General features: G+C 52.8%; 99 protein-coding genes, 2 tRNA genes and 1 pseudogene (1 of these 102 running past the window's edge). 34 read left to right on the forward strand and 68 right to left on the reverse strand.

Going from position 1 to position 115343, the window contains the following annotated elements; all coding sequences use genetic code 11:
- From motA to Q3V30_RS12325, 6 genes are all read right to left on the reverse strand, one after another.
- On the reverse strand, window positions 1–723 hold the 5' portion of the coding sequence (motA, locus tag Q3V30_RS12300; protein WP_306206048.1) for a flagellar motor stator protein MotA. 165 nt of this gene lie to the left of the window's left edge; only the first 723 of its 888 coding nucleotides appear in the window; it begins with the start codon at window positions 721–723; its stop codon lies off the left edge, out of view.
- Window positions 724–856: 133 nt separating this feature from the next.
- Window positions 857–1435, reverse strand: coding sequence for a flagellar transcriptional regulator FlhC (gene flhC, locus Q3V30_RS12305; protein ID WP_306206050.1), 579 nt, complete (start codon window positions 1433–1435; stop codon window positions 857–859).
- A complete protein-coding gene (gene flhD, locus Q3V30_RS12310; RefSeq protein WP_306206053.1) occupies window positions 1435–1788 on the reverse strand; it encodes a flagellar transcriptional regulator FlhD in 354 nt (117 codons plus the stop codon). Before flhD ends, flhC begins: the two co-directional genes overlap by 1 nt.
- Before the next feature lie 983 nt (window positions 1789–2771).
- Window positions 2772–4202: an alpha,alpha-trehalose-phosphate synthase gene (gene otsA / locus Q3V30_RS12315; RefSeq protein ID WP_306206056.1), complete on the reverse strand. Its 1431-nt coding sequence runs from the start codon at window positions 4200–4202 to the stop codon at window positions 2772–2774.
- A gap of 4 nt (window positions 4203–4206) precedes the next feature.
- Entirely contained in the window at window positions 4207–4986 is a 780-nt protein-coding gene (otsB, locus tag Q3V30_RS12320) for a trehalose-phosphatase (protein ID WP_306206058.1), read from the reverse strand.
- A gap of 404 nt (window positions 4987–5390) precedes the next feature.
- Window positions 5391–6572 carry a cyclic di-GMP phosphodiesterase gene (locus Q3V30_RS12325; RefSeq protein ID WP_306206060.1) on the reverse strand — a complete coding sequence of 394 codons (1182 nt, stop codon included), beginning with the start codon at window positions 6570–6572 and terminating at the stop codon, window positions 5391–5393.
- 306 nt (window positions 6573–6878) lie between these two features.
- Here Q3V30_RS12325 and umuD (Q3V30_RS12330) point away from each other — a divergent pair, with 306 nt between their 5' ends.
- Window positions 6879–7298, forward strand: coding sequence for a translesion error-prone DNA polymerase V autoproteolytic subunit (umuD, locus tag Q3V30_RS12330; protein WP_306206062.1), 420 nt, complete (start codon window positions 6879–6881; stop codon window positions 7296–7298).
- A gap of 156 nt (window positions 7299–7454) precedes the next feature.
- Window positions 7455–8567, forward strand: coding sequence for an alpha/beta hydrolase family protein (locus Q3V30_RS12335; protein ID WP_306206063.1), 1113 nt, complete (start codon window positions 7455–7457; stop codon window positions 8565–8567).
- Here the strand turns inward: Q3V30_RS12335 and Q3V30_RS12340 are convergent.
- Window positions 8482–9543 carry a helix-turn-helix transcriptional regulator gene (locus tag Q3V30_RS12340; RefSeq protein WP_306206065.1) on the reverse strand — a complete coding sequence of 354 codons (1062 nt, stop codon included), beginning with the start codon at window positions 9541–9543 and terminating at the stop codon, window positions 8482–8484. The genes Q3V30_RS12335 and Q3V30_RS12340 overlap by 86 nt on opposite strands.
- Before the next feature lie 168 nt (window positions 9544–9711).
- On the opposite strand from Q3V30_RS12340, the gene Q3V30_RS12345 reads away from it, so the two are divergent.
- The 8 genes from Q3V30_RS12345 to umuC (Q3V30_RS12380) all read left to right on the forward strand — a co-directional run bounded on the left by Q3V30_RS12345 (window position 9712) and on the right by umuC (Q3V30_RS12380) (window position 19792).
- The gene (locus Q3V30_RS12345; protein WP_306206067.1) at window positions 9712–10329 is read left to right on the forward strand and encodes a TetR/AcrR family transcriptional regulator; all 618 of its coding nucleotides are present in this window, start codon (window positions 9712–9714) and stop codon (window positions 10327–10329) included.
- A gap of 80 nt (window positions 10330–10409) precedes the next feature.
- A complete protein-coding gene (locus tag Q3V30_RS12350; protein WP_306206068.1) occupies window positions 10410–11369 on the forward strand; it encodes an alpha/beta fold hydrolase in 960 nt (319 codons plus the stop codon).
- Window positions 11370–11392: 23 nt separating this feature from the next.
- The gene (locus tag Q3V30_RS12355) at window positions 11393–11935 is read left to right on the forward strand and encodes a TetR/AcrR family transcriptional regulator (RefSeq protein WP_306206069.1); all 543 of its coding nucleotides are present in this window, start codon (window positions 11393–11395) and stop codon (window positions 11933–11935) included.
- Window positions 11932–13068 carry an MFS transporter gene (locus Q3V30_RS12360; protein WP_306206070.1) on the forward strand — a complete coding sequence of 379 codons (1137 nt, stop codon included), beginning with the start codon at window positions 11932–11934 and terminating at the stop codon, window positions 13066–13068. Before Q3V30_RS12355 ends, Q3V30_RS12360 begins: the two co-directional genes overlap by 4 nt.
- A gap of 685 nt (window positions 13069–13753) precedes the next feature.
- The gene (locus Q3V30_RS12365) at window positions 13754–17515 is read left to right on the forward strand and encodes an FAD-dependent oxidoreductase (protein ID WP_306206071.1); all 3762 of its coding nucleotides are present in this window, start codon (window positions 13754–13756) and stop codon (window positions 17513–17515) included.
- 46 nt (window positions 17516–17561) lie between these two features.
- On the forward strand, window positions 17562–18113 hold the full coding sequence (locus Q3V30_RS12370) for a hypothetical protein (protein WP_306206072.1): 552 nt from the start codon (window positions 17562–17564) through the stop codon (window positions 18111–18113).
- Window positions 18114–18314: 201 nt separating this feature from the next.
- A complete protein-coding gene (locus Q3V30_RS12375; RefSeq protein WP_306206073.1) occupies window positions 18315–18488 on the forward strand; it encodes a hypothetical protein in 174 nt (57 codons plus the stop codon).
- The gene (umuC, locus tag Q3V30_RS12380; RefSeq protein ID WP_306206074.1) at window positions 18473–19792 is read left to right on the forward strand and encodes a translesion error-prone DNA polymerase V subunit UmuC; all 1320 of its coding nucleotides are present in this window, start codon (window positions 18473–18475) and stop codon (window positions 19790–19792) included. Before Q3V30_RS12375 ends, umuC (Q3V30_RS12380) begins: the two co-directional genes overlap by 16 nt.
- 166 nt (window positions 19793–19958) lie before the next feature.
- On the opposite strand, the gene Q3V30_RS12385 is transcribed toward umuC (Q3V30_RS12380), so the two are convergent.
- Together Q3V30_RS12385 and Q3V30_RS12390 are read right to left on the reverse strand one after the other, a co-directional pair.
- Window positions 19959–20108, reverse strand: a complete 150-nt coding sequence (locus Q3V30_RS12385; protein WP_306206075.1) for a nuclear transport factor 2 family protein — start codon at window positions 20106–20108, stop codon at window positions 19959–19961.
- Window positions 20109–20231: 123 nt separating this feature from the next.
- On the reverse strand, window positions 20232–21149 hold the full coding sequence (locus Q3V30_RS12390; RefSeq protein ID WP_306206076.1) for a LysR family transcriptional regulator: 918 nt from the start codon (window positions 21147–21149) through the stop codon (window positions 20232–20234).
- Window positions 21150–21350: 201 nt separating this feature from the next.
- Here Q3V30_RS12390 and Q3V30_RS12395 point away from each other — a divergent pair, with 201 nt between their 5' ends.
- From Q3V30_RS12395 to Q3V30_RS12410, 4 genes are all read left to right on the forward strand, one after another.
- Complete coding sequence (locus Q3V30_RS12395) at window positions 21351–22100, forward strand: SDR family NAD(P)-dependent oxidoreductase (protein ID WP_306206077.1); 750 nt, start codon at window positions 21351–21353, stop codon at window positions 22098–22100.
- 162 nt (window positions 22101–22262) lie between these two features.
- Window positions 22263–23213, forward strand: a complete 951-nt coding sequence (locus Q3V30_RS12400) for a LysR family transcriptional regulator (RefSeq protein WP_306206078.1) — start codon at window positions 22263–22265, stop codon at window positions 23211–23213.
- A gap of 116 nt (window positions 23214–23329) precedes the next feature.
- A complete protein-coding gene (locus Q3V30_RS12405; protein WP_306206079.1) occupies window positions 23330–24082 on the forward strand; it encodes an SDR family oxidoreductase in 753 nt (250 codons plus the stop codon).
- Between the two features lie 33 nt (window positions 24083–24115).
- Window positions 24116–25180, forward strand: coding sequence for an alkene reductase (locus Q3V30_RS12410; protein ID WP_306206080.1), 1065 nt, complete (start codon window positions 24116–24118; stop codon window positions 25178–25180).
- A 79-nt stretch (window positions 25181–25259) separates the two neighbouring features.
- On the opposite strand, the gene Q3V30_RS12415 is transcribed toward Q3V30_RS12410, so the two are convergent.
- Together Q3V30_RS12415 and Q3V30_RS12420 are read right to left on the reverse strand one after the other, a co-directional pair.
- Window positions 25260–26393, reverse strand: coding sequence for a glutathione-independent formaldehyde dehydrogenase (locus tag Q3V30_RS12415; RefSeq protein ID WP_306206081.1), 1134 nt, complete (start codon window positions 26391–26393; stop codon window positions 25260–25262).
- A gap of 341 nt (window positions 26394–26734) precedes the next feature.
- Window positions 26735–27163 carry an ester cyclase gene (locus Q3V30_RS12420; RefSeq protein ID WP_306206082.1) on the reverse strand — a complete coding sequence of 143 codons (429 nt, stop codon included), beginning with the start codon at window positions 27161–27163 and terminating at the stop codon, window positions 26735–26737.
- A 93-nt stretch (window positions 27164–27256) separates the two neighbouring features.
- On the opposite strand from Q3V30_RS12420, the gene Q3V30_RS12425 reads away from it, so the two are divergent.
- Both Q3V30_RS12425 and Q3V30_RS12430 read left to right on the forward strand, forming a co-directional pair.
- Window positions 27257–28168 (forward strand): LysR family transcriptional regulator, encoded by a 912-nt coding sequence (locus tag Q3V30_RS12425; protein WP_306206083.1) that lies wholly within the window; start codon window positions 27257–27259, stop codon window positions 28166–28168.
- Window positions 28169–28220: 52 nt separating this feature from the next.
- The gene (locus Q3V30_RS12430; protein ID WP_306206084.1) at window positions 28221–28529 is read left to right on the forward strand and encodes an EthD family reductase; all 309 of its coding nucleotides are present in this window, start codon (window positions 28221–28223) and stop codon (window positions 28527–28529) included.
- Window positions 28530–28628: 99 nt separating this feature from the next.
- Here the strand turns inward: Q3V30_RS12430 and hemB are convergent, their stop codons facing one another.
- Window positions 28629–29606, reverse strand: coding sequence for a porphobilinogen synthase (gene hemB, locus Q3V30_RS12435; protein ID WP_306206085.1), 978 nt, complete (start codon window positions 29604–29606; stop codon window positions 28629–28631).
- A 262-nt stretch (window positions 29607–29868) separates the two neighbouring features.
- On the opposite strand from hemB, the gene Q3V30_RS12440 reads away from it, so the two are divergent.
- Both Q3V30_RS12440 and Q3V30_RS12445 read left to right on the forward strand, forming a co-directional pair.
- Window positions 29869–30435 (forward strand): NADPH-dependent FMN reductase, encoded by a 567-nt coding sequence (locus Q3V30_RS12440; RefSeq protein ID WP_306206087.1) that lies wholly within the window; start codon window positions 29869–29871, stop codon window positions 30433–30435.
- 135 nt (window positions 30436–30570) lie between these two features.
- Window positions 30571–31920 (forward strand): cation:proton antiporter, encoded by a 1350-nt coding sequence (locus Q3V30_RS12445; protein ID WP_306206089.1) that lies wholly within the window; start codon window positions 30571–30573, stop codon window positions 31918–31920.
- 15 nt (window positions 31921–31935) lie between these two features.
- Here Q3V30_RS12445 and Q3V30_RS12450 read toward each other — a convergent pair whose 3' ends face one another.
- The 3 genes from Q3V30_RS12450 to Q3V30_RS12460 all read right to left on the reverse strand — a co-directional run bounded on the left by Q3V30_RS12450 (window position 31936) and on the right by Q3V30_RS12460 (window position 34874).
- The gene (locus tag Q3V30_RS12450) at window positions 31936–33243 is read right to left on the reverse strand and encodes a flippase (RefSeq protein WP_306206091.1); all 1308 of its coding nucleotides are present in this window, start codon (window positions 33241–33243) and stop codon (window positions 31936–31938) included.
- 15 nt (window positions 33244–33258) lie between these two features.
- A complete protein-coding gene (locus tag Q3V30_RS12455; RefSeq protein ID WP_306206093.1) occupies window positions 33259–34236 on the reverse strand; it encodes a glycosyltransferase family 2 protein in 978 nt (325 codons plus the stop codon).
- 488 nt (window positions 34237–34724) lie between these two features.
- Window positions 34725–34874 carry a hypothetical protein gene (locus Q3V30_RS12460; RefSeq protein WP_306206094.1) on the reverse strand — a complete coding sequence of 50 codons (150 nt, stop codon included), beginning with the start codon at window positions 34872–34874 and terminating at the stop codon, window positions 34725–34727.
- A 217-nt stretch (window positions 34875–35091) separates the two neighbouring features.
- Between Q3V30_RS12460 and Q3V30_RS12465 the strand changes: the two genes are divergently transcribed.
- Entirely contained in the window at window positions 35092–37296 is a 2205-nt protein-coding gene (locus tag Q3V30_RS12465) for a bifunctional diguanylate cyclase/phosphodiesterase (protein WP_306206097.1), read from the forward strand.
- A 68-nt stretch (window positions 37297–37364) separates the two neighbouring features.
- On the opposite strand, the gene exaC is transcribed toward Q3V30_RS12465, so the two are convergent.
- Both exaC and Q3V30_RS12475 read right to left on the reverse strand, forming a co-directional pair.
- Window positions 37365–38885, reverse strand: a complete 1521-nt coding sequence (exaC, locus tag Q3V30_RS12470; RefSeq protein WP_306206099.1) for an acetaldehyde dehydrogenase ExaC — start codon at window positions 38883–38885, stop codon at window positions 37365–37367.
- Between the two features lie 313 nt (window positions 38886–39198).
- A complete protein-coding gene (locus Q3V30_RS12475) occupies window positions 39199–39921 on the reverse strand; it encodes a glutamine amidotransferase (RefSeq protein WP_306206101.1) in 723 nt (240 codons plus the stop codon).
- A 243-nt stretch (window positions 39922–40164) separates the two neighbouring features.
- Here Q3V30_RS12475 and Q3V30_RS12480 point away from each other — a divergent pair, with 243 nt between their 5' ends.
- Window positions 40165–41052, forward strand: a complete 888-nt coding sequence (locus Q3V30_RS12480) for a DMT family transporter (protein ID WP_306206103.1) — start codon at window positions 40165–40167, stop codon at window positions 41050–41052.
- 60 nt (window positions 41053–41112) lie between these two features.
- The gene (locus Q3V30_RS12485) at window positions 41113–42486 is read left to right on the forward strand and encodes a CoA transferase (RefSeq protein WP_306206104.1); all 1374 of its coding nucleotides are present in this window, start codon (window positions 41113–41115) and stop codon (window positions 42484–42486) included.
- A gap of 59 nt (window positions 42487–42545) precedes the next feature.
- On the opposite strand, the gene Q3V30_RS12490 is transcribed toward Q3V30_RS12485, so the two are convergent.
- From Q3V30_RS12490 to Q3V30_RS12505, 4 genes are all read right to left on the reverse strand, one after another.
- Window positions 42546–43100: a TorD/DmsD family molecular chaperone gene (locus Q3V30_RS12490; RefSeq protein ID WP_306206106.1), complete on the reverse strand. Its 555-nt coding sequence runs from the start codon at window positions 43098–43100 to the stop codon at window positions 42546–42548.
- Window positions 43101–43136: 36 nt separating this feature from the next.
- Entirely contained in the window at window positions 43137–43874 is a 738-nt protein-coding gene (locus Q3V30_RS12495) for a phosphatase (RefSeq protein ID WP_306206107.1), read from the reverse strand.
- 52 nt (window positions 43875–43926) lie between these two features.
- Window positions 43927–44868 carry a glyoxylate/hydroxypyruvate reductase GhrA gene (gene ghrA / locus Q3V30_RS12500; protein ID WP_306206109.1) on the reverse strand — a complete coding sequence of 314 codons (942 nt, stop codon included), beginning with the start codon at window positions 44866–44868 and terminating at the stop codon, window positions 43927–43929.
- An 86-nt stretch (window positions 44869–44954) separates the two neighbouring features.
- The gene (locus Q3V30_RS12505) at window positions 44955–46412 is read right to left on the reverse strand and encodes a peptide MFS transporter (protein WP_306206110.1); all 1458 of its coding nucleotides are present in this window, start codon (window positions 46410–46412) and stop codon (window positions 44955–44957) included.
- A 230-nt stretch (window positions 46413–46642) separates the two neighbouring features.
- Between Q3V30_RS12505 and Q3V30_RS12510 the strand changes: the two genes are divergently transcribed.
- Window positions 46643–46730 (forward strand) — tRNA-Ser (locus Q3V30_RS12510).
- A gap of 352 nt (window positions 46731–47082) precedes the next feature.
- Here the strand turns inward: Q3V30_RS12510 and Q3V30_RS12515 are convergent.
- The gene (locus Q3V30_RS12515; RefSeq protein WP_306206112.1) at window positions 47083–47475 is read right to left on the reverse strand and encodes a hypothetical protein; all 393 of its coding nucleotides are present in this window, start codon (window positions 47473–47475) and stop codon (window positions 47083–47085) included.
- A 267-nt stretch (window positions 47476–47742) separates the two neighbouring features.
- Window positions 47743–47946 carry a hypothetical protein gene (locus Q3V30_RS12520; protein WP_306206114.1) on the reverse strand — a complete coding sequence of 68 codons (204 nt, stop codon included), beginning with the start codon at window positions 47944–47946 and terminating at the stop codon, window positions 47743–47745.
- A gap of 245 nt (window positions 47947–48191) precedes the next feature.
- Between Q3V30_RS12520 and Q3V30_RS22705 the strand changes: the two genes are divergently transcribed.
- A complete protein-coding gene (locus tag Q3V30_RS22705) occupies window positions 48192–48314 on the forward strand; it encodes a SymE family type I addiction module toxin (RefSeq protein WP_346433466.1) in 123 nt (40 codons plus the stop codon).
- On the opposite strand, the gene Q3V30_RS12525 is transcribed toward Q3V30_RS22705, so the two are convergent.
- The 5 genes from Q3V30_RS12525 to phoA form a co-directional block, all read right to left on the reverse strand.
- Window positions 48311–48679: a DUF596 domain-containing protein gene (locus tag Q3V30_RS12525; protein WP_306206116.1), complete on the reverse strand. Its 369-nt coding sequence runs from the start codon at window positions 48677–48679 to the stop codon at window positions 48311–48313. The genes Q3V30_RS22705 and Q3V30_RS12525 overlap by 4 nt on opposite strands.
- A 255-nt stretch (window positions 48680–48934) precedes the next feature.
- Window positions 48935–49231, reverse strand: coding sequence for a contact-dependent growth inhibition system immunity protein (locus Q3V30_RS12530; protein WP_306206117.1), 297 nt, complete (start codon window positions 49229–49231; stop codon window positions 48935–48937).
- Complete coding sequence (locus Q3V30_RS12535; RefSeq protein ID WP_306206118.1) at window positions 49228–60564, reverse strand: hemagglutinin repeat-containing protein; 11337 nt, start codon at window positions 60562–60564, stop codon at window positions 49228–49230. Before Q3V30_RS12535 ends, Q3V30_RS12530 begins: the two co-directional genes overlap by 4 nt.
- A gap of 12 nt (window positions 60565–60576) precedes the next feature.
- Window positions 60577–62247, reverse strand: coding sequence for a ShlB/FhaC/HecB family hemolysin secretion/activation protein (locus Q3V30_RS12540; protein ID WP_428979263.1), 1671 nt, complete (start codon window positions 62245–62247; stop codon window positions 60577–60579).
- Window positions 62248–62752: 505 nt separating this feature from the next.
- Entirely contained in the window at window positions 62753–64159 is a 1407-nt protein-coding gene (gene phoA, locus Q3V30_RS12545; protein WP_306206119.1) for an alkaline phosphatase, read from the reverse strand.
- A gap of 246 nt (window positions 64160–64405) precedes the next feature.
- Here phoA and Q3V30_RS12550 point away from each other — a divergent pair.
- Window positions 64406–64493, forward strand: a tRNA-Ser gene (locus tag Q3V30_RS12550).
- Window positions 64494–64805: 312 nt separating this feature from the next.
- On the opposite strand, the gene phoH is transcribed toward Q3V30_RS12550, so the two are convergent.
- The 5 genes from phoH to putP form a co-directional block, all read right to left on the reverse strand.
- Window positions 64806–65594 carry a phosphate starvation-inducible protein PhoH gene (phoH, locus tag Q3V30_RS12555; RefSeq protein ID WP_306206120.1) on the reverse strand — a complete coding sequence of 263 codons (789 nt, stop codon included), beginning with the start codon at window positions 65592–65594 and terminating at the stop codon, window positions 64806–64808.
- Between the two features lie 570 nt (window positions 65595–66164).
- Window positions 66165–67451 (reverse strand): iron uptake transporter deferrochelatase/peroxidase subunit, encoded by a 1287-nt coding sequence (gene efeB / locus Q3V30_RS12560; protein ID WP_306206121.1) that lies wholly within the window; start codon window positions 67449–67451, stop codon window positions 66165–66167.
- 6 nt (window positions 67452–67457) lie between these two features.
- Complete coding sequence (gene efeO / locus Q3V30_RS12565) at window positions 67458–68573, reverse strand: iron uptake system protein EfeO (protein ID WP_306206122.1); 1116 nt, start codon at window positions 68571–68573, stop codon at window positions 67458–67460.
- 53 nt (window positions 68574–68626) lie between these two features.
- A complete protein-coding gene (gene efeU / locus Q3V30_RS12570; RefSeq protein ID WP_306206123.1) occupies window positions 68627–69460 on the reverse strand; it encodes an iron uptake transporter permease EfeU in 834 nt (277 codons plus the stop codon).
- A 266-nt stretch (window positions 69461–69726) separates the two neighbouring features.
- Entirely contained in the window at window positions 69727–71211 is a 1485-nt protein-coding gene (gene putP / locus Q3V30_RS12575) for a sodium/proline symporter PutP (RefSeq protein WP_306206124.1), read from the reverse strand.
- Window positions 71212–71630: 419 nt separating this feature from the next.
- On the opposite strand from putP, the gene putA reads away from it, so the two are divergent.
- Window positions 71631–75581, forward strand: a complete 3951-nt coding sequence (gene putA / locus Q3V30_RS12580; RefSeq protein ID WP_306206126.1) for a trifunctional transcriptional regulator/proline dehydrogenase/L-glutamate gamma-semialdehyde dehydrogenase — start codon at window positions 71631–71633, stop codon at window positions 75579–75581.
- Window positions 75582–75669: 88 nt separating this feature from the next.
- Here the strand turns inward: putA and Q3V30_RS12585 are convergent, their stop codons facing one another.
- The 10 genes from Q3V30_RS12585 to Q3V30_RS12630 all read right to left on the reverse strand — a co-directional run bounded on the left by Q3V30_RS12585 (window position 75670) and on the right by Q3V30_RS12630 (window position 85469).
- The gene (locus Q3V30_RS12585) at window positions 75670–76749 is read right to left on the reverse strand and encodes an acyltransferase family protein (RefSeq protein ID WP_306206128.1); all 1080 of its coding nucleotides are present in this window, start codon (window positions 76747–76749) and stop codon (window positions 75670–75672) included.
- Between the two features lie 143 nt (window positions 76750–76892).
- Window positions 76893–77984 carry an acyltransferase family protein gene (locus Q3V30_RS12590; protein ID WP_306206129.1) on the reverse strand — a complete coding sequence of 364 codons (1092 nt, stop codon included), beginning with the start codon at window positions 77982–77984 and terminating at the stop codon, window positions 76893–76895.
- 239 nt (window positions 77985–78223) lie between these two features.
- Entirely contained in the window at window positions 78224–78976 is a 753-nt protein-coding gene (gene tcyN / locus Q3V30_RS12595; protein ID WP_306206131.1) for an L-cystine ABC transporter ATP-binding protein TcyN, read from the reverse strand.
- 42 nt (window positions 78977–79018) lie between these two features.
- Window positions 79019–79687 (reverse strand): cystine ABC transporter permease, encoded by a 669-nt coding sequence (tcyL, locus tag Q3V30_RS12600; protein WP_306206133.1) that lies wholly within the window; start codon window positions 79685–79687, stop codon window positions 79019–79021.
- A complete protein-coding gene (gene tcyJ, locus Q3V30_RS12605; protein ID WP_306206135.1) occupies window positions 79687–80490 on the reverse strand; it encodes a cystine ABC transporter substrate-binding protein in 804 nt (267 codons plus the stop codon). Before tcyJ ends, tcyL begins: the two co-directional genes overlap by 1 nt.
- A 160-nt stretch (window positions 80491–80650) precedes the next feature.
- Window positions 80651–81637 (reverse strand): D-cysteine desulfhydrase, encoded by a 987-nt coding sequence (locus tag Q3V30_RS12610; protein ID WP_306206137.1) that lies wholly within the window; start codon window positions 81635–81637, stop codon window positions 80651–80653.
- Between the two features lie 90 nt (window positions 81638–81727).
- Window positions 81728–82231 (reverse strand): flagella biosynthesis regulatory protein FliZ, encoded by a 504-nt coding sequence (fliZ, locus tag Q3V30_RS12615; protein WP_306206139.1) that lies wholly within the window; start codon window positions 82229–82231, stop codon window positions 81728–81730.
- Window positions 82232–82274: 43 nt separating this feature from the next.
- Window positions 82275–82997 carry an RNA polymerase sigma factor FliA gene (locus Q3V30_RS12620; protein WP_306206141.1) on the reverse strand — a complete coding sequence of 241 codons (723 nt, stop codon included), beginning with the start codon at window positions 82995–82997 and terminating at the stop codon, window positions 82275–82277.
- A gap of 143 nt (window positions 82998–83140) precedes the next feature.
- Window positions 83141–84109 carry an HNH endonuclease signature motif containing protein gene (locus Q3V30_RS12625; protein ID WP_306206143.1) on the reverse strand — a complete coding sequence of 323 codons (969 nt, stop codon included), beginning with the start codon at window positions 84107–84109 and terminating at the stop codon, window positions 83141–83143.
- A gap of 73 nt (window positions 84110–84182) precedes the next feature.
- Window positions 84183–85469 (reverse strand): FliC/FljB family flagellin, encoded by a 1287-nt coding sequence (locus tag Q3V30_RS12630; protein ID WP_306206146.1) that lies wholly within the window; start codon window positions 85467–85469, stop codon window positions 84183–84185.
- 281 nt (window positions 85470–85750) lie between these two features.
- Here Q3V30_RS12630 and fliD point away from each other — a divergent pair, with 281 nt between their 5' ends.
- From fliD to amyA, 4 genes are all read left to right on the forward strand, one after another.
- Window positions 85751–87160 carry a flagellar filament capping protein FliD gene (gene fliD, locus Q3V30_RS12635; protein WP_306206148.1) on the forward strand — a complete coding sequence of 470 codons (1410 nt, stop codon included), beginning with the start codon at window positions 85751–85753 and terminating at the stop codon, window positions 87158–87160.
- 11 nt (window positions 87161–87171) lie between these two features.
- Entirely contained in the window at window positions 87172–87579 is a 408-nt protein-coding gene (gene fliS / locus Q3V30_RS12640; protein WP_306206150.1) for a flagellar export chaperone FliS, read from the forward strand.
- Window positions 87580–87948, forward strand: a complete 369-nt coding sequence (gene fliT / locus Q3V30_RS12645) for a flagella biosynthesis regulatory protein FliT (protein WP_306206151.1) — start codon at window positions 87580–87582, stop codon at window positions 87946–87948.
- Window positions 87949–88085: 137 nt separating this feature from the next.
- Entirely contained in the window at window positions 88086–89567 is a 1482-nt protein-coding gene (gene amyA, locus Q3V30_RS12650) for an alpha-amylase (protein WP_306206153.1), read from the forward strand.
- Window positions 89568–89696: 129 nt separating this feature from the next.
- Here the strand turns inward: amyA and yedD are convergent, their stop codons facing one another.
- Window positions 89697–90185, reverse strand: coding sequence for a lipoprotein YedD (gene yedD, locus Q3V30_RS12655; protein ID WP_306206155.1), 489 nt, complete (start codon window positions 90183–90185; stop codon window positions 89697–89699).
- 167 nt (window positions 90186–90352) lie between these two features.
- Here yedD and Q3V30_RS12660 point away from each other — a divergent pair, with 167 nt between their 5' ends.
- A complete protein-coding gene (locus Q3V30_RS12660; RefSeq protein ID WP_306206157.1) occupies window positions 90353–90676 on the forward strand; it encodes a DUF6388 family protein in 324 nt (107 codons plus the stop codon).
- A 401-nt stretch (window positions 90677–91077) separates the two neighbouring features.
- Window positions 91078–92478, forward strand: coding sequence for a GGDEF domain-containing protein (locus tag Q3V30_RS12665; protein ID WP_306206159.1), 1401 nt, complete (start codon window positions 91078–91080; stop codon window positions 92476–92478).
- A 68-nt stretch (window positions 92479–92546) separates the two neighbouring features.
- Here Q3V30_RS12665 and Q3V30_RS12670 read toward each other — a convergent pair whose 3' ends face one another.
- The 6 genes from Q3V30_RS12670 to Q3V30_RS12695 all read right to left on the reverse strand — a co-directional run bounded on the left by Q3V30_RS12670 (window position 92547) and on the right by Q3V30_RS12695 (window position 96605).
- On the reverse strand, window positions 92547–92813 hold the full coding sequence (locus Q3V30_RS12670) for a hypothetical protein (protein ID WP_306206161.1): 267 nt from the start codon (window positions 92811–92813) through the stop codon (window positions 92547–92549).
- Between the two features lie 130 nt (window positions 92814–92943).
- Entirely contained in the window at window positions 92944–94692 is a 1749-nt protein-coding gene (locus tag Q3V30_RS12675) for an amylovoran biosynthesis protein AmsF (RefSeq protein WP_306206164.1), read from the reverse strand.
- A gap of 290 nt (window positions 94693–94982) precedes the next feature.
- Window positions 94983–95279, reverse strand: coding sequence for a hypothetical protein (locus tag Q3V30_RS12680; RefSeq protein WP_306206166.1), 297 nt, complete (start codon window positions 95277–95279; stop codon window positions 94983–94985).
- Window positions 95276–95623, reverse strand: coding sequence for a DUF7940 domain-containing protein (locus Q3V30_RS12685; RefSeq protein ID WP_306206168.1), 348 nt, complete (start codon window positions 95621–95623; stop codon window positions 95276–95278). Before Q3V30_RS12685 ends, Q3V30_RS12680 begins: the two co-directional genes overlap by 4 nt.
- On the reverse strand, window positions 95620–96087 hold the full coding sequence (locus Q3V30_RS12690) for a glycoside hydrolase family protein (RefSeq protein ID WP_306206170.1): 468 nt from the start codon (window positions 96085–96087) through the stop codon (window positions 95620–95622). The genes Q3V30_RS12685 and Q3V30_RS12690 overlap by 4 nt, the downstream gene beginning before the upstream one ends.
- Window positions 96088–96239: 152 nt before the next feature.
- A complete protein-coding gene (locus Q3V30_RS12695; RefSeq protein ID WP_306206173.1) occupies window positions 96240–96605 on the reverse strand; it encodes an antiterminator Q family protein in 366 nt (121 codons plus the stop codon).
- A 350-nt stretch (window positions 96606–96955) separates the two neighbouring features.
- Here Q3V30_RS12695 and Q3V30_RS12700 point away from each other — a divergent pair, with 350 nt between their 5' ends.
- On the forward strand, window positions 96956–97525 hold the full coding sequence (locus Q3V30_RS12700) for a LexA family transcriptional regulator (protein ID WP_306206175.1): 570 nt from the start codon (window positions 96956–96958) through the stop codon (window positions 97523–97525).
- Between the two features lie 680 nt (window positions 97526–98205).
- Here the strand turns inward: Q3V30_RS12700 and ymcF are convergent.
- Complete coding sequence (ymcF, locus tag Q3V30_RS22770) at window positions 98206–98367, reverse strand: cold shock small protein YmcF (RefSeq protein ID WP_428979206.1); 162 nt, start codon at window positions 98365–98367, stop codon at window positions 98206–98208.
- 471 nt (window positions 98368–98838) lie between these two features.
- On the opposite strand from ymcF, the gene Q3V30_RS12705 reads away from it, so the two are divergent.
- Window positions 98839–99009 carry a hypothetical protein gene (locus Q3V30_RS12705; RefSeq protein WP_306206177.1) on the forward strand — a complete coding sequence of 57 codons (171 nt, stop codon included), beginning with the start codon at window positions 98839–98841 and terminating at the stop codon, window positions 99007–99009.
- Window positions 99010–99381: 372 nt separating this feature from the next.
- On the opposite strand, the gene Q3V30_RS12710 is transcribed toward Q3V30_RS12705, so the two are convergent.
- From Q3V30_RS12710 to Q3V30_RS12750, 9 genes are all read right to left on the reverse strand, one after another.
- Window positions 99382–99513: a hypothetical protein gene (locus Q3V30_RS12710; RefSeq protein WP_428979207.1), complete on the reverse strand. Its 132-nt coding sequence runs from the start codon at window positions 99511–99513 to the stop codon at window positions 99382–99384.
- Window positions 99514–99672, reverse strand: coding sequence for a hypothetical protein (locus Q3V30_RS12715; protein ID WP_306206179.1), 159 nt, complete (start codon window positions 99670–99672; stop codon window positions 99514–99516). It lies immediately after the preceding gene.
- Entirely contained in the window at window positions 99669–100931 is a 1263-nt protein-coding gene (gene umuC, locus Q3V30_RS12720; protein WP_306206181.1) for a translesion error-prone DNA polymerase V subunit UmuC, read from the reverse strand. The genes Q3V30_RS12715 and umuC (Q3V30_RS12720) overlap by 4 nt, the downstream gene beginning before the upstream one ends.
- Entirely contained in the window at window positions 100932–101351 is a 420-nt protein-coding gene (umuD, locus tag Q3V30_RS12725) for a translesion error-prone DNA polymerase V autoproteolytic subunit (protein ID WP_306206182.1), read from the reverse strand.
- A gap of 224 nt (window positions 101352–101575) precedes the next feature.
- A complete protein-coding gene (locus Q3V30_RS12730) occupies window positions 101576–102964 on the reverse strand; it encodes a phage tail fiber protein (RefSeq protein ID WP_306206184.1) in 1389 nt (462 codons plus the stop codon).
- Between the two features lie 60 nt (window positions 102965–103024).
- The gene (gene cor, locus Q3V30_RS12735) at window positions 103025–103249 is read right to left on the reverse strand and encodes a phage exclusion lipoprotein Cor (protein ID WP_306206186.1); all 225 of its coding nucleotides are present in this window, start codon (window positions 103247–103249) and stop codon (window positions 103025–103027) included.
- An 89-nt stretch (window positions 103250–103338) separates the two neighbouring features.
- Window positions 103339–104004 carry a hypothetical protein gene (locus Q3V30_RS12740; protein WP_306206188.1) on the reverse strand — a complete coding sequence of 222 codons (666 nt, stop codon included), beginning with the start codon at window positions 104002–104004 and terminating at the stop codon, window positions 103339–103341.
- Window positions 104005–104007: 3 nt separating this feature from the next.
- Window positions 104008–104310, reverse strand: a complete 303-nt coding sequence (locus Q3V30_RS12745) for a hypothetical protein (RefSeq protein ID WP_306206190.1) — start codon at window positions 104308–104310, stop codon at window positions 104008–104010.
- The gene (locus Q3V30_RS12750; protein WP_306206192.1) at window positions 104310–104807 is read right to left on the reverse strand and encodes a phage tail tip fiber protein; all 498 of its coding nucleotides are present in this window, start codon (window positions 104805–104807) and stop codon (window positions 104310–104312) included. Before Q3V30_RS12750 ends, Q3V30_RS12745 begins: the two co-directional genes overlap by 1 nt.
- Window positions 104808–104867: 60 nt before the next feature.
- Here Q3V30_RS12750 and Q3V30_RS12755 point away from each other — a divergent pair.
- Window positions 104868–106042 (forward strand): IS3 family transposase gene (locus tag Q3V30_RS12755; RefSeq protein WP_306213526.1). Its coding sequence is split into 2 segments (ribosomal slippage): window positions 104868–105126 and window positions 105126–106042, totalling 1176 coding nucleotides; the frame shifts between segments, so codons are not numbered across the junction.
- A 3-nt stretch (window positions 106043–106045) separates the two neighbouring features.
- Here Q3V30_RS12755 and Q3V30_RS12760 read toward each other — a convergent pair.
- The 8 genes and pseudogenes from Q3V30_RS12760 to Q3V30_RS12795 all read right to left on the reverse strand — a co-directional run bounded on the left by Q3V30_RS12760 (window position 106046) and on the right by Q3V30_RS12795 (window position 115331).
- On the reverse strand, window positions 106046–108703 hold the full coding sequence (locus Q3V30_RS12760) for a TipJ family phage tail tip protein (protein ID WP_306206194.1): 2658 nt from the start codon (window positions 108701–108703) through the stop codon (window positions 106046–106048).
- Window positions 108704–108736: 33 nt separating this feature from the next.
- Entirely contained in the window at window positions 108737–109246 is a 510-nt protein-coding gene (locus Q3V30_RS12765) for a tail assembly protein (protein ID WP_306206196.1), read from the reverse strand.
- Entirely contained in the window at window positions 109195–109908 is a 714-nt protein-coding gene (locus Q3V30_RS12770; RefSeq protein WP_306213201.1) for a C40 family peptidase, read from the reverse strand. The genes Q3V30_RS12765 and Q3V30_RS12770 overlap by 52 nt, the downstream gene beginning before the upstream one ends.
- A complete protein-coding gene (locus tag Q3V30_RS12775) occupies window positions 109908–110612 on the reverse strand; it encodes a phage minor tail protein L (RefSeq protein ID WP_306206197.1) in 705 nt (234 codons plus the stop codon). The genes Q3V30_RS12770 and Q3V30_RS12775 overlap by 1 nt, the downstream gene beginning before the upstream one ends.
- On the reverse strand, window positions 110609–110959 hold the full coding sequence (locus tag Q3V30_RS12780; RefSeq protein WP_306206199.1) for a phage tail protein: 351 nt from the start codon (window positions 110957–110959) through the stop codon (window positions 110609–110611). The genes Q3V30_RS12775 and Q3V30_RS12780 overlap by 4 nt, the downstream gene beginning before the upstream one ends.
- Before the next feature lie 8 nt (window positions 110960–110967).
- Window positions 110968–113856 (reverse strand): tail protein (tape measure), encoded by a 2889-nt coding sequence (locus Q3V30_RS12785; protein ID WP_306206201.1) that lies wholly within the window; start codon window positions 113854–113856, stop codon window positions 110968–110970.
- A 133-nt stretch (window positions 113857–113989) separates the two neighbouring features.
- A pseudogene (locus Q3V30_RS12790) lies at window positions 113990–114775 on the reverse strand (phage terminase large subunit family protein); the annotation flags it as partial.
- The gene (locus Q3V30_RS12795; RefSeq protein WP_306206203.1) at window positions 114762–115331 is read right to left on the reverse strand and encodes a terminase small subunit; all 570 of its coding nucleotides are present in this window, start codon (window positions 115329–115331) and stop codon (window positions 114762–114764) included. The pseudogene Q3V30_RS12790 and the gene Q3V30_RS12795, both read right to left, overlap by 14 nt.
- Window positions 115332–115343 lie beyond the last annotated feature (12 nt).

Below are 115343 nucleotides of genomic sequence, written 5' to 3' on the forward strand. Positions count from 1 at the left end.
TATGCACTGCATCATCTTGGTGGTTTCAGCACACTTCTGCCTTAACACACCCGCCAGTGGAGAGATAAATCCATAGGCCAGTAAAATACCCAGGAACGTTCCCACCATCGCATGGGCCACTGAGGCGCCCAGCTCTGCCGCGGGACGGTCGGCGGCGGCCAGCGTATGCACCACCCCCATTACCGCCGCCACAATCCCGAAGGCTGGCAGTGAATCCCCTACCGTTTGCAGTGCCGTCGCCGGGACTTCGCATTCGTGTTCGTAGGTTTCAATCTCTTCATCCATCAGCGCTTCGATCTCAAAGGCATTCATATTGCCGCTGACCATCAGTCGCAAATAGTCGGTAATGAAGTCCACCAATCTTTTATCGGCAAGAATGCGCGGGTAATTAGCGAAAATTTCACTTTCCTGCGGACTTTCAATATCCCCTTCCAGTGAAAGCATCCCCTGCTGACGGGATTTCGCCATCAGGCGATAGAGTAAGGCCATCAAATCCATATATACGGCTTTGTTATATTTCGCGCCGCGCATTAATAAAGGCAGGGATTTCACCGTGGCTTTAATCGCTTTACCATTATTGCCGACAATAAAGGCACCGATGCCCGCGCCGCCGATAATCAAAAGCTCTGATGGTTGATAGAGCGCACCCATGTGCCCCCCTACCATTGCATAGCCCCCCAACACCGACCCGAGAACCAGGACATACCCTAAAATAATTAACACAAGCGATCCTTACGTCTGGTGACGTGTGGGTTAAAAATGAACCAGAGGGAGTCAGGCTGTTTCACCGGGCGTGGGCAAAAAAAAAGCAGCGGTTATTAACCGCTGCTGGATTCATTCCACGTGGTGAACACTATTAAACGGCTTGTTTAACCTGTTCATCCAGCAGTTGTGAAATGTTATCGGCAGATTCTACGATAAGTTTACGTCTTTTTACCGCACGAGATGGCGGCTGGCACAGGCTGCAGACAAAGCTGCCGACTGGCTGATGTGCATGATTAATAAAGCTGCCGCCGCAGCATTTGCAGTCGGACAATTCAAGCATTCCGCTCTCAACAAACCGGACTAAGGTCCAGGCGCGTGTCAGCGCCAACAGCGGGCCTTCGTCCTGTTGCGGGCATTGCTCGAGATAGAGTCGGTATGCCTTGATCACGGCATCCACACCCTTGCTCAACCCGCTTTTGAGTAAAAACTGCCAGGCGTTACAGAACATCGTGGAGTGGATGTTCTGCTCCCAGGTCATAAACCAGTCGGTTGAGAAAGGCAGCATGCCTTTCGGCGGCGGACTGCCGCGCAGTTCTTTATAAAGCTTAATTAAGCGGCCACGGCTTAATTGCGTTTCGCTTTCTAACATTTGCAGGCGCGCGCCCAACGAAATTAACTCCATCGCCAGCTGAATATCACGCGCTTCCTGAACAATACTTTTCTCGCTCATTAACTCGCCCTCTTTTTCGGCAATTCGTCAGATTTCCCTGACACGTTGCGTAATAAACGGCTGGATAACAGAATGCCGGTATGGATTTGCTGTAAATCATCCACGCGGGACTCTTTTGTTAAGCGAGTAATCGTATTATGGTCATTAAAACGGAACTGGCAAACTAACTGATTGGTTTCAGCCAGCTTCACCATTTCTGGCAGCGTCAGCTGCGACAGTGCATCAGCCATCGGCTCATCAATGCCCAGACGAAACATTGCAGAGGCTTTTTCCTGGTTAATAAGGCGTTGCGCAAGCAATAAATAAGACAAGTTGATGTCGTAAATATGTTTGAGTAATTCTGATGTACCCATTTTTCTTTCCATCCTGACTGACGCTACTTAAACGTTTGCGGATTGCGCCGCTACCTTGGTTGCTGCTGGGTAATTCTAAAATGGCAAATAATTAAGTGGCAGAAGCCAAACGTTTGCGAAGCTGCCAGCTGCCTTAATCGCTGCTGTGCAGAAAGTAGTCATTAACTCATTTTGCCAGTTACTGCTTCCGGTCTTTATTCTCGTTTCCTGCCCTGGCTTTAGGATTTTTCCTGCTGCCTTTTAGGACTATTCCGAAAACAAGGCAACTCTATCCCCTCTGATTTCGACATACAACGAGAGCCAACCGAAATTTTAGATAAAGTGTGACGCAGGTCACACTTTTGGGCTAAATTAACTAAAATAACTCTTCAGCATTGCTGTTGGTTAGTTCACTAACTAATCAATTCCCCCCTTTTTTGTTAAATTTTATGCTCAGGCACACATTTCCAAATGAAAATGATTCCGTTTACGAGTATTAAAGGGAACGGCGGTGTGATTAAGATCAATATCAGCTGAAGTTCCTGTGCTGACAAAAATAAACAGAATTTTGTGCTGGATTGAGGCGATTGGCAGTGGATAGAGAATAGTCACATTCAGTGACTGTCAGCTCTGTATATGATGACTGAATTGTGACGTAACACAGATTTTTAACAGCAAGCGATAACGTTCCGTAAGCCTTGCCAGGCTTGTGTTCAGGGTGTGAAAAGGGATGTAACGGGGAGTAACATAAGGGATACGAATGTTTTGGAAGGGATTTTACTTTTCACACTCAGTATCGGCAGGCGCCGCTGATTCTTTAGGTGAAATGCCATTTTTTCGTTATTTTTCTTATTAATGGCTCTTTTTATGACGCATTTAAGACAGAGGTCTCAATTTTTAGCTGATTTTTGCATAAAAAAAGGGCGATCTGAGATCGCCCTTAGAAAGTCTGGCACAACTTATGCTAGAGGAGCAGAAGTCGCCCTTGTTGCGGATGGCATAATTTATGCCAGCCGTGGGAAAGCAGCCACTTTACCGCCCTCTCCATGCTCCGCGTTACGGGGCGCTATCGCCTCTAAATCCTTAAGATAACTTTTACGCCAGTGCGTAATATCATTTCTGCGTAATACCGCCATCATGTCGTTATAGCGGGAAATACGCTCATTCAGCGGCATCGTAGCTGCCTGATTCAGAGCGGCAGCGACTTCGTCACGATCGTACGGGTTAACAATCAGCGCAGAGGTCAGCTCATTAGCAGCACCGGCGAAGCGAGAGAGCACCAGCACACCCGGATCGTCCGGGTCCTGTGCCGCGACATATTCTTTCGCTACCAGGTTCATGCCGTCACGCAGCGGCGTCACCAGGCCAATATCCGTCAGACGGAATATTTTCATCAACAGCCGACGATCGAAGTGCTGGTTAAGGTAGTAGAGCGGTGTCCATCCCAGCGTGCCGTACTTACCGTTAATGCGCCCTGCTTCCGTTTCCAGCTGATGACGGATGTCCTGATAGGCCTGCACATCCCCGCGCGAAGTAGGAGCGATTTGTGAGTAACGGATCTTACCGCGGTGTTCCGGGTAATTTTCCAGCAGCGCTTCATAGGCAAGGAAACGTTCAGGCAACCCTTTGGAATAGTCGAGACGTTCGCAGGCAATGATATTTTTGGCATCGCCCAGATCTCTTTTCATCGCCGCCATTTTTGGTGGCAACGGCCCTTCGGCCATCTCTTTAATGCTGTCCGGCTCAATCCCGATAGGATAAACCTCGGTAGCAAAAGTATTGCCAAAGGCGCGGTGCTGTTTGCCGCTGGTCTGCAGCTGCGTCATCAGTGACAGGCACTCCAGGAACGCGGTGCGGTCACTCTCCGTCTGGAAGCCCAGCAGATCGTAATCGCAAAGCATCTCCAGCAGCTCGTTATGCGGCGGCAGCGCGTTGAAAATTTCAGGCGTCGGGAACGGGATATGCAGGAAGAAGCCAATCCGGTTGGTTACCCCCAGCTCACGCAGCGCGGCAGCAAAAGGCAGCAGATGGTAATCGTGGATCCAGAGAATGTCGTCTGGCTTCAGGAAAGGCAGCAGGCGTTTTGCCAGCATGGTGTTCACGTTGCAGTACCCTTCCCACGCTTCACGCTGGAAATTCACTAAATCCAGACGGTAGTGGAAGGCGGGCCAAATCACCGCGTTAGAGAACTGCAGGTAATAGAGGTCATAATCATTCTGATTCAACCCAAACGAGGCGTAGGTGACGTTGTCCTGTTCAAACAGGCTCATCTCCTCGTCATCTTCACCGATTTCATTGATTTCGCCGTTCCAGCCAAACCACAATCCACCGGTGGTTTTCAGGGCATCCATAATTCCCACGGTCAGACCACCAGCGCTGGTTTTTGACCCATCGGGTACAGCGATGCGGTTAGATACGACTACTAAGCGACTCATAACCTTAACTCCTTACCGACGTTGTTTCGTCTTGATCTAATTGTAATAGTGTTTGTTCCAGCCAGTGATACACGGCGTTAACATCCGCCAGCCGCGAAGTCGCTTCTGTCGGACCCTCGCCCACTTTAATGGTGATGCCGTCCAGGGCATTAATCACGGTAAAACCGGCTTCGTCTGTCAGATCGTCGCCAATAAAGACGGGCGTTCTGCCAGCAAAAGGAGGCTGCTGCATAAAATCGTTAATTGCAGCGCCTTTATTCACGCCTTTCGGCTTCAGCTCCACCACGCATTTGCCTGGTTGCAGCGCCAGCATAGGGAACCGTTCGGTCATCGCTTCAGCCAGGGCGAGGATCTCCTGCTGATAGTGCTCCGCGCGACGATAGTGCAGCGCAAAGGCCATTCCTTTGGTTTCAAGTTGGGTATCGGGCATCTTTGCCATCGCTTCGCTCAGCAGTGCTGAGAGCGAGCTGGCAACCTCATCCGGCAGGGAGAGACGTTCAAGGTGATTTTGAGCATCCCGGCGTTCAGCGCCGTGGACGCCTGCCAGAGGAAGATGGAGAGGAGAAGCGAGCGCGTCCAGTTCTGCTATCGGACGGCCGGAGACCAGTGCCAGCGCACCGTTCGATAACCGGGCCAACTGGTCAAGATGAGCAATAACCTGCTCTGGGATAAACACTTCATCTGGTCGGGACTGGATTGCAGCCAGCGTCCCGTCAACATCAAAGAAGAAAGCGTACTGTCCGCCCACGGCTAACCGGGGACCGGACTCATTCTGGGTGTTCAAAGTATTCCTCCTGATTGAGTATGTTACGGCGCTACGTTAAGCAGGCACCCGATAAACGGGCTGGGACAGAAAAACCTGTATGACCCCAACGCACGAGGAAAACGCAACATTATCAGTATTCAGTATAGTGGCCGATGCCGATTTTGCCAGGCGAAACGGGGCAACCGGTCTGGATCTGGTGATACAGACTGGCAAATCACTGGAGAAAAATACATAGGATAAAGGCGAAATGTTTCTCTGTATGGCTCGGGAAAAGTAGAGGCTGGGCCAGAAAGGCTTGTATGACAATAGTGATGCAGCGTAGGGAGTTAAGGAGACGTAAGGATGATGGGCAGAGGGAAGGTCAACGCTATGAGAAATTCTTTGCAGTTAAGCGATAAGGTAATGCGCAGTTTGGCCACCGCTCAGGCTACCGGTGCCATCCACAGCGCATCAGGGTTCATCCCCTTCCACTGAGCGGACTCTTCCGGGCCGGTAATGCTGTCCCAACAAAATCGATCTGAGAGATCGACCTTTTCCGGCGAGATTGTCTGGTTAGTCACCAGCGAATAGAAAGCGCAGACTTTCGGCTGCAGCAGGGAACCGCCACCGGGTTCTGCAACCACGGCAATGCGCCCTGAAGCCAGGCGAACCACCGACCCTACCGGATAGATGCCTACCGCCTTCACAAAGGCATAAAACACTTTACGATCGAAATGCCCATCCCAGCTCGCCATCTGATGCATGGCGCTGGCAGGGTTCCAGCCAGCCTTGTAAGGCCGGTTTGAGGTAACAGCATCATAAACATCGCAAACGGCAGCCATCCGGGCCAGCAGCGAAATGTCGTTGCCCTTCAGCCCGTGCGGATAACCGCAGCCGTTTACCTTCTCATGATGATGTAACGCCACATCCAGCAAATCCTCGTCGCCGCCGCTTTTACGCAGCAAGGCTTCACCGATGATCGGATGTTGCTTCATAGTATTGAATTCTGCCTCGGTCAGCTTGCCCGGCTTGTTGAGGATATCCAGGGGGATGCCCGCTTTTCCGACATCATGCAACAGCCCGGCCATGCCCGCCCGCCGCACCTGCTCTTCATTCAGCTCAAGCTGCCGCGCCAGAGAGACCATCAACGCACAGACCGCCACTGAATGCAGATAGGTATAGTCGTCATGGGTTTTAAGCCGCACCACGCTCAGCAGAGCCGCCGGATGCCGACTGATCGATCCGCCAATTTCATCCACCAGCGGCAGCGTACTGTCCGTGTTAATGGTTCTGCCGAGCCGGGCATCGCTGAACATACCCATCACTCGCCCTTTGGCATTCTGGCAGATCGCCTGCGCCTGCCCGAGCTCTTCATACATACTGAGCGGGCCAGATGAGGTCATGCCCGGATCGGATCCGGCCCCGGTTTCAGCTTTATCAGGGCCGCGACCTTTAGCCAGATCTATCCAGACCTCTTTGATGCCGTTCTCTGCAATGATCTGAATCTGCATATCGGTAGTGAGTAGCATATGGTTACGCACCAACGGGTGCTTGAGCCAGAAAACTTCCAGCTTATGCACATACATTCCGAGCCGCAGTTCCTGTACCTGAATTCGCTTTATCATCCTCTGCCTGTTCCCCCTGTTCCTCCCTTCAACACAGGTATCGGCCCTGGCGATAAAACCTTCAGTAGATGCGCTGGCTGAAGGCACTTTTTACGGGATTTTTACAAATTACCCGCTGCACTATGCAGTCTGGAACTCATCATTCTGCCTGCGGTTGTCTCAGCAGAGGGGACGGAAAACGGCTGTCGGACAAGCGCTAAATGTTCTCAGGGAACAGGAGGGTAGAAATTTTTGCTTATGAAGCACTTGCTTGCTTGGCGCGATTGATAATACTGTATAGATACACAGTAACATTGAGTAATAATAATGAATATCTATCAGCTGGCTGAAACCCCGCTTTCCCTGGCTTTGCCCCTCTATGTCGAACGCGTGGCCTGCGGCTTTCCCAGCCCCGCCGCAGACTATGTTGAGTCCAGAATTGATTTGAATGAGCTGCTGGTCAGCCACCCCAGCGCCACTTACTTTATCCGTGCTGCCGGGAATTCGATGATCGAGGGCAATATTAACGATGGCGATCTGCTGGTGGTGGACAGCTCGTTGAAGCCGCAGCATGGCGACCGGGTGATTGCTGCCGTTGATGGCGAATTTACCCTGAAGAAGCTACAGCTGATCCCCTGCGTCAAACTGCTCTCCATGAATCCCAGCTATCCGGCCATCGATATTAATGATGAACAGGGCCTCAACATCTTCGGGGTGGTTACTTATATTATTTATGCGGCGCGGTAGTTTCATCTGTCATGAGCTCCTGATGAAACTAAGAAGCGGATTATTAGCAGAGTAGAGAAAAATCATTCTGTTTCGCCGACCTGAATCGTGTTTGAGGTCGAGGGATGAGTCAGTGAACTGATAAAAAAGGCTTTTATCACTCATTCAGGAACAGTTATGAACCGTTTTTATTTTGTGATTCTTTTGCTTTTGATAGTGAATACCGAGCTGCACGCTTCTGTAGGTTTTCATCAGTCAGTGCTGATTTCTCCCGGAGAACGTACGCTCTCTGTCACAATGTGGTATCCCATACAACTTGAGAGCGGGCTTAAGCCTGTAGGAGAGAACGCGGCGTTTTATGGCGTTGATGTCATCACTGACGCTCCACCGGGGCCCGAAAAACACCCTCTTGTCCTGCTCTCCCATGGTTACGGTGGAAGCTGGCGTAACCTTAGCTGGCTTGCAGCGGCGCTTGTAGCTCAGGGGTATATAGTTGCCGCTCCCGATCATCCTGGAACCACCGCGCTAAACAAAAATCCGGCAGAAGCCTCCAGGCTCTGGTTAAGGCCGCACGACTTGACCCGCGTATTGAACTATCTATTGGCAAATGCCACTTTAGTAGGCAAAATTGATGATAAACGTATTGCCGCAACAGGCCATTCCCTGGGAGGCTGGACAGTCATGGCTCTTGCAGGTGCCAAATTTTCACCCACGCAATTCCGTAGAGAGTGTAAAAAAACATCGTCGGTCACAGTGTGTAATCTGCAGAAGAAATTGGGATTGAATACCCCTGATGCCGATCGGCATTTTGCCGCAGCCCTGGCAGACCCACGGATAAAGTCGGTGATAGCGCTGGATGCAGGGTTGGTGCGTGGCTTTACCCAAGCAAGCCTCTCTCACATAACAATCCCTGTTTTACTTCTCGCAGCCGGAAATAATATTGCGGACTTACCAGCCCATGACGAGTCCGGTTATCTGGCCAAGTATCTTCCTCCCTCCCTGGTCAAGTTTAATATTATTCCCGATGCTTCCCATTTCAGTTTCATGCAACTATGCAAACCCAATGCTGCACAACTAATAGATAAAGATGCCCCAGGAGAGGGAATTATCTGTCGTGATGCTACGCAACGTAGCAGAGCAACACTCCATCAAGAAATCCAGCACCAAATCATCGATTTCCTGGCGGTATCCCTGAATTATTGTCCTATAAAGTCTCAGGGATCTCTGGTGGACAAGCACGGCGGTATTCTCCAGGATTCATCCCAGCTGTCCGTAAAAATTCGCGATTAAAGTTAGACTTTGTCCGAAAACCCGATTCATCCATAATCTCAGTTACCGTAAGGCTGGTGGTTTTTAGCAGACGCTGGGCCTCTACAATACGGTAACTATTTATCATCTGTGAAACGTTACGATTCTGGACGCGATTAATAGCCTGAGAAATTCTTCTGCCCGGAATAAGAACCTTTCGTGCCAGACGCTCAAGCGTAAGGTCGGGATCGCGATAGAGACGCTGCGCAATGATGAAATCATTGACCTTCTGACAAATAATATTGTCCTCTTCGACATTAGTCACCTGACTGGTTTCAGTAACGTTTTCCAACTGGCTTGTTTCAGGAGCCTGTTTCAGTTCTCCTTCCTGTACAGGCTGGCTTTGCCCAACTTTAACTAAGAGTGTAGCCAGAAAGATCAGAACAAATAACTGCCCTGTAATGACCATGGTTAACACATGCTGGCCCGCATAGAGTGTGAAATCAAACGCTATTACTAAGTCACCTATTCCTGAAAAGCACAGTAGAACACCAACCAGAGAAGCTACTTTTTGTATTTCGGGTGCCTCGCTCAATCGGCTCAAGCTAAAAATGTCTGCTCCTCTATTCGCTATTCTGATGAGAGCTACACCAAACAGGAGGCTTAAAGTGGCGATAAAATAATCAACAGGAAAATTCCGTAAAGGGAAGAAAACCAGGCCTCCTGTTGCAATAATGATTAGCCCAAACAGTACCCAGAAGCGCCACTTACTTACCGATATTAAAGAACGAAAACTATGCCAGGCTAACAGTGGAAGCGTACAGGCCAGTATGGGTTGCAATTGACGTACATGCTGAAAGTTTCCGCTCCAGCGCAAACCAACCAACGTAACCATAGCGATGCAGGCAACAATAAAAAAAAGTGCCGGCCTGAGGGCTCGATCTCTTTTCATGGCTAACCTGATAAATACCATTACTAGCATAATTGCAGTGACAAAAGGTAAGGGAATGGCTGGCATAAACATTTTCCGGTGATGAACTGAAGACTCTTTTACCTGTAAATTTTTTCTTTTTCACGCCATTATGAATGCTGATAGCAATAAAATTTCTTTTCATCATATTCCCCTTCTTGCCATCCCGCCCACGCTGTGGCATTTTGGAAACAATCATTTCCCTATTGGATTGCTATGCGCCACTCATCTTCCCCTCTCCGCGAAAGTAAAGAGCGCGGTCGGCCCAGAGCCTTTGATACCAACCTGGCGCTGGATAACGCCATGCTGGTGTTCCGGCAGAAAGGGTTTCATGCCGCCTCCATTGCCGATTTAAGTGAGGCGATGAACCTGACCGCGGGCAGCATTTATAAAGCGTTTAAGGATAAGCGAACCCTTTTTCTTCAGGTGTTTGAACGCTATACCTCATTACGTAACGCTACGCTGCGGCAGCGGCTGGAGAAGCTGCCCACCGCACGGGAACGGCTGGCGGATCTGCTCAGGTTCTATCTGGAGTCCGCTCATGATGTGGAAGGCCGTCGCGGCTGTCTGGTGGTCGGCAGCGCTACAGAACTGCAGGTGCTGAATCCGGCGCTGGCCGATCTGGTTCAGCAAGCCGTGATGCGCAACAAAAGTGCGCTGCTCTCGCTGTTAACCCAGGCACAGCAGGAAGGCTCAGTCTCCCCCGCCCTGGAGCTGGAAACAGTTGCTGAAGTGATGCTCTGCCTCACCTTTGGCATGCGCGTGGTAGGCAAAACGCAAAACCTGACCAACAGAGAGGCGATCGTTACGCTCGCGATGAAGCTGCTCGATTAAAAATTTACCCATTTAGGAAATAATCATTTCCTAATCAACCTTCTGCCTGAAGGCAGAACAGAGCCCCGTGAGGAGAGAAGATGAGTTCACAGTTAAAAGAGCCGGTTAGCGCTTCCCCCGTTCGCCACGCACAGGCAGAGCCTGTAGCTATCGCAGACGATACCCTCGCCGGTTTTGAACACCGCTACGCTACGGTTGATGGCGTCAGGCTCCATTATGTCATCGGCGGCAATCCTGAGGGGGAAACGGTAGTGCTGCTCGCCGGTTTCCCGCAGAGCTGGTACGCCTGGCGCAGCGTGATGGCATTAATGGGAACCACCTGGCGCATCATTGCCCCGGATCTGCCCGGCCAGGGCGACTCAGACCGGCCAGAGTCAGGTTACGACACGCGTTCGCTCGCCGAAAAGGTACATGGTCTGCTGGCCGCGCTCGGCATCAGCCGCTACTTTCTGGCGGCCCACGATGTGGGAGCCTGGGTTGCCTGGCCCTATGCGGCTCTCTACGGTAATGAGGTGAAACGCCTGGCGTTGCTGGATGCCGGCATTCCCGGTGTGACTCTGCCGGACGCCCTGCCCGTTACGCCCGATAAAGCCTGGAAAACCTGGCACTTTGCCTTTCATGCCATTCCCGACCTGCCGGAAGCGCTGATTGCGGGCCATGAGCGCCTCTACCTGGAATGGTTTCTGAAGCGTAAAACCGCCTGCCCGGACGTGTTTACAGAGCAGGATATTGAGGAGTACCTGCGGGTGATGATGCAGAACGGCGGCCTGCGCGCAGGGCTGGCTTACTATCGATCCGCTGCGCTCTCCGCTCAGCAAAACAAAGCCCTGCAGGCCAACGGCAAACTTACGCCACCCATTCTGGCAATCAGTGCCGGAGAGGGTTCAATTGCCGATATGGCGGCTCCGCTGCGCCCCTATGCAGAGGAAGTTTCCGGCGTGCTGGTTCCTTACTGCGGACACTTTATGCCGGAGGAGCAGCCGCAGGCGATCGCCCGGGAGCTGAGCCGCTTTTTTGCCGAAGCCAGGTTGCAAAAGTAAAACGATCGGTTTACTTTTTAAGGATGAATAAAAAACAAGATATCCTTCAGGCCGCCGAGCGGTTGTTCTACCTCAACGGTTTCCATGCCACCAGCACGGACCGGATCTGCCGCGAAGCGGGCGTCTCAACCAGGACGCTGTATCGCTATTTTCCCTCACGGGAGGTGCTCACCAGCGCAGTTATGACGGCAAGGAGTGAGAGATTCTTTGCCGATCTGTTTCATCCCTCGCACCCGGAGGCGATAAGCCAGCTTTTTAGCGTGTTGGGCAAGTGGATGCAGGAACAGGGCGCGCTGGGATGCTTCTTTATGAAAGCATGGGGCGAGTATGCGGAAGAAGATCTGATCCTGTCAGCGCTCGCTCTCGACTACCGCTACACCTTAAGAAGGTATATCGCAGCCTGTGTCAGCCATGCGCAGGGAGAAGAGAACGAGGCGCTTTCTGATGCCCTCTGGATGCTGTTTGAAGGGGCTATTACCACTGCGCTGGTGGTAGGCATGGACGCTGCCCGCCATGCGGGGGAGGCGGCCAGTCGGTTGATCGCCAGGCCGGAGGTGAAGCGATGAAAAGTGCCCTGACGCTTGGCATCACCGGCTTTTCGCTGATTGCCGTCAGCTACGGCCTGGCCCGCTTCTCCTGGGGGCTGATGATGCCCGATGTGATACGCGATATCCCCTTCACCCCGCGGGTAGCAGGCCTGCTTTCTGCCTGTAGCTTTGTGGCTTACTGTCTGACTATCCTCTTTTCACCGCTGCTGGCAAAGCGTGCGGGGCCGCGTCTGATGGCAGTTGCAGCTGCAGGGTTTGCCGCGATCGGTCTGATTGTGCTGGCACTCTCAACCGCTCCGGCAGGGCTTGCTGCCGGGATTTTTATTGCCGGTTTAAGCCCGGGCTTCGCCTCGCCATCCCTTGCCGACGCGGTGAGTCGTGTGGTTGCCGAAAAACAGCAGCCGGGGATGAATACCTTGATTAATGCCGGCACCAGCGCAGGCATCATTCTCTCCGTGCCGGTCCTCTTTTTTGTGCCGGGGGGCTGGCGCATGGCCTGCTGGATTTTTGCCCTGCTGGCGTTGATTTGTGCCCTGCCCGCTCTGCGCTGGCTGCCGCGTGAAAGCGTGAGTGCGGGTGCAGAGAAAGGAAACTGGCGGGAAACACTTTTTTGCCGTCCGCTGCTACGTCTGATGATTATTGCCTTTGTAAGTGGCATGGCCAGCGCCGCATGGTGGAGTTTTGGACCCGAGATCCTGCGTCATCACGTTGGTGTGGACGCCCAAACCACTAATCTGCTCTGGCTGGTTAGCGGTGCGGCAGGGATCCTTGGCGTGCTGACCGGCCCGGTCGCCTCATCCGTGGGTCTGCATCAGGTTTACCGCGCTTCTCAGCTCTGCATGGCTGCTCCCCTGCTGTTACTGGCGTTCAGCCACGGGCTGTCAGGGTGGTTTTACCCCGCCGTTGCCCTCTGTGGCGTGGGCTATATCACCCTGTCAGGCGTCCTGCTGGTTTGTGGCGTGTCAGCCATGGAGAAGGCCCCGGCGACCGGTGCCAGCGTGGCCTTTTTTATGCTGGCCGCGGGTCAGGTGGTCGGCGCCATGCTCTTCGGCCTGATCTCCGCGCAAAGTAGTGCGACTGTGGCGCTGGTGACCTTTTCCATCCTTTCACTGTTAATCATGTTCTTACGTCCCGCCACGCAAAAAAAATAGCCGGCCCCCTGCTCAGCAGGGTTGCTGCTTTTGGGTAACGGATAACGGGTAACGGGTAACGGGTAACGGGTAACGGGTAACGGGTAACGGGTAACGGGTAACGCATTTTTATTCTTATCGGGCAGGAAATAAACTTCTTTCTGCCTATTTAAAACAGGCAATATTTACTCCTTTCAGGACCATGAAATAATTTACCTGCGCCCGTACGTTTTAACTAATAAGGCTGCTATTTAATTATAAATGGAACTGATAAAATTCGAATGCATTAACTATTTTAATGTAATTCATTCACGGGAGAGCTATTTAAACTTTACCTTTGATTTCTAATCAAAAAAACAATAATGCCAGCTGATTTTCTTAGTAATACATTTAAACCGTGTTCAGCGTCACGCTTTAAAGAGAGAGAATAAATCATCCAGCCGCCCCGCCCTTATCCTGTTGTAAACAATAAAATTAATAAAAAAATTAATGTGTTAACTTTTGAGAATTTAACTTATTTTTATTGCCACATTTGAATTTTTCAAACCTCAGACTAATACTCAAAGAATCGACTCCCTGACGTTATTAAAAACGCCTTCCTGAACTTGAGGACTATATCCCTCATTTTAAAGCACAAAGGACTTAAAATAAAAAAGGTCCTGGCCGATATTTTCGTGGGCTCGTTTATTTTTAGCTGGAACAAATTATGACACCATTTTCATCATTTTGGCAGGCTGGCTTTGAGGGAGCAGATCATATAACGCGGCAGGGAATACCCTTATCGATGACTTTTACCAATGGACACCAGAGTCAAGTAGAGGAAGACTATTTTTCACTGGCTGAGTTAGGCATTACTACCGTGCGGGAGAGCGCCGGCTGGCGACAGTGTGTTACCCGCTCAGGCTATGATTTTTCTGGCGTAGAGCGCTGTATGCGGGCGGCCAGAAAGGCTGGCATTCAGATAAGCTGGTCGATCTGCCACTATGGCTTTCCGGCGGAGGCGCTGGTTTCTGAAGCGGTATTTATTCAACGCTTTGGTGATTTTTCCGGTGCTCTGGCCCGTTTTCTCGCGCCGTTTTATGACCGCGCGCCCATCTATTCTCCGATAAATGAGATCTCTTTTACCAGTTGGGCGCTCTCGGTAGGCTTTTTTCCCTTCTCAGATGCTGACTCTCCGCCTGAGGGAATGGCTGTCAAGCGCTTACTGGTCAGGGCCGCCATCGCCGCCTGCGATGCGATCTGGCTCGCGGACCCACGTGCCCGCATCCTGCACTGCGATCCTTTAATTCATATTGTGCCGCCCGACGACGAGCTGCAGGAAATGGCCCGTGCGGAGAGCGATGCTCAGTACCAGGCGTGGGATATGTTGTGCGGTCGTCTTGAACCTGAACTGGGCGGCGCGCCCCGTTATCTGGACCTTATTGGCGCCAATTATTATCACGATAACCAGTGGGAGCTGCTTACCCATCGCCGCCTCTGGTGGCATCTGGGCGATCCCCGCCGCGAACCGCTGCATCTGCTGCTCGGCGCACTTTATCAACGCTATCAGCGCCCCATTCTGCTGGCAGAAACCAGTCATCCCGGAAGCGGCAGAGGTGCCTGGCTGAATCATATTACCGGCGAAATTGCGCACGCTCTGCTGCAGGGAACAGAGCTGCTGGGGATCTGCCTCTATCCGGCGATTGATCGCCATGACTGGGAGAACAGCGATCTCTGGCATCACAGCGGCATATGGGATGTCGCTCCTTTTACTACCGGCCTGTTTACAAGAACCTTAAATCAACCTTATGCAGATGCCATTCTCAATGCCAGAACTTTTCTGCAGCATTTTCAGGGTCATCAGTACCGCATAAGCCGTCACAGCGAGGAGAGAAAAATGACGCCCCCTTTAATGATAGTGTTCAGCCACCTGCGGTGGGATTTTGTTTATCAGCGTCCACAGCATCTTTTAACGCTGCTGGCCCCCCATTTTCGCATTCTCTATGTTGAAGAGCCTGTGTATGAAAAGGGACCTGCCGGGCTACACCTTTCGCAGCCCGCAGCCAATATTACCGTGGCACGTCCCCATACCGAAATGCATTCGCCCGGCTTCAGCGACGAGCAGATAGCGGCCATGCGCCCCCTTATCAGTGAATATTGTGCCGATGAGGAGGCCCCTTATGTCTGGTTTTATACGCCGCTGGCGTTGCCGCTGATGGAGGCTGTCGATCCAGGTTTAATCATCTTCGACTGCATGGACCAGCTCTCCGCTTTCAAAGATGCGCCACGCGAGTTGCTAAGCCGGGAAAAAGAGCTTTTCAGCCGTGCCGATATTATTTTCACCGGCGGGCCGAGTCTTTTTGCCGCTAAAAAATCGCTGCACAGCAATATTCACTGTTTTCCAAGCAGCGTGGATGCCATTCATTTCGAGCAGGCGCTGGACAGAGGTAATGGCCATCCTCTGCAGGAGATGTTGCGGCACCCCAGGCTGGGCTATTACGGCGTTATAGATGAACGTATGGATCTTCCGCTGATAGCCGCTTTAGCGGCGGCGCATCCTGAGTGGGAATTTATTTATGTCGGCCCGGTGGTCAAAATAGATCCCTCTTCCCTGCCGCAAGCCAGCAATATTCACTATTTCGGCCAGCAGCCTTATCAGGCCCTGCCCCAGTTTCTGGCGGACTGGGACGTCTGCCTGATGCCTTTCGCCCTGAATGAATCCACTCAATTTATCAGCCCCACAAAAGTGCTGGAATATATGGCGGCGGAACTGCCGGTCGTCAGCTCAGCGATAAAAGATGTCGATATGCTGTATGGCGATCTTATTTTTATCGCTACGGATACCGCCAGTTTTATCACCGCCTGTGAGCAGGCTTTAGTGATGACGGGGAAAGAAACCCGGATCATGCGGCAGAGAATGCGGGATATTGTCGGCAGAAGTTCCTGGTTAAAAACCGCTGCGCAGATGAAAGATCTGATTGATGAAGCGGCCCGCCCGCAGCCTAAGCAGGCAAATTACCTTTCTGTTGAGGATACTTCGGTGGTGAATCTGTTCCCGATGCAGGAAGAGCGTCCGCTATCGGCAAAATATCTGATTTTGGGTGCGGGTCCTACTGGCCTCAGCGCAGCTTATCATCTCGGCAAAGAGGCGGTATTGCTGGAGCGCAACGAGGCCGTGGGAGGCTGGTGCCGGTCGGTAAACGACCGGGGATTTGTCTTTGATTACGCTGGCCATATTATGTTTTCTGCCGATCCTTATGTGCTGGAGATGTATACCCTTCTGTTAGGTGAAAATCTGCACTGGCAAAACCGTGAAGCCTGGGTCTGGAGCGATGGCGTCTATACCCGTTACCCTTTCCAGGGTGCGTTATATGGATTACCAGCCGCAGTGATTAAAGAGTGCCTGCTGGGCGCCATCGAGGCGCGTTATGGACGCACCGATCTGAAAGCGGTTCGTGATCTGGCGGATAAAGATTGTTGTGCTGATGGCACTGTGTCCGCAGAGGGTGACTGCACGCTGACGGCTGAAGATAAAGAGTGTCCCGATTTCGAGTCGTTTATTTATCGTACGTGGGGCGCCGGCATAGCCAAACATTTCGCCATTCCCTACAACAAAAAGATCTGGAAAGTTCCGCTTACTGAAATGGAGACCTCCTGGCTGGGAGGTCGGGTGCCCTTGCCTGACCTGGCGCAGATTATTGAGGGTGCGCTTGAGCCTTCTGCCAAACCTGTGGGGCCGAATGCCCGCTTTGCCTATCCTCTGCAGGGCGGTTTCCAGGCGTTAATGTCCGGTTTCCTGCCGTTATTGAAAGGGACGTTGAAAACAGGCGCGGAAATTGTCCGCATCCAACCGGCGCAACGCCGAGTGATCCTCTCTGACGGGCAGCGCTATCAGTATGAGTCGTTGATCAGCACGCTACCTTTACCGGAATTAATCAGGATGATGGGAACATTTGCGCCACAGGAGATCAGGGAGGCGGCCGCAGGGCTTAAGTTCACCTCCGTACGTTGCGTAAATCTGGGGATTGGCCGGGCAAATATTACTGATAAGCACTGGGTCTATTATCCTGGCGATACGCTGTTCCATCGTGTCTTTATGCAGGGCAATGCCAGTCCATACTGCAACCCGGAAAATGGGTTTGGCCTGACTTGCGAAATGACCTATACCGAAGACTCGCCGCTGCCTTTAACCGGGGAAGCGCTGAACCAGCGCTGTATAGAGGATTGCATCAGAGTGGGGCTTTTTACCGCTGATGATGAGGTGCTTACCGCCTCCCAGACCGATATTCCCTGCGCCTATGTGATTTATGACCACCAGCGTCAGGCAAACGTGACGAAAATTCGGCAGTGGCTCAGTCAGTACGGCATCACCCTCTCCGGGAGATACAGCGAATGGGAATATTACAATTCCGATCACGCTTTTCTGGCCGGTAAAAAAGCAGCAGAAGCGCTGCTCTCCGCATCGACAAAAACAGGAACCCCCTACTAAACTTGATGTTTTATCGTCAATTCAGTGATGTAGGGGATAGGGACAGATGAAAATTGCTTGCCTGGGGTGGGGGTCGCTTATCTGGAAACAGCAACAGTTGCCCGTTAAAGGGGAATGGAAGAAGGATGGCCCCGCTATACCCATTGAGTTTTGTCGGGTTGGAGAGGCAGGCGAACTGGCTACGGCAATTTGCGTGAATGCTGCCCCCTTACCGGTGTTGTGGGCGTGGCTGGAGACGGACGACCTGGCGGCAGCGCGGCATGCGCTCAGCCTGCGGGAAGGGATCCCCGCCGGTCGCGCTGATGGCATTGGCAGCCTGACAGTGACTGAGCGGCCGGTCGGCCTGCTGGCAGAGTGGGCGCAGGCCAGAGGAATCGATGCGGTGATCTGGACCGCGCTGCCGGCCAAAAGTGACTCTGTGGAAGGGAAAATCCCTTCCGTCGGGGATGCGATCGCCTATCTGAGTGGGCTGGAAGGCGAAAAACGACACCATGCACGGCGCTATATTGAGCGCGTTCCGGCTCAACTGACGACGCCCTATCGCAGGGCAATTGTCGAGGCGCTTGGCTGGGAAATGCCTGACGGCGCAAACATCTGATGCTTCACCCTCGCCGCTTTATGCGGCGATTTTTTTGCTTTAACGCTTTGGTTGTCGCTGCTTTATTACTCAGCAACGGGTAAATATCTCTGTTCCCCCTCAAATCCTTCTCTGTTTCTGGCTGAATTTTTACCGGTTCGCTTGATCGCCTGCGATGTTTCGACATACTGTATATAAACACAGTAAAAAAGGAGGTTCGTCATGTTATTTGCACACCTTGCTCAGCATTTATTTCTACTTCCCCCCGCACCTCTTATGGTGCATCTCCTCTGCCCGGACGGCTTCTCTGTTGCCATCCTGCGTGAAGATTTGAACAAGGCAAAAGCCGTGTTTGCCACCATCAAAACGGGCAAAACATCATGTTCGCCCTTGTAGACGTTAACAGTTTTTACGCCTCCTGCGAGACGGTGTTTCGCCCGGACCTGCTGGGAAGGCCGGTGGTGGTGCTTTCAAATAATGATGGCTGCGTGATTGCCCGGAATGCAGAAGCGAAAAAGCTCGACATCCCGATGGGCGCGCCCTTTTTTAAAATACGCGACCAGATCCAGCGGAATAAAGTCACGGTGTTTTCATCAAACTATACGCTGTATGCCGACATGTCCCAGCGGGTGATGAGCACGCTGGAAGCGCTGGCGCCTGCCATTGAAATCTACTCCATCGATGAAGCCTTTCTGGATGTCTCCGGCATCAGCAGCTGCATGCCGCTGGAGACGTTTGGCCATCAGGTACGCCAGAAGATCTGGCAGGATACCCATCTGCGGGTCGGCGTGGGCATTGCCCAGACCAAAACTCTGGCCAAGCTGGCCAATTTCGCTGCCAAAAGGTGGACCAAAGCGGCTCACGTGCTGGATCTCTCCTGCCCTCTTCGCCAGCGCAAGCTGATGGCGCTGCTGCCTGCGGCTAAGGTCTGGGGCGTCGGGCGTCAGCTGTCAAAAAAGTTGGAGGGGCTGGGCATCAATACCGCTCTTGAACTGGCCGACACGCCGGTAGCCCTGATCCGCAAGCATTTTGGCGTCGTGCTGGAGCGCACGGTAAGAGAGCTGCGCGGCGAATCCTGTCTGGAGCTGGAGTCCCTTCAGCCTGCCCGGCAAAACATCCTCTGCTCGCGCTCGTTTGGCAGTCGTATTACCGAGTATCAGGAGATGCATGAGGCCATCTGCAACTATGCCGTCCGCGCGGCGGAAAAACTGCGGGGAGAGGAGCGTTACTGTCGGGAAATCAGCACCTTTATCCGCACCAGTCCGCACGATCCTGAGCACCCTTACTACACTAACGCCGCCAGTTATAAACTGCTGTCGCCGACTCAGGATACACGCGACATTATCAGTGCAGCCATCCGCTGTCTGGACAAAATCTGGCGGCCGGGCCATCGCTATATGAAGGGGGGCATTATGCTCGGGGATTTTTTCACCCAGGGCGTGGCCCAACTGAATCTGTTCGATGAATTCCAGCCAAAACCCCACAGTGAAAAGCTGATGGCCGCACTGGATAAATTAAATGAAAAAAGCGGCAGCCGTATCTGGTTCGCCGGTCAGGGCATCAAGCAGGAGTGGTCAATGAAGCGTGAGATGCTATCGCCCGCTTATACCACCAGCTTTAAGGATTTGCCGAAAGTCGGCCAGAGAGCAGATAACATTGACCCGCCAATGCCAGGCCAGGTGAGGTATTACGCGCCTTAGCGGACAATCTGGCGGGCACGCATACTCTGGCTGAACTGCCAGAAGCGGTGAATGTTGAAGCCTGATGAACGCTGAAGCCCGGTGAATATCGAGTCCTGATAAATGCTGAAGTCTGGTGAAGAAGGCTGCTGCCCTGTCCGGCAGCAGCCTTATTATATTTACTGCTTCAGCTAAAGGCTTCAGAGACGGCATAACTGTCTTCAAACATACGGAAGCGGGTAATCAGCCCCTCTTCCACCCTTATCTCCAGAACAAACTCGGTTTCGATCAGCTTGCCCGTTTTGTTAACCCGTGATGCCAGCTTACCAACAGCCACCACACGCTTATCTTTGACCAGGATATCCTTTAGCTCAAAGCGTTCAGAGGTGAGCTGCGCTCTGATCTGCGCGTAAAATTATCCTTTCATTTCTGAAAGGATGCTCTGGCGGGGGATCCTTTTTTAATCGGGCAAGCACCAGTCGGGCTCACTTAAATGGCTGGCAAAAAAGTCAGAAAGCACCCTGACCTTAAGGGGACGGCTCCGCGAGGTGGGCGTAACGAAATAGAGGCCGCCCCTCGTCATCGACCAACCCTCAAGCAGCCGAACGAGGCGTCCGTCGCGCAGATATTCAGCGGCGATAAACTCAGGCAGTTCTGCTATGCCCAGCCCCTCAAGCAGCGACGGCAGAAGCGCTTCTGAATTGGTCACTCGCAGCGGGCCGGCTGGCACAATGTCCTCCTGTGCCCCGGAGGTATGGGTAAAGCGCCATACCTGGCTGCGTGCGCGCCAGGCATAACGGAAGCACTGACGTGCGGAGAGTTCTCTGGGATGAGCAGGCGCACCGTGCTCAGCAAGGTAGGAAGGCGAGGCGACAAGATACTGTGTCACCGCGCACAGGCGGCGCGCAACCAGCGAGGAGTCTGGCAGCGACGCAATGCGCAGCGCCGCATCAAAGCCTTCGGCAATTAAATCGACTGAGGCATCTGAGAGATGGAGATCTACGCTAAGTTCAGGATACTGACGCAGCAGCGCGGGCATTAAGGGGGCGACCCAGCGCAGGCCAAATGACATCGGTAGGGCAAGACGTACCTGCCCGCGGGGCTGTATTGAAAGCTCATGCGCCTCACACTCCACCTCTTCTGCCTGACGATAGATCTCCGAGGCTTTTGCCGCCATGCTCTGCCCAAACTCCGTCAGCGCCAGCTTGCGCGAGGTGCGGTTAAACAGCCTTCCTCCCAGCCGCTCTTCAAGTCGCGCAACGGCACGCGACACTGTAGGTACGGATACGCCCATCACCCTTGCCGCAGCGGCGAAAGAACCCTCTTCTGCTACCTTGGCAAACATGGCGAGGCCTTCAAAATCGGGAAATTTGTTCATTTCAAATCTGCAATGATGAGTTTCAAACCATTCTATTTTGAAAATCTCTGTTCGTCGATATGCTTCTTCCATCGCGACAACCTTCGCTGTCGCTTACGACACAGATGATTTTCAGACCTGCGGGTCTGCAAGCCCCTGGCTGCGGACAGTAGTGGGATGAATAAATGAACGCATTAACACTTTATCCTGAGGAAACAGATCATGAGCAATAAACTTTCGAATAAGATCGCATTAGTGACCGGTGGCAGTAGTGGCATTGGTCTGGCTTCAGCGCAGGAACTGGCTGAGCAAGGGGCAAAGGTTTATATCACCGGACGCCGCCAGCAAGAGCTTGATGCCGCTGTGGCCGCTATTGGTCCCGCAGCAACGGGGATCCGGGCCGATGCATCGGTTTTAGCAGAACTTGACCACGTTTTTTCAACCATCGCGAGCGAGTCAGGACGGCTTGATATCCTTTTCGCCAACGCTGGCGGCGGCGATATGATGCCCCTTGGCACCATTACGGAAGAGCACTTTGACCGTATCTTTGGCACAAACGTACGCGGGTTACTCTTTACGGTACAGAAGGCGTTGCCGCTTCTTACCGACGGCGCCTCTGTGATCCTTACCGGCTCCACCGCGGCCGCCAAAGGAACGGCCAGCTTCAGCGTTTACAGCGCAAGTAAGGCGGCAGTGCGTAACTTTGCCCGCTCATGGGCGCTGGATCTGAAGGATCGCGGCATCCGGGTCAACGTCATCAGTCCGGGTCCTGTGCGTACGCCCGGTCTGGGAGGACTGGTACCGGAAGCGCACCGACAGGGGCTTTTTGACACCCTTGCGGCAGAAGTCCCTCTGGGCAGACTGGGTGAACCTGAAGAAGTCGCTAAAGCCTTGGCCTTCCTGGCCTCTGATGATGCACGCTTTATCAATGCCTCGGAGTTTTATGTTGATGGCGGTCTGGCGCAGGTATGATCGGACAACCGTATTGAATTAACCAGACTGTAGCTTTATCAGCCCTTCATCAATCATGTCAGCTTTGCTGATATGCCCGGGTTAACGCGGTATATCAGCAAGCGATCTTATTGTGGTAATAATAACGTCAATACTTACTCAATAAGTGTCGCAATGGAACCTATGACGATTGACCGACTGACGGGCCTGATTGCCTTCACTCGCGCCGCTTCGCTTGGCAGTTTTTCTGCCGCCTCTAAAGTTCTGGGTATCTCTCCTTCAGCCGTCAGCAAAAGCATCAGCCGCCTTGAAAAGCAGCTGGGATTATCGCTGTTTACGCGGACTACTCGCTCTCTCCATCTGACCCAGGAAGGGAGGATATTGTATGAAAAGGCGCTGCTGCTGCTGCAGGAAGCTGAAAACATCCAGCAGGCGGTGATTTCAACTAAAAGTCGCCCATCCGGTCTGCTTCGGGTGACGGCACCCTGGCCCATTGCGGTGCATATTCTTGCCCCGGCACTGCCAGAGTTCCATGCCCTGTACCCTGATATTATTGTGGATCTCCGTATCAGCGATCGGGTGGTTGATATGACCGCGGAGGGGATCGATGTCGCTCTGAGAGTAGGCAGCATCCCGGACTCCAGGCTGATTGCCCGCCGGTTAGGGCAACACCGCATCTGCGCGTTTGCTTCCCCCTCCTACCTGAAAAAGCGAGGCACCCCTCTGCATCCTGATGAGCTGAAGCATCACGACTGCGTGAATTTTCGATTCCAGAACTCCGGCCAGCTATTCAGATGGGCTTTTAATATGGATAACGAAATCGAGGAGTATCCGGTAAACGGCTGGATGATGGCTGATGCCAGTGAAATCGTGGCGGGTGTGATCGCAGCAGGCGGCGGCATCGGATTTTTGGCCACTTATATGAGTGCGCAGCAGGTCAGAAACGGCACGCTGGTTCCGGTGATGCCAGAGTATGCCTTTGACCGGGCGTGGATAACCGCATTATGGCCCGAAAGCCGGCGCAACAGCCTTAACGTCAGGGCATTTACAGAGATGCTTGGCAGGATCTTCGCGCAACCTACGCCGTGGGAGAGTAGCCTTGCCGCGTTTATGGGAAAAACGCCTTCCTGCTGATCTATGCCATTATGGCACTTATAAAGTGAGTATTAACGCTATTTTATTCACCAATGAAATCACCGAGGATGTTCGGGAGCTGTTAATGACGTAACGTCACTATCCCGGAGATCACCATGAACAGAATTGACGCAGCACCTGCCCCACAGAAAGAAACGAGTTTCATCGGTAGCCATGTCATGATTTTTGGCGGCAGTTCTGGCATCGGTTTGTCTGCCGCCAGGCAGGCGAAAGAGGCGGGCGCCCGGGTCACCATTATCGGATCAGACGCTGCCCGTACCGCCAGCGTTGCTATGCAGCAGGGTTTTGAGTGGCGCAACGCCGATATCACCGATAAAGAGGCCATTGAGGCTGCCCTTGCTGATGTGGAAAGGGTTGATCATCTGGTTTTGCTGGCGGGTTCATTTGTGGCGGGAAAAATAATGGAGGCTGAACCCGTCTATTTACGCCGCGCTTTTGATGAACGTATCTGGGCTTCAGTTGATATCCTGCGTACGCTGGGCAACCGTCTCAGCGACAACGCATCTGTTACCTTTATTTCCGGGATTTTGGCCGACCGTCCTAACGCAATGGGCACCGCGGTGCTGGCCGCCGCCTCTTCTGCCATGGAGGGTCTGGCGCGCGGACTGGCGCTGGAACTGGCTCCCCGCCGGTTCAACACGCTCTCACCGGGCACCACCAATACGGCGTTGCTGGGACGGACTTTAGGTGATGCACGCGACGGATATGTTTCCTCTCTCAGTGCACAGCTTCCCTTAAAAGAGATTGTTTCCGCGGATGCCGCGGGCGCTGCCGTGCTGTTTCTGATGCAGAACCCCTTTATGAACGGTGAAGTACTGCATATCGATGGCGGCCAGCGTCTTGTCTGAGCCAGCGGTTCGTTAATCCCAAGGAAAATAGTGATGAACAAGCTTTTTGAACCCCTGCAGCTGGGCGCCATTCATGCGCCTAACCGTTTTATTATGGCGCCGATGACACGTGCCCGCGGCACCCGGGAGAGTGTGCCAACCGCCATGATGGCTGATTACTATGCCCAGCGCGCCTCAGCCGGTCTTATTATCAGCGAAGCGATCGGTATTTCCCGGCAAGGGCTGGGATGGCCCTATGCCACCGGTTTGTGGAATGCTGAACAGATCGCTGGCTGGCAGCACGTCACCTCTGCGGTGCATGCGGCAGGCGGACGGATCATCGCCCAGCTCTGGCACATGGGCCGCGTGGTGCACTCCACTCTGGGCGGAGAACAACCTGTTTCAGCGTCTGCCACTACAGCACCGGGAAAGGCCCATACCTATGCGGGACATGCTGCCTATGAACAGGCGCGCCCTCTGGAGACGGGAGAAATTCAGGGTATTATCCGTCACTATCGTCAGGCAGCGAGAAATGCTATGCATGCCAATTTCGATGGCATACAGCTTCACGCCTCTAACGGTTATCTTATCGATCAGTTTCTGCGCGACAGTGATAATCACCGCACCGATAATTATGGCGGCTCCCGGACAAATCGCATCCGTCTGCTGGCAGAGATCGCCCAGGCCGTTTCAGACGAAATTGGCGCAGACAAGGTTGGCGTGCGCCTCTCTCCTAATGGCGAAACGCAGGGGATCCGTGACTCAGATCCGGTGCCGCTTTTCCGGCTGGCATTAGAGACGCTGTCAGAAATAGGTATTGCTCACCTTGAATTACGGGAACCCCCGGTCGATGGCTCCTTCGGCGTTGGCGAACAGCCCCCGCTGGCCTCGGTTCTGAGAGACGCTTTCCGGGGACCTTTGATCCTGAATTCAGATTTCAGCGTGGCGCGGGCCGAACAGGCATTAAGAGAGGGGACGGGTGACGCCGTGAGTTTCGGCAGACCCTTTATCTCTAATGCTAACTTTCCAGAGCGCATCGCCCGCGGCATCGCCCTGACGCCCGACGACAGTCGCACCTGGTTTACCCAGGGCCCGGACGGCTACATCGATTATGCCTGAATCCGGTGGCTGCCTTGTGACAGATAAAAAAGCCCGTTCCGCCAGAACCAGCCGGAACGGGCCTTACGGGCTACTTTATTCAGGGTTTAAGAATAACTTTGGTCCAGCCCTCGTCGCGGTCGTCAAAATGACGATAGCCGTCAGGCGCCTCTTCCAGGCTCAGGCGGTGGGAGATAATCTGCCCCGGGTTCGCCTTGCCCTGATGGATAAGGCGTGAAAGCTGGCGGTTATAGGCCTTAACATTTGCCTGCCCGGTGCGGATGGACTGCCCTTTGAACCAGAAGCTGCCGAAATCAAACGCCATTTTGCCCTCTTTGGCCATCTCGGTAGCGGCGCCAGGATCCTGAGGAATGAATACGCCGACGGCACCAATCCCGCCCGTTGCCTTAGTCGAGGCCACAAGGCTGTTCATGGTGGCGGAATTGTCTTCATGCCCGTGCTTGTTACAGCACTGATATCCCACGCACTCGCAACCGCAGTCGGTTCCGCGCCCATCGGTCTGATCCAGGATCTGCTGAACGGCCTCGTCGCCAACGCCCTGGATCGCTATTGCGCCCAGTTTTTCAGCCAGCGCTAAACGATCCGGATGCGTATCCACCACAAATACCTGAGAGGCACCCTTGATGATCGCAGAGTGAGCGGCCATCAACCCTACTGGCCCTGCGCCGTAAATGGCCACGCTTTCACCAGGCCGCAGTCCGGCCAGCTCCGTAGCGTGCCAGCCGGTGGGGAAAATATCGGAAAGCATGACATAATCCTCTTCCTTCTCCACGGCGTCCGGCGGCAGGACAAGGCAGTTGAAGTCAGCAAACGGCACGCGCAGTAACTCCGCCTGCCCCCCTTCCCACGGCCCCATCTCGGCGAAGCCGTAAGCTGCCCCGGCAGTGCCAGGGTTAGTGGTCAGGCAGTAGCCGGTCAGCCCCTTTTCGCAGTTTTCACAGAAACCACAGCCGATATTGAAAGGCAGGCAGACATAGTCCCCTACTTTGACTCTCTCAACACCGCTGCCGACTTCAATCACCTGCCCCATATTTTCATGGCCCAGGATCCTGCCCTGTTCAAAGCTGGTGCGTCCCTCATACATATGCAGGTCCGAACCACAGATATTGGTGGTGGTGATGCGAACAAGAACGTCGGTTGGACGAACGATTTTGGCGTCAGGAACGTTTTTTACCACAACGTCACGGGGTCCGTTATAAATCAGTGCTTTCATTATTTCTCCTCAGCAGGATGATTGAAATTCAGGGGAGTGAAGGTTCTTTCCCTGCTTGCGCTCATCTTAAGAACAGATTAAGTCTAGCGTGCTGACCCGGAGAAGCAGGCACTTTGCGGTAAAAGAGGCCGTTGGGGGAGTCTGTGCGTCCAGATACTCCCCCCGACTATAGGAGAAAAAGCTGAAGGTTATGGCTGACATTCAGGCGGTCATTTAGCCGTGAGGCCAGTGCTGGCGGTGGCTCCCTTCACGGACAGGACAAACCAAAGCCGGGAGGAAACAGGCTGATGATAATCAGCGGCCTTATCAGCAATAAAAAGAATTTTCTCTGTTACTAAACGTTAATGCCCAGGGAATTGCCCCAGCTGACGGAACAGACCAAACCACTCTTCAAGGTGCCAGGTAGAGGCAATTCGCCCTGCTGTAAAATGGTGAAATTCATGAATGGCAAAGCTGACCTGTTTGCCGGTGGCAGGGATCCCCATAAGCGAGCCAAGGTGCGTGCCGGTAATTTCAGCGCGTACGGCGATTTTTCCCGGCGTCTGAATCAGATCGTGGATCTGAATATGCACATCGGGAAAGGCTTCGATCAGGCCAAGGATAATGGGTTTTAATCCCTCAGGGCCTGGTCCCTGTCCTGGCGCTAACGGAATATCCTGCCACTCCGGGGTGACTACCTCGTCCAGTAAATCGGGGTTCTTTTCGTTAAAGGCGCGGTAAAGCGTTTCGACGGCAATGCGTTCTGCTGAGAGTTGTTCAGATGGGTTCATGGTGCTGCTCCTGATGAGTAAATGATTGCCTGAGCATAAAGCCCGACTTATCATCAATCCAACAAATAACCGATATAGATAATTATACGATTTATGGATTTTTACGGCATCGACCTGAACCTGCTGGTGGCGTTTAATGCCCTGAGTGAAGAGCGCAACGTGACCCGCGCCGCCAGCCGCGTTGGCGTCAGCCAGCCGGCGATGAGTGCGGCGCTGGGGCGACTCAGAACGCTGTTTGCCGATCCTCTTTTCCAGCGCAGCGCTGAAGGGCTGCTCCCCACAGCCAGAGCAAGAGAGTTAGCGATACCGATAGCCGGGGTGCTGCAGCAGCTGGAAGCGTCACTGATTGCCAGGCCCCCGTTCGATCCGGCCAGCGTCAGCCAGACCTTTCGGCTGGGTCTTTCTGACTATGCTGCTGGGGTACTGCTGCCAGCATTGAGTCACGCCTTACAGGAACAGGCGCCCGGGGCGATGCTCAAGGTCGTCGCTTTCAGCCATCGTGACAGCGTGGTAGATCTGCTGGATGCAGGTAAAATTGATCTGGCGATTGGCATTCCGCCCACGCAGCAGGAGAGCCGGATCCTCTCCCGTCTGCTTTTTCAGGATGAGTTTGTCACCCTGCTCAGGCGCGATCACCCCGCTGCCGGTCAGGCGCTGGATCTGCCTGCCTTCCTGAAGCTGAAGCATGTGCTGGTTTCACCGGAGGGCGATGGCTACGGCGTGGTAGATGCAGCGCTGGCGCAGCAGGGATTAAGCCGTACCTGCGCGCTGACGCTGCCACAAATGTTTACGGCACCTGCCGTCGTGGCCGCCACAGAGATGAGCGCAACGGTGATGAAACGCGTGGCGCTCAATGCGCCCATGGTCGATCGGCTACTCTGCTTTCCTCCTCCGCTGCCGCTGCCGGTTATTCCGTTCTGGCTGATCTGGCACCGCCGCAATGAAGGCTCTGCCGCGCAGCAGTGGCTCAGAGCGCTAATTGCATCGCTGGCATCCTCGCTATAATGGAGGGAATGGTGCAAAAAACGCATCCGGACAACGTTAATGAGGTGAAGGTTTGATCAAATACAGCGTGCTCTATCCCGCAACTGAAAATGGCCACTTCGATCACGATTACTATCGTGACGTTCATTTACCGCTAATCAAAGCCAGAATGGGCGACTACCTGGTCTCTTACAGCATTGATAAAATCCTCAACAGCCCGGATGGTTCTCCGGCTCCCTATGTTGCTGCCTGCTATCTGGTCTGCCGCTCCACGGAAGATCTGGAGAAAGGCATGGCGGGTCACATTGATGAGATTGTCGGAGACGTGGACAATTTCACCAACATCAAGTCGGTGAAATGGATTGCTGAAGTGGTGGTGTAGTCCCCTTTTCAGCCACAAAAAAACCGGCTCAGGGCCGGTTTTTTATTGGCAACGCCAGACTCTGTTTTGCAGGATCCGGCACAGAGATCGGATGCCGGACTACAGCAATTTCTGCTCTGCAAGATCGAGGGCGAAATAGCTGAAGATCAGATCGGCACCGGCGCGTTTAATCGCACCTAAACTCTCCAGTACCACCTCACGTTCGCTGATGGCGCCAGCCTGTGCCGCGAATTTGATCATCGCATACTCACCGCTCACCTGATATGCCGCCAGCGGCAGATTGGTGTTGTCACGCACGTCGCGGATAATATCCAGATAGGCGCCAGCCGGTTTAACCATCAGCGCGTCAGCGCCTTCAGCCTGATCGATTAACGACTCGCGCAGCGCTTCGCGGCGGTTCATCGGGTTCATCTGGTAGGTTTTACGGTCACCCTTCAGTGAGGTTCCCGCCGCTTCGCGGAACGGGCCGTAGAAGGAGGAGGCGAATTTGGTCGAATAGGACATGATTGCCGTCTCCGTGAACCCGGCCGCGTCCAGCGCATGACGGATTGCCGCCACCTGACCATCCATCGCGGCGGAAGGAGCAATAAAGTCTGCGCCTGCATGCGCCGCTGCTACTGCCTGCTTGCCGAGGTTTATCAGCGTGGCGTCGTTGTCCACGCCGTGGTCGTGCAGCACGCCGCAGTGACCGTGGGTGGTGTATTCACAGAAGCAGGTATCAGACATAACGATCATCTCTGGCACTGTCTCTTTACAGATACGCGACATGCGTGAAACCAGCCCGTTCTCCTGCCAGGCATCGCTGCCGTCTGCATCGGTATGATGCGAGATACCAAAGGTCATCACGGAGCGGATACCCGCTTTCGCAATGCGCTCAATCTCATAGGCCAGACGTTTTTCAGGAATACGCATCACCCCAGGCATCGCCTGGATAGCTTTGTAATCATCAAGACCTTCTTCAACGAAAATCGGCAGCGCCAGATCGTTGATACTCAGGGATGTTTCCTGAAAAAGCGTGCGAAGGGATGGAGTCTGACGCAGACGTCTTGGACGTTGGCTGGGTGAGTAACTGGACAAAACAACCTCGGTTTAACGGAGAAGCACCGGCTGGAACGGCTGCCAGTGAGAAAAATGAGTGCGTTAACATTATACCTCCAGGCGCGCGCTGACAATCTTTGCGCCCTGTTGGGCCTGATTACGGCACAGAATGTTTATTCCTTTGCGGCGGGCAGAAAGCAGCACGCAGAAGTTGGACAGCGACCGAGTGTCAGGGTGATACTGGCCACGCTATTTACCGTTCATCCTCTGTTTTATTTTACGGATAATTAAGGGAAAGAATATGCCTGAAGCTTCATCCTTAACGTTTGTTACGCTGCTTGGCAGCCTGCGCAAAGCCTCACTGAATGCGGCGGTCGCCGCTACGCTGCCGGAACTTGCGCCAGCAGGCGTGACGATTGCTCCGCTGGGCTCGGTTGGCGAACTGCCTCATTATGATGCCGATCTGCAGGCAGAGGGCTTTCCAGCGGCGGTCGTCGCCATGGGCAGAGCGATTGCTGCCGCCGATGGGGTGATCATCGTTACCCCGGAATATAACTACTCCATCCCGGGCGCGTTAAAGAACGCCATCGACTGGCTTTCCCGCCTGCCGGAAAACCCTTTTGCCGGTAAGCCGGTGGCGATTCAGACCGCTTCGCCAGGCATGATTGGCGGCGCGCGTGCGCAGTATCATCTGCGTCAGACGCTGGTGTTTCTGAATGCCGATACGCTGAACAAACCGGAAATCATGATTGGTCAGGCTACCTCACGCATTGATGCAAAAGCGGGTCTGCTAACAGATGAAGATACCCGACGCCACGTTGCAGCCCAGCTGGAAGCGCTGGCCGTACGCGCCCGTAAAAACCGGTAATCTTTGCCGCTGGCGGACTTTTCTGACCGCCAGCGGCACATTTTATGGCTAAAACATGCCATTGCAATAAGCTCCCTCCCCCGTCTCGCTTTTAGCGTCCATACTGTATGGTTGAACACTTACAGGGGAGCTACGATGGGATTTTTGGGTTGGACCGCCGTTACGGGTGGGTTGTTATTAATAATGTCGCTGGCGTCGGGATGGATAACACGCGGGCCGGTAACCTCCTTTGCGATCTATCTGGCAGCGGGCATCGCCTGCGGGCCGTGGGTACTGGATCTCCTGCACGTCGATATCGCTGCGCACGCTGAACTCACCAGACATCTCACCGAAATTGCTATGGCCGCCTCGCTGTTTATCACCGGGCTGAAGCTCCGCCTTCCTCTCAAAAATCAGGGCTGGCGAATAGGATTACGGCTGGCGTTTCCGGGAATGCTGCTGACCGTGGCGGGTGTCACCCTGGCCGCACACTATTTTTTCGGACTTTCCTGGATGTTCTCACTGGCGTTTGGCGCCATTGTCGCGCCAACGGATCCGGTGCTGGCCAGCCTGATTTCGGTCAATGATGCCCGTGATGATGATAACCTGCGCGTCTCGCTCTCCAGCGAGGCAGGTATGAATGACGGCACGGCGCTTCCCCTGCTGATGCTGGCCGTGATGCTGCTGACAACCCAGCAGGACGTCTCATTAGAGATGTTAGGCGAATGGGCGCTGGTGGATGTGGTCTGGGCCATTATCGGCGGACTGGGTATTGGCTTCCTGTTAGGACGCTTTGTTGGTCAGTACATCACTCACCTGCGCTATACGCATCAGGATGTGGCGCCTAATGATTTTCTGGCGCTGGCGCTGATCGCGCTGAGCTATACCGCCGCACAGGCGCTGGATGCTTCCGGTTTCCTGGCCGCCTTTGCCGCCGGTGTAGGGTTGCGCCGTGCAGAAATGCGGGTTATTAACCGCCAGCCAGCGGACTACTTCAAGGACAGTGAAAACCGTCCACCGGCAGAAGTGCTGGTCAATCCCCATATCCGTCATGAAGTGGGCGAGACCAATGCAGCCAATGCCGTCGGGCTGGTGGTGGGTGATGCTCTCTCATTTGGCGATACGGTAGAACGGCTATTCGCGGCGGGGATCATCATCGTGCTGGGCATTACGCTGGCGCAGCACTGGGATCCTCAGGGACTGTTAATGGCCGCTCTGCTGTTTATAGTGATCCGTCCCCTTTCGGTTTGGATAGCAACCATGGGGATGAAAGCGCCACGGGGACAGCGGCTCATAATCGGCTGGCTGGGTATCAGGGGAATAGGCAGTATCAACTACATTGCCTGGGCCTACACGCATGGCGTGGCGGGGGATGAAATGACCAGAATGGCAAATATGGCCTTTACGCTGGTTGTCGCCAGCGTTGTGATGCACGGTGTTTCCGTTACCCCCCTGCTCAACTGGCGGCAGAGAAAACTCGCCGCCAGAGAGGAGGATAAAAGCTAAGTAGCGGGCGCCGCGTCAGCCTGCATTTTCGTTGCGCGGCGCCTCAAAGCCCTTTGGGCTCTCCCTGAGCAGATAGCTGTTCAGAATATCGTGCTTGATCATAATGCGCAGAATACCCAGGAAGACCAGAAATTCTGAAAACACCAGCGAGCTGGCCGCGCCGATAGCACCAAATTTCCACGCCATCAGGCAGCAGACCGGGATGTTGATCAGGCCAACAATAAACATCACATGCATACGCTGCTTCGCCAGCCCGTGTGGAATAAGGATTTGCAGCCCTGCGGGATAGCTGACGTTACCAAAAATAAAGCCGCATACCGCTACGCGTAACACGTTCGCCGACTCGTGGAAATCAGGGCCCAGCAGCAGCCGCACAATCAGATCCGCAAAGAAAAACGTAAACACCACGATAAATACGCTGATGCCGAAGGAGAAGGTAATACTCTTGCGCGTGGCATGGATCACCGCGTGCGGATCCTTATGGAACAGATAGCTCACCCGCGGGAAAAAGGCGTTGCCAATCTGCTCTGGCAAGGTGTTTGCCGCTTTTTTGAGTCGGTCAGCACCGTTATAGAGGCCCACCATATAGTTGCTGGTCATGCTGGCCAGGATCAACACGTTGATGTTGTTGAACAGGTTAGCACCGGCGATCGCCAGAAAAACATGCAGGCTGTCTTTGATGCGCTGGAAAATCTCTCCTGGTTCAAAGCGGTAAAAGCCGATGACGCGCATGGTAACCACGAAATAGAGCGTGATTACGGCGGTAATGGTGGCGGTCACGCCAGGGATCAGCGCCGCCAGCCAGGTATCATCCGGCGTCTTCACCAGCAGGAACGTCAGCGGAATGGAGCAGAACTGCCCTACCGTTGAGATCAGCGCGGTTTTCCCCAGCTTCTCAAACCCCTGCATCAGCCAGCCAAATGACAGCAGCTGCCCATAGAGCACCGTGGAGTTAGCCAGCACGATATAGAACAGATTATGCCAATGCGGGTTAAACCAGGTGGCCAGTAACAGCATGGCCAGCGTGCAGGTCCCCATGATCAGCTTGGCATTAAAGGTGGACCAGAACAGCTGGGTCACCTTCTGCTTGTCCTCGCGATGCATGGCGATATCTTTGGTGGTGTAAACGTTAAAGCCCCAGTCAGAGATGGTGCTGCAATACATGACGCAGGCCAAGCCTAAAGCCAGCACCCCCATATGCTCCACGCCCAGCACGCGAGCCAGATAGGGTAAGGTGACCAGGGGAAAAATAAATGAAGCCCCTCGCAGCCCTAACAGGGAAAAAATATTAATTACTAAACTTTTATCAAATACCTTAGCCATCCGCCATTAACCTTATCATGATGTCATACCGCGCAGATTCTGCCTGACTTTGATCAGATTAGAGTATAATTCTGGCTTTCTTAACAGTAGCCAGTTGGCCATTGAGCCTGGTTTCAGACTTTTCCCGAAATAGTGAATCGATTGCATAATGTAATCGGGTACCCGTCGGTTATCCGCCAGGGCCAGGTTAATCATTAGTTTAAAGGAGTGGATCAGATAGAGCCGGCGCAGTTCCGCCTGCGTTTTTTTATCTTCCACGACAGCGATTAATTTTTCGTAAGAGCAGACAAATGCATCATAACGCTGACGGAAAAAACTCTCGCTTTTAACGCTATTGGTTAATGAGCCGCTACGAATACGTTGCTTATAGTAAAGATTCTGGCTGACAAAGGCACTTTGCGCGCGCAAAAATGCTTCCAGCGTAAAACAGTGATCTTCATGCAGGCGCTTAACATATTTTAAATTATAGGTATTGATGACATCTTTTTTCAGAACGTAATTCCATGTGGCCGAAGTATAGGCCCCGGAGCGCAATAATGAGCTTAAAATGGCCTGAGGATGCATTAAGCCGAATTCACGGTGCTCCACCTTGCCATAGGTGCGACCGGAATCATCATCTTCAAACATAAGTGAATTAAAGCAGAACAGCTCAATTTCCGGATGGCGGCTGACGGTTTCGCTCAGCTCCTGGTAGAGGCCGTCACAGACCACATCGTCCGGGTCACAGCAGAAAATAAAGTCCCCCTGCGCCATCTGGATGCCGACATCACGGGCATTGCCCAATCCGCCGTTGGCAATGGTGACGATTTTTACGTTCTCCATTTCGCCATATTTTTGCTCAATCAGTGCCAGCGTATTATCCGTTGAACCATCATTGATAATAATCAGTTCATTGGGCGCCGGGATTTGACAGAGTAATGAATCTACACATTCAATAATATAATTGCCTACATTATAGGCAGGGATAATCACAGACAATAATCTGGCAGACATGCGTGTTTTCTCTTACTGGAACAGAATGCTTTTTAATTAACAACAAGTACCAGGGAAAATCAATGACGTTTTTTTAAGAAGGGGCTTATTAAGAATAATACCAGGCGATAAGGGTAAACGTGTTTATTTGTTTCAATAGTTACGTTTTAAACAAAAATTAACTCTGACCACAATATAATATTAATGAATTCTCTTTTACGAGAGAGTTTATTTAAAACGAAACTTACCATACTCAAGTAAGCTTAATTTATTTCCTGAAAGACTTATTTATAGAATAATTACAACTTCAACCGCTGCTCAACAACCTCTCTTTCTAAGAAAAAGCTGATGCGGAAAAGATGTCTGAATATTTACTTCTCCTGAGAATAATCCTAATCAGCCTTTCTGCTGTTACCAGGTGTGAGCATAAAAAGGCTTATTTAACAACACCCCTTCCGCTGTTAAATTTCCACTCCTTGCTGCTGCGATAAAATTATTCGTAAAAATCGTTACAGATTTTTCACGCTGGTGTAGCGGCTGAGCAGGCAATCTTGCAGAGAGTCCGGCGCGGCAGCAGCCTGAAAAAAGGGATAAATCTGATGGTAAAAGCTTTTCACCTCCCGATTTTGCAGACAAAACAGTTTGATGGTGCGAATCATTTTCCTCGATCCTTTTCAGTTACACATCGCTATTGCTGAAGCATTGTTTGTCACACACTTGCCACGCCTGCTGGCTCAAAGGTGAAGTAAATTTTATAGATTCAGAACTACTTCAGAAATTTTCTGCTGGAATTCCGGGCTGGAACACGATCCTGAACGCGAGAAAAGGAGAGTAGTGAGATTTATGCTAGCCTGAAAGGTGGGTCAGGAGGCGGCTATGGCACAGATCGGGTTGATAAAAAAGATGAAAATAAAAGAGAGCTTTCGCATCCATTTTGTCCGTGAAGTGCTGGTTCCACTGGTGTTGGTGCTGGTGTTCACCTTTGCGGCAGCCAGCTTTACCCTCTGGTGGGCAACGGCACAAAGTAACGCCAATGCCGCTGCTCAACAGCAACAGATAATAAAAACTTCACTCTCTCAAAGCCTTAAAGAGATGATCAAGCAGCACCGAAGTCTGGCACTGTGGCAACCCCTCGCCCGTCAGTTAATAAAAGATCCACAGGATACGGCATGGCTCAACCTGAATGTTGGCGCCTGGCTCTCAGGCATGTTTGGCCATCAGCTGGTTTACATCCTGGATGGCAATAACCAGCCTGTTTACCGCTGGGAAAATGGTGCCAATGTGCCGGAAGCGAAGTTTGCTCACTTGCAGCAGCCAATTGCACAGCTAATGAAGCAACTTAAAGGTCCCAATTCCGGGCAGAATGGTCACCAGGAGGTCGTCGACTTTACGCTTATTGATAACCGGCCAGTTGCGCTGGCAATGGGGAGTATTGATGAGAACAGCAGCCAGGCTGGAACTTTCACTCTGGTGAGCGTGAAATATCTGGATAACGATTACCTTACTGCGCTCTCCCAGCGAAGTTTGCTGCATGACTTACGTTACACCGATGGCAATCCAGTACAGAACGGCGCTAACTATTTATTAACCACGCAGCGTGGCCAGCCCCTTGGCCATCTCTCCTGGCAGCCCAACACGCCGGGCACCGGCATGCTGGCCGTGATTGGCCCGGTGGTGGTGATTGTGGTGTTAATCATTACCCTGATTTGCGTGGTGATGATCCGCCGCCTCTGGCTCTCTTCACTCAGGCTTTCGCAAACCTTGCTGCAGCTCAGCGCCAGCGAAGCGCAGTCACAGCATCTGGCTTTCCACGATGTGCTGACCGGCCTGCCCAACCGCGCCCTGGTTGATGAGCGGCTTACGCAAAGCCTGGGAAGGCTGATGCGCAGCGGAGAGCAGGTGGCGCTGCTGCTGCTCGATCTGGATCGTTTCAAGCTGATTAATGACACCTATGGTCACCATGCCGGCGATGATTTGATTATTGAAGTGGGCCGTCGGGTCAGTGAACTGGTGCGCGAGCAGGATACGGTAGGCCGGCTGGGCGGGGATGAATTTGTGGTCATTCTGGATACCGTCAACGATCCGCGAGAAATTCAGCGCATGTGTGAGCAGATTATAGAGGCCCTCTCCCGCCCCTTTACGCTGCTGGGCAGCGATACCTGGATTGGGGTCAGTATTGGGGTTGCCATCGCGCCGGAAGATGCCGTGGATCGTTCAGAGATGATGCGTAAAGCTGATATCGCGCTTTATGAAGCCAAAAGCCAGGGCCGGGGCATCTACCGCCTCTTTGAGCGGTCGATGGATGAGTCGGTAAAAACGCGCCAGCAAATTGCCGCCGATCTGCGCCTTGCCATGCAGTCCAGGAGAGACCTGGCCGTTTATTATCAGCCACAGATGGATATTTCTGGTCAAAAAGTGGTCGGGCTTGAAGCCCTGATGCGCTGGAATCATCCGGTTCATGGGCCGATCTCCCCCAGCGAATTTATCCCGCTGGCGGAAGAGATGGGGCTGATAATTCAGATTGGCGAATGGGTGCTGCGGGAAGCCTGTCGCGTTTCGCTGGCGTGGCCTGAGCTGACCATCGCCGTGAATGTCTCTCCCCTGCAGTTCCGCGCCGCCGGTTTTGTGGAACGCTTTAAGGCGATTGTAAAACAGGAAAAGACCCACCCTACCCGTATCGAACTGGAGATCACCGAAGGGGTGCTGATTGAAGATGAGAAAGGCGCGCAGGAAACCATGAGCAAGCTGCGCCAGGCCGGGTTCCGTATTGCGCTGGATGATTTCGGCACCGGCTATTCAAGCCTGAATTATCTGCGTCATTTCTCCGTAGATAAAATCAAAATCGATCGTTCGTTCACCCAGTCGCTGGGCGTGACGGAGAACTCCATGGCGATTATTGAGTCCGTGGTGAGGCTGGGTCAGGCGATGGGGCTTACCGTTACGGCAGAAGGGGTAGAGACCCAGATACAGATGACGGCGCTGGCTGAAGCGGGCTGCAATCAGCTGCAGGGCTATCTGTTTTCTCAGGCCGTCTCTGAGGAGCATATCGTTGATTTGCTGGCGCAGCGCAAGGCGAGCTGAAGCGGTTACGCCTGCGGGAAGATGTTAAAAGGGCTGCAGATGCGGCCCTTTTTCACTCCCGGTTACGGTCAGAAGAAGCCCAGCGGCTCTACGCTGTAGCTCACCAGCAGGTTTTTGGTTTGCTGATAGTGATCGAGCATCATTTTATGCGTTTCGCGGCCAATACCCGATTTTTTGTAGCCGCCAAACGCGGCATGCGCCGGATAGAGATGATAGCAGTTGGTCCAGACTCGTCCCGCTTTAATCGCCCTGCCCACGCGGTAAGCGCGGTTGATGTCCCGCGTCCAGACGCCCGCACCCAGGCCATAGATTGAGTCATTGGCGATGGCAATCGCTTCCGCCTCATCCTTAAAGGTGGTGATGCCGACCACCGGCCCGAAAATCTCTTCCTGGAATACCCGCATGCTGTTGTTACCTTTCAGCAGCGTAGGCTGAATGTAGTAACCGGTAGAGAGCTCGCCTTCCAGCTTCTCAATGCCGCCGCCCGCCAGCACTTCCGCCCCTTCCTGTTGGGCAATTTCCAGATAAGAGAGGATCTTATCAAACTGCTGCTGCGAAGCCTGCGCGCCAACCATGGTTTCGGTATCCATTGGATCGCCCCGCTTAATGGTTTTCACCCGTTTTAACACCGCCTCCATAAAGGGTTCATAGATCGACTCCTGCACCAACGCGCGGGATGGGCAGGTACAAACCTCTCCCTGATTCAGAAAGCCCAGCACCACCCCTTCTGCTGCTTTCTCAATAAACGAGGGCTCCGCCTGCATAATATCTTCGAAGAAGATATTAGGGGATTTACCGCCCAGCTCTACCGTTGAGGGGATCAGGTTTTTCGCCGCCAGCTCAAGGATATGGGTGCCCGTTGCGGTCGAGCCGGTAAAGGCGACTTTAGCAATGCGCGGGTTGCCAGCCAGCGCCTCACCCGCTTCACGACCGTAGCCGTGGATCACGTTCAGCACCCCTTTGGGCAGCAGATCGGCAATCAGTTCCACAAACAGCGTAATGGAAAGCGGCGTCTGCTCAGCGGGTTTCAGAATAACGCAGTTACCGGCAGCCAGCGCCGGAGCCAGCTTCCATGCCGCCATCAGCAGCGGGAAGTTCCAGGGGATAATTTGCGCCACCACGCCCAGCGGCTCGTGGAAATGATAGGCCGCGGTGAACTCATCGATTTCAGCCGCCGTACCCTCCTGCGCGCGCAGGCAGCCGGCAAAATAGCGGAAATGATCCACCGCCAGCGGCAGGTCAGCAGCCAGCGTTTCACGCACCGGCTTGCCGTTATCCCAGGTTTCGTTCACCGCAATGAACTCAAGATTCTCTTCCAGCCGGTCGGCAATTTTCAGCAGCGTTAACGAACGAGCCTGAACGGAAGTTTTGCCCCAGGCCTCGGCTGCGGCATGAGCCGCATCCAGCGCATTTTCCACATCCTCACTATCCGAGCGAGGAAACTCACCAATCACCGATCCATTAACTGGCGAGGTGTTAGAGAAATAGGTTCCCTTCACTGGCGGAACAAACTCGCCGTTAATGAAGTTGCCGTACTGTGCTTTCAGCGTAATTAAAGACTCATTAGTACCGGGATAGGCATAGCGCATCTTGGTTCTCCTCTGGATAAGCTCGCGATGCGAACTTAACAATGAAATAACTCATGATTAACAATAATGTAAAATATGAGCATGTCAGATCTCCGGCCGGGAAACTGTGACCGGGACATCAGGAAAGTGGCTGAGAGCGTGAGATGACGCTGCAGCCCTCTGAATCAGCAGAAGAGCGAACTGCTCTGCGACAGAGAGAACCGGGCTTTATTGGCGCCTGCGCTGGAAGCGTGCCGGGAAAGCTGAGAGAAGCTGGAGAGGCCAGGCAGCGAAAAGTATCAGCCCGCTCCTGAGACGGCGGGCGGGAGGAAATTCAGGCGAGCTTGCTGAGCTGACGATGCTGCTGCCAGAAATCCTGCAACAGCTGCAGCGGCGTGCCGGGCTCCTGCTGATGCGCCACCAGGCTGCTTAGCGCTTCGCTGCCCTGGCTGTTTTGCAGGCAGGCGCTCATGATCTGGCTGGTAAATTCAGGATGAAACTGCACCGAGAGCGCCTGCGGCGTATAGCGGATAATCTGGCAGCGATCCAGTGCCGAGGCAGCCAGCACCTGTGCGCCCGGTGGTGGCTGAACTACCGACTGGCGATGCGAAAGCCAGGCGGAGAAATGCACCGGCAGCGCGCTTAATAAGGGATCGTGCTGCGCATTGTCGTTCATTTCAAGCTGCTGCAGCCCTCGCTCCCAGCCACGCGGATTATCATCAACCACGCCGCCCAGCGCATAAGCCATCAGCTGATGCCCGTAGCAAACGCCAAGCAGCGGCAGCGCCTGCTCCACGGCGCTGCGGATCCAGGCGGCCGTCCTTTCGCTCCACTCAGCATGGTCGGTGACCATGGCCCAGGAGCCGCTGAGAATGGCAGCGGAAATAGTACCCGGTTCCGGCAGCGCTTCGCCCAGATCCGGGCGCACAACAATATACTCATCAGGCTCGAGGCCCAGCGCGGCGATAAACCAGTGCTGCTGTTCGCCTACGATGTTGCTGACGGCTTCAGGTGGGGCTTCAAGCTGGATAATAGCCAGGGGAAGAGAAGAACGCATAGCGAGGGCCATCCTTATCAATTTCAACGCTCCCTGCCGACGAGCAGAGGCTCCGAAGCGCTATGATGGCATGCTGACGGCGGCCTGTCTCATCACTTTTTCTGAGAGATACGTTAGCAAAAGGCATAACCCCTGACGCAGCAACCGGCTAAAAAGAGGGAAATAAATCTCCTTTCCGCGCTCAATTTGCTGGCGAATCATGCCATGATAAAAAGGTGATCTCACGCACAACAGGACTCTCTCGTGGCTTTGCGTCATTTTTTGCTTATTCTGCTGGTGGTAACACTCTGGGCCTTTAACAATGTTGCCATCAAATGGGGATTGATCGATCTCCCTCCGCTGTTCCTCACCCTGATGCGCTTTGTGGTAGTCGCGCTGATTCTGGTGCCTTTTACCCGCGTTAACCGCGCCCAGCTGCGTTATCTGGTGCCGCTGGCCTTCACGTTTGGCTTTCTGCATTTTTCCCTGCTGTTTGTCGGCATGAAATATACCGATGCGGGCACTGGCGCCATTGTGGTTCAGCTCGGCACGCCATTCGCGATGATTCTGGCGATGGTGATCCTGAAAGAGAAGCTCTCGGTGGTGCAGCTGACTGGCATTGCCGTTTCGCTAACGGGCGTGGTGGTGCTGGCAGGCAGCCCGACCATTCCGGCGTGGTGGGTGCTCTGTCTGCTGCTGTGCAGCGCAGCGGGTTGGGCTGTCAGCAATATGCTGGTCAAGAAAGCGCCTGCCATAAAACCGCTGACCATGACCGGCTGGCTCTCTTTTCTGGCTATTCCGGTGGTGGGGCTGGCCTCGTTTCTGCTGGAGTCGGACCAGATCACCAGCCTGATGCACTCAAGCTGGCGCGGCTGGTTCGGCATCCTCTACAGCGCCATTTTCTCCTCTATCATCGCCTATTCGCTCTGGTACTGGCTGCTGCGCAGCTATAACGTCAACCTGATCATGCCCTACTCGCTGCTGACGCCGGTACTGGCGGTGATCCTGGGCGTGGTGGTGCTGGGTGACAGCATGAACATTTTCAAAGTTGTCGGCGCGCTGCTGGTGATTATTGGTACCGCGATTGCGGTGGTGAACCTGCGTAATTTACGCATGCATGCCCGGTTGCCGAAGTTCCGTCGCCTGCGTTAGCGCCAGGCAAAAAGCGACTTTCATTGCTAAGGTGTAAAACATCAGCAAAGGGAGGCAGCAATGGACAACGGGTTTATCTCCACACTCTGGCAGCAGCTCTGGTACGGGCTGCGCAGCCCCGATACGCCGCTGCCAGCGGTAAACTTTCACGGCGGGCAGCGCTTCTCCTCACTCTATCCGGTAACCGAGCTGACGGGAACCAGCATAGCGCTGGCGATGCAGGCCGCCGCTGAACTGGTAAAGAATCCCCACCAGATGGAGGTTGATACCCGTCTGGCTTCCCGCTGGTTTCAGCACAGTTTCTCGCCGATTAATCGTTCTGCGCCCGCTTTGTGGGATCCCTTAGCCGGAGATTACGCCACGCGTGATGGCTGGATCCGTCTGCATACCAACGCCCCTCATCATCGCGCTGCCATGGAAAGCGTGCTGGGTAAACAGGCCGACCGGGCCAGCCTGGCGCAAGCCGTCAGCCAGTGGGATAAAACGGCGCTGGAAGAGGCGGTGGTCGCGGCAAAAGGTTGCGCTGCTGAAATGCGCAGCGTGGCGGAGTGGCAGGCGCATCCTCAGGGTCGCGCCGTACAGCGTGAAACGTTGATTAAGCAGACGTTACAGCAGGAGGCTGCGCCGCCGCGCTGGCGTTTACTGCCTGCACGCCCTCTGCTGGGCGTTCGCGTACTGGATTTGACCCGCATCATCGCCGGCCCGGTTGCCACCCGCTTTCTGGCGGGACTGGGCGCGGAGGTGCTGCGCCTCGATCCGCCTGGATGGGAAGAGCCGACGCTGGAAGAGGAAATTACCCTGGGCAAACGCTGCGCCCGGCTGGATCTGACCTCCTCCGCAGGACGCAAACTGTTTGAAGCGTTGATCGCTGAAGCGGATGTGCTGGTGCACAGCTATCGCGCCGATGCGCTTAGCGGGCTGGGCTATGACGCCGAAACTCTGCAAACGCTGTCGCCGGGGCTTATCGACGTCAGCCTTAATGCCTGGGGCTGGAGTGGCCCGTGGCGCAACCGCCGCGGTTTCGACAGCCTGGTGCAGATGGGCTGCGGCATTGCCGACAGCGGCAGGCTGTGGAAAATGAGCGACGCGCCCTCCCCGCTGCCCGTACAGGCGCTGGATCATGCTACAGGCTACCTGACGGCCGCTGCCGTGCTGGAAGGGCTGCGCCAGCGGAGGATGCATAACAGGGGTTTTACCGCGCGGCTCTCTCTTGCCAGAACCGCCTGCCTGCTGACAGAAAATCCGCTGCCGGATACGGAGCGACCTCAGGGCCTCGGGCCTGCTGAACCGCACGATAATAATGTCGAAACGGAGATCACGCCGTGGGGCATCGGCTACCGTCTGCGCTCACCCGTCTGGCTGCCGGGAACGCCGCTGGCCTGGTCGCGTTCAGCCACGCCGCTGGGTTCCGCTCAGCCTCAGTGGCGGCGATAACAGGCAAAAAAAAGCACCTCACTTATGGAGGTGCTTTTTTAGCAGTAAGATCCGGTGGATCAGACTTCCCCTTCCTCTTCCAGCTCATCCCGCATCGCCTGGATCGCCTCGCGGCTCAGCGCAGCCAGCGTACGGTAGAAGGCTGTGGTGGCATGCGCCTCAACCTTGCCCAGGAACTGACCGCACCACGGCAGTAAGTAGTCATCAAACAGCGTGATTTGCGCCTGGATCTCATCGGCCTCAGACTGATCTTCCAGCCATGACGCCGCCAGCAGCAGCGCACCAATATGATCGGCTGGCCCCTCGCCTAACGGCATGCCCCGGCTCTGCAGGAAGCCACGGATTTCGCTCTCCTGCGGACCATTATCCCAGTGCGATCCATAGGGAGGCACCTTGCAGTCGCTGCCAACAAACAGCGCGTTGTAATCTGCAGCCAGCGACTGCGGATCGCTGTTTTCCTGCAGTCGGGTCAGCAGTTCATCCTGCTCCAGCGGCCAGTGCTGTTGCAACTTGCCTTCGCGCAGCATAGTAAACAGCGGCACCAGCAGCGGATCCTGAGGCTGGCGGTTGTAGAGCGAGCCCAGAATACGGCAGATGATGGAAAATTCATTCATGAGGGTCAGTCCATTCAGAGGTTAATTGTGACAGTGTCACATATCAGCAAATTCAGTAATGCTTTTTCCGGTGCGCTGCGTCAGGAAATCTAGCAAACGGCGCGGTGAAACATTTAATACGCGATCTTCCGGGAAATCCACTTCCTTCATGATCCGCAGGCAGTGTTCAAAATTGCCCAGCGTGAAGGCCGTGTGGGAATCGGATCCGCAGGAGATCCATCCTCCGGCATCGCGCACGGCGGCAACGATAGCGCGGCAGTTAGGTTCGCTGCCCGGACGGGAGGTGGTAAAGGAGGAGTTATTTAACTCCAGCGCGACATTATATTTCGCCGCTGCTTCGGCAACTGCCGGGATATCGATCGGGTATTTCGGGTTGCCCGGATGGCTGATGATATGCACGTTGCCGCTGGCCATCGCCGCAATCATCGCTTCCGTATGGGTTGCCTTATCACGCGGGGCAAAGACCGGCTCGTGGAAGCCCGCCACCACAATGTCCATGGCATCCATCATCGGGCCGGTACAGTCGATCTCCCCATGGAGATTTTTGATATTGGCTTCGATGCCGCGCAGGATGCCCACGCCGTCTACCACGCGCGGCCAGACGCGCATATTCACAAAATGCCAGTAGTGTGGCGCATCCGCCATATCAGGGCCGTGGTCGGTGATAGCAAGCAGCTTTACGCCACAAGTTTGTGCCTGAACCACATAATCGCGCAGCGTGCTGTAGGCATGGGTGCTGGCAACGGTATGCATATGAAGGTCAACGGGGTACATAGCTTTCTCCTTTTGGCTTAGGGCAAGAATAGCATTCCCGCCCGGCAATGACTCAATATCCGCGCGTCACATCCACCAGACCGGCAGGCGTTTCACCCGCTTCCTGCTGGAGAACAGACTTAGCGATGTAGTCCATAGCTTCTTCCGGCAAGGTTACAGCGGCATTATGGGGAGTGATGGCAATGTCCGGATGCGCCCAGAAAGGATGCTGTTTATCCAGTGGCTCGCGCGTAAACACATCCAGCGCTGCCGCCTTTATCTCCCCTGCCGCCATTGCCGCCAGCAGATCCTCCTCAACCAGATGCGCGCCGCGCGCCAGATTAAGCAGGAACGCCTGAGGTTTCAGCTGGCTGAGCAGCGCGCGGTTAAGGATGCCTTCCGTTTGTGGCGTATTGGGTAAAAGGTTGATTAAAACCTGGGTTCCGGCGAGAAACTCGCCAAGCTGTTCTGCCCCGTGAAAGCTGGTGACGCCAGGCAGCTCTTTAGGCGAACGGCTCCAGCAGCGCACCGGGAATCCCCATACCTTAAGGCTTTCTGCCACGCTGCTCCCCAGCACGCCTGCCCCTAAAATGCCGATGCTGAACGCTGCGCGGGATCTGTTTGGCAGAGGTTGCCACAGCGCCTGCGCTTTCTGCTGCTGATATTCCGTAAAGCGGCGGAACCAGCCGAGCACGTGATAAACCGCATACTCCTGCATCTGGCGTCCCATGCCGGTATCTTCCAGACGGAACAGCGGAACGCCTTCAGCCAGCATATCGGGATGCTGGCGCAGCTGCCCGAGGATATCATCCACGCCTGCGCCAAGCGCATAGACACCCTTCAGCTCTTTACGGCCTTTCAGCATCTCTACCGGCGGCTGGCGCACCAGCGCGTAGTCGGCAGGTGCAGCGTCACCCGTCTGCCAGGCGCGAACACGGGCCTGAGGAAGACGCTGCTGTAAACCCTTGATCCACTTCTCTGCATTAAACGAGGGGTGATAAAAAATGATATCCACAATGCTCTCCTTTTTTCTTCAGGCTCGGGGAAAACCACCCGGCTGGCAAGCAAAATTGTTGTGTGGCTGACAGCGCCAGCGAACGATTAGCGGGCCTGGATCAGTTTGCGCAGTAGCGGCATCAGCAGCAGTAAAACCAGACCGACCGCCGCGCTACCCCAGCCCAGCAGACTGAAGATATGGCTGTAGCCGGGATTAGTCAGCGCTGGCGTACTGCCGCTGTTTTCCGGCATCAGGCCAGAGACATAACCTGCCAGCACCGAGGCCACGCCCGTCACCATCATCCAGCAGCCCATCATGATCCCCTGATAGCGCACCGGCGCCAGCTTGCCGATCATCGCGTAGCCTATTGGCGAGATCAGTAGTTCACCGAGGCTTTGCAGCAGATAGCTGATAACAATCCATTTAAAGGCAACCATGCCATCGGCGCCAGCCAGCATAATGCCGAGCGGCAGTACCAGCATGCCCAGGCCGATAAAGAACAGCGAAGAGGCGAACTGCAGAGGAATATCGATGCGCCAGCCGCGCTCACGCAGATTACGGAAGCCCAGCGCCAGCAGCGGCCCGCCAATGACAATGGTCAGCGTGTTGATGTTCTGCACCCACTGCGGCGCCACCTGAATGCCCCAGACGTTCAGTGAAATATTGTGCTCGGTAAACAGCATCAGCCCCATCGGTGCCAGCTGATAGAGCGTCCAGAACACCAGCGACCCCATCGCCAGCAGCAGATAGGCCGCCATCCTGCGCTGCTCTTCACGCGGACGATGGCGCAGCGTGGTAATGCCCAGCAGCAGAAAGATCGCCGCGCCCAGGCTGATCACAAAGGTGCCGGTAAAATCAGCGTGCGTCAGCATGATACGGATCAATGGCACCAGCAGCACCAGCACGGACAGACCGATTATCATACGCAGGCGGAACTGCTTTTTAGTGACGTGCAGCAGCGGCGTGTCGATATCGGCCAGGATTTTCCAGCGCATCACCGAGATAACAATGGCCACCGCGTTGCCGATAGTGGCAAACAGGAACAGCGCCTTGTAATGTTCCGTGAGCTGGAAATAGCCCGCGCCGGTAAAGCCGATAAAGAAGCCAAGGTTCATCCCGGCATAGTTCCAGAGGAACGCACTTTCACGGCGGTTATCCTCCGGGGTGAAACGCTGGGTCAGCATCATATTGATGCAGGTGACGTTCAGCCCGCTGCCGGTCAGGAACATCGCCAGTCCCCAGTAAAGACCTTCGGCGCTCTGCCCGGACAACACCCAGCACCCAGCCACCTGAAGCACCATGCCCAGCACAAAGAGATTACGATTACTCAGGTAGCGACCGCCCAGGTAGCCACCAAACAGATGCAGCCCGTAGTTGAAGGCACCAAACACGCCCATCATCGCATTGGCCTGCCCTTCGCTAAAGCCAAGGCGTTTGGTTGCATAGAGCACCAGCGTGGAGTAGAGAACCGCAAAGCCAAGCGTGGCGAATATCTGGATAAAGAACAGTGCGCGGGTGCCGGAAGGCGACGCCGCTGCAGGACGTGGTAGGGAGGTGTTCACATCAGACCCCGTGATTATCTTGCCGTTTAAAGCGCATTATTATGCACGCTGCGCTGGGGAATGCGCGCCTGATATGCTATTTCGCTGCCGTGCCTGACTCTTTTGGCGATTTAAGCAGCGATCTGCTCTAAAACTGGCTAAACGCGCAGAAAAGGCGAGAAAGAGTGTTGACCCGCGCGCCGCTTTTGCCTACATTAGCGCCCGTCAGCAACCTGGTTGCGGCATAAAACGGTGAGGTGTCCGAGTGGCTGAAGGAGCACGCCTGGAAAGTGTGTATACGGCAACGTATCGAGGGTTCGAACCCCTCTCTCACCGCCATATTCAAAGAGAAAGTCTGAACGAAAGTTCAGACTTTTTTTTGCTTTGGGTTTGGTGAAAATGTGGAGCATCCTCAGAAAAGGCATTTGCAGCAATATCACATAACTTCAATGATAAAGAGCATAAGAAAAAAAATGACTTTCATTTATTTTTACTAATATTTTAGAAACTACGTCTATATGTTTATCATGCATTTTGGGCGGATATTACTTGGATAATATAACTATCTTTTTTGTTAATCTCCATCAAGGAAAATATATCAAACCCCAATATTAACCATTACCAGAAGTTAGTAATAGATACAAAAAAACACCCATAAATCATTAATAAATATTCTTATCTGGGGCTAGTTTCAACTATATTTCATTACTGGCTTAACTGAAGACAAGACCTCTATAACTTCATCACCGGTAACTATGAGATAAGTTTTTATTGAATTACTGTCATGTATGTTAGCGCTTTGCTCACTAAACCAAGTAAGATAACAGGAGTTTTCAATTGTATAAATTCCAGTAATCATTTCGCCCTTGAATTCATATTGCATTTTTAACAGATTTCCCTCATCCGTCACTCGAAAAGAATGTATCCAGTCAAATGATACCTGGATTGCATTAGCTTTATCATAAGCTGTATCACTTGTAACTAAAGCTAACTCAAGCGTTCCAGAAGTATATTTTAAATTCTCTAACCGCATATTTTTTAAGTGATGTTTATTACACACTATATTTACTAATTTCTCATTCATATCGCGTCACTCATCATATTTAAATTTAATTGTTTTTTCCAGACTGGATTTCCAATATTGGCCTACCATCAGTACTTCGTTCTCATGATGCGTAAACACTCTAGAAAAAAGGCGATGGGCAAGTAACAGCAATTCGCGAAATTATTCAGATGCCCACCATATCAAATGATGGAAAAAACCCCTAATGGAATTACTCTATATCGGACAACTTAAGATAAGTTATTAGTTATTAAATAAGGTCCCAGCTAAAAGGCTGGAACCATTTCACTAACAAGATGACATTTTATCTAAAATGCCCCCCAAATTACTCAGCAATATAGCAGCACTTTCTTTTTCCGAGCCAATCCTCGTTTCAAATTCTTCTATATCAATACCATTGAAAATTTCATTAAGCGCTGAATTCAGAATGATTATCTCACTTTCTGTAAAGTTTATTTCCGCATTACTTTTTGTGCATGATAATAATTTCATACTTACCTCATACCATTAAAATAGGCTCTTCCGTTCACCGGTCTGAAGACAGTTCCACCATCGCCGGATTTAGGAGTTAGCAAGAAGCTGATTCTGGTTGATCACAATAATAAGCCAGAAGTACATATTTTCAAAGCGTACGGCAACTGAACGTGGGAAATATTAGCATCCACTTCGAAAAACGTTCAATCGGCATGAAAACGTATTATAGCTGCCGCTGCAGCATCAATCTCAACGGTAACTGAGTGGTAGAGGCAGGATTTGATCCAGATACGCCGGTTACCGTGACTGTAGAGCATGGACAACTGATAATATGGTCTGTGACTGAAAGAAAAAAAAGATCCCGCCATGAAGGCGGGATCTTTTAAGTCCATAACTCTTTACCATCGGGTGTTAACCATACCACTCCAGCAGGAGCCTTAACCAAAAACCACATTCCATATTCATCTAAATCGTCGTTTTCATCTTCACATGGATATGGTGGCCAAACAGCTTGTAGTATCTGTATTTGTTGCTCCACAGTACCAGACAAAAATATACCATTTGTAGCTAATTTAATTTTCTTCTCATTTAATAATCGAGCCAAAATCTTAAAGAAAACTTCCTTTCGGAACAAATAATTATCAGGTAACCCAGCGCATTCAACACTGATATGCTGCCATATAGTTCCCATCGATAATCCATAAGAACTTTTGATAATGGCTGAATATATATCATTGATAGTTTTCATCATTTAAATTTAACCTCCACCCTTCTTCCACCATTTATCGATGGAGTCATTAAATCTATAGTCCATTTAGCACCGGTTTGTTGTGCCGACGTTGAAAAGTCCCTCAATGTCAAAGTACTACCAGCAGAAGGTCCTTCCGTGACTTTAACCGAATACACCGTATCTTTGCCTGGGACCACCTTAGCTGATGGTATATTCTCTGATCCCGCAAGCTGCTTGGCTTACATGGTAAAATCCCGGCTCGGTGGCCGGGATATTTTAGTTCATTTGCTTACTTATATGTTTCAACCATTCTTCAGATGAAGACCATTCATTAGGGTAATAATAACCACAATCAATTTTGTTAAGCAGTATGTCCTGCAATTCATCATCTGAGAGAGAAAGAGCTAACAGATAATCTATTTCAGCTTTCATCTGCGACCGTTCTTCCGCAGTCTCAGTAGCTTTATAAGCTGCCAATGTTTCATCTGCATTACCAAATAACACCTCAAAATCCTGGTTAAAATAACACCTTAACAGGTATGACAGTGAAGGGTATTTTTCATTAATATTCATGGCGTTGGATATCCAGTGATAATTTTATATCCACCAGGCATTGAAGGATCTCTTCCAATGATAATTCTGGCATTTTTAGCGGGTACAGCACTTGTTGAGCCGCGAGTAACACTAATACCGATAGCAGAGGAAGATTGATAATCAAGTTCTAAGTAACCCTTTTGGCTACCAGATAAATAATTCTGGATTTTCGCTTGATTGCTATCAACGGCTTTGCTTGCCACAGTTTCTGCTGTAGCTCTATCAGTAAATGTCGATGCTGTTTTTGTATTACCTGTTGACACTCTATCAAATAACTCCGCTTCAGTTTTTCCTACATGTCGATCAATCAAATGACCGCCTGCTTTTTCATGAGCTGCCAACCCGCCACCAGGAACAATAGTACTACTTTGTCCGGTTGCCGATGTTTCATTCACTCCTGCTTTACTACCCTTTCCAATACCTGTTGCTATCCCAGCAGCACTGGTTCCAGCTACTTGGGCCAGCGAGTTTATCGCAAGCTGCTTCGCCTCAGATGAATCACCAGACATCAGCGCGTTATGAATTGCGGCGTTTCTGTCTGCCTCAAGCTGAATCGTCGTCACCTGAAGGATCGAAAGTTCATTCTGTTCTACCGGGCTCAGACCTCCATCAGTACGCGCCTTTTCCAGCAACTCACTGGTACGCCTGGCATAATCAGCCTGCAACTGGCCAACTTCATTTGCTTTATCAACACAATCCTGAGCACCAGAGCAGTTCACAACGCTTTCATGCTGTTCAGCATTTATTTTCTTATATTTTTCAATAACAGCGCTGCAGGCATCTCCCTGGCACTGGGTCATTTCTCTGGCCCGGTCCTGGTTTTCATTAACCTTTAGCGCATTATTCTCAACCGCATTCTTCCCGGCTGAAGCAGCGGCAACCGTGCCGCTCATGTTGCCGGAGGCAAGGCTGCCTGCAAGTCCTGCAGCCAGCGTGCTCAGCGCGCTGATTTTCTGCTTCTGCTCCTCGCTGAGTTTACCATGCTCAACGCCGGGATAAAGCTGCTGCGCAATAAACTCGCCCATCGCCGCGCCCGACGCGCCCGCCAGCGCGCTGTTGCCCGCCGCGTAAGCCGTGACAGCGCCAACCACCGCGTGCGCCATCAGGTTGGCTTCCACGTTCACCACGTCTTTGCCGTCCGGGCCTTTCGTGGTGGTCATGTCGTGGATAACTCCCGCCAGATAAGGCGCGGCTGCGCCCGCTGCGGCGCCCTGCACATTACCCGCCAGCAGACCCTGTACCGCCGCCGTTGCCGCCTGGATCCCTCTCTGAATGTCGCTGCCGGTTCCCCACTCAGCCTGCGTATTCCGGTAATCGCTGCTGTTCTGCAGCTTCTCGTTGTAATCAGCCCACTCACCCTCAGGTGCGCCCGCAGCAGGTTCATGGATATTTTCCTTCGCCAGCTGCGCCTTGCCCGCGATGGTGGCGCGGATATCTCCTTCCGTCCGCGCCACGTCCATCGCCTGGGTGGCAACCTCACCCACCAGCTGCGCGATCTGCAGCCGCTTCTGCTCTTTCTCCTTGTCGAATATCGGGCTGATGCTGCCGTTGGCTCCGGCCGTGTCATGGCTCAGCGTGCTGACATCCTGCTTCTGCGCCGCCTGGTCACGAACGATCAGCGTGCCGTCAGATACCGCCGCGCGCGTCACTCCTTCAGCATGGCCGCTCGCACCCAGTCCGCTGAGCAGCGAAGAGGCCATGTTGCCCAGTACCTGGCTGCCAACCGCGCCACCTGTGCTGAAGCTGCCGCCCAGATGTTCAACCTTGTAGTCCGCCCGGTTACTGATATCACTGAACCCCAGCGTACCGGTGTCGAGACGGTTCTTATCCGCCCCAGCCGTGGAGGCAATCACCGCGCCGTTAAGCTGCGTATGTCCGCCCGTGGTGATATCAAAGCCCTCTTTACCGGCATAAATGCCCGTCTGCTCGATTACCGAATCGTAATTGCTCTTCATTTTGTCGCGGCTGGCGCTGAGATAAGCCGAACCGGTCATCGAACCAAAGGTAAAGCTGCCGCCCGCACTGACGCTGGTCTGCCTGGAATCGTAATTATTGCTGTCCTGCAGGCTGCTCAGCGTGAGATCGCGCCCGACATCCGCCACCACTTTCTCACCGCTGACCTGTGCGCCAGCCAGCGTGGTGTCGCGGCCGCTGGTCAGCGTCAGCTGATGCCCCGCATCCAGCGTGGTTTCGTTCTGGCTGACCCCGTTGCCCTTCTCTTTCCCGGTGCTGCGGTTAAGGCTGGCGGAAACCGTTATACCCCAGCCGCCCGATCCCACGCCCACACCGATTCCCAGCGTACCGCCCTTACTCTCATTTTTGCCGGTAGTGAGGTCGGTATCCTGAGCAGAGAGCAGGTTGATATCGCGTGAGGCGTTTAACGCAACGTCCTGCCCGGCTTTGAGCTGGCTGCCTGCAATGGTGATGTCGCCGCTCTGCGCACCGGCTTTGTTGCCGTTCGCCGCAATCGTCAGATTATTTCCTGCATTCAGCGTGCTTCCGGCGGTGTGATCCTGCTCATTGTGGGTAGTGGATTTTGAAGACTGTGACCCGTAGGTCGCAGAAATCCCGATGGCATTATTGTTGGAAGGATCGTTACCTTTAGCAGCATCCATCCGGGAAGCCTGCATCGCCTGCACGCCCGACAGTGCCGCTTTGGTCGCCTGCAGTGACGCCAGACGGCCATCGCTCTCCTTACTGGCGGTCTGCGCCGTGGTTACCGCACTGTTGACCGCACCGCCCACCGCGCCGGAGAGGGCAATGGTCAGCCCGCTTGATTTCTGCTCAAACAGCTGGTCGCTGGTGCGTTTGTCATGGCCCGGGTCGATCACCACGCTGTCGCCGGTCAGAGAAAGATCCCGCCCTGCCACCAAATCGGAGCCGCCAACGTGGGCCACTCCACCAGCCGTTACCGTGAGATTGCCGCCGGTGCTGCCAACCATGCTGCCGCTTTGACTCTGCGTGGATCCTTTCTCTTTCAGCTCCTGACGGGTTTTGGTGCTGCCGATAGTGAAGCCGATGCCGCCACTGCTCATCAGGCCGCTTTTCTTCTTCTCGCTTAAACTCCAGCTGGCGTCCGTATTAGTCGCCGCAACGATATCCACATTGTTGCCTGCTTTAAGCGAGACATCTTCATCACCCGCCACGGCAGAGCCTTTCACCAGCAGGTTATTACCGGCATTCAGGGTGACGTTTTTCCCGCTCAGTAACGTTCCCTGTTCAGTTGTACTGCTCTTCTCTTCAACTTTGTGCGTGGTGGTTTTTTTCAGGAAACTCTTTTTGGTTTTGGTCTCCTCTTTGTAGTGGTAATCGCTGTCGGTTGCGGTTGTCAGGTTGATGTCCTGCCCGGCCGTGACGGCGATATCCTTGCTGGCCTTAACCTGTGCGGCCTCGCTGTTAATGTCCCGACCGGCGGCGAGTGTTGTATTACCGCCGCTGGCTAACTCCGTACCCTGCTGACGTACAGAATCGTTGATCTCCACTTTTTTACCGGCTTTATAACTGTTGCCGGAGCTGGTTTCTGCCGCCAGCAGATTAAGATCGCGTCCTGCCTGCAGGGCAATATTCTTCTCCGCCGCCAGGCCGGCCGCATCGCTGTTGAGATCGCGACCGGCGGCAAGCACCAGATCGCTGCCGCTGGTTAACGTGGTGCGATCCAGCCCGCTGGCATGCGATTCACTTTTGCCGTGCTGGCTGTTCTGCGTTGTGGCTGCACTGTTCAGGTTGATATCATTGCCCGCACCCAGCGTGGCGTTACCCCCGGCGCTGACGGCACTGGCCGTAACGTCCAGGTCATGACCCGCCTGCATAGCGAGGTTCGCCCCTGCGGAAATCTGGCTGCCTTGCGTAGTGGTTGTGAGCGAGGAGGTTGCCTCTTTCTTTTGCCAGCCATTTTTGAAGCCCGACTGGGCGCCCCCCTCCACCTGCTGGTTGCCAGCAATGGCAATATCATGCCAGGCATCCATCAGCAGGTTATTTCCGGCGCTCAGCGTGGCGGCGGTAACGTTGATATCGTTGCCTGCTTTCAGGCTCAGCGAATCTGAAGCAGTGATGGCCGCGGTGGCGCCATTCAACGTTTCGCTGAATGAGAGATTCATGCCCTTGCTATTGTGGGCATCAAGCTGCCACTGTTGGGAAGTCGTCAGGTTATTGATATCTCCGTTAACGCTTTCCAGCGCCACGGTTTTACCGCTGATGGTTGAGCTGACGTTATTGATGTCGTTCAGCGCGCTCAGCTGCAGGTCACCGCCCGCCTGGATAAGGCCCGCACTGAGGTTACTGAGTGAGTTCTGGCTGTCTACCTTCAGCGCATTCCGGGCAGCGATGGTGCTGCCATTATTGGTGACGTTGCCGCCATTAAGCGTAACGTTATTGCCGGCAATTACGCTGCCCTGTTGCAGATCGGCATCTTTAGCCGAGAGATAGACCTTCGGCACCATCACCGTCTCGCCGTTAACCGTGGCGGCCTCCCACCAGATAATGCTCTTATCCAGTGAGGCAACCTGATCGGCGCTGAGCGACACGCCAAACTGCAGCCCCAGCGATTTTTGCGTGGCTGCGGCGTTATCCATCAGGTAACGCATCTGATCCAGATCTGACCCAAGACCGTTGATGTAGCGATTGCCCGTTCCGTTAAGGACGGCGTTGCTGACATAGCGCGTATCGAAGGCGGCATCCCCCAGAAAACGGTAGTCATACTCCGGCTTCAGGCTGAGGCGATCGAGCAGATAGGATGAGCCGAGGAAGGCATTTTCATCGGTATAGAGCGTGCGGGTTTCCTGCGGGGCGGCAGCAGGATGGATGCCCAGCAGCGCATTGAGATCGCCGAACAGGTTGGGGTCCAGCTCCCCCAGGCCGTTAAGCTTAGGGTTTACGGCGATCAGATAGGGACTTTTACTGTCTGTGGTCGCGACAAAGTAGCCATTGGCCCCGGAAGGCAGCGGGTAGGCGCTGAGATCAACGCTGCTGGCCTGAGGAGTCTGTAACCCAGACGCACCCTGAGTGCCGGAACGAATATCAGCGAGGGAGCTATTTTTCCCCAGATCCGCACTCTCTTTTCCAGTGAGTGAACGATCGGTCAGGGCTGTTTGTAATGAAGGTGCCGCTTCCAGGCCGGTGGCGCTGTTTACCTGGCGCAAAGCATCCTGCAACCGATCGTGCCACTGCGGTGTGTTGACGGCAGCGTAGCCTGAAGCAGATAACTGCTGGCGCTGAAGCGCGCCCGACTGGCTTACTGATTTAAGGCCGTTGACCGTTGGCGCAGCGAGGGTGTTGCCGCTCCATCCCGCATTGGCCGTAGTGTTGCTGTTGCTGATATCGCCACTGAAGCTGGCGCTTATATTGCCGCCCGCCTGAATTACGGCGCGGTAGAGCTCTCCAGGAGTAAATACATTTTCATGCCCGGTAAGATAGTAGGTAAATTCGCTGCCCTTGGTTGCGTTACGCGTTCTCTCTTCACCAATGGTGCCGGTGGCTAAGGCCCCCTTATATTGATAGACGAGATAATCGCTCTGGGTGCCAGCCTGCCAGGACTGGTTGTTTAACTGGTTACCGGAAAGGGTAATATTGCCTTTTGCCAGAACGTTACTGGCCTGGTTCTCCAGACTCCCCGCCTGGACAACCATATTCCGGCCGGATGAGATACGACCCGCCCCGCCGTTACTGACCACTTCTACTGTGGAACTTGAAAGCGCAAATCTCTGAGTAGCGGCTTCTTCTGTAGGGGCGTAAAGATCTTTCCTGACTATATTTCCCCCAACGGTACAATCACATCCGTTAGCGCCGCCGATTTCACGTTCCGGGGTTTTGGTGACTGATGTGTAATACCCGTAATCCCCCACGGCCAGATCCCAGATGGTGATTTTCATCGTGGTATCGCCCACGCCAGCGCGGGTCGGCGCGGAAGTAGTGCTCTCCGTAACGTGTAAGCCGTCGCGGGTATTCAACAGATGCCCGGTCTTGATGTTGATATCACCATTCTGCGTTTCAATGGTGCCTGAGGTGTTAACCACTTCGCCATTGGCGTTGCCCGCTGCGTCCCGCTGAAGCGTCAGGTTGTTGCCAGCGAGAATATCGCCCCGCTTGTTCTGAATGCTGTTGGCATAGAGGAAGAGATTATTAGCCGCATAGAGCAGCGCCGCGTTTACCAGGCTGCCTGGGGTGCTGATCGTCAGGCTGCCACGCGTGCCCGTAAAACCATTAAGCGTGACGTCGCTGCGGCTGGTCAGCGTGAGGTTGCCGCCGCCCTGCAGGCTGCCATTACCGTTCATGACGATGCCGCTGCCGCTCAGGCTGCTGTCACCGCTGCCGCTGGTCAGCTGACCGTTGTTAGTCAGCATGCCGCCAGCGCTGACTGTCAGCGCCTGCCCCTGCATGGTGCCCTGGTTTTCCAGCGCGCCGTTGCTGCTGACGCTGAGACGATTGCCGGCAGCAAGCACACCTTTTGCGGTGAAGGCGTTAATGATTTTCAGCGTCGCATCGCCCAGCGCCACTACCTGACCGAGCTGATCGAATCCATTACTGTTAACTACCAGCGTACCGCCGCTAAAGAGTTTACCTGCCGCCTGCTGGTTAATTTGTGACGCTGTCACGTTTAGCTGCTGCGTTCCCAGCAGGGTGCCGCTGTTGGTGAGCTGCTGATAATTGACAGTAAGATTGGCTGCCTGAGCGGTTCCCTGATTGGTCAGCGTGGTGCCGCTCAGCGTCGCCTGCTGATCCGCCAGCAGCGTCCCGCTGTTTGCCGCGTTTGCCGCATTTAAAATAAGCCGCGTAGCCTGTAGCCAGCCGCTATTTGTCAGCTGTGGCGTGTTGAACGTCAGTTCGCCGCCAGAAAGCAACTTGCCGCTATTGGTGGCAAGGCCGGTGGCTTTGATGGTGCTGGTAGCGCCGCTCTGGATCAGCCCGTAGTTATAGAGTTCCGGCGTAGTTAACGTCAGCCCCTTCTGGCTGAGCAGCGTGCCGGAGGCATTATTGGTCAGGCGCCCGCTGAGCGTCATCAGCAGGTTATTATCGCCCTGCAGACGGCCGCTGTTATTCACCGCACCGCTGGTCAGGGTCAGCTCCTGGCCCTGAATGTTGCCGGAGTTAGTGACCGAGGCGGCCTCAAGCGCCAGCTTTCCTGCCGAGAGCAACGTTTTGTTCTGCTGCTGCGTAAAGCCACCGTTCAACTTTACCGTCAGTGAGTCAACGCCGCTGATGTCACCGTTATTATTGAGTGTGGAACCCGTCAGCGTCAGCGATTTAGCCATCCACTGCCCCTGATTGGTCAGCGCCAGAGCCTGCAGGGCTGCCGTACCGTTAGCGGTGATTTTACTGCCCGAGTTCGAAGTGAGTTTATCTGAGAGAGTCAGTTGCAGAGCATCGGCACTCTGAATAGAGCCGTTGTTGATCAGCTGCTCTGCCTCCAGCAGGATCTGCTCTCCCTGCCAGCTGCCGTTATTGGTTATAGTGCCACCCTTAACCGTCAGCGTGCCCTGGGTCAGCATCGATCCTCCGCTGCTGTTCACCAGCTCACGCACTGGTGCAGCCAGCGCCATTCTGAGCACGCTGCCTGCCGTCTGCGGCAGTGCGGCCAGCGTCAGCGCCTGTAATCCAATCAGGCTGCCCTGATTGATCACATTTGCCTGGCTCAGCGTCAGCGTTTTTCCCTGTACGGCGCCGCTGTTCGTTAACCTGGATCCCGTCAGCATCACAGCCTGATTGCTGAGCAGAGAGCCGCTGTTGGTCAGGGTCTGAGCGCCGATCTGCACCTCACCCTGACTTAACAGCTCGCCGGTATTACGCAGCTCTCCGCTTACGCTGGCGGTAAGCCCACCGCTGCCCAGAACAGATCCCTGCTGCTGCCAGCTATCTGCCGTGATTTCCGCTCTCTCTCCCTGTAGCGTGCCGGAAGTGGTGAGCTGTCCGGCAGTAAGCGATAATGCACCGGCTGAGAGAGTTTTACTTGCCAGGCCAAGAGTAAGACTATCCGCCTGGGCAGTCAGCGAGTCACTGCCCTGCCATAGGCCGCTGTTATTCAGCGTACCGCCCTGCAACGTCAGGCCGCTGGCGATAATTTTGCCGCTGTTCAGCAAGAGTGGCGCAGAGAAGTCAGCGGCTCCCTGACTCAGCAAAGTACCGATGTTGTTCAGTTCACTGCTGGCGCTGCCATGCAGGGAACGGGTTCCGGTAATTGCGCCCCGGTTACCCAGCGTGGTCAGGTCAAAGCCAAGCCGGTCGCCCTGCCAGCTGCCGTCATTGCTGGCGCTGCCGCCTGTTACTGTCAGTTCACCCCCGCTAAGGAGTCGTCCGCCCGCCTGGTTGCCGAGCTGCTGGAAGTGGGCAACCAGTGACTCATCACCCTGAAGCAGGCCGCTGTTTATTAACTCTTCGCCACTCACCTTAAGCTGGTTTGCCGCAACGGTACCGCTGTTATTCAGGTTACGGGCGTTGATATCCGCCTGCTGCTGCGCCAGCAGTTGTGCGCCAGAGCCATTAGTCAGCGTGTCACTGAGATGGGTAACGAGGCTGTCAGCCTGCACGCGTCCGTTGTTAGTGAACTGGTTGCCGGTAATATTCAGCGCATCGTTAATCTGCAGCAGCCCGTCGTTATCCAGCCGCTCCAGCATCAGGTTTAACGGGCCGCCGCCAAGCAGTTTTCCGGCAACCTGGTTAGCGAGAGAAGTGGTGTTCAGCGTCAGTTCGCTGTTGCCCTGTAAAAGCCCGCCGTTGATTAACAGCGGTGCGCTCAGGCTCAGGCGATCGGCCGCAAGCGTGCCCTGATTAAGGATATCGCTGGCCTGCAGAGTAAGCTCCTGCCCGCTCAGCAGGCTGCCGCTGTTACTGAAGCTATCGGCAACCTGCACTTTGAGCTGTGACGAAGCCCGTGTGTTGCCACCGTTCTGCCAGTTCTGCGCCGTCAACGCTATCCGATCGGCCTCTACCGCGCCCAGATTATCCAGCGTTGTGCCGTTAAGGGTCAGCGCACCAGCACTGAGTAACTGGCCTGCGGCCTGATTACGCAAACTGTTACCGCCAAGCGTCAACGAGTCATTACCCTGGATCAGGCCACTGTTGATCAGATCGCCCTGAAGCGTCAGCGCCTGCGCAATCAGCCAGCCCTGGTTATCAGTGGCGTCGGTCTGTAGCTGAATGCCCTGCTGTCCAAGGATCTTACCCGAGTTATTCAGGCTGCCTGCCTGTAAATCCGCCTCATCTTCACTCAGCGCGTTGCCGCTGTTTTGCCAGCTCCCGGACTTCAGCGTCAGCTGCCGCCCCTGCAATAATCCCTGATTATTAAGCGCGCTCGCCTGCAGCGCCAGTTGCCCGCCACTAAGCAAAGTCCCGGCATTATTCAGGTTCTCGCCGCTGACGCGCACTGCCCCGCTGCCCTGCAGCAGGCCGTTATTGTCGAGTCCGGCGGCATTAATCTCCAGCGCGCTGGCCACCACTTGTCCATCATTGCTGAGCTGCTGCAGGTTCAGCTGCATGCCCGCATCAGAGAGCAGCAGGCCATCCTGTTGGTTAATCAGGCTGTTATTGCTGGCAGTGAGGCTGGCGGCACTGATTTCACCCGCGTTAACCAGACGGTTTCCGCTGAATGCGAGCGCAGCGTCACTGGTTATTAAGCCGCTGTTCTGCAGATCGGGCAGATTAAGGGCAAAGTCATGTGCAGAGGTGATGGTGCCCAGCGCCTGGTTTGTCAGCTGACTGCTGCTGATCCCTAACAGATCGCTTCCCTGAATCAGCCCATTGTTCTCAATCTGAGCGCTGTTGATCGTCAACGTTGGTCCTGAGAGCGTCCCCTGGTTAACCAGCCTGCTGCTGGTTACTGCCAGCGACTCTTTAGCGGTGATTGCCCCGCCCGCCCTGTTATCCAGCAAATCAGCTGCCGTGATTTTCGTACTGCCCTGGCTGTTCAGCGTGCCGCTTTGTTGGAAACGATCGGTGTTGATCTCAGCGAGCGCGCCCCCCAGCATTTCCCCACTGTTGTTCAGCGTGTGGGTGGTGACACTCAGGCTGTCGCCCACCAGTTGACCGTTATTGGTCAGGGCATCCGCATTAATACGCTGAGCCGCTTTGGCTACCAGCGCACCGCTGTTCTGCGCCTGCTGCGCCTTTAATGTCAGGCCTTTGCCAGCCGTAAGCTGACCAGCATTATCAATTTGCTTTTGCGCTGTCAGCTGGATATCACCCGCGGCGTTAGCCGTACTGGCTTTATCAACCGAGAGATCGCCGCCGTTGAGCTGGATAGTTTTCCCCGCCGTCAGCTTACTGCTGCTGACAGCCAATTTACCGTTACCCGTCAGGCTGATTGCCTGATCACTCACCACTGTGCCTGCAGCCAGGGTGATATCCTGCTCTGCTTTCAGCGCTACCGGGCCTGTAGATTTATTATCGCCGTTCAGGACGATGCTCTGCCCTGTGACCTCCAGTGCACCGCTGCTGAGGCTTTTGTTCAGCGTAATCTTCCCGCTGGCATCAAGAGAAATATCCCCCTGACGCGCATTCAGATCGCCAAGGTTAACCCCAACGCCCTTTTCGCTGGAGACTAACCGGATACGGTTGGCATACATTCCTCCCAGCGCGCCAGTATCCACCGCAACACGTGGCGCCGCGCCTTCCCCCGCAATAGGTTGAGAAGTTCCGTCCGCCGCGACACGGTTAGCCCCGGCAATCACCTTTAAATCGCGGGCATGGATAGCGGCATTGACCTCGGTGGCGCGGGAGATAATGGACAACGCATCCGACTGGCTGGCATCAATCCCCTGCCCTTCAACGGTGATCGTTCCCCGGGTCACTTCCAGCGCCTGCAGATTACCTTTAGCGTCGAGCTGCGGCTTACCGGTGGTTAACGTCACGATGGGCGTGTTGATAAAACCGCAGCCGTTACAGGTGATGCCATAAGGGTTAGCAACGATAACGTTGGCGCCTTTCCCCGCCACTTCGGTATATCCCTGAAGCTGTGAACGACTGCCGCCGGTCACTTCGTTGATGATCCCTCTGGCCTCCTGCCCCGCCTTCAGATTGGTGTTGTTCTGAATCAATCCTCCGAGCTGCGTTTTCGTCAGCTGGCCGGTGGCATTATTTAAAATTACCCCTTCTTTCCCGACGTTGTACTCTTTGAACTGATTATGGGAAATGCCTGCTCCGTTTGGCGTGGCGATATTAATTACCGGTACACCGTTCGCTGCTTTATCCAGCCTGGTCCCTGCGGTAACGGGGGTCATGGTGGCTGAGAGGGCCGGCAACAGCGGTTGCCAGGCAATCAGCGCACAGACCAGGTAGCTCAGCAGACGTTGGGAAGTGCGCAGTGGATGAAGTCGATTTTCCATAATCATTGCCTTTTAAAAGACCAGAGAAACACGGTAATAAACGGAGAGACGATCGGGTCCAAGCGAGTCGGGATATTTCACCGGCACGCCTAAAGTGAATTGCGTGGCGAAATAACGGTTACCTGAAGTAAGCCCTACTGCGCTTCCCCATAAAGTGCCCGAGGATTCACGATCGTAGCGGTCGCTCTCCAGCCATCCGCCGTCGAGCGCCAACAAACCATTAATCTGTCCCAGCAGAGGCAGCGTGAATAAGGCGTAATTAAGCTCATTACGCAAATAGCCGCCGTTATCGCCGGAGAGGTACTGTTCTTTAAATCCCCGAACCGAGCTTTCGCCGCCAATAGTCAGGCGCTCGCTGCCATACAGCCGGTCGGGCGACCACTGGCCGTAGGCGCTGCTCAGCCACCAGAGGTCCTGGTTAAGCGGGCGCTGGAAGCTGGTGCTCAGACTCCATTTGCGAAAATCAGCCTTGGGCAGATCGTCGCTTTTACCGCTGTCGCTCTCTGCCTCCAGCCAGGAGACGCCATGGCTGAACATCGGGTTAAAGGTGGCAACGCCTCCGGCAATTTTCTGCGTATGGTTAACGCCGAACTGCAGGCTGGTCAGTTTGCGGCTGCTGCTCTGAAGAAGGGTGTCGTTCAGCCAGTTGCGGCTGATACGGTGATCCAGTCCGGCTACTAACGCCGTTTTACTCTGGCCGTTACGAAAGGCGACCCAGGATGCGGTGGCACGGTGGATCTGACTGTCGCCATGAGAGAGCCAGCTGAAGCCATTATTTTCAAAGCGGTTGCGATAGTCGCTCCAGCTGTAGTTGTAATTCATCAGCCAGTAGCCATAAGGCACGCTGACGCCTGTTTGCAGATTGCGTGCATCACGGGAGGAGGAGAAAGCGCTGCTGCGTCCGCCGCTGATAAACCACTGGTCGGCAATCCCCAGCAGATTGTTAGCGGTGACCGAACCGGCCATCTGCCCCACCCCGGTGCTTTTCTGTCCACTATTATCAAAGGAGAGGGCAGCGGAGAGAGGAAATTCAGGCTTCTCTGTGAGATTAACAATGGAATAACCAGGATTATCACCCGGCAGGATCTCAATCTGAACCGGCGTAGTACGGAGACGGTTAATTTGCTCCATCCCCTGCTCAATATCACGCAGGTTAAGGATGCCGCCTTCCAGGTGTGGGAAAGCCATTTTCAACTGAGTTGAAGAACTCTTATCCAGCCGTATTTGCTGTAAACGTCCTTCCAGTACGGAGAGAGTTAAAACGCCGCTGTTTATATCCTGTTCCGGAATAAACGCTCTGCTGGTAATGTACCCACGGGAGAGATACCAGTCAGATATATCGTGCGTTAACTTTTCAATCTGCGCCATGTTTATACACTGGCCCAGCAAAGGCGCGCTAAGTCTGTTTTTCTCAGCTGCGGAAAATAACGAAGCGTTATTAATAACGATCTTTTTGATAAGGAAGCAGGGGCCAGCCTCCCGATTATTGGTAACTTTATCTGGAACTTCAGGTTGCAAAGTGCGCTGCAGCTCATCACGCTGTAGCTGATTGTTCTGTAATATATTCTGCTGCTCTGTTTGCAGCTGATCGCGATCGGCCGGGCTTAACGGAGCCGCATTTGCCCCTGTTACACAAAAGAAAAAAAGCCCCAGCCACAGTTTCCCTACACGGTAATTCATCATCATGATAAGCGCGCTAATCTGTAAATATCCTGTAAGGATCTTATGTCAAAATGTGACCTGCAAACAATAAGAAACCACCCAATTAATCAGAGAAAATGATATATATTTTGAAATTTAGCTTAAGGAATTCGATTATCCCCGGCTAATACAAATCCTCTTTGCGGAACGCGCGTTTAAGTGAAACCGCTAATAAACGATCTGCTTAACTTCAGCTGATATATCGCCAGTTAAAAGGCAGGAACAGGACGTTCCGTGATGGGATCTGTTAATGTGTTCGCTGTAAAAGATTCTGAATACCAACATGATGATTTCCACAGCGTCAGGCTTCATCAGCAAGTTCTGACTGTAGAGGAGTGGAACAGCGTTAGCAGAAACAGGCGCAACAGAAGATAACGGGAGTATTGCAGGGCTGATTAAAAACCTTTCGGCTCAGTTCCAGGTGAATTAATGATTTTAAAAGGAGAGCCGATCTTCAGCACAACCAGCTCCCCACACTTTTAAATCGTTATTTAATTTCCATCGCTGCTTTCAGGGTATAGAACAGGTCAGTCTGGTCGGTCAGACCTACGACGTTGGCGGCGTGAGGACCATAAGCCGCAACGCGAAGCTGTGTGCCCGTATGCCCCTGCGAATCTTCCTCTGAGTTGCCGTAGCTGATGGTCATCAGGCCGCCCTCTCTGGTAGTCAGCGTCTGGGTCAGTCCGGGTGCTTTGCTGTCATTGGCGACGATCTGACTGGAGTGCGCATGGTCAGCGGTCACAATCACCAGCGTGTTACCCTCTTTACGGGCAAATTCCAGCGCCCGCTGCACCGCCTCATCCAGATCGACCGTTTCACCAATCTGTCCGCATGGGTTGGCAGCGTGATCCTGTTTATCAATTGAAGCCCCTTCTACCTGCAGGAAGAAGCCGTTCTCATTTTTGCTCAGCAGCTCAATCGCCTTATCGGTCATCTGGGCCAGCGTTGGTGTGGAAGCGGGACGCTCATTATTAACTTCACAGGTCACGGGTTTGCCCTCAACGTTGCCGTGATAAGTCGCTTTTGGCCCTTTCCAGCGCACAGGCATGTTTCCCTGCGCAAACAGGCCCAACACAGGTTTGTCCTGGCTGGCTTCAGTGACGCCATTCATGCCGTTCAGGTCGCTTACCCACTGATAGCCGCGCAGCTTAGCCTGCTCCTGCAGGGTTTTGCCCTGCCATTCACCCGCCTTAGCCGTTTCGCTAAAGGTTTTGCCGCCGCCGCCCAGCGTCACGTCCGCTCTGGCATTCAGCAGCTGCTCGGCAATAGAGCCTTTACCGCCTTTCTCAAGCGCATTGGCAGCACAAAGTTCGCTGGTCTTTTCCGGGCCGTAGCACTTACGTGAGGTGACATGGGCAATTTGCGCGGCTGGAGTGGCGTCTTCAAGCTCTGCTGTCGAGACGTTGCCGGTACCTTTCCCGGCTGCTTTCGCCATTTCCATGATGGTGGGGTGATCTTTGCCGTTGACGTCCACGCCAATCGCGCCGTTGTAAGACTTCACGCCGGTGCTCCAGGCGGTGGCAGAAGCGGCAGAGTCGGTCACGTAGTCAGGCTTGTGGGTCTTCTTATCCAGCGAATAGTGGGTGTACTGGCCCGTTAACGGCAGCGCATCGATCCCCTTAAAGAAACCGCCCGCCCCTTCTGCATAGTTACGTGCCGCAGTGATCTCTGAATCCCCCATGCCATCCCCAATCAGCAGGATAACGTTTTTGGCTCTGTTACTGTTCAGAGAGGCTTTCAGCGCTTCAGTCTGGTCACCCGTGAGGCGGCGTGCACCGCCAGGCTGCGTGATATCACCTTGTGCGGCGCGGCTGTAGGCTGCCACATCGGCCAAGGCGGTGGAGGAGATGACCGTAGCGATAAGGGAGAGGGTAAACAGGCTTTTATATTTCATTAACTCGACGCTCCATGATGAAGTTTTGCTAAAGATTTCAGGGAGCCAGTTTGCGACACAACCATGATAGTTTTGTGTCAGAGGCATTTCTGTATGATGACAACGGTTTGCCGCACGCTCTGCTGGACAAGCGCTGTGCCCACCCTTTAAGCCGATAGAATAAAAGAAAAATATGCTTGACCGGACGCCTTCTACTCCCTATAGTAGCGCCCCGTCGCCCCCTGGGCCGATGCAGTAAAACAATACGGTGAGGTGTCCGAGTGGCTGAAGGAGCACGCCTGGAAAGTGTGTATACGGCAACGTATCGAGGGTTCGAACCCCTCTCTCACCGCCATATTTAAAGAGAAAGTCTGAACAAAAGTTCAGGCTTTTTTTTTGCATGTAAATCAGGAGAGAGGGGTGAGAAGCCTCGACAGGGTTCGACAAAACGGCAGGAGAGCCGTTTTGCACAGCTCTGCTGCCTGAAAGGCGAGGCACATGGACGTGCCTCGTGATCCCCCTCTCTCACCGCCATATTTAAAGAGAAAGTCTGAGCGAAAGTTCAGACTTTTTTTTTGCGTTAAAAAGAAAGTCTGAACGAAAGTTCGGGCTTTTTTTTGCATAAAAAAGCCCGGATTTTCATCCGGGCCTGGTCAGGTTTTTACGGTCAGCCGTAAGCAAGCAGCGTACGCTGGCAGAGCTGTGAGCGGACGCAATCTTCTTTACCGAAACGCACCACGCTTACCATGTCATCATCCTCGAAGCGAGCTAAGGCATCGCTGAGGCCTGACTGGACGTGCGACGGCAAATCACACTGGGTGATATCGCCATTGACGATCACGGTGACGTTTTCCCCGAGGCGGGTCAGGAACATCTTCATCTGGGCGGCGGTGACGTTTTGCGCCTCATCAAGGATCACCACAGCATTTTCAAACGTTCGTCCACGCATATAAGCGAAGGGAGCAATCTCCACCTTGCCGATTTCGGGACGCAGACAGTACTGCATAAAGGAAGAACCGAGACGTTTAACCAGAACGTCATACACTGGCCGGAAATAAGGCGCGAACTTCTCGGAGATATCCCCGGGCAGGAAGCCCAGATCCTCATCCGCCTGTAGCACCGGACGCGTAACAATAATCCTGTCAACATCCTTATTAATCAGGGCCTCAGCCGCTTTCGCTGCGCTGATCCAGGTTTTACCGCAGCCCGCTTCGCCGGTGGCGAAGATCAGCTGTTTGCTCTCTATGGCTTTGAGATAGTGCGCCTGAGCTTCATTTCGGGCTTCAATGGGGGTGTAGTCGCGCGAATCACGCGCCATCCCGATTGAATCCAGCCCACCCATCTGCACCAGCGAGGTGACCGATTCTTCTTCACGCTGACGATGACTGCGTGAATCGCTACGAAGCACACGTTTTGCTTCACGACGAGCTTTGATCACTGCTTTCTGTCTTCCCATAGTGACACCTTACAGTTGGTTTCATTTCCCGCATCGGAAATCGATGCGATTACGTGAACGCTTTAGAGGTTTCGGTGGCTTCCTTTTAAGCCTTGTCTGGCCAGAGATTAGGCGCATAGCCTGGCATAAGCGCAGCTGTGCACCGGTTGGAATTTATTGTGAGTTGGCCGTTAGAATAGAAAACTGAGAAAGTTGTTGGGGAAGAATCGCCCTCGCATAAAGCAGCGAAACTTTTTTTGTCATACTGATGTCCGTTAAAGGACTTTACCATTCGCGATCTCCGTAGTGAACCTGACAACACTTCTTTCTACCGCTGTTAATAAAGTGCTACAAACCTCAGTTCGAAAGCAACATCTATTTTATGTCAAGCGTAGCAATCTCAGGATTAATTGCCAGCAGGCGCAGAAAAATTAAAATTTTCTTATTGTTATTCATTGGGTTATAAATTTTTTAATCATTAATCTGATTCAGAAAAGTGTGGAGAAAAGCAGGGAAAAGAGGCAGGCGGCTATATTGATTAAAAAACAACCTTCCGCCTCATCAGGAGGCAGAAGGCGCAGGCGTTAACCTTCAGGCTTCCAGTAAAGACTGACCGAGATAATGCTTATCGTCAGGAACACCGGGCAACACAAAGAAATAGCCTCCGCCAATGGGCTTAATGTATTCCTCAAGCGCCTCACCGTTCAGTCTTTTTTGCACGCTAAGAAAACCTTTTTCTAAATCATGCTGATAACAGATAAATAACAGACCCATCTCAAGCTGACCGGCATTAGAGACGCCCAGCGAATAGCTGTAGCCGCGCCGCAGCATTAAATTGCTCTGCGTTTCCGGCGTCCGCGGATTGGCCAGACGAATGTGCGCATCCAGCGGCGTGACGTTGCCGTCGGGGTCGCTGGCATAATCAGGCAGATCATGCTCATTTTGCATGCCTAACGGTGCGCCGCTCTTTTTGACCCGACCAAAGATGGTCTCCTGTTCCCGTAACGGCGTACGGTCCCAGAACTCAACATGGAACTGAATGATTCTGGCGGCCTGATAGCTGCCTCCCACTGTCCAGGCGGGTTCACCCTGCCCCTCTGTTACCCACAGAATGTCGTCCATCAGAGGTTGATTGCTGGTATCGGGATTTGCCGTTCCGTCCTTGAAGCCTAACAGGTTGATCGGCGTCTCTTTACCCTTGCTGCGCGCAGCATGGTCAGAGATAAATCCTTCACGACGCCAGCGCACGCTGAGTAAATCGGGCGAATGCTTGATGATATCCCGCAGGGCATGGATCACCGTGTCGTTGGTATTGGCGCAGATTTGCAGCAGCAGATCGCCATGGCACAATCTGGCATCCAACGAATCGTTGGGGAAGCGGGTCATTGCCTGCAGTTTGTGCGGCTTATGCGGCTGAAGGCCATAGCGATCGTCAAACAGCGAATGGCCCACGGAGACCGTTATCGTCAGGTTATCGGGGTAGATCTCCTCACCAAGAATGCCGGAATCCATTGGCGGTAAACGAGGATTGCTCACCAGCGGCGCTTTCCCGCCCCGGGTAAGAAAGGCGATGCGATCGTTCAACAGCCGGAATAAACGCGTCAAATCCGCTTTATCGCCAGCCAGCACGTCAAAGGCGACGATCATCATCGCGGCCTGTTGCGGGGTGGTAATGCCTGCCTGATGCAGGCCGTAGAACGGTTGCGCCTCCTGTCGGGCAGTGGGCGATAACGCCCCCGGCGAGAAGGATTTGTCGTCTCGGGCTGCATGAGCCGGACAGCCGCCAGCCACGGCAAGGGCACCGCTGAGGATGCCCATGCCTTTTAATAAACGACGGCGCGACGGCATCGCCGCGTCGTCAACAGGTTGCCTTGCCATCTACAGTTAATCCAGTCCCAGTGTTCCGCGCAGTTTAGAAAGATCTTCAGCCAGCGTCGTGATTGGGCCTTTCATCGCATTGCGGTCAGCATCAGTCAGCTTATCGTAAGATTCAAACCCTTCTTTGGTGCGGTATTTTGCCAGAATAGCGTCCACTTTTTTGAAGTTGGCCTCGATCTTCGCCAGCAGCGGCGCATCGGCCTTCTGCAGCATGGGGCGCAGCAGTTCCACAATTTTCTGTGCGCCATCAATATTTGCCTGGAAATCCCACAGATCGGTACGGCTGTAACGATCCTCTTCACCCGAGATTTTGCTTGAGGCCACTTCTTCAATCAGACCGGCAGCGCCGCCTACCACTTTACCCGGCGGGAAGGCGAGTTCATCGACGCGTTTTTGCAGATCCAGCACGTCACTGTTCAGCTGCACCGCATAGTTTTCCATGCCTTTGGTGCTGTTGTCGCCCCAGAGCGCTTTCTCAAGCCGGTGGAAACCGGTGAATTTAGGATCCTCCGCTTTCTTCTCGTAATCATCCTCACGAGCATCAATGCTGCCGTCCAGGTCTGAGAACAGCTCGGCGATCGGTTCGATGCGCTCGTAGTGGCGGCGGGTTGGCGCATAGAGCGCTTTCGCCTTCTCAATGTCCCCTGCTTTTACCGCATCCGTGAACGCTTTAGTGCTGGCGACCAGCTCCGCGACTTCTTTCGTGACGTAGGTTTTGTAGTCAGTAACAGGGCCGGCTAGCTGCAGGAGATCCGGCTTGCCGTCTGACGGGCCGCTGGCGCCTTTTACAATCAGCTTGCCTTTCGGGTTGCTCAGCAGGCCGCAGGTAAGCTCATACTCGCCCGCTTCCAGATTGGCCGTGAGTTTCTGAGTGAAGCCAGGCGCGATATTTTCACGCTCTTCCACCACCATTACCCCTTTCAGAATTTCCCACTCCAGCCCTTTCTGGCTGTTGTTCTGAATAATGAACTGAGTTTTACCGGCATTGACGGTGACCGTCATCGGGTCACACTGACGGTCATTAACGCTGATTTTAACCTGGGGAATATCTGCAGCCGCCGCAGAGCCAGCCATCAGAGTAACGAGTGCGGCCAGCGCGTGCTGGCGAAAACCTGGAGTCATAGTAAATATCCCTGTAAAAGTTAACGTGCCCGCAGTCAGGCACGGACAAAGGCTTAACGCGTGGTGTGCATTGCAGCAGCCTGAGAACGCACCGGCATAAAGAACAGCAGCAGCGCGGGAACTAAATAGATAAACCAGACCGCGACTTCGCTGACGCTTGGCGATTCCTGATAGCCCAGCATGCTCTCCAGCAGCGTACCAATCAGCGTGCTGGTTGAGAGGGTATTGCTGAGATCAAAAGCGATCGCCTGGAAATGATTCCACAATCCCGCCTCATGAAAAGCACGGATAGCGCCCGCCGCCAGTCCAGCGGCGACCAGCAGAATAAACAGGCTGGTCCACCTGAAGAAGGTAGCCAGATTCAGACGTACGCCGCCCCAATAGATCAGCATGCCCAGAACCACGGCAGTAGCCAGGCCGAGGATCGCCCCAATCGGCGGTGCGACGCCCACATCCTGCTGGAAAGCGGCAAGCAGGAAGAAGACGGACTCCAGCCCTTCACGCGCTACGGCCAGAAACACCATCACGATCAGCGCCCAGCCGCTGCTTTTTCCCTTCTGCAATGCATTATCCACTGCATCTTCCAGCTGAGCCTTGACGTTACGGGAGACTTTACGCATCCAGAACACCATGTAAGTCAGGATAAAAACGGCAATGACCGCCACGATCCCTTCAAACAGCTCCTGCTCTTTCTGCGGAAACTCACCGGTGGTTTCACTGATGAAATAGCCCACGCCCAGGCAGAGGGTAGCGGCAACAAACACGCCAACCCACATGGCACCAAACCACTCACTGCGCTGGGTCCGCTTCAGGTAACTGGCAATCAGGCTGACAATCAGCGCAGCTTCCAGCCCTTCACGTAACATGATGAGAAAGGGAACGAACATGTTCAGGACCTCAAAGAGTTAAGCCATTCAGCTACGGTAAAGAAACGTAAATCAAAACGATATCGATTATCATTATCGGCAAGAAAAACACAAGAGCAGATGCGACTATTTTCACATTCTGCGAGCAGGCGTGCGCTGGTTCCGGGAATAAAAAGGCGTGGTTCAGTCAGTACCAGAAAAGATTTGAGGATATGCCGGGCGAAATGGGTCATCGACCCGCAAAGCAGTAACCGGGCGACAGAGCGCCGCCCGGGCAAAAAACGCGATTAATCTGCGTTGTATTCCGCTTCAGCCGCGTCGAAACGCTGCTGTGCCGCAGCAGAAGGCTCACGGCCCATCAGGCTGACAATCACAATCGCCAGACTGGCAAACAGGAAGCCTGGGATGATTTCATACAGATCCAGCCAGCCGTACTGCTTCCAGATAAGCACGGTCGCCGCACCGACAATCATACCAATCAGCGCGCCGTTGCGGGTCATGCGCTTCCAGATCAGGGAGAAGAGCACAACCGGACCGAAAGCGGCACCAAAGCCTGCCCATGCATAGCTGACCAGGCCCAGCACGCGGTTATCCGGGTTGGCCGCCAGGGCAATGGCGATGACCGCCACCAGCAGCACCATCAGGCGCCCTACCCATACCAGCTCGCGCTGAGAGGCATTTTTACGCAGGAAGTTTTTATAGAGATCTTCCGTCAGCGCGCTGGAACAGACCAGCAGCTGGCAGCTAAGGGTTGACATCACCGCCGCCAGAATGGCTGACAGGAGGATCCCGGCAATCCACGGGTTGAACAGAATGCGGGCCAGCTCAATAAAGATACGCTCGCCGTTTTCCGAGACGCCGGACGCCTGATCCGGGTGGTTCTGGAAGTAGGCGATGCCAAAGAAGCCGACGCCGACGGCACCCAACAGGCAGAGGATCATCCAGGTCATACCGATGCGGCGGGCAGAGCGGATTGAGCGGTGTGAATCCGCCGCCATAAAGCGCGCCAGAATGTGCGGCTGCCCGAAATAGCCCAGTCCCCAGCCCAGCAGAGAGATAATCGCCACGAAGTTAAGGTTTTTAAGCATATCCATGTTTTCAATGCTTTTCGCCTGGATCACCTGCAGCGAGTCGCTGAGTCCGCCTACGGCAAAAATCACTATCACCGGCGTCAGGATCAGCGCAAAGAACATCAGCCCGGCCTGTACGGTATCGGTCCAGCTTACTGCCAGGAAGCCGCCAACGAAGGTATAGAGGATGGTTGCAGCAGCCCCGGCCCACAGCGCAGTTTCATAACTCATGCCGAAGGTGCTTTCAAACAGACGTGCGCCCGCCACGATGCCGGAAGCACAGTAGATAGTGAAGAACACCAGAATGACCAGCGCAGAGATGACGCGCAGCATTTTACTGTTATCTTCAAACCGACTGGAGAAGTAGTCTGGCAAAGTCAGCGCATTATCGTGGTGTTCTGTCTGCACGCGCAGGCGGCCCGCGACAATTTTCCAGTTAAGATAAGCACCGATGGTAAGGCCAACGGCGATCCAGCTTTCTGAAATCCCGGAGAGGAAGATAGCGCCCGGCAACCCCATCAGCAGCCAACCGCTCATATCGGAAGCGCCGGCAGAGAGCGCCGTCACCACGCTGCCCAGGCTGCGGCCACCCAGAATATAGTCATCAAAGTTTTTTGTAGACCGGTATGCAATTAAACCTATCAGCACCATGCCGAAGATATAGACGCAAAAGGTCACCATCATTGGTGTACTTACAGTCATTCAGGTTCTCCACTTATTATAATTAATGCGCACCGCCAGAGCTTAGGGGATGCACCGCTGGAACGTCGCGGTGCCACTGCTGGCTTAGCGCGGGGTATCCTGCCGCAAACCGCTTTTTGGCACAAACGATTTAACACAGTAGTTACAGCAATTTCACCATTCATCACAGGTCTTGGTTTAACAGGTTGCACTGGATCACATTTCAACCGGTTGCACCACGAGGTTACCCCTCTCAAAGCCCCATTTTTCCTGCCTGTTTAATTCTGGCCGGATTCTTGCAGCAATATCCATGCCGCTTTTCAGGAAACGGTTTTAAACTCTGCAAACCAGGTCACGTTTAACATGGTTGCACAAAGTTGCAACTTAAGTGATATTGCTTGCCAACATCGACATTTATTTTTTGCAAGGAGTTCTCAGGCATGGGCACAACCACCATGGGCGTAAAGCTGGATGAAGCCACGCGTGAGCGTATTAAGCTGGCTGCAGGCCAGATTGACCGCACCCCACACTGGCTGATCAAGCAGGCGATCTTTAACTATCTTGAGCAGCTGGAAAAAGGCGATGCCCTGCCTGAATTCCCGTTACAGGCACTGTCGCAGGAAGGGGAAGAGAGCTTGCCAGAGGAGCAGCGTCAGCCTTTTCTGCACTTTGCCGAGCACATTCTTCCGCAGTCCGTTGCCCGTGCGGCGATAACCTCCGCATGGCGCCGTCCGGAGACTGAATCGGTGCCGATGATGCTGGAGCAGGCACGCTTACCCGCTCCGCTTGCGCAGCAAACTTACCGCCTTGCCCACCAGCTTGCTGAGAAGCTCAGGCACCAAAAAGGTGCAACCGGACGCGCTGGCATGGTGCAAAGCCTGCTGCAGGAGTTCTCTCTCTCCTCGCAGGAAGGGGTGGCGCTGATGTGTCTGGCTGAAGCTTTGCTGCGTATTCCCGATAAACCTACCCGCGACGCGTTGATCCGCGACAAAATCAGCAACGGTAACTGGCAGTCTCACCTGGGACGCAGCCCTTCCCTGTTTGTCAACGCCGCGACCTGGGGCCTGCTCTTTACCGGTCGTCTGGTTTCCACCCATAACGAAGCGAACCTTTCCCGTTCGCTGAACCGCATCATCGGTAAAAGCGGCGAGCCGCTGATCCGCAAAGGTGTGGATATGGCGATGCGCCTGATGGGCGAACAGTTTGTGACCGGCGAAACCATCTCTGAAGCGCTGGCGAATGCCCGTAAGCTGGAAGAGAAAGGTTTCCGCTACTCTTATGACATGCTGGGTGAAGCGGCGCTGACCGCGCAGGATGCAAAAGCCTACCTGCTCTCTTATCAGCAGGCGATCCACGCCATCGGGAAAGCTTCTAACGGACGCGGCATTTATGAAGGGCCGGGCATTTCCATTAAACTCTCTGCCCTCCATCCCCGCTACAGCCGCGCGCAGTATGAACGCGTGATGACCGAGCTCTATCCGATCCTGAAATCGTTAACGCTGCTGGCGCGCTCTTACGACATCGGCATCAATATTGATGCGGAAGAAGCGGATCGTCTGGAGCTGTCGCTGGATCTGCTGGAGAAACTCTGCTTTGAGCCGGAGCTGGAAGGCTGGAACGGCATCGGCTTTGTGATTCAGGCGTACATGAAGCGCTGCCCGGCGGTGATTGATGCGCTGGTAGACCTGGCGCAGCGCAGCCGCCGCCGCCTGATGATCCGCCTGGTGAAAGGCGCCTACTGGGACAGTGAAATCAAACGCGCTCAGATGGAAGGCCTGGAAGGCTACCCGGTTTATACCCGTAAGGTCTATACCGATATCTCTTATCTGGCCTGCGCGCGCAAACTCCTTGCGGCGCCCAATCTGATTTATCCGCAGTTCGCCACCCATAACGCCCACACGCTGGCCGCTATCTATCAGCTGGCGGGCAACAACTACTATCCTGGCCAGTATGAGTTCCAGTGCCTTCACGGCATGGGTGAACCGCTGTATGAGCAGGTGGTAGGTAAAGTGGCTGACGGTAAATTAAACCGCCCTTGCCGTATTTACGCTCCGGTGGGCACCCATGAAACGCTGCTCGCTTACCTGGTTCGTCGTCTGCTGGAAAACGGCGCGAATACTTCCTTCGTGAACCGCATTGCCGATAACACCCTGGCGATTGAGGATCTGGTGGCCGATCCGGTGGAAGAGGTAGAGAAAATGGCGCGGGTTGAAGGAGCCGTTGGCTTACCGCACCCTAAAATTCCTCTGCCCCGCGAGCTTTACGGCAAAAAACGGCCGAACTCTGCCGGGTTGGATCTCGCTAACGAACATCGCCTGGCCTCGCTCTCCAGCGCCCTGCTCAACAGTGCTATTCAGCCGTGGCAGGCAGGCCCGATGATTGAGGGTGAGCAGGAAGCGGGTGAAGCGCTGCCGGTGATCAACCCGGCCGAGCCGACCGATATTGTGGGCTATGTTCGCCACGCTACTGAAAATGAAGTGTCAACCGCGCTGGATGCCGCGGCGAGTGCAGGCCCGATCTGGTTTGCTACGCCGCCAGAAGAGCGCGCCGCCATTCTGGAACGCGCCGCTATTCTGATGGAGGGCCAGATGCAGCGGCTGCTGGGTATTCTGGTGCGCGAAGCGGGTAAAACTTTCAGCAATGCAATTTCTGAAGTGCGTGAAGCGGTGGATTTCCTGCATTACTACGCGGGCCAGGTACGCGATGACTTTGATAACGAAACGCACCGTCCGCTTGGCCCGGTGGTCTGCATCAGCCCGTGGAACTTCCCGCTGGCTATCTTCACCGGCCAGATTGCCGCCGCGCTGGCCGCAGGGAACAGCGTGCTGGCTAAACCAGCCGAGCAGACGCCGCTGATCGCAGCCGAAGCGGTGGCGCTGCTTCACGAGGCAGGCGTTCCGGTTGGCGCACTGCAGCTGTTGCCGGGCCTGGGTGAAACTGTTGGCGCGCAGCTGACTGGCGATCCACGCGTGCGTGGCGTGATGTTCACCGGTTCTACCGCTGTCGCCACTCTGTTGCAGCGTAACCTTGCCGGCCGCCTTGATCCGCAGGGTCGTCCTACCCCGCTGATTGCCGAAACCGGTGGAATGAACGCGATGATCGTTGACTCCTCGGCCCTGACCGAGCAGGTGGTGATTGATATCGTCGCCTCGGCGTTCGACAGCGCCGGACAACGCTGCTCCGCGCTGCGCCTGCTCTGCGTGCAGGAAGACGTGGCTGACCACACGCTGAAAATGCTGCGTGGCGCAATGGCTGAATGCCGTATGGGCAACCCTGAGCGTCTCTCTACGGATATTGGTCCGGTTATCGATGCGGAAGCGAAAGAGAATATCGAACGTCATATCCAGGCGATGCGCAGTAAAGGCATGACCGTTTACCAGGCCGCCTGGGCCAACCCGGAAGAGAGTAAAGAGTGGCAGAGCGGCACCTTTATTCAGCCCACGCTGATTGAGCTGGGTAGCGTCAATGACCTCGATAAGGAGATCTTTGGTCCGGTGCTGCACGTGGTGCGCTACAAGCGCAACACCCTGCCGCAGGTTATTGAGCAGATCAATGCCTCCGGTTATGGCCTGACGCTGGGCGTGCATACCCGCATCGACGAAACCATTCTTCAGGTTACTAACCACGCTCGCGTGGGTAACCTCTACGTTAACCGCAATATGGTCGGTGCGGTGGTGGGCGTGCAGCCGTTTGGTGGCGAAGGTCTCTCTGGCACCGGTCCGAAAGCGGGTGGACCGCTCTACCTCTATCGTCTGCTGTCGCACCGTCCGGATGGTGCGCTGCGCGTAACGCTGGATCGTCAGGATGGCGTGACGCCGGTTGATGCTGCGCTGCGTCCCGCTCTGCTGGCACCGCATCAGGCTTTAACAGAGTGGGCAAGAAACAAGCCGGAGCTGGCTGCGCTGTGCGCACGCTTTACCGAGCTGGGCCAGGGCGGCACCGTCCGCCTGTTACCTGGCCCCACGGGCGAACGTAACACCTTTGCCCTGCTGCCAAGAGAGCGCGTGCTCTGCCTGGCGGATAACGAAGAGGATGCGCTGGTTCAGCTGGCTGCGGTTACTGCCGTAGGCAGTGAAGCGGTCTGGCAGGCTGATGAGCTGCATCGCGCCCTGCTGAAGAAACTGCCTGCTGAGGTGCAGAAGCGTATTCATTTGAGTCCGCAGCCTCTGGCCAATGCTGAAGCGTTTGACGCGGTGATCTATCATGGCGATGCCGATCAGCTGCGTGAAGTCTGCGAAACTGTAGCGACGCGTGAAGGGGCGATCGTCTCGGTACAGGGCTTTGCCCGCGGTGAGACCAATCTGCTGCTGGAACGTCTGCTTATTGAACGTTCGCTCAGCGTCAACACCGCGGCGGCAGGCGGTAATGCCAGCCTGATGACCATCGGCTAATCACTCTGCAGCGCTAAAAAAACGGGGCGAATATCGCCCCGTTTTTATTGATGCCCACCGTTAAGGCTGAGCAGATCCTCTTCCGCTCTTAAGACTGCACGTTCAGTTTCATGCGCAGCAGTTTCGGGTAGATAAACAGATTTTTCCCCACGCCACGGTTCAGCAACGTCCAGATCCCTACCGAGCAGCCAGCACAGACCACCACCATCGCAATCGGGAAGCCCACCGCCCACAGCAGAGAGAACGCTTTGCTGGCAAACAGATTGTGGCTGATGGCGAACAGAATGGCTGACATGCCGAAGAACTCAATGAAGATGCGATGCAGCACGTAGATCTGCAGCGTATTTTTGCCGATCCAGTTCAGCCAGCGCATGCTGAAGTAGTGGTTCAACATTCTGAAGAGCGCAATGCAGCAGAGAATGGCGATCACGCAGAGGAACAGGCTTTCTGGCATTCCCATCAGGGCATGCACCGCGGTCAGTGCGCCCAGGATTGTCCAGGGCACTATATTGCTGCGATGCCATTCGCTCCAGCGCATCATGGTGCTGCTGTAGAAGGTGCCAAACAGGAAGAAGATAAAGTACTGCGACAGACTTTCCGGCCCCCATCCCGGGATAGCCTTCACGGTCGCCGCGTAGTTCAGCGCTATCGCCACCAGCAGCATCAGCCCTTTCTGCTTGCGGAACAGCTTGGCAAACAGGAAGAACAGACCCAGTGCATAGAGATACCAGGAGGAGCTCATTGCCAGCAGCATCAGCTTTATGAACTCCAGCGGCGTGGCAGCCCAGGCGGCATTGATGTTATCAGAGAGGTGATCCCCCATGATTTCGCCAGAGACGCCGTTAATCATCAGCCACTGGATCACTCCCCATAAAAAATAGAGATAGAACAGATTAGTGACGCGGCTGGTAAAGACCTGTTTCCAGGCACGGTTGACGATAGCGTTGGCTGCCAGCAGACCGGAAACAAAGAAAAATGCCGGCATTCGCAGCGGAGAGAGATAGTTATTAAAAGCGACCCATAATTTCGCCGGGAGAAATCCGGCGGTTAAATGGGTCATCATTTCAGCATAACCTGGTAGTACAACGTGATATAAAACCACTAACAAAATGCAGGCGCCTTTCAGGCTGTTCACCCAGGCAATTTCTTTCTTATTGCTATTATTCATTCTATTACTCCAGCTGTTATCGTCATATTTTATAAAAGCGTGGCAGCAACGTATCCTGGTGCTGAGGGTTATTTTATTATTATGTGGTACGGATAGTTCGGTGGTTCATAAAAGCGCAGGGCCGATATTATCGGCCCTGTGCGTCAGCTATTGGCAATATCGGGTACAGGCCGCGGTTTTCTCATTAAGCGGGGATAGAGAAACAGCGCCCGGCCAGGGCCACGATTAAGCAGCGACCAGACCAGCAACGACACAACAGTGCAGGTGAAGACGGCAACCACTGGCAGCGTCAGCGCCCAAATCAGTGAGAATGCGGTGTTGTCAAACAGGCTGTATTTCACCGCCAGCGTCAGTACGCTCAGGCCCAGCAGTTCGATGAAAATGCGATGCAGCACATAAATTTGCAGGGTGTTGCGGCCAATCCAGTTAAGCCAGGCCATATTAAAGCGCGTGTTCAGCGCCCGGCACAGGACAATGCCAAACACAATAGAGAGCAGGCAGTAGAACGGATTTTTATAGAGGCCCATCGCATGATGCGCCAGACCGGTGAGCGCCAAGGCCCCAAGAATTAACGCATTCCTGCGGGTCATAAAGCTTAGCTCAACCAGATAGTGGCTGAAGAAGGCGCCCAGCAGGAAGTAGACAAAGTTTTGCGCCACGCTGGCTGGCCCCCAGCCGGGGATCAGGCTGAACTGCGTGGCGTAGTTGACCAGCAGGGCCGCTACGATCAACGCCATTTTCTGGCGATGGAAAAGTTTCGCTACCACAAAATAGCCCGCCAGCGCGTAGAGATACCACAGGCTGGTCATTGAGAGTACCAGCAGCTTGATAAACTCAACGGGCGACTCGGCATAGGCGGCATTCTTGGCGGTTGAGAGTTTTTCCCCAATCAGGTTGGCAGAAATATTATAAATGCTTACCCACTGGATCACCCCCCAAAGAATATAGAGGTAGAGAATATTGCTGAATTTTTTAGTAAAAACCTCTCCCCATGATTTCTTATTAATGGCGCTAATCGCCAGTAAACCAGAAACAAAAAAGAACGCCGGCATGCGCAGCGGGGAAAGATATTTATTAAAAGCGACCCACATTTCTGCCGGCAGCAGGCCCGCAGAGAGATAGTGAAGTGAAGGCATAAACGTGGTGATGATGGTGTGATGCAGCACCACCAGTAATATACAGCCGCCCTTTAGCGTATTAATCCAAAGGACTTCATTTTTCTCGCCAGATGCCATAGCACTTAATCCAAATTAACAAAAAACTTAACGAATTATTTCCTTTTGTCTACGGGAAAACTATGAGGTAACTCCTAATTGGCTTTTTTACAAAATGCTTTCATCATGGTGAAAAGGCTAAAGAGAGGAGTCTCAGGGGGATGCAGGAGAAAGGCAGTCTGGATATTTAAGATTATCCTTAATTTACTTGCTTTAAAGGCTGAAAGAATTAACTCGCCGGAAAACCCGGCGAGTTAACATCATTGATTAAGAAACTTTTCCAGAAACTGACGAGTGCGCGGATGCTGCGGCTGGGTGAAAAGCGTTTTAGCATCGCCCTGCTCCACAATCCGCCCCTGATCCATAAAGATCGCCCTGTCTGCCACATCACGGGCAAAGCTCATCTCATGGGTGACGATCACCATCGTGCGCTTTTCCTGGGCCAGCGAGCGGATGGTGTTCAGTACCTCACCCACCAGTTCAGGATCGAGCGCAGAGGTAGGCTCATCAAACAGGATCACCTCAGGCCGCATAGCGAGCGCACGGGCGATAGCTACACGCTGCTGCTGACCACCGGAGAGTTTTCGCGGATAGCTCTCCTCTTTACCCTGCAGGCCAACTTTCTCAAGCAGCTCGCGGGCGCGGGCGACCGCCTCTGCCTTCGGCTCACGCTTGACGATGGTTGGCCCCTCAATGATGTTCTCCATCACCGAGCGATGAGGAAAGAGATTGAAGCTCTGGAACACAAACCCCACCTGCTGACGGAGACGACGAACCTGCTCTTTCTGTTTATGCATGCCCAGCGCGGCGTCAATTCTGATATCGCCCACCTGGATCGTCCCGCTATCCGGCACTTCCAGCAGATTGATGCTGCGCAGTAAGGTGGTTTTACCCGATCCGCTTGGGCCGATAATCGCCACCACTTCGCCCGACCTGACTTCAAGATCGATGCCATGCAGTACCGTCTGCCCGTTAAACTGTTTCACCAGCTTGCTGACTTCAATCGCGCTCATGTTGGCTCCCGAATCTGTTTCTACCGGCGGCTGAATGCGCACTCATTTTGACTCCTTGTCCTGACGGTTCACGCGATCTTCCAGCCTGCTCTGCAGCATGGAAAGCAGCGTTGCCATAACCCAGTAGATCAGCGAGGCAGCCAGATACATGGTGAACACCTCCAGCGTACGGGAGGTAATGAGCTGAGCCTGACGGAACAACTCCGGCACCTGAATGGTGGCGGCCAGCGAGGTATCTTTTACCAGACTGATAAAGCTGTTACCCAACGGCGGCAAAGCCGTACGGGCCGCCTGCGGTAAAACTACCCGGCGCAGGGTTTGCCAGCGCGTCATGCCGATGCTGGCTGCCGCTTCCCACTGGCCGCGCTCAATAGCGGCAATGGCGCCGCGCAGCGATTCAGACGCATAGGCTGCGGTGTTCAGCGAAAGACCAATCATCGCGGAGGGGATCGGATCCAGCTCAATGCCAAACTGCGGCAGACCGTAGTAGATCATAAACAGCTGCGCGATCAATGGTGTACCGCGAAAAATCGAGACGTAACAGCGTGACAGCCATGAAACCGGCCAGAAATGCGACAGGCGCATCATGGCCAGAACAAAGCCGAGCAGCAGGCCGAAGAACATCCCGCCGATGCTCAGCTGAAGCGTAAAGAGCGCACCCTTTAATAAAAAAGGTGCTGAATCCAGCACCAGTTGAAGACTTTCCTGCATTATTTAGTTACGTCCGCGCCAAACCATTTTTCAGAGAGTTTAGCCATCGTGCCATCTTTCTGCATCTCTGCAATGGCTTTATTGATGGCGTCCAGCAGCTGGGCGTTACCTTTACGCAGCGCCACGCCGGACTCCTGACGAGAGAATGCCGGGCCAGCCGCTGCCAGCGTATCGCCGGTTTTCTTAACCAGATCCAGCGCCGCCAGGCGGTCAACCAGAATCGCATCAATACGACCTACGCGCAGATCCTGATATTTAGTTGGGTCATCATCATAAGTGCGGATATCCACATCTTTAACATTGGCACGCACCCACTGCTCATAGTTGGTGCCAAGACCAACGCCCACTTTTTTCCCTTTCAGATCGTCGGCTTTGGTGATGCTTGCCGCATTCTCTTTTTTGGTTAACGCCTGAATACCGGAAACGGTGTAGGGGGTGGAGAAGTCATACTTCTTCTTACGCTCGTCAGAGATGGTGACCTGGTTAATCACCACATCGATGCGTTTGGAGTCCAGCGAGGCGAGCATGCCGTCCCATTTGGTGGGTTTCAGGCTCGCCTTCACGCCAAGGTGCTGCGCCAGCGCAGTGGCAAAATCGACTTCAAAACCGGCCAGCTTGCCGTTTTCATCCTGAAAACTGAAGGGCGGATAGGTGCCTTCCAGGCCAACCAGCAGCGAGCCGCGCTCTTTTACTTTGTTCAGCAGGTTTTCATCTGCCGCAAAGGCGTTGAGCGAAAAGCCAGCCACCAGCGCCAGTGACATAGCGCCCATCGCCAGACGGCGACGTACCAGAGAGAAATTCATAAGGACTCCACTGTGTTATGAGTTTATAAGCGTCATGTCCGCCACTGAGCTGAAAGTAAGCGGTACCCTGACGCCAAAGCAAACGGTTATCTTTAACCGGAAAAATGTATTCGAGCCGCTTCGTTAAAGCCAGCGGCATCGCCGATTTTTTCGATCCACCTTATACCGAAGGGTGATAAGCAAACAGCGCGGGTGCCCCGCCGGTATGCACAAAAACGATCGGCCCTTCGCGGCGGAAACGGTTCTGAGTGATGCCGTCGAGCAAACCTGCCATCGCTTTGCCAGTATAGACCGGGTCCAGGAAAATCCCTTCAAGGCGGGCCAGCAGCTTGATCGCCTCCATCCCCTCTTCATTCGGTAAACCATACTGCGGCCCGTAGTAGTCGTCCCACAGTGTGACAGACGCAGAAGCGGTCAGCTCCAGCGACGCGGCGAGCTGTTGCTGGATCGCCACCACTTTCGGACGCTGCTCGTCAGCTTTGCGTGAGACGGTAACGCCAACCAGTTCGGTCTCCGGCATCAGCACTTCCAGGCCAACGGCCAGACCGGCATGGGTACCGGCACTGCCCGAAGCGACCACCACGGCCGCAAAGTCGACCACGCCTTCGCTTTGATGCGCTATCTCCTGCGCGCACTCCACGTAGCCGAGCGCGCCCAGGGCATTAGAGCCGCCGACCGGCACGATATAGGGACGGAATCCCTGCGCTTCAAGGCGGGTAGCCTGCTCTTCAAGCTGGGCATTGGGGTCATGCAGTGCATCCACCATGATCGCTTCGGCATCCATCAGCTCCAGCATCAGGCGGTTGCCGTTGGAAAGGTAGTTTGCGGAGGTAGTGCCGATAGGGTTTTCCAGCAGCGCAACGCATTTCAGCCCGAGTTTAGCGGCCACCGCTGCCGTCTGGCGCACGTGGTTGGACTGAATGGCACCGGCCGTCAGCAGCACGTCGGCCCCCTGACGCAGCGCATCCGCCGCAAGGAACTCCAGTTTTCTCAGCTTATTGCCGCCGAGCGCAACCGGGGTGAAGTCATCACGTTTGATAAAGATGTCGCGGCCCAGATAATCAGAGAGGCGCGGCAGATGCTCCAGCGGCGTGGGTGAACCCAACAGCTCAAGCCTGGGAAAGGAAGATAAAAGATGTAAGGACAATGTAGCCTCCGAAGATAGCGCTAACAGTTATCCTTACAGTTTTACAGAAGAAAGCAAAAAGGTAACGTAAAAGAGCGTGCGCTCGTCACCCTAAGTGCGCTGCCAGCCTAAAAACTGGTCATATTTGCGCAAAGCGATACGATAGTTGTTGTTACCGGCATCCGGTAAGTCATTTTCCAGGCATTCATGCCAGCTATTGCCCCGCAATTTTTCAGCAGGGAAATTACGCGCCGACAGCATATCGTCCAGACGGCGCAGGCGAACAACATATTCGCGAATCGTGCTGTGGCTCATCTCGGTCTGCTCGAACAGATATTGTTTGAACGCCATGATGTCAAAGTAATTCGGATGCGTATTGCAAAAGATGTCACTGCAGAAGCGGCAAAGTGCCGTGAGTTCATTCTGAAGTTTTAACCAGACCTGATCGTCGATCAGCTGGTCCATCCGGGCTATGGCCTCTTTGTTTATTATCTGACCGCGAAACACCAGCGCCATACGGTCCAGTACCTTGCCACAATGTGAACAGTTACTCTGGCTGTGTTTGTAGTCTTTCAAATAACGGCTTAACGGCCTCATTTTTGTTTTGGATCCCATCTGAGAGTCCCCGGTTGGTGTTGAGAGTGCAAAACTGACTCCGTCAGCGCGCTCCCGTTAACCGGGCGCGCAGGCGTTTTATCGCCTGACTGTGCAGTTGGCTAACGCGGGATTCTCCCACCTCCAGCACTGCGCCAATCTCTTTCAGATTCAGCTCTTCCTGGTAATAGAGCGTCAGCACCATTTTTTCGCGGTCGGGCAAAGCCTCGATCGCTTCAATGACGCGCTCGCGCAGGTTTCCTTCCATTAGTTGATGAAGAGGGTTTGCCTCTTCGTGGCCATCCGTTACCAGTTCTGCGCTGTCGCCATGTTCTTCCCGGAATTCGTCATAGGAGAACAGCTGGCTGTTATTGGTATCCAGCAGGATCTGCCGGTACTCTTCCAGTGAGACGTCCAGAGACGTCGCCACTTCCTGTTCGGTAGCCGATCGCCCAAGCGACTGTTCTACCTTGTGCATGGCTCCGGCCACCTCACGTGCGTTACGACGCACGCTACGAGGCGCCCAGTCGCGACTGCGCAGTTCATCCAGCATCGCTCCACGGATGCGCTGTACGGCATAGGTGGTAAAGGCTGTGCCCTGTAGCGCGTCGTAGCGCTCCACGGCGTTTAACAGCCCAATCCCCCCGGCCTGCAGCAAATCATCCAGTTCAACGCTGGCTGGTAGTCGAACCTGCAGGCGCAATGCTTCATGACGCACCAGCGGCACATATCGCTGCCATAGCGAGTTTTTGTCCATCACCCCATCGGCGGTATAGAGATCGTTCACTCGGACACCCTGCGTTAGTTAAGTTATCGGCATGATTATCCGTTTCTGTAGGGGAGATTGATTGGCGGAATAGCGGTAAAAAAGGCGGGTTATTTCATTTTTGTGTAAAAAGGCGGCGTGAAGCTACTGCCGCCGCCTGCCTGCTAGCGTAATTGCAGAAGTTTCTCACGTGTGGCGGCCGGAACCTCTGCCCAGAGCGCGCAGGGCTGACCGTCAATCTCATGATAATACTCACTTAATCTGACCTCATCCTGCAGGCCATGACGAAATGCCACTCTGCCAGTTTCGCCATCAATGGTCAGCAAACGGTTTGTGAACAGCCGCTGTAAATCACTGCGCAGAAACAGGCCGTTATCGACGCTGTTGTCCAGCAGAAAACCATCTTCGTTCTCCAGCGTATTGATATGACAGGCTTCTACCCATGGCAACGGCGTCTGCTCCAGCACGCGGGTTCCGGTAATCACGCAGGCGCCATAGCGCGCTTTTACTGAGGCGGCGAACTCAGCCTGGCTGGCGCGCTGCCAGACATTGGCTTTGACCTGCCTGCCCACTTGTGTTCCGGCGATAACACCCGCAGGCGTAGCGAGCAAGGAGCTTGTCAACACCACCAGAAACTGAATACGACGTGAAACGGTGAAACAGGGATGCGCCTGGGCATCAAACAGCTGCCAGTAGTTCTCCTCCCCCTCTTTACGCATCAGCGAGAGTTTATAGCCGCGGCTGGCCAGCAGATTCTGTGCCGCAGCCGAGGTCGGATCCAGCATGGCGTAGACGTGACTCTCCCCCATCACCTTCCAGCGGTTTTCCTGCTTTGCTGCTGCGGTACGGCGGAAATAGAAGAAGGGAAGCTGCTGCCTGAGGTAATACTCCATCCGTCGCAGATAGTTTTTGCGCTCGTTATCATTAGAGATAAACAGCAAATCCTCCAGCGGACTGTTGGTTTCTTCATTAGCAAAAACGGCACGGATCACCAGATTGCGATAGCTGGTTGAGGGGCTAAGCAACGCACGCGCCGTCAGCTCCTTCTCTTCGGGATATTTCAACGCATAGCGTTGAGCTATCTCCTCAAAGCTCAGCAGATCGCCCGGGACAAAATCAACGTTGAAGCGCATTGGGACACTCCAGAGATAAAAAACCCCGCGAGCGCGGGGTTTTAAGGAAGTTTTTATCAGAGCACTAAGGCGATTAGCCCTGCAGCAGAGACAGAACCTGCTGTGGAACCTGGTTAGCTTTAGAGAGCACGGAGTTACCAGCCTGCTGAATAATCTGCGCTTTAGACAGGTTAGACACTTCTGTTGCGTAGTCAGCATCCTGGATACGTGACTGAGCTTCAGACAGGTTAGTGGTGGTGTTGTTCAGGTTAGTTACCGCTGAATCCAGACGGTTCTGTACCGCACCCAGGCTTGAACGGAAGGTATCAACCTGTGCAATCGCTTTGTCCAGCAGAGCCAGCGGGTCAGAGGTCGCAGCACCAGTGTAAGCATTGGTGTTGGCATCAGACGCGATATCACCGATGTTGCTGGCAACGTTCTGAGAACCAGTGGCGTCATTGGTGTTAGTCAGTGCAGTAGCATCAGTTTTGTAATCTTTACCCTGAACGGTAACGAATCCAACTGCAGCACCAGAAGCATCAGCACCCACTTTAACGTATTTACCGGTCATAGAACCGCCAGTAACGCCGTTATCGCTGTCGTCATAAGTCACGTCAGTGGTGTTCAGAGTTACAGCGCCGCTTGCATCATCAACAGAAACAGCGTAGTTGTCGCTACCAGAAGAAACAACGTAGGTAGAGGTAGCTGCGCCAGTTGAATCCTGCACGTTTTTCAGAGACAGGGTGCTTGCATCAACTTTCAGAGCAGTAGCAACAGAAGAGAGGTCAACTTTCTGCAGAGATCCGCTTGCGCCAACCTGAGTAATCGCATCGCTGGTTTTCAGAGCATTTTTGTCTACGCCGAAACCGCTCAGACCCAGAGTAGAAGAGTCAATTTTCTGCAGGTTGATGGAGATAGTCTGACCATCGTTAGCGCCAACCTGAATCTTCATGGTGCCGTCTTTAGCCAGCACGTTCACGCCGTTGAACTGAGTCTGACCAGATACGCGGTCAATTTCGTCCAGACGGGATTTGATTTCGTCCTGGATTGAAGAGAGGTCAGAATCAGAGTTGGTACCGTTCTGAGACTGTACAGTCAGTTCACGAACACGCTGTAAGTTGTTGTTGATTTCTGACAGTGCGCCTTCAGTAGTCTGGGCAACAGAGATACCGTCGTTAGCGTTACGAGCAGCCTGAGTCAGACCTTTGATGTTAGAAGTGAAGCGGTTGGCAATTGCCTGACCAGCAGCATCGTCTTTCGCGCTGTTGATACGCAGACCAGATGACAGACGCTCAATAGAAGTAGAGAGAGCAGACTGGTTTTTGTTGATGTTGTTCTGAGTGATCAGCGAGAGGCTGTTGGTATTGATTACTTGTGCCATGATAAAGTTTCCTATTAAAATCGAATCTGTTTAAGGTGGTTGGGCTTATTTGCCGCCCGGCTTCATCGCCGTCAAACTTATTATCGTCAGCCCTTAACTAACCTTTAGAATTTTTTTAGTCCCAGACGCAATTTTTCTTTCAACACCCTACTCCTTGAAATACCCCTCTCTATTACCGCTATTCGCTTCATTACTCCCGTTCAAAAAATCGTAAACTTTGCCTATCAGTGGCCGATAACCACGGTATTCACTCTCCGTGTTGACTCTATAAAGGAAACATTATGGCCAGTATTTCTTCGTTGGGTATCGGTTCAGGCCTCGATCTTGCTTCTATTCTCGACAGCCTGCAGGCTTCAGAGAAATCGGCCTTAACGCCTATCTCTACCCAGCAGTCTTCTTATACGGCAAAGTTAAGCGCCTACGGCACACTGAAAAGCGCTTTAACGACGTTCCAGACTGCTAACACCACGCTGAACAATGCAGACCTGTTTAGCTCAACAAAAACCACCAGCAGCTCCACGGCTTTTAGCGCAACCACAGCGGCCGGTGCCGTAGCGGGTAAATATACGGTTAGCGTCTCTCAGCTGGCAGCTGCGCAAACGCTGACTTCTGCAGTGCAGACCAGCAACACCACTGCACTGGCTACTTCAGACAGCACTATTACTATTCAGCAGGCGAATGGTAAAGATGCGGTTACCGTCTCCGTTTCCGCAGCCAACTCTTCGCTGACCGGTATTCGCGACGCCATTAACAAATCTGATGCCGGCGTCACCGCCAGTATTATTAAAGTTAGCGATGGCAGCTATCGCCTGTCGATGACCTCTGATGACACCGGCACCGATAACGCGATGACGTTAAGCGTGACCGGCGACAGCGCCCTGCAGAGCATGCTCAACTACGACGGCAGCTCCGCCAGCAATATGACGCAGAGCGTTGAAGCGAAAAACGCCCTGCTAACCGTGAACAACGTAGCGATTGAGAACAGCAGCAACACCATTAGTGATGCGCTGGAAGGGATTACGCTTAATCTTAGCGACGTCACTACCGGCAATCAGACGCTGACTATCACTAAAGATACCTCTAAGGCTTCAAGCGCGGTCAGTGCCTGGGTAGATGCTTACAACACGCTGCAGGATTCCTTCTCCAGCCTGACAAAATATACCGCTGTAGATGCAGGTACAGACGCTCAGGATACCAGCAATGGCGCCCTGATCGGCGACAGCACCCTGCGGACTATTCAGTCACAGCTGAAAAGCATGCTGACCAATGCGCAAAGCTCTTCGACTTACAAATCGCTGGCGCAGATTGGCGTCACTACTGACCCTACGTCAGGCCAGCTGGAGCTGGATAGCGATAAGCTCTCCACCGCACTCTCCAGCGATCCGGATGGGGTAAAGGCGATGATCGTTGGCGATGGCAAGACCACGGGTATTGCTACCACTATCGGTACCAATATCACCAGCTGGCTCTCCAGCACCGGGATCCTGCAGGCAGCCACCGACGGCGTCAGCAAGACCCTGAATAATCTTACCCAGAAATATAACGAAGCCAGCACCCGTATCGATAACACCATTGCTCGTTATAAAACCCAGTTTACCGCTTTAGACGTGATGATCAGCAAGCTCAACAGCACCAGCAGCTACCTGACCAGCCAGTTCGATACGTCAAGCAGTTCTTCAAGTACTAAGTAAAAGGAGAGAAAATGTATAGCGCAAGCGGCACCAAAGCCTATGCAAAAATCGGTGTGGAAAGCGCAGTGATGAGCGCCACGCCGGATCAACTGGTTACGCTGTTGTTTGACGGGGCGCTCAGCGCCCTGGTTCGCGCCCGGTTATTTTTGCTGGATGGCAACATCGTTGGCAAAGGAGAGTCTCTCTCCAAAGCCATCAACATTATCGAAAATGGCCTGAAGCAGGGGCTGGAAGAGCACAGCGGCGACGAGCTGGCTGATAATCTTGCCGGACTCTATCGCTATATGGTTCATCGCCTGATAAAAGCTAATTTGCATAATGACGCAGAAGCGATTCTGGAAGTCGAAACGTTGCTGCGCAACATCGCCGACGCCTGGAAAGAAGTTTCTGGAACTACCGCCCTTCAGGACGCCGTTTAAATGAATATTGCTCCGCAACTGCTTACGATTTACCAACAGTTATTGGTCCTCAGCCAGTCGATGTTACGCCTGGCAAGCGAGGGTAAATGGGATGAATTGATTGAAATGGAAGTCGATTACGTCAGTGCGGTTGAAATTCTGGCGGAAAGCACCAGGCATTCCCCAGTTCCTAAGCAGACGCAGGATCAGCTGCAGCCTGTCCTGCGTCATATCCTGAACAACGAAGCCGAAGTGAAAAGCCTGTTACAGTCGCGGATGAGCGAACTTTCTTCGCTGATTGGCCAGGCTACACGCCAGAAATCCGTGAATAAAGCGTACAGCGGAATGCAAGGCGTTGTCCTGTTTCCCCAGGGATCACCAGGCGTTTAAAAGATCCTTTTCAGTATGAATGTGACACACTCCAGCCGGCGGGCAGAACGCTAAAATTATTTTAGCTTCTGACCCGCGCTTTTCACCCGCCCTGCTCCATACTTCATTTCCCAGCCAGATGAACCCGGAGCAAGGACATGCCTAATCCCACCCTGTTGCAATTTTTCCATTGGTACTATCCCGACGGCAGTAAATTGTGGCCCGAAGTGGCCGAACGAGCGGAGAAGCTGGCGGAGATCGGTATCACCGATGTCTGGCTTCCCCCCGCTTATAAAGGCGAGTCCGGCGGCTATTCGGTAGGCTACGACAGCTACGATCTCTTTGACCTGGGCGAGTTCGATCAGAAAGGGTCCCGCGCCACTAAATATGGTGACAAAGAGCAGCTTATCGCCGCCGTGAAAGCGCTGCGGGCGCAGCATGTGGGCGTGATCATGGATGTGGTGCTTAACCATAAAATGGGCGCTGATGAAAAGGAGCAGGTGCAGGTCAATCGGGTCAATCCTGATAACCGCGATGAGATAGATCATGAAGCTTTTCAGGCTGAGGCCTGGACCCGATTTACCTTCCCCGAACGCGCAGGCCAGTATTCAAAGTTCGTCTGGGATTATAAATGCTTCAGCGGCGTTGATCATATTGAAAACCCCATGGGTAATGGCGTGTTTAAAATCGTCAATGACTATACAGAGGAGGGCTGGAGCGATCAGGTTGATGATGAGCTGGGCAATTTTGATTACCTGATGGGCGCCAACATCGATTTTCGCAACCGCGCCGTGACCAAAGAGCTGAAGTACTGGGCGCGCTGGATAATGCAGGAGATCCCCTGTACCGGTTTTCGCCTGGATGCCGTCAAACATATCCCTGCCTGGTTTTATAAAGAGTGGATTGAGCATATTCAGGAAGTGGCGGAACAGCCGCTCTTTATCGTTGCGGAATACTGGTCGCATGAGGTGGATAAACTTCAGCACTATATTAACCAGGTTGAGGGTAAAACCCTGCTGTTTGATGCCCCGCTGCAGATGAACTTCCATCTTGCCTCACGCGAGGGGGCGAATTATGACCTCAGCCAGCTGTTCAGCAATACGCTGGTGGAAAAGGATCCCTGGCATGCGGTAACGATTGTGGCTAACCATGATACGCAACCGCTGCAATCCCTTGAAGCACCCGTCGAACCATGGTTTAAGCCGCTGGCCTATGCACTGATCCTGCTACGGGAGGAAGGCGTACCGGCGATCTTCTATCCGGACCTGTTTGGCGCCAGCTATGAAGATGAAGGCGATGATGGTGAAAGCCATAAGATTGATATGCCGGCGATCCCGGAACTGGAAGCGCTGATCCGCGCCCGACAGATCTATGCTCACGGCGTACAAACGCTCTGGTTTGATCATCCACACTGCGTGGCGTTTGCGCGCAGTGGTACAGAGGAACATCCGGGCTGCGTGGTGATTATGTCGAACAGTGATGCAGGCGAGAAAACGCTGCCGCTGGGCGAGGCGCTGGCAGGAAAAACCTGGCGGGATTATCTGGGCCATCAGCAGGAGACGGTAACTGCAGACGATGGCGGAACGGCGCTTTTCCGCTGCAATGCGGGAAGCGTAAGCGTCTGGGTGCTAACGGAATAGAGATCTGCACAGAGGAATAGTCAGCCCAAAAAGGCAGCCATTGCGTGCGTTAACCCTGCTGACGACCTGATCTGGACCAGCAGCAGAGGCAACAGGCCGTGCGAAGCCAGCCGCACGGCTTTTTTATTATCAGGATTTGGCGTTTTTCATCATCATTTTATGATGTTTTTTGCTGCCCACATCCTTAGAGGTCTGGGGCTGCTCTTGCGCAGGCGCTGTCTGATTCTGTGCCTCCAGCGCAGCCTGGCATTCCGCCGTTGGGTTTTGCACTTTTTGCAGCGTCAGCTTGTCGTAATGCAGCTCCATACCTTCCAGCTCCAGCGGCATCACCCGAACCTGGTTATTAACGTTAACCCAGTCGCCTTTGAACAGCGTTACTTTACCGGGTTTGGCAATTACGCGCTGCCATTGGCGGCAATCCAGCGTATCGCCCTCTGCGGTAATAATCAGGCTGGCGATCGCTTCCTTACTGACTAACCCTTTTTGCGCGCCCATGGTCTGCCAGTTGCCAACCAGGCTGGCTGGAGGAGGCGTTTTCACCGCGCTCTGATAGTTGGGAATATCCGCACAGCCGGTGAGCGCGACGGTCGCCAGCGTCATAATCATCCACTTTTTCATTTTCATTTCCTGATTCTGCATTCAGGCGCTACGTTATAATTTCTCCTTAATTACCGCAAGCTGCATCATGTTCTCCCGCTCAGTTAATGCCCGCTCTTCCGCCCCGGCATTCCCCCGCCCTCTGCGGGCGTGTAAACTACGTTTATTACCGACAGCAGGATAGAGTGATGAAAAGTATTGAAGAGTATTACGCCACGGCACGGGATCTTTTTCTGGAAGCTCACCCGGAAATCAAAAGCGGCATTGCGCAATTAAGCGCGGAAAATGCCGCCTCGCTGGGAATGTCGCTATCCCAGTTACAGAATATGCAGGCTGACCGGGCTTATGCTGCTTTCACTCGCGAAAAGAAACTGGATGGCATGCTCTTCGCCATCCAGCTGGCTGAACCCGATAAAGCCGTGGCGGCCGAAGCTATCGAAGCTTATCTGCGTCAGCACGCTGCGGCACTCGGCATGAGCTGGGAAGAATTTTGTATTAAGAACGAACTGTAAATTCCCCTGCGGCTGGTCTCTTTTCGGGCCAGCCCTGTTTTAACGTCGCCCACCTTGCTCAGTTCCTGCGCTTGCTCAGAATGCTCTCAAAGGCCTGACGGCAGCATATTATCGTTCGATAAAAGAAACTGATTACGATATATATGCTGACACCAGCCTGTGACATTGCAGCAACCCCGTAAGCATTAATAAACTTTGGCAGTGATTGAAATAAACAAGCCTTAGCGATATTCTGAACGGCACTTCCGCCATATTAAGAAAATTCTTAAAGGATTGCTTTGCCGCCGCTTCTCACGTATGTTGTGCGCGCGGTTTGACGGTGGAAAACCTGCACATCAAGCCCGCACACGGCAGTTACCGCGCGGTTTCTCTTCGCCGGACTCCTGTAAGAACCTTGAGTCATGAATATGCAACTGAATAAATATAAGTTTGACCAGGTGATATTCCTGTTTCTTCTGGCATTGTGTTTAGCGGCCCTGGGCCTGCAGTGTCGCACCTTGCAGGCCCTTTCTCTTTTCTGGCCCTGCAATGCTCTGCTTTTAGGCCTGCTTATTCGTTTCCCCCGTTTTGATACGCTCTCCAGTCTGCCAGCCATCTATTTCGGTATGGTCTTCGCGGACGTTTTATACGGCACCCCTGTTAGCGTTTCGCTGGGCTTAGACGCAGCGAATATGGCTTTTATTGTGACGGGTCGGGCTGTGCTACTCTCTCCGCTCTTCACCCGCCCCTATCCACGCCGGTTGCAGGCTTTGATCAGGGTGTTTCCCGCTTCAATTATTAGCGCCGCCGTCTGTGCTGCTGTGGGCTCGTTCGCCAGCCAACGCTACTTTCATGATGACCTGCTAAAGGGCTGGATCTCCTGGTTTTGTGAACAGCTTTCCACCTCAATCCTTTTGCTGCCGCTGGTGATTACCCTGCTGCGCAAAGATGAGCTTACCCAGTTTGTGACCGATTTACGTGAAAGTAGCCTGATGCCGCTGCTGTCGCTGCTGTTTTCCATGGTTGGGGGGATCTATGTTGGCGGCGGCGGAAGCCTGATTTTCCCGCTGCCTGCATTAATGTGGTGTGCGGTGAGCTATCCGATATTTTTCACCTGCCTGCTGACCTTGTTCACCGGGATTGCTGAAATTACCCTGGTTGCCAGCAACGTGCTCAATATTCAGGGTTCAGACGATTTCTTTCGCATAGACAGTCTGGCTTCAGCCAGGCTGGGCGTGGCGGCAATGACCATCAGCCCGTTGATTGTGGCGCTGAGTACCACGGCCAATAAAAAGCTGGTCGCCAGAATTACCCAACGCGCGGACTATGACTTTTTGACCGGCGCCCTTACCCGCAGCGGACTCTCGTCACGGCTGGCTGCGCTGGCAACCCGACGTAACAAGCAGAACAGCTTTTACGGTGCAGCTTTTGTGATTGATATCGATCGGTTTAAAAGCATCAACGATACCTATGGACATGCTGCCGGCGATATTGTGCTGGCGAAAACGGTTGAGTGTATCCGGCAGTCGCTGCAGCAGACGGCGATTATCAGCAGGATGGGAGGGGAGGAGTTTCTGGTGCTTATTGAGGGGATTTCTCAGCCAAGAGCTTATCTGCTGGCCGATCGTCTGCGCCAGAGCATTGAGCGCAACGCCATCGTACTGAACAATATCAATCTTAACGTCACGGTGAGCATCGGCATCAGCACGCTGAATATTACCGATCCCACCAGTCTGGATGAGTCAATCAAGCATGCAGATGAACAGCTCTACATTGCCAAAACCAGCGGCAGGAACCGGGTCAGTCCCGAGTTTGTGTTATGACTCTTTAAGTTTCACAGAGCAAAAAAAACAACCCGCCTTAGCGGGTTGTCCTGAACTTGCTCAGCCTGTCAGGCTTCGTTTTCGATGCGGTTCACTTCAATTTCCATGTCCTGAATATTTTTATCCAGTTCATCCAGTAAACCGCCCTGCTTTGTCAGCAGATCGTTAATCTTCTCTGCAAACTCAGGATGCTTATACTCGCCCTGATCAAAAGCCAGCCAGTGCGCTGAAAGTGTTTCCACATTGGATTGTGCATAGTGGCGCATTTCTTTTAACTGAGAAGTCACATCACGTACGTGGTCGGTCGGAGATTTATGTTCTTCGTTATCACTCATGCAATTATCCTTCTGGGTTAAAAAAGCACTCATAAATTCTGACCGTCGCGGTTAGCAGAAGTTCATTAACACTTTTTTAACCAGACGGCACCAGACAAAAAAGGCCGCCATCGCTGGCGGCCAGTATGCCCTAAAAATAGGCAATTTTACGGTCTGTTCCGTTAATGTTGACGGTAATGTATCCCGCAGCCGTCGTCGTGGCAGGTGCGGTAGCCGCGGTAGTGGCCACGGTCAAAACCCCTTTCTCATTTGCGCCGATCCCTGCCAGTCCGTTATGCAGGCTCATCCTTGCATTCGGCGACGTTGTACCGATAGTGGTGGTATCGGTGACTTCACTTAAATCTGGGGTAAAGAGGTTACACTCCCCCGATTCGAACCGCGTAGGGCCGGTCGATTTAAGGTTAAACATCATATCTCCGCTGCCCGCTTTCAGTTTCACCCAGATTTCAGCGTAGGTAAGACCAATCCTGTTCAGCTTCACGTCCAGTACCGCCGGCGAACCCTTATGCTGGATATCCGCGTAAACCGCCGTGGCGCAGCGCGAAATATTCAGCCAGGTCAGACAGGAAGAGACGGCAGTGACCGGACTGCCGGCGGTGCCGCTAATCACGGCGTTGCTGACTTTACTGATCATCTCAATCACCCACTGCTGATTGTCTTTCGGCATGTTGACTTTGCCCAGCTTGTACCATTTGTCCACTGTTGAGGTATTGGTCACCTTAAAGCCGGTGTACCAGCCCGCTTTCATGGATCCGGTCATGGTGGTGCCGAAGTTTTCATCACGGCGCCAGCCATATTCATAACCGGATAACCAGCGCCCGCTGGCGGTGTCCAGCGTAAGCTTCGAGCCAGCCTGCAGATTGAGCTGACGAAGCTGCACACGGCCATTACTCATATCGAGCGGATTGGCACAATCCTCCAGGCTGAGCGCATCGACAATCCATTGCCCCTCACTGAGCGTGCCGGGGAAACGGGTGTGCTCAATCCAGACGTTGTGCAGGACACCCTGCGTAACGCGCGGCATATAGAGCGTGGCATCCCCAAAGCCCGTCTGGAAATTAGCGTTAGTGATCTCAACTGCGGTGGAGTGATCCCAGACGCCCGCAGCGGTGTCAGACCAGCCGATATCCAAAACTCTGCCGTAAGTATTCAGCGTATAAATTTGATCGAATTTAGTATCAAGCGTATCAAGCAGTTTGATCACCGTCCCGCCGTTGTTCTGCGCCCTGAAGCTGGTGACCAGCACCGACTGTCCCGCCACGATGGTGTTTTCAAAGAACGGCTGCTGGTTAGTACACATCGTGGCTGTGATAGCCCCCTTGTTGGCCGCCGTATCTGTTGTCGCCTGGCCATTCCAGCAAATTCCCTTGATTGCCGTACGCCGTGCCTGAACTTTGAACACCGGTGACGAGGATTTGTTGGAGATAATCGTGGTGCGCGGCATCCCGCCGTGCGGATTGTGGGCACCAAAAATATAGAAGAACGGCATCTCGCTACTGGAATAATCGATCGGGTTAATAAGGAATTTGCCTGAAGGAAAACGCACGCCCAGACTTTTAGCATTATTGTTGTAGCTCTGCGCCCATGCCATCATCAGCTTAAAGGCGCCGCTGTCATCCGTGACGCCATCCCCTTTCCCACCGAAATGGTAGAGATTTAAGTCATCCGGATCGTTGATCACGCGTTTCCAGTAAAAACCGTTGCCTGCAGCTAAGGTACCCGAATCATCAACCACGGTAGTGGTGCTGATAAAACCGACAAAGTCGCCGCCGCCGCGAAACGTTGAGTCCTTATCGTAATAGCGGCGTAACAGGGCCAGGTCGCCAGATTTAGTTGGCGCGGTAGTTCTCAGTTCTGCAAATGAATTAACTTCAATCATAATAACCTCCGGGGCAATAAGCCGTTGCTAATCGCCTTAATGAATTAAATGAATAAAAGAAAAAAGATAACAAAGAGAATTAAGAAAAGAGAATCAAAGCTCCCTGACTACCACCACCTACTCCTTAAGAGGTGATGCCCTACTCTTTTTTAGCTGCGCAGACTTTATTCCACGCATCATTGTGAATATTAATTTCTTTTACGGTTCTGATATCCATAACCTGCCAGTCCTTACCATAAGTTTTGATAGGGTTAAATAAAGTACAGGAGGAATCGGAGACCATTTGCGGGTTATTGCGAGTTGTTATATGACGAGTCGCGCAGCTTGTTACGAGCGTCATCATCATTAAGCACATTATTACTTTCCTGGACATCTTTCACCGCCTTAATATCCTGAGCCTGTTTGTTGGCCACTATGGCAATACGGTCAGTTTCTTCCTGTGCGGCCGCCACGTCAGAGCGGGCTTTTTGCTGCACTTTGCCGATTTTTTTACCGCCAAACCAGCTGGCTACCAGCGCCACCAGCACCACACCGATCCCGGCGAGAATATGCCAGCTACCGCTGAACAGAGCGAAAAATGTACTCATGCTTTATCCTCCTTCATGATCTGAGCTTTAGCGTTCAGGGCTTTCTGACGAACAAACTGCGCAATGACTGCCATCGCTACCAGGAAGGAGGCGATCAGCCCCAGGTAGTGTTGTGGGATAACCGTCTTGACGTCCCCGGGTAAAGAACTCCAGGCATTCATCGCTGAGTCCGGGAATGATTGCACCCAGGCCCCCACGAATGACCCTATGGAAGCGAGCCATACGGACCAGGTTTTAAAGAGTAATTTCGCATGGGCAACCAGCTCGATTTTTCCGTGACGGGTAATCCACCAGACCGAAAAAGCCACCAGCAGAACCAGCATGATGAAGAGAAAAAATTTCATATAGCCCCCTTGTAGGCATCATAAGTCCCACTGCGCATTACCTGCGCGTGGCGGTTTGCCCGTTGTGGTGTTTGTCTGGCCCAAAGGCTGCTCAGCATGCCTTCCGCCGCGCCCTCAAAATTGCCGACAGAGATCATCACCAGGGTATTTTTAAAAGCGGCCAGCCCATCCACCCCTAACTGATAAGCCATGCTATAAAGCACGTCAGCCCGGGCCTGATTACATTGTCGTAATGCGGCCACCAGGGTTGGGCGGCTGTTCATTTGCGCTTTTTTTTCATCCACCACTCTTTGCATCCAGATATCTCCCACGTTTCTTGGTACGGTAAATTGATAATTTGCCAACGAGGCATCTTTAGGGCCTATCACTATTCCACAGCCCACCGTTGGGTACCCTTCCGTGTCGATATAGGGTCGTTCTTTATAACCCTCTTCATACGCCAGTATTTGAATAACTTTACTCATCTTCCGCCTCCTTAATTACCTTTGTTCAGACGCGTAAACTCTTCAGGAATGAATTCCCCGGTGTGCAAAGTGCTTCAGTTGGGTAAATTAAACTGCGTTTCTAACACACTAGATCGGTAATTGCGTACGCAACCACTTTTTTTGAAAATAATTTATCTCTCGCACTCAAGAGTAATTTCAAGCGCCGATAATACGCCCTCGACAAAGCCTTCAGCCGTCTGTAATTGTTTGCGGATTGTGCCATCGGCACAGTGACGTCTGCGGGCAATTGAGCGTAATGAGATTCTGTAGTGATAATGAGCGACCAGGAGGGCATGTTCTTCAGGATGATTGATTTTCAGGCGGCTGATGCAGCTGTCGAGGATCATGCCATCGTTGTCGCTGCAGGATGGCCGTGAAGCAGCAGCAGAAGTGATCAGGCCGCGGAACCCCGCAGCAATATGTGAATAGCTCACCCCGCTCCGCTCTGTAGCCGCCCAGCCACCCCATCTTTCCAGTAATAGTTTGATATCACGCATGTTGACCCCCTGATTATCTGGAGAGGATGTCCCCTCTCTGTTGAGCATCTTTCATCCACAGGTTCTCGTCTCACCGATAAACTGCCGGGTCGGAGGAGTGGACTCCTGGCATCCGCTAACGATGTCAGATTCAATGCTTTGCCAGCGGTTAGGCTGGGCGGCCAGGTTGTCAAAGAGCGGCGGGTTTCAATACCCTGAGCGAAGCGCTGAAAATCCCTTTCCGTATCGAACTACCTTAATTAATAGCAAGCGCTATTAACCCTGTCAATAGCAAAGCGTGTTTGACGAAAAATACGCTTCGCTATAAATTCTGGTGTATGAAACCGAATACACTTGCCTACAGATTGAACATGGCTATGACCATGATGGGAATTACTCAGGGTGCTTTAGCAAAAGCCTCCGGCGTATCGCAGCCTACTATCTGGCGTCTGACCAAAGGGGAAGCAGAAGGCTCCCGCAAATTGGTAGATATTGCCAGAGCCCTTGACGTCAACGTGCAGTGGCTGGCCAGCGGCGAGGGAGAGATGCGTGGCGCCTCAGCAATTAGCGCCATTGACAAAGTAAAGAGTGGTACTACTATCCCTGTTTGGGGTGCCGAAGGTAAAACGGGGGAGATCGTCTCTGCACCTAATGGCGTAAAGGCGAAAAAGAGCTGGCGTGCCTATATTCTTGACCGCAACAGCGGCTGTTCAGAAGCCACGGCGGGCAGTATTGTCATCATAGATACCGACGTACCACCTGAATCTGGAGATTTGGTGATTGCTAAGGTAAATTCCCGCTTCTCCGTCTACCGCTATCTGGAAGGCCCTTCTAATGGTTTTTTGACCGTTGATGACCCCAGAATCCCCGCAGTGGAGCTCTCTGAAGAATCGGAACTTATCGGTGTAGCAATCTTCCTGATCCGTGATTTAAGGCGGTAACTACTCACATCCTGCCCGTGCAGGATGGTTTCCTTGTAATGCCCTCCGGATACTCTGTGCAGAACAGATATCATCAGTTTACCCTCGCGAAAATCCACCCTTTGAGACAGTTAATCAACGCAAAAGCTTTTGCGCATCTACTCAACTGAATAGATTAGTAAAGCTTTCGATAATATCGCCAGAATAAAGCGTAAAAAAAGCGTTAAAAAAACAATTAAAGCTTATAAAACAACGAGATATGCCGATAACCTGAGTTATTTACACAATAGCTATTGATATTAATAATAACTATAGCTATCGTTTTTAGCAGGGATACATTTCTGCCGTTTATGCATTTTCAGGCAACTCAAGGAGTTACTGGTCTCACTGCATTTTCACGCTTTCTGGGGGTGTTATGGTGTTGATAATCTGGAAACCTTGTCGGCCACAGGGAACCTGTAAGAGCCGGTACAAAGCGCGTCGGGCGGAGATCGTCGCCCAGCGCCAACAGGACCAGAATCTGGCGAGGAAGATCGTCAGGGAGCTGACTGGTTGTAACCCAAGAGTGAGCAAAACGATTGGTGAGGATTGATAAAGAGCGGAGTCAGAGGGCGCAACTTACCTGATTGCAGCGCTAAACACTGTACAAAAACACAGTATAATTTTTGACTGCTGCAATCAAGCGGTTTTGCGAAGGGACGTTAGCTGGCGAAGGATTTATAGCTGACCTTCATACCGGCCCTGCAAAAGATACAGTTAGCGCCATGAGGATTTTTTGGCGTGATGTTATGGGGAGAAAAACGGTACTGACATCCATGACATGACGGACATTTGAATTTAATATTTGGAATAGGAACCTTCAATTTTTATAAACTATGAGTCTCCACACTATCACTTGAGAAAGCTTTTGTCAGTTTTATCTGGGCCTGCAGGCCCGATCTGGTCAAGATAAAAGCAACTGCCCCGGTAAAAAGTGATAGCGGAAACAATTTAACAAACATTAAGTAAGTTACCTTCTGCATGGCGACTAAGCGTAAGAGATCTTAGCAAGCAAGGGAAATGCTCTGCCGATGCGAAGCAGCATAATGGGATAAAAAAGGATAAAGAAAAGAGCGGCGCGACTTTGGCTTACAGATTGCCCTTACCTCTCGCTGTTAAGTAGCAGAATCACCGTTTAATCCGACTTTTTGCCAGATATTGCGGAAGAAACGCAGAGAGCATCGTACCAGGAAAATGCAGCATGCCGTTGAACTTTCACGGAGTTTTGTGGAAATCCCCGGTTCGTCAGCTATGCTTTTGGTTCTTGCTACTTTTTTAAACCAAAGGGAAAGACGATGAAAAAATATCTGGGCGGTTTACTGATGTTACTCACTCTCACCACATTAACAGGCTGCATGCATGACAGCAGCGCAGTGGGAAGCGATGGTCGTCCACATGCGCCAAGCGGTCAGTCAGTGCCTGGCGGCACGCTGGGTTCCGGCCCGGTGGGTCAACCTCAGTCCTGATAAACCTGCCTTACCCCATTAAATAAGATGCCGGCCATTGGGTCGGTATTTTTTTGCCCCGCTCGCCCCCACAGTAAAGCTGTCTGACCTGCCTGCAGTAACGTTGAGCACAGGAATAAGCTGGGATAATAAAGAAGATTCTCCGGCCACCCGACCATCCGATGAAACCTGCAAGATAACTTATTTTAAATCAGACAGATAATACTAAACTTGCATATTCATGATGCAATGGTAGAAAAAATAGAGCTAGAGAAGGGATAGTTGAGAGCACGTACCAACAGAGCATTGCCGCAATGATTTACCAGTCTGTTAGCGCAGAGGAAGTAAGATTGCGGCAATTTTTTGTCCCATAGCTGTCCCATCAGCTCAGAATCAAATCATCGGCCGGCAGTCATCGTGACAGACGGTTATCATGAAGGCCACTTTGCCCAGCACGGTCACATCCTCCAGGCAGTCGCCCTCGATTGCTTCGCCATCCTGAGTGATGAGAGATCCGCCCATCATTTACCCAATCCCGCACCGGCCATAAAACGAGTAACATAATGGCTCTCCCGTCGCGGCGGCGCTTTTGGTCTCGAGCAGATAATAATCGCCATCCACATCCACCAGCTGACCGCCCATGGTATTGAGCAGTTTTTCAAGCGGTCCATTAAGTATTGTCACTTCGCCACCGGTAGATCGGATATCCTGGTGGTGTATGCCGGGGAAAGCATATCCCGCTTCATTGCCCATGCTTTGTGTGTACCCTGCCCCGCGAACCATAGTTTGCCCTTCCCACTTTGATTAATGCTGTCCACGACGCCCATCAGGGCTGCGCTGTTTGCGCTGGGACGGTACTCGTCGAACAGGTTCAGCTGAGCGACCCCTTTACTGAAAAAATCCCCCAGCATGACTCCAGCTTTCATATACTGGTAACCCTCTATCCATATTGCATCCAGACAATCCATCGCAATGCGGATAATGTCCCGGGTGTCATTAGAGGGAACCTGCAGTTTCCCGGTCGCCTGATTGCCGTAGTAAACCTCCCCAACGGCGTGAGGGCTGGTTTTCAGAAATACGAATATCTGTCTGCAGAACTGCTTTTCTCCACGCAGCTTTTCGGATGCACGCTCAGCATAGGCGCAGATAGCCTGCCGCATTTCCTTATAGTCAGAGACGCGGGCGCCGAACGAGCGTGAGCAGACAATATGCTGTTTGGTAGGCGCGAACTCTTCAAGCTCAAGGCATTGCTCTCCCCGCAACTCTCTGACCGTCCGCTCAAGCACCACGTTGAAGTGTTTGCGGATTAACGTAGTCGAGCACTCAGATAACTGTAGCGCCGTCTCTATGCCCATTGCGTTGAGTTTTTTGCTGATGCGCCGCCCTACTCCCCACACATCCTCCACAGCTACCAGGTTCATTAGTTTTCGCTGTCGGTCAACATTGGAGAGGTCCAAAACGCCGCCTGTTTTGCTCCATTTTTTTGCAGCATGGTTGGCTAATTTGGCGAGTGTTTTCGTCTGCGCGATACCTACACCGACTGTAAGATGGGTTTCCCTGAGTACCCGCTCCCGTACATCACGACCGAACTGTTCCAAAGACATGCAATTATTTACGCCGGTGATGTTCATGAAGGCTTCGTCGATTGAGTAAACCTCTACGGATGGCGCCATCTCTTCAAGCGTGGTCATTACCCTGAGGCTCATGTCGGCATAAAGAGCATAATTACTGCTGAATACCTGAACTCTATGTTGCCGGATCTGCTCTTTTAACTGAAAAAACGGAGCACCCATGGGAACCCCGATTTTTTTCGCTTCTGCAGAGCGGGCTATCACGCATCCATCGTTGTTGGACAGGACAACAACCGGCAGCCCGCGGAGGTCAGGCCGGAACACAGTTTCACAGGAAGCATAGAAACTGTTGACGTCCACCAGGGCGAACATTCATCGGCACGCTTTAATTGTGAAAGTCACAACGCCAAATATTTCCAGCTCTTCCTCAGATTTGAAGATGATTGGAGAGTATCGGCTGTTGTGCGGAAGTAGGTGCAGGAAGGGACGTGTACGCAATTCTTTAACGGTAAAATCACCAGAAACCGATGCCACAACGAAATCACCATGTGTGGCCGTCAGGGAGCTGTCAACAACAAGCATATCGCCGTCTGTAATCCCGGCATCAATCATCGAATCCCCACTAACACGCACAAAATATGTCGCGTTGGGTTTTTGGATAAGCAGGTTATTAAGATCAATACGCTGTTCCACATAGTCTTGTGCAGGACTTGGGAAGCCACATGGGACACGGTCGATAAACAGCGGCAGAGCTACTACAGCCCTGATTTCTGCGGGTCTTAAGAATTCCATAGTTGGTTACTCGGTGAATTACTGTATATATACACAGTAATTTGATCGTCAATCTTGATCAAGCGAAGCGGCGGAAATATTTTGTAAAGGTATTGAAGGGAAAGGGATTTTAATTTGCGGGGAGAACTGGAGGGAAACTAAACTTAAATACCCCACCCCGTAAGCCTGACTGAAAGGGTGCGGTACATTCATTGCCCCGTCGCCGGGGCTTTTTTGTGAGGGTATTAGGTGGTACCGACAGTCTGCTCATCTGAGACTGCACTCAAACCTGACTCTTGCGCATCTTTCAGGCGTTTATTCCAGGCGCTGTTTTCAGGCATGTTTAGACGAACATCAATCCAGCTGTTGGCAGGAACATCGATTGCAGCACCTTTGGTCAATTCAATCTCACCCTCATCACTTAAAACGTATCTGCGTTTATAAAGCCTGACAGTCAAACCACCACTTTCAGTTTCTTCACCTTCAGCGATACCAAGATCACCAGAGCCGGCTGGGTCGCGAGGAGGCATCAGATACCAACCTTCCTTCGCAAAGCCATCTGCCCCCACGATTTTATAAATCCCCACATCAAGCCTGCTGATAGTTATCCCTCTGGCTTCATCATTAGCTGTGCCTGCGCCACACCATTCAAATGACTCTTCATCCATATCTGTCCGACTGGATTCTTCCTGGGACTTGACGATGCGACAAACAGGAGAAGCCGCAGATAAAACACCGTTAGATGCTTTAGTGGTATTCCCGGTATGATAAGTGGTGTAATTGAATATAGTGTTACCTGCTTCCATTCTGCGAAATCTTAGATTACCTCCCCCTTCAGCCATAATATGGAACAGTACATCTGGACTGTAGTGCATATAGATGCCACATCCGTAAGGGTCATTTTCGCCTGTCGATCTTACAAATCCTGTAGGCACATTGGTATACCGGCTGGATATTGCCGGGCACACAGTGCTGCCCAAACCATGATCACCTACCCTCAGAACTGAATTATATGTTGTATCGTAGATGCTCGTGGTGGCGTTCAATGTGGCGGAAGTTCCCAGCAGGAGGTCGGCCCTGGCCTGGCCTGGCCCCCTTGCATTAAGCAGGTTGCCCCATGCAGAAGATCCATTCACTGCTCCCGTACCACCTAGCCCCAAACCAAGAGGTGAGGTCAGACCCGTTAGAGATGTAATATCTTTATTGGCCCCGCTGTTAGCCTTATTATTAAGTATTGTCGTTATGCCACTCCATGCCGGGCCAGTGAACGAACTACCATCAGGCAGGTTGACTGTGATATCCCCGGTTCCGCTGAATACCTGCTGCCAGTTCGCTTTATCAAGGTTTAGTCCACGAATGGCTTTGGCCACATCTGCAGCCACCTGAGCGGTAATGCCCACAAGGGTGCCATTGGGGATCGGTGTCCATGCTAATCCCGATGCTGCAGGGCCGTTATAAGCAGTTTTGAGGACCAGCGCCGTATCACTGGTTACTGAGTCCACGCCAAGGGTATAGGTGACGCCACCGACTACAGACACCAGGAAATCGTTAGCTTTTAGCTCTGTGGTAAAAGCCGTTCCTGAGCCGGTAACAGCTGTGGAATTGTTCGTTAAAGCGATAGTGCCTGCTGGCATAACTTTTCTCCGGGCAATAAAAAACCCGGCTCGGTGGCCGGGTTCTGTGAATATGTATTTTTACTGGAAGCAGGTATCGCTGACGAAATTTGTTTTAGATACCCACTTCCATCCGAATGGATTGCCTGCGTAATACTGGGTTTGGTTAGCTACTTTTCTAACACCGTAAACAGGAACGGATGTTTCCTGAGAACCTATCATAGCTGTTGCAGTGCATTGCTGAGGTGGCAATGACTGACAGCCAGCCACTATCATAACAGCTATTAATATCAGAATACTTTTCATTCCATCATCCTTCAGAAGAATATGATGATGTTATAATTAATTGCATTAATATATACAAACTACCTTTTAGATCTTCAGGATCGATTTATTTAATATCTGTCGACATTGATTGCTGTGATGCGGCTGCGTGAATTTATGTATGTCTGATTACTGGTACCGCCACTGGCGTCTCCCCGGTAACCTGATGTTATTTGCGTAGTGCTCCCATTCCACCTGGCTGTTGCATAGTACCATGCCTGCACTGGTATGGGCTGTCCATTAGTATTAGCAACCGCAGTATACAGGCCCGTGTTCTGCGGAGCTACAGCCCAATGCCCCGAAAGTGTCTGATTTATTTTATAACCTGATGCCGTGTCACTGGAGGGGTTTCCCAATGCCTGCACATCTCGTAGCACTTTCGTTTCGTTTGTAAGAATGCATCTCCCCTGGTCGTCATTTATTTGAATTCCCCATGAGGGTACAGGTTGGTAATTATATCCAAATATATAGACATCTATAGTTCTTGCAGCACCGCTTGAATAAAGTATCCAGTTATTATTTTCCAACTGCAGGTATTCGCAACTGCTGCTGTTAGCTTGCGCTGCGTTATTCCCTACAAATACCATTCGCAGAACACCGTCATTAGCGAACAATACACGCGAACTTAGTCCGGCCGACACGTTATAAGATATCTTTTGAGTCAAAGATACTGGCATGGTATCAGCAATGTAAAAAGGAACACCGTTAGCGTCTGTCAAAAGAGCACCATAAGCCATAGTTTATCTCGCGTAAGCTAAAATATTAGACGTATAGTTAGGGTATGTATTCTCGCTGAAATCGGTTGCACTTGCTGCGGCTACCGTGATGGTTGCCCCTGAAACAGTGATTTTTTTTCGCGCACTACCGTTGAAATCCCCCGCAGGCTGCACCAAAAAATCCAGCGTGTAGCCTGCGGGGATATTAAATGATTTCGACCCCGTGGCATTCACCGCGTTCGACCATATCCCTACTGCATTTATCTTGACCAAACCGGTATTGTTATCATTCCCGTTTGCATCCCATGTTCCAAATCCCCAAGCCATCAGCTAAGTTTCCCCATCTTGACCCGCAGCGTACCATTAGCATCATAGACACTTATAGAAGTGTTATTTTGCACCATCCTTCCAGTCCCATCACTCCCGTTATTTTCAAAGGTTCCCCCCTTATCCATTCTCCAGCCCAGCGATCCGGCAACGTAGTTGTTGGATTGGATGAAGTGGCCTATCTTGGCATTATCAATTGAGCCGTCTTGGATGAATGCAGATCGCAGGAAAACCTGACCATTCAATGCGGCAAAAGCCAGTTGGTAATCCCCGGCACTGCTGCCGGTGTAAATACCAAACTGGTCGGCATTAAAGGCAATAGTGGATTTGTAGCTACTCCCTGCCGGCTCAATACCCATCGCCATTCCGGTCTTGAAATACTGGCCGTTTCTGAGTATCTGCAAACCAACGTCATAAAATGCACTAGCCGCTCCATCAGCATTAATCGTCGCAGTAAGCTTCTGATTAACAGAAGACGTCAAGTTGTAGTGGCACACTGAATTTGGCCACCTGAATAGAGGTGATATCATCACCTCACAGTAAAAACAGGTGACATTATGACCGGACGTAACAGACGCAATTTTAGCCCCGAGTTTCGCCTCGAAGCTGCCCAGCTTGTACTCGATCAGCATTACACCGTTGCCGCCGCTGCTACGGCAATGAACGTCGGCAAATCCACAATGGACAAATGGGTTCGACAACTGAAAGAAGAGCGAGCGGGAAAATCACCCACTGCTTCACCCATGACACCTGAGCAGATTGAAATACGCGAGCTAAAGAAAAGACTTCAACGAGTTGAAATGGAAAGGGATATATTAAAAAAGGCTACCGCGCTCTTGATGTCAGACTCCCTGAACAATTCTCATTAGTTGAGAAACTCAGGGCGCGGTTTCCTGTTGCCGTTGTGTGCAACGTGTTTGGGGTTCATCGCAGCAGTTATAAATACTGGCGGCAGCCCAGGAAGCCTGACGCCACGAGAGTGGCATTACTGAGCCTTGTGCGTGAAGTTTATCGCGAAAGTAACGGCTCAGCAGGAGCGCGAAGCATTGCCGCGATGGTCACCACCAAAGGTATAAAACTGAGCCGCTGGCGGGCAACAAAGCTAATGAAAGCGCTCAATATTATCAGCTGTCAGCAACCTGGCCATCGTTATAAGAAGGCGTCTAAGGAACACATTGAGATCCCTAATTATCTGGATCGCCAGTTTGCTGTTACCGAGCCTAATCAGACCTGGTGCGGTGATGTGACTTATATCTGGACGGGAAAACGCTGGACTTATCTGGCTGTAGTACTCGATTTGTTTTCCCGTAAACCGGTTGGCTGGGCGATGTCATTTTTCCCTGATTCAGCACTGACAGGTAAAGCCCTGTCGATGGCCTGGGAAGCACGGGGAAAACCGGCTAATTTACTGTATCACTCGGATCAAGGCAGTCACTATACCAGCAGGAATTTCAGGCAGTTACTGTGGAGATATCAGATAAAGCAAAGTCTGAGTCGCCGGGGAAATTGCTGGGATAACAGCCCAATGGAACGGTTCTTCAGAAGTCTGAAAACAGAGTGGGTACCGGATAATGGCTACGCTAATTTTAGCCAAGCCAGCACGGCAATAACGAATTACATCACAGGATATTACAGCCAGCTCAGACCTCATCAATATAATGGTGGTTTGACGCCGAATGAATCAGAAAGATTGTTTTGGAAAAACTCTAAAGCCGTGGCCAGTTTTTGTTGACCACTACAAGTCACCGATCTGAGCCTGCACCAATGTGTTTTGTTGCGCCATTGCCTGATTAACATCAGCAATTGTTGTTTTTACAGTGATAATATCGGCGCGAACTTCTCCGTACTGCCTGAACTGGTGGTCTACGCTTGCATCGTTATCCAGAGCATTTTGCAGCATCCCTTCGATATTCGTATCGATGTGTTCTTCAAGATTTTTAAAAGCACCTGAATCGCGAATAGCATCATCAATATAATCAATCATACCGGGGATATCCGATGAAGCCTTTCCTGAAGCTTCGACGAATGGCGAAACGCCAAAGGCATTCTTGGTACGGACATACATGTAATATGTCGTATCAGCTTTGAGAGAATGGAGAGTCCACTGAGAAGCTCGTCCAAGGAACTGTGCTTCTTCCTCTACATTTCCAATGCTGCTGACAGGGACTTCTCCTGTGTACCAGAACTCAAAAGAGGTATCAGTGGTAGCAGTAACGCTCATGACGGGAACGATATCTGCCGAGAATATTCCAGGTGTCCACTGAACGTATGTCGGTGCGCCCGGCGCGCCAATTACGAGGCTAATCTGAGTTTCAGCCCCTTTCATGCCGTTCTCATTGCGACCCCTTACCCCGAGCGTGTAACTTCCGGCATTAAGCCCATAGAAGTCATACCGGAAAAGCTCTGTTTCATACTGAGCAACAACTTTCCCATCGAGAGAATAGACATAGAGCTCAAATACGAGTTTTTTAGTAGTTGTGGCTGTTTCCCATGTTGCAGTAACCTGCACCGTTTCATTGTTGGTGTTAATTATCTTCAGGTTTTCAATATTAGGGACACGATATCCGTTCAGCGTGTCATTAGGGATTTCGAAAACGGCACCTTCATCGACAATGGCCTGCTTATTTGGATCATGCTGAGCGGCGTTGATGGTGTAAACGGAGTTATTTTCAGCTTCAGCAATTCCGATAATACGAAAGAGGCGCGTGGAAACCTGCCCCGTCGAGATGACAAATACTGTCCCATCCCATACCAATGCGGGAGTAGATTTGAGTGTGATAGCACGACCAGACACCGACTTAATCTCGTACTTAACCAGTTTGCCACCTGATCCAACCAGGGAAATATCATCTCCATTCCCCGCCAGTGCTGACACATCTGCATCAACAGTAATTACGGCGCCAGCATGCGAGATTATCCGACCTCCCAACCTTGCAGCTGCGTAGTTGTTATCCATGAGCTCAATGATATCGCCAGGTGTAAATGCAATCGCATCGCGAGCCATCTGGAACTGTACTTTCTTCGTTTCACGTTTAGCTGTCTCAAGCAGCCATTTCCCAGCTCTCCACGCCTGACCGCGCGAGGTGCAACCGAAAGCCTCAAGCGTTGTTTCGTTGTAATCGAATCGGGCAATCAAATCGTCGTCAGAGACGTACTCTTTCTGCTGCTCCCACCCGTTATCAGGGTCTGTCCAGGATACGACTACTGCATTAAAGCGATCTGATCGCTTGGTGCTGCTGTAGGTAAATTTACCGTCTACCACATTGGCATTCGTCACGGCTGCAATTGCATCCTGAGGTGCGTCGATAGAGACAGAAAGTCTCATCCCATCCCATAAGGCGATGCCGCGAAACATTCCGGCGATATTGTCCAAAATATCCCGGGCTGATGCCTGTTCAGTAATATAAGCATTCAGGGTCATCCGTGGCTCTCTTCCACCGTAACCATCATCAACAAGCTGGTCACAGTACTGAGACAGGATATAGAGCGATCCATCATCTACGTCGATGTAACCAGCTCGGCGTGATAGCCCATACCTGTCATTTTTTACCAGAGCGCGGAAAAGCCATGCAGGGTTATTCGTCCATGCGGATTTGAATCCTCCGGTCCAAAGCCCTGAATAGGTGCGAGTGAGAGGATTGTAATTATCGGGCACATCTACGATAAGCCCCCGCAGGTGATAAGTGCGGCTTGGAGTGTCCGTGTACTGGTCACGGTCAATGACGGCGCCAGCAATCGCAGAGAATGGATAGTTAAGGTTGTCGTCGGTTATCTCGACATAACTGTTCCAGATGGTGCCATTGACCAGCGTATCCACTTTACTGTCAGCTGTGATGCGACGCACGCGAATATCAAATGGCTTGGTGTCCGGCGCGTTGATTACGTGAGCTTCAAGATACTCACCGTTTTGCTTGCCGGTTATCGTTACGGTTTCTTCAATATTCCACGCGCCATTTCCCACCCTAGTCTCCAGAACGAGAGTGACTGATGTATTTTTCTGATTCCCTTTTGAATCCTGCTCGACAAGAGATGTGACGCCTACGTTGAAGCGTACCCTTGTAACATCAACATCAGTAACTGTACGCACCAGAGGCGTTGCCTGGGTTACGTCTGTGTTGATGATGGTGGTTGCTTCTATAGCTGAGAAACCGTTTATCGGTGACTGCGTTTCTGAACCCGGGCGCCATGCCACGGTCACACCGTTGATATTTACATCGCCATTTGACGCTGTTATCGGGGTTTTGTTTACCAGAAATGAAGACAGGTGAGACTGGTCAACAGGCCCAAATATTGGACCTTCTGAAATTAAATCCAGAACCTTGTAGTACTGCTTTGATTTTAAGTTGTCGTTAAGCAGTTTAGGGGTTGAGGCTTTTCCGCCGCCTGAGCTCATGTGCTACCTCAAGATATAAATTTAAGAGAAAGGTTAACTGATAATTTCATCCCAGTTATCTGTGTTGCTTGTGTCGATACCGAGGCTGATCACATTGCTTCCCACGAGCATCTCACCAAGTAAAATGGGCACGGGTTTCCCCTGCCCTACCCGGTTTTCCGCGCTGGTAAAGGAGTTGTTGGTTATGGAATTCGACTCAGCTGCTTCAGCGGATGTTTTTGTTTTCATGTTGTGAGCGCTGTATACGGAATAGGCAACTGAAAGAACTGCAATGATTACCGCCCCAACAATTGCGCCCTCTACTGCAGGGACAAACAGAACTGTCGAGCCATCCTTAAGCTGCCGGTCCATATGCCATTTCACGGACTGCTCCGAAACATCCTCACCGGCGATGCGGAGTTTTATTTTTGAACCAAGAAAAGCTTTTTTGAATGGCTGACTTTGCGCTATCAGAAGCCTTAACCCCTGTGCCGGAGTGTCGACATTGAGTTCTACCTGGCGGAAATGTCTGCGGAGATGGCCGCTAAATTTAAAGATGAGCACTGTTCACTCCTCCAGATCGAATGAGTCTGTTTTACGTATGCAAGGCGATATGGTTCTCGCCTGCTGATATGGCCTGCACAGTCGTGGTGAATTACCATGTTATCCGCGAGAAGAATCATTGAGTGACATGGGTCGGCGCCGGAGAATGGCTGCCGGATAAGCACATCTCCAGGCTGTGCATCTTGCATATGAATTTGCCTGAATCCGTTAGCTTCAAGGTTTTTCAGGTAAAGGTTCTCTCCACGCAGCCACCAACCGTTAGTGCGTTCGAAGTCAGGCAGCTCAATGCCACACAGATGATATGCGTCTCTCATTAGCGTGTAGCAGTCCATCACACCATGCTCGAACTTACGGCCATTCAGGTGCGGAACCGGACGGTATTTGTGAAGCACGTCATCACAGGCCAGCCACCATGGCAGTCCGGTTAGAATCTGCATCCTCCGGTCGGCGGCAGAAAGGAAGTGATATCCCGATGGGTGCGAATGAAACACCGCGGTTATCTCTCCCTCAGCCTCGGCAGCAAGCCAGTCTTCATCACTAATACGAAAGTTTGTTGAGGGGGTCGGGTGTATGTTGCAGCAGCGGTAGAGGCGATGGTCATCGATTATCAGGCCGCAAACCTCATCAGGGGATGTGGCCGCGTAGGTAAGGCACTCTTCCATCACGTCACCTTTTGCGATCCAGGGAAGCTGCTGATTGGCATCGGCTCGGGGCGGGGATAACGCATCCGACAGCCAGAACGGCGATGTGAGCATTTATCCTTACCTAAATCACTCGTTGGATTATCACGTTCATCCGCAACGGGCGGGCCATCGTACCCACAGCCTTTACCGCGATATACCCACTGGCAAACGTCAGCAAGGATTGTTCTGGCCGGGATGATTGCATTGTCGCAGTCGATAGGGGTCGCCAGTGAATAGGTTACCTGTTCATAGGTTTCCTGAGTCATCTCTTCCACTACATAGCGTGACACAGCCTCCTGTGTCGGATCGGCATCGGCGTTACCGTTAGGGAAATTCACGGCATCCAGATGTTTTACTGAAACCTGTCGCCGGGTAATGACAACCCCGAGCATATCGTCGTAGTCGTGGTTGATGCCGGTAATCAGGCCAGTGACGTTAGCTACTGTCATGGTCGGTCGGGAATATGTGCCTTCACTTTTACTCTCGAATCCTTCAACTGCTATCGGGTAAGGCTGATAAGCATTACCTTTCCAGATGACACTGCCGTAATAAGCATTTGTTCCGGAGTGAAACCGAATTAAGTCTCCACCATATGGCTGCAGGTTCGCTTCAAACAGGTCAATGAAAGCTCCAACTCCGGCATCTACACTTTCTATGATCATCGCTGCTGGAATATCTCTCATCGTGGCACCTGCTCAAACGTTGCTGTCAGCTCATACTGACCACCAGTTTTCTTTAATGACCATGAGCGACACACAAACAATGCCCTTATTCCTGTATCTGATGGTGTCCAGTAGAATGAATCAACTGCCATTCTGGCCTTGAGGAACGACTCGGCCTGCTTCGCGTAATTCGGCCTTCCGCATAGACCATCAACACCGATGAAGATCAGGGAGTAACTGTCCATCAGGGGGTTTATGCCCTTCGTCTGGCGCTGTTCATAGCCATCGCCAAGTTTCACGACAGCCACGTTTGGGGCGCGGCTAGCCGTGAAGCCTTTTTGAGGGCTCCATGTAAATGTTTCTGGCATGGGATTTCCTATTTGCGGGGCTGAATCATCCCTTTGGGACGAGTGCTCTGGTCTTTAATGGTGTTAAGGCTGACAGTTTTCATCATGGCCGCCATCTTTTGCATGGTCGCATCATCAATGCCGCCAGTGGTCGTTATGTTGAATTGAACCGTTTGTGAAATAGAAGCTCCCCCGCCACTACCGATGCCAATATCCTTATTGCTGATAACTGAGCCGTTATCACCGGGGATCATGTACTGCTTGCCAGTGCTTGCCTGGTAAATCTCAGGCATGCCGCCCTCACCTACCTGGTACATTGAACCTGCGCTGACCGGACCGCCGTTCTTACGGGCGCCAGCTATACTCATTGCCTGTGCTGAGAGCATTGCCTGACCATAAGCAGCCTCACCAACTGCCGCCGCCGTACCATAAGTAGCAATGGACGCACTCATTGCGGCTGGAGCCCATGCCGCAGCAGCTATAGAAGCCTGGGTCATGGTCATCGCCTGACCTGCAGCAGCGGCTGCCTGCCCCATTATCATACTCTTCACATACTGCAGGCCCATCTCGACTAAGCTGCCCACCACACTGTTCAGGATGGTCGAGCCGATATTAGCCAACGACTCTTGCAGGCTTTGAGTACCATTTATGAGACCGGTTATCGCATTGGTTGCGCCGCCCTGCAGGGAGTCGATAGCACCACCCAAGAGCTGATTGGTCTGATTCTGGTTCTCCCAAATCTTCCAAGCAGCATCGATGCGGGCCTGCTCGTACTCGGTGTTCTGAGCATTCATCAGTGCAAGGCCATTTGCGGTAATTACGCCCTTCTCTGTTTCGAACTGCTGGATTAGGGCTAACTTTCGGGCATTTTCGTTAGCTAAAGCCTGAACAGGATCGATAGCTCCCTGAGCCTCCTGTAATGGAGTAACGCCGGCAGCGGTATCAGCGCGGATTTTGGCTAAGTTGACTTGGTGCTCTCTTTCCGCCACCTCAGAAGCTTTGTCATACTCTTTTTTCGTAATCGCATTCGCTGTGAGCGCGGCTTTGAGGTTCTTAACTGAGTCAGAATATGATTTATTTTCAGCCTCCTCAGGGATGTTCTTAAGGGCTTTCGTCACGCCTTTTGCAGCATCCGCGGCATCAAGTGCAGCCGCTTTATATTCTCTCGCCTCCTGCTTTTGCTTATCGGTCGCACCCGCACCCAGTGATTGCTCAGCTCTTAATAACTGCTGCTCCCTGGTGAGTTCCTGCGTAGAGTCAGCCGCTAGCTTGGATTGCTGCTTCAGTGCAGCAAGTTTCAGTGCAGCAGATTCTGCTTGAGTGGCGCCCTTCTTGGTCTCAGATTTTAATGCTCGTTGAGCCTCGGTATTTGCATATGTTGCAGCAGCGTCATCTTGCATTTGCTTCGTGTGCGGGTCATCGCTTGAAAATCCCGCATCTTCTGCTGCATATTGAGCTTGAAGACGGGCACGGGCCTCGCCTTGTAGTTTTGATAAAGCTAAGCTTCTTTCTGACTGTTCAATAAGCCCCTTCTGCCCGTCAGTAAGGTTATCAGTAGATTTCTTTAGGCTATCAACGTTGAATCTTGCATTGGCAGCCTCCCTAGCAAGATCGACTAACGTTCCAACTAAAGTAGTAATTTGAGCCTGACCATCTTTTGAGGAAGACGTCATATTTTGCAAGCGGAGTGCTAATGCCTGTATTGCCTCGGGAGAAGGATTTCTATTAATTGCAGAAAGTTGTTTAGCCAATTCATAAGCTTGTTGCTGACTAATGCCAAATTTATCGGCTAGAACTCCAACTGTATTGCCTATGGAATTGGCTGTTGCAGAGAAAGCTTGCCCCGCTCCATATGCTTGCCTAATGGCATCGGTATAGTTGTTTGTGGTTATGTTAAGAGATTCTAAGCCATCCCCAAAAACTTTTACGCTTGCATAACCACCACCTAACGACGAAACAATTTTATCACCAAATGAAATAAATGATGCTGAAGCGTCACTAATTGCTTTAGGTATTTTGGCTATAGCCTGATTGTATTCAAGAAGTGCCTGATTGCGCATTAGTGTTGCCACTTCTGCGTTAACTCTGGCAAGGTTTGCATACTTATTGGAAAGTGCTGCGATCCCTGATTGAGAGACGGTTATAACTTTATCCATAGCATCGGCAGCATCTGCCAATGAATCCATGGCGTTTTTACCGCCATTAAGAGAAGCGATTAACGTGCCAGCAACCACGGTACCTAAAGCTATCACAGCTCCTATTACTGCGCCGCCTGGACCAAAGGCACCTGCAAGCTGAGACCCTTGTTGAGAAAATGCCACTAGAGCTGACTGCCCACCCTGAACCTGAACAATAAAGTCCTGGACCTGGTATCCAGCCTGCTGCATTTGTCCTTTCCACTGCTTAGTGCTTTTAGCTCCGACCTCTGTGCCATTTCTCATGTCATAAAGGCGGCCAGTTAGATCGGCAATAGTCCTTTTTTCTTCATCCGTTGCGTTAGATCCGGCGCGCAATTGTGCCGCTAATATTGCAGCACTTCTTGCAGAGGCTTGCTGGGCCTCCTCGAGGATGGCTAGCTGGTTACCAAGTCCTTCAATGATGGATTCAGCACGGCTAAACTCACTGCTTGCACCTCTTGTTCCAGACCGAGCCTCCAGCATGGCTCTAGCAATGGCTTTGACAGTAGTATTAAGTGTGTTTAAAGACCCATCGATAGACTTTGAATAACCATTTAGCGTGCTCATTGCATCGCCAGCTGATGAAGCTCCTTTCTCTAAAGTATCAAACCCCTTTGATGACTGTTTTGCGGTATTTTCAAGGTTATCAATGGCCTTTTGCGCCTGCTTAGCCCCTTGGATCAAATCTGCAACGTCGGCGCTTACCTCAAAATAAATTTCACCTACCTGCTGTCCTGCCATCTCATTCTCCAGGCATAAAAAAACCCCGCCGAAGCGAGGTTCATAATGGATATAATTTTACAGTTTCCAGTTACAAGCTTTTGAAATTTCTGATGCTATTTTCTCTGTTCCCGCTAAATCGAATTCAACGGCTTCCATAGTTGAACCGTATGGCGTGGGAGTTGTCCGGATACTGCTCGGAATAGCTCTGGCTGTTATCAATCAGTACTGGCAGGTTTAGATGGTGCCACTTCTCACCACTGCCACCGCGCAGCAGATAGCCGCTCAGGTCGTGATAATGGATTCGCTGCATAATTACGATCATTGGCGTTGTTTCAATTGCCAGGCGCGATTTAATGGTTTCGTTAAACCGGTTGTTCACGCCATCACGCACCGTCTCGCTGTAGGCGTCGTCCGGCTTTACCGGATCATCGATAATCAATGCACCCTGCCAGCCTGATTCCATATGTCCGGCACGGAATCCTGTTACCTGACCAGCAGCTGATGATGCATAAACGCCACCACCAAACTCGTTCCACCACATCGCTTTGCTGTCTGCATCGTCGCGCAACTCCATGGGCCACATTGACTGATAGGCTTGCGAGCGGATCATTCCACGTGCGGTGGATGAATTCAGCAGTGCCAGATTGTGCGAGTACGAAAGATGCATGAAGCGAGCTCGCTTATTCAGCGTTAGGCCCCGCCCCATCATGTTGATGGTTGCCAATTCAGTTTTTGTATAGCCGGGAGGAACGTTGATAATCAGTCGGGTAATTTCACCATCAATAACGCGATCCAACGTTTTCTGAATAACTTTATGGTGTGGTGCGACAATCATCTTGCCGCCAGTGCGCTGCTTAAAGAAGTAACGAGCGTAATAAAGCCCATCATCTTCGCATTCTAAACGCCGCGCATAGATCTTCTGCTCAGCAGTCGTCATCCTCCAACATCTCCCGCCGCGCAGCTTTGTATTCGTCTTTGGTCAGCGTCGCTACTTCAATCGGTCCACCGTTCTTACCGGTGTGCTCGTGTGACGCCTGCTCTTTGAATGCCATCACGCTGATGTGCTTACCAAGCAGCTCAAGGTTTTTCACCTTATCAGGCCATTTAATCTTCTTAAGGATGTTCTCCATCGTCGTTTCATCAAAATTGGTGACGGTGGTCAGGATGTCCAATCCGCTAAGCGTCGTGCGCCAGACCTTTGGCCACTCGTGAACCATCTTCAGCCCACCGTCATCTTTCAGGATGTCCAACACATCCATCTGGTCTATCTCAACCAAACGCTTCAGCACATAAGCAGCATCAATGTTTACTTGCTCGTTGCGTTGTACTTTGAGTTCGGCGATTCTGTTTTGGATGTCTGGTTTTGAGAGGTTCTCACTACCAATCTTCCGGGCGGTGTTTTCGCTGTACCCCGCCCGAATTGCCGCTTGCGTGGCGTTCAAATCGATGAGGTACTCGCGACAGAACATTTCTTGTTTGTCGGTGAGTGCCATTTTATATCCAAG

The organism is Erwinia pyri (genome assembly GCF_030758455.1).
Classification (GTDB): Bacteria; Pseudomonadota; Gammaproteobacteria; order Enterobacterales; family Enterobacteriaceae; genus Erwinia; species Erwinia pyri.

Excerpts from the sequence above, each read along its gene's own strand:
- flhC (WP_306206050.1), bottom strand. The coding sequence starts at position 1,435 with ATGAGCGAGAAAAGTATTGTTCAGGAAGCGCGTGATATTCAGCTGGCG.
- flhD (WP_306206053.1), bottom strand. The coding sequence starts at position 1,788 with ATGGGTACATCAGAATTACTCAAACATATTTACGACATCAACTTGTCT.
- otsA (WP_306206056.1), bottom strand. The coding sequence starts at position 4,202 with ATGAGTCGCTTAGTAGTCGTATCTAACCGCATCGCTGTACCCGATGGG.
- Q3V30_RS12325 (WP_306206060.1), bottom strand. The coding sequence starts at position 6,572 with ATGATAAAGCGAATTCAGGTACAGGAACTGCGGCTCGGAATGTATGTG.
- umuD (WP_306206062.1), top strand. The coding sequence starts at position 6,879 with ATGAATATCTATCAGCTGGCTGAAACCCCGCTTTCCCTGGCTTTGCCC.
- Q3V30_RS12335 (WP_306206063.1), top strand. The coding sequence starts at position 7,455 with ATGAACCGTTTTTATTTTGTGATTCTTTTGCTTTTGATAGTGAATACC.
- Q3V30_RS12340 (WP_306206065.1), bottom strand. The coding sequence starts at position 9,543 with ATGCCAGCCATTCCCTTACCTTTTGTCACTGCAATTATGCTAGTAATG.
- Q3V30_RS12345 (WP_306206067.1), top strand. The coding sequence starts at position 9,712 with ATGCGCCACTCATCTTCCCCTCTCCGCGAAAGTAAAGAGCGCGGTCGG.
- Q3V30_RS12350 (WP_306206068.1), top strand. The coding sequence starts at position 10,410 with ATGAGTTCACAGTTAAAAGAGCCGGTTAGCGCTTCCCCCGTTCGCCAC.
- Q3V30_RS12355 (WP_306206069.1), top strand. The coding sequence starts at position 11,393 with ATGAATAAAAAACAAGATATCCTTCAGGCCGCCGAGCGGTTGTTCTAC.
- Q3V30_RS12360 (WP_306206070.1), top strand. The coding sequence starts at position 11,932 with ATGAAAAGTGCCCTGACGCTTGGCATCACCGGCTTTTCGCTGATTGCC.
- Q3V30_RS12365 (WP_306206071.1), top strand. The coding sequence starts at position 13,754 with ATGACACCATTTTCATCATTTTGGCAGGCTGGCTTTGAGGGAGCAGAT.
- Q3V30_RS12370 (WP_306206072.1), top strand. The coding sequence starts at position 17,562 with ATGAAAATTGCTTGCCTGGGGTGGGGGTCGCTTATCTGGAAACAGCAA.
- Q3V30_RS12375 (WP_306206073.1), top strand. The coding sequence starts at position 18,315 with ATGTTATTTGCACACCTTGCTCAGCATTTATTTCTACTTCCCCCCGCA.
- umuC (WP_306206074.1), top strand. The coding sequence starts at position 18,473 with ATGTTCGCCCTTGTAGACGTTAACAGTTTTTACGCCTCCTGCGAGACG.
- Q3V30_RS12390 (WP_306206076.1), bottom strand. The coding sequence starts at position 21,149 with ATGAACAAATTTCCCGATTTTGAAGGCCTCGCCATGTTTGCCAAGGTA.
- Q3V30_RS12395 (WP_306206077.1), top strand. The coding sequence starts at position 21,351 with ATGAGCAATAAACTTTCGAATAAGATCGCATTAGTGACCGGTGGCAGT.
- Q3V30_RS12400 (WP_306206078.1), top strand. The coding sequence starts at position 22,263 with ATGACGATTGACCGACTGACGGGCCTGATTGCCTTCACTCGCGCCGCT.
- Q3V30_RS12405 (WP_306206079.1), top strand. The coding sequence starts at position 23,330 with ATGAACAGAATTGACGCAGCACCTGCCCCACAGAAAGAAACGAGTTTC.
- Q3V30_RS12410 (WP_306206080.1), top strand. The coding sequence starts at position 24,116 with ATGAACAAGCTTTTTGAACCCCTGCAGCTGGGCGCCATTCATGCGCCT.
- Q3V30_RS12415 (WP_306206081.1), bottom strand. The coding sequence starts at position 26,393 with ATGAAAGCACTGATTTATAACGGACCCCGTGACGTTGTGGTAAAAAAC.
- Q3V30_RS12420 (WP_306206082.1), bottom strand. The coding sequence starts at position 27,163 with ATGAACCCATCTGAACAACTCTCAGCAGAACGCATTGCCGTCGAAACG.
- Q3V30_RS12425 (WP_306206083.1), top strand. The coding sequence starts at position 27,257 with ATGGATTTTTACGGCATCGACCTGAACCTGCTGGTGGCGTTTAATGCC.
- Q3V30_RS12440 (WP_306206087.1), top strand. The coding sequence starts at position 29,869 with ATGCCTGAAGCTTCATCCTTAACGTTTGTTACGCTGCTTGGCAGCCTG.
- Q3V30_RS12445 (WP_306206089.1), top strand. The coding sequence starts at position 30,571 with ATGGGATTTTTGGGTTGGACCGCCGTTACGGGTGGGTTGTTATTAATA.
- Q3V30_RS12450 (WP_306206091.1), bottom strand. The coding sequence starts at position 33,243 with ATGGCTAAGGTATTTGATAAAAGTTTAGTAATTAATATTTTTTCCCTG.
- Q3V30_RS12455 (WP_306206093.1), bottom strand. The coding sequence starts at position 34,236 with ATGTCTGCCAGATTATTGTCTGTGATTATCCCTGCCTATAATGTAGGC.
- Q3V30_RS12460 (WP_306206094.1), bottom strand. The coding sequence starts at position 34,874 with ATGATTCGCACCATCAAACTGTTTTGTCTGCAAAATCGGGAGGTGAAA.
- Q3V30_RS12465 (WP_306206097.1), top strand. The coding sequence starts at position 35,092 with ATGGCACAGATCGGGTTGATAAAAAAGATGAAAATAAAAGAGAGCTTT.
- exaC (WP_306206099.1), bottom strand. The coding sequence starts at position 38,885 with ATGCGCTATGCCTATCCCGGTACTAATGAGTCTTTAATTACGCTGAAA.
- Q3V30_RS12475 (WP_306206101.1), bottom strand. The coding sequence starts at position 39,921 with ATGCGTTCTTCTCTTCCCCTGGCTATTATCCAGCTTGAAGCCCCACCT.
- Q3V30_RS12485 (WP_306206104.1), top strand. The coding sequence starts at position 41,113 with ATGGACAACGGGTTTATCTCCACACTCTGGCAGCAGCTCTGGTACGGG.
- Q3V30_RS12490 (WP_306206106.1), bottom strand. The coding sequence starts at position 43,100 with ATGAATGAATTTTCCATCATCTGCCGTATTCTGGGCTCGCTCTACAAC.
- Q3V30_RS12495 (WP_306206107.1), bottom strand. The coding sequence starts at position 43,874 with ATGTACCCCGTTGACCTTCATATGCATACCGTTGCCAGCACCCATGCC.
- Q3V30_RS12515 (WP_306206112.1), bottom strand. The coding sequence starts at position 47,475 with ATGAATGAGAAATTAGTAAATATAGTGTGTAATAAACATCACTTAAAA.
- Q3V30_RS12520 (WP_306206114.1), bottom strand. The coding sequence starts at position 47,946 with ATGAAATTATTATCATGCACAAAAAGTAATGCGGAAATAAACTTTACA.
- Q3V30_RS12525 (WP_306206116.1), bottom strand. The coding sequence starts at position 48,679 with ATGATGAAAACTATCAATGATATATATTCAGCCATTATCAAAAGTTCT.
- Q3V30_RS12530 (WP_306206117.1), bottom strand. The coding sequence starts at position 49,231 with ATGAATATTAATGAAAAATACCCTTCACTGTCATACCTGTTAAGGTGT.
- Q3V30_RS12535 (WP_306206118.1), bottom strand. The coding sequence starts at position 60,564 with ATGGAAAATCGACTTCATCCACTGCGCACTTCCCAACGTCTGCTGAGC.
- Q3V30_RS12540 (WP_428979263.1), bottom strand. The coding sequence starts at position 62,247 with ATGATGAATTACCGTGTAGGGAAACTGTGGCTGGGGCTTTTTTTCTTT.
- phoA (WP_306206119.1), bottom strand. The coding sequence starts at position 64,159 with ATGAAATATAAAAGCCTGTTTACCCTCTCCCTTATCGCTACGGTCATC.
- phoH (WP_306206120.1), bottom strand. The coding sequence starts at position 65,594 with ATGGGAAGACAGAAAGCAGTGATCAAAGCTCGTCGTGAAGCAAAACGT.
- efeB (WP_306206121.1), bottom strand. The coding sequence starts at position 67,451 with ATGGCAAGGCAACCTGTTGACGACGCGGCGATGCCGTCGCGCCGTCGT.
- efeO (WP_306206122.1), bottom strand. The coding sequence starts at position 68,573 with ATGACTCCAGGTTTTCGCCAGCACGCGCTGGCCGCACTCGTTACTCTG.
- efeU (WP_306206123.1), bottom strand. The coding sequence starts at position 69,460 with ATGTTCGTTCCCTTTCTCATCATGTTACGTGAAGGGCTGGAAGCTGCG.
- putP (WP_306206124.1), bottom strand. The coding sequence starts at position 71,211 with ATGACTGTAAGTACACCAATGATGGTGACCTTTTGCGTCTATATCTTC.
- putA (WP_306206126.1), top strand. The coding sequence starts at position 71,631 with ATGGGCACAACCACCATGGGCGTAAAGCTGGATGAAGCCACGCGTGAG.
- Q3V30_RS12585 (WP_306206128.1), bottom strand. The coding sequence starts at position 76,749 with ATGAATAATAGCAATAAGAAAGAAATTGCCTGGGTGAACAGCCTGAAA.
- Q3V30_RS12590 (WP_306206129.1), bottom strand. The coding sequence starts at position 77,984 with ATGGCATCTGGCGAGAAAAATGAAGTCCTTTGGATTAATACGCTAAAG.
- tcyN (WP_306206131.1), bottom strand. The coding sequence starts at position 78,976 with ATGAGCGCGATTGAAGTCAGCAAGCTGGTGAAACAGTTTAACGGGCAG.
- tcyL (WP_306206133.1), bottom strand. The coding sequence starts at position 79,687 with ATGCAGGAAAGTCTTCAACTGGTGCTGGATTCAGCACCTTTTTTATTA.
- tcyJ (WP_306206135.1), bottom strand. The coding sequence starts at position 80,490 with ATGAATTTCTCTCTGGTACGTCGCCGTCTGGCGATGGGCGCTATGTCA.
- fliZ (WP_306206139.1), bottom strand. The coding sequence starts at position 82,231 with ATGGGATCCAAAACAAAAATGAGGCCGTTAAGCCGTTATTTGAAAGAC.
- Q3V30_RS12625 (WP_306206143.1), bottom strand. The coding sequence starts at position 84,109 with ATGCGCTTCAACGTTGATTTTGTCCCGGGCGATCTGCTGAGCTTTGAG.
- Q3V30_RS12630 (WP_306206146.1), bottom strand. The coding sequence starts at position 85,469 with ATGGCACAAGTAATCAATACCAACAGCCTCTCGCTGATCACTCAGAAC.
- fliD (WP_306206148.1), top strand. The coding sequence starts at position 85,751 with ATGGCCAGTATTTCTTCGTTGGGTATCGGTTCAGGCCTCGATCTTGCT.
- fliS (WP_306206150.1), top strand. The coding sequence starts at position 87,172 with ATGTATAGCGCAAGCGGCACCAAAGCCTATGCAAAAATCGGTGTGGAA.
- fliT (WP_306206151.1), top strand. The coding sequence starts at position 87,580 with ATGAATATTGCTCCGCAACTGCTTACGATTTACCAACAGTTATTGGTC.
- amyA (WP_306206153.1), top strand. The coding sequence starts at position 88,086 with ATGCCTAATCCCACCCTGTTGCAATTTTTCCATTGGTACTATCCCGAC.
- yedD (WP_306206155.1), bottom strand. The coding sequence starts at position 90,185 with ATGAAAAAGTGGATGATTATGACGCTGGCGACCGTCGCGCTCACCGGC.
- Q3V30_RS12660 (WP_306206157.1), top strand. The coding sequence starts at position 90,353 with ATGAAAAGTATTGAAGAGTATTACGCCACGGCACGGGATCTTTTTCTG.
- Q3V30_RS12665 (WP_306206159.1), top strand. The coding sequence starts at position 91,078 with ATGAATATGCAACTGAATAAATATAAGTTTGACCAGGTGATATTCCTG.
- Q3V30_RS12670 (WP_306206161.1), bottom strand. The coding sequence starts at position 92,813 with ATGAGTGATAACGAAGAACATAAATCTCCGACCGACCACGTACGTGAT.
- Q3V30_RS12675 (WP_306206164.1), bottom strand. The coding sequence starts at position 94,692 with ATGATTGAAGTTAATTCATTTGCAGAACTGAGAACTACCGCGCCAACT.
- Q3V30_RS12680 (WP_306206166.1), bottom strand. The coding sequence starts at position 95,279 with ATGAGTACATTTTTCGCTCTGTTCAGCGGTAGCTGGCATATTCTCGCC.
- Q3V30_RS12685 (WP_306206168.1), bottom strand. The coding sequence starts at position 95,623 with ATGAAATTTTTTCTCTTCATCATGCTGGTTCTGCTGGTGGCTTTTTCG.
- Q3V30_RS12690 (WP_306206170.1), bottom strand. The coding sequence starts at position 96,087 with ATGAGTAAAGTTATTCAAATACTGGCGTATGAAGAGGGTTATAAAGAA.
- Q3V30_RS12695 (WP_306206173.1), bottom strand. The coding sequence starts at position 96,605 with ATGCGTGATATCAAACTATTACTGGAAAGATGGGGTGGCTGGGCGGCT.
- Q3V30_RS12700 (WP_306206175.1), top strand. The coding sequence starts at position 96,956 with ATGGCTATGACCATGATGGGAATTACTCAGGGTGCTTTAGCAAAAGCC.
- Q3V30_RS12705 (WP_306206177.1), top strand. The coding sequence starts at position 98,839 with ATGAAAAAATATCTGGGCGGTTTACTGATGTTACTCACTCTCACCACA.
- Q3V30_RS12710 (WP_428979207.1), bottom strand. The coding sequence starts at position 99,513 with ATGATGGGCGGATCTCTCATCACTCAGGATGGCGAAGCAATCGAGGGC.
- umuC (WP_306206181.1), bottom strand. The coding sequence starts at position 100,931 with ATGTTCGCCCTGGTGGACGTCAACAGTTTCTATGCTTCCTGTGAAACT.
- umuD (WP_306206182.1), bottom strand. The coding sequence starts at position 101,351 with ATGGAATTCTTAAGACCCGCAGAAATCAGGGCTGTAGTAGCTCTGCCG.
- Q3V30_RS12730 (WP_306206184.1), bottom strand. The coding sequence starts at position 102,964 with ATGCCAGCAGGCACTATCGCTTTAACGAACAATTCCACAGCTGTTACC.
- cor (WP_306206186.1), bottom strand. The coding sequence starts at position 103,249 with ATGAAAAGTATTCTGATATTAATAGCTGTTATGATAGTGGCTGGCTGT.
- Q3V30_RS12740 (WP_306206188.1), bottom strand. The coding sequence starts at position 104,004 with ATGGCTTATGGTGCTCTTTTGACAGACGCTAACGGTGTTCCTTTTTAC.
- Q3V30_RS12745 (WP_306206190.1), bottom strand. The coding sequence starts at position 104,310 with ATGGCTTGGGGATTTGGAACATGGGATGCAAACGGGAATGATAACAAT.
- Q3V30_RS12760 (WP_306206194.1), bottom strand. The coding sequence starts at position 108,703 with ATGAGCTCAGGCGGCGGAAAAGCCTCAACCCCTAAACTGCTTAACGAC.
- Q3V30_RS12770 (WP_306213201.1), bottom strand. The coding sequence starts at position 109,908 with ATGGAAGAGTGCCTTACCTACGCGGCCACATCCCCTGATGAGGTTTGC.
- Q3V30_RS12775 (WP_306206197.1), bottom strand. The coding sequence starts at position 110,612 with ATGAGAGATATTCCAGCAGCGATGATCATAGAAAGTGTAGATGCCGGA.
- Q3V30_RS12780 (WP_306206199.1), bottom strand. The coding sequence starts at position 110,959 with ATGCCAGAAACATTTACATGGAGCCCTCAAAAAGGCTTCACGGCTAGC.
- Q3V30_RS12785 (WP_306206201.1), bottom strand. The coding sequence starts at position 113,856 with ATGGCAGGACAGCAGGTAGGTGAAATTTATTTTGAGGTAAGCGCCGAC.
- Q3V30_RS12795 (WP_306206203.1), bottom strand. The coding sequence starts at position 115,331 with ATGGCACTCACCGACAAACAAGAAATGTTCTGTCGCGAGTACCTCATC.